Genomic DNA, 115,343 nt, shown 5'->3' on the forward strand with positions numbered 1-115,343 from the left:
CATCACGTGATTCAGCTAAAGCTGAAAACGTGACTGCGTTTCTTTGAAACTTGAACTGCGCTTGCCCGCCAACGCCTTGTGGCGGTGTTTACCCGCCAACGCCTTGTGGCGGGCTACGCCCCGACAACCTATTTTATTTTTAAAATAATAATAATCAAGTAAATTCTATCTTCAGGCTTTCAGTATCTTCTTCAAATCCCCAAGTTCTTTCTTTATCTGGTCAATAAAACCCTTGTCGAAAGATATCTTTTTCAGATCTTCCTTTTCCCTGTTTAATCTTGTTTTAGCCCCTTCGATAGTGAACTTTTCATCATATAAAAGTTTTTTAATCAACTGGACCATTTCGATATCTTTCTTCTGATATATCCTCTGGCCCTTAGCGCTTTTGGAAGGCCTTAATTTACCGAATTCTTTTTCCCAGTACCTCAATACAAACGGCTCAAGCCCTGTAATCTCGCTAACTTCGCTAATTGAATAATACAGCTTATCCTGGATTTTCATGATTATACCCCATAAAATATATAGTTTTAAAAATGCTCGGGTTTCGCGTCTCTGGTCATAAGGTCTCTCACAGCTTCCCTGGGAGATTTATTTTTATACAGGACATTATACACCTCGGAACATATAGGCATCTCAACAGAATAAGCGGCCGAAAGCTCTACCGCTGACAGAGCTGTCTTCACCCCCTCCGCAATCATAGGAGATCCGGCCTGTGTTTTCTCAAGTGTCTTTCCCAATCCTATTTCATTACCCAGTTTAAGATTCCGGCCGTACCTGCTTATGCATGTCGTAATCAGGTCGCCCATTCCCGCAAGGCCGGAAAAAGTTTCTCTCCTGGCTCCCATCTTAACGCCCAGGCGCGTTATTTCGGCCAATCCCCTTGTCATTAACGCCGCCTTACTGTTATCGCCAAAACCCAGAGAATCGCAGATTCCGGCGGCGATAGCAATAACATTTTTCAGAGCCCCGCTTAATTCCACGCCAAGCACATCATCTCCGGAATAGACCCTGAAAAAATCCGTATGGAAGAGCCGCTGAACATCTTCGGCTATCTTCTTGTCCCCGGATACAGCCACAACCGTGGTAGGCATTTTTCTCGACACTTCTTCGGCATGGCTGGGGCCTGATAAAACCGCAATTCTGTCCGACGACAGTTCATCCTCTATAACTTCGCTCATTCTTTTCAGAGATTTATTCTCTATCCCTTTACTCAGGCTTATACAGACAGTATCATCTCTGATAAAATCCTTAAACGAGGAACATATATTCCGCATAAAATGGGAAGGAACCGCAAACACGGCATAGTTTGATTTCCGCATCGCGAGTTCAATATCGTTTGTTACAAAAATTTCAGCGGGGATTTCGATACCCGGTAAAAACTTTTTATTCTCGCGGCGCTTACTAATGTTGTCAACATTGTCTTTAAAAGCTCCCCATAATTTCACTTCCCCGCCTTTTTCATTCAACAAAACAGCAACGGCTGTTCCCCAGCTTCCATCTCCTATTACAGTAATTTTGTTCATTTCCGGATATCCTCTTTTTTTATGCTTTTTCCCTTCATTGCAGGGAAACTGAATACAGGTTCGGTTTTTGTTATCAATCGCCTGATATTCTTTCTATGCATATAGACAACAAGCAGCGAAGCAAAAGAAATAAAGACCACTATCTTCAAAGGAGACGCGAAATACCACATTATAAAAGGCATAAGGATTGCGGCGGTTATAGAGCTTACGGAAATATACCGGAACATGACAAACACAACAATAAAAACACCAAAAGATACACAGGCGGCGGGAAGGTTTAAAGCAATAATGATGCCCACTCCCGATGCGACGCCTTTTCCGCCTTTGAAGCCCAGGAAAACAGGCCACATATGGCCCAGCAGAACCGCTGCCGCCGAAATAAAAACAAGGTTGCTGTGAATACCATACGATCTTATAACTAAAAATACCGGAAGAAACCCCTTAAAGCAGTCCAGCAAAAATGTTATCACGCCGTATTTAAATCCGAATAACCTCGCCACATTTGTTGCTCCTACATTCCCGCTGCCCATGGTCCTTATGTCCCTTCCCGAAAGGAACCTGCAGATAATAAAAGCAGTGGGAAAAGACCCTATTATATATGAAATTATAAAAATTATTAAAAAATTCATATCTCCCCAATAATATCCGTGTAAATGAAAAATGATACAGTATTATTTCATATAATTGCTATAATATCAACTATAATAAGCAGTTAAGATATTAATACTTTCGCTGTATTTTATATCTGGACTCCCTGTTTCTGAATCTGATAAAAATCGGAGCTCCCTTAATAGCAAAGTGGTTTCGTATGCAGTTAACCAGATAGTTCTCATAACTCTTTTTAAGTAATTCCTTATTATTGACAAAAAACAAAAAGGACGGCGGGCATGTGCCGCATTGCGTCGCGTAATAAAATTTCAATCTTGAGTTTTTAACTATGGGAGGCAGGGTCTTCCGCATGGCTTTATTTATCAGCCTGTTCAATTCCGAAGTGGGGATCTTCATTGAACTCATATTATAAACGCCCTGGAATATTTTCACTGTCTCAAGAACATTCCTGCCGGTCAATGATGATATAAAAACCACCGGAGCGTAACTGAGAAAAGGCATTTTTCTTTTTATCGCGTCATCGTACGCTTCCTGTGTGCACCCCTTGACAAGGTCCCACTTATTTACGCCTATCACGCAGGATTTACCCTTATTGGAAACAAATGATGCTATTTTTAAATCAATCGAACCGGGCCCTCTTTGAGCATCTATTAAAAGAAAGACGATATCAGCTCTTTCTATGCTTCTTTCCGCCCTCATAACGCTGTATTTTTCCACCGCATCCTTTATTTTTTTCCTTTTCCTGATACCTGCGGTATCTATAAGGATAAAATCCGTATTGCCGGCTTTAAATTCCACATCGATCGAATCCCTTGTTGTTCCCGAAACTTCGCTGACGATTACTCTTTCCTCGGATAAAAGTTTATTGATAAAAGAAGATTTGCCCGTGTTCGGCCTTCCCACAACGGCTATCTTAACCGATTTTTCCGGAAGAATAATTTTTCCGGAAAAAGGAAGCAATGAAGTTACCCTGTCCAGTATGTCTTCTATTCCTATATTATGCAAAGCGGAAACTCCGACAACCGGATCGATGCCCAATTCGTAAAAAAGAGATATATCATTCAGCAGTTCGGGGTTATCGCATTTATTAACCGCAAGAATAAGAGGCCTGCCGGACCTTCTCGCATGAGCCGCGACTTCTATATCCATAGGTATACAGCCGGCAGTGACATCTACGACCAGTATCAAAACATCCGATATTGAAATTGAACGGTCGGCATGTTTGAGAATCTCGGTTTCCATCGAGCCCTTTTTACCCGTGACGATCCCACCCGTATCATTCAACTCAAAAACACAATCATCATGTTCAAGCTTCCCCTCAACCCTGTCTCTCGTTACTCCGGGTTCCGGATTGACTATTGATATTTTCTTGCCCAGCAAACGGTTAAACAATGCGGATTTACCGACATTAGGCCTTCCTATTATAGTGACTTTTCTGTAATTAGCATTCATAAGATATTTTTTAATATTATTTTTTCTTACCCGCTTCTTCTTCGGCGCTTACAAGCTGCCTGGCTCCCTTAATCATATAATCGGCGCCTGATACGACCGTGAGCAATGCGGAGAGATAAACAATGACCATAGGTTTGGGAAAAATAAAAAGGACCCATAATACTGCGGCCATCTGCAAAAAAGTGGTAATCTTGCCGAATATGCTGGGCCGAATATGGACATCGCCCAATATCATCCAGACAAGAAAAGATCCCATCAGGATAATAACATCCCTCGTTATTACCGCAACTGCATACCAGTAAGGCAGGCTGAACCCCATAGATGTTTTCTCCATGCTGGGAAATGTCAATACAATAACGGCTGAAGTTAACAGCAGTTTATCCGCAATCGGATCCAGGATAGTGCCCAATCTGCTTTTCTGATTAAAATGCCTTGCGATAAAACCGTCTAATGCGTCGGTCAACACGGCGATTGAAAATAAAGCGATTGCAATTAATCTTAAGATTTCGCCCTGATCATTCTCCGAAACCCTGAAATAATGCACAACCGCGACAAAACACGGAACAAGGAGCATCCTGATAACAGAAATTTTATTAGCCCAGTTCAAACAAGTCCACCTCCCATCCGATACTTTCCTGATTTAATGAATTTGCGGCCGAAACCTTATCTTTCCCGTCATTCAGTTTTATCGCCGGAATGCTGTGTTCTGAAAGGGAATTTACCGTTGTCAAGAAAAGACAACGTATTTTTCAGCCTCCTGATACAGTTTTCTTTTCCGATGCCGGTCAATGTCTCAAATATAGGCGGGCTTGCCGCTGATCCCGTAACCGCAACCCTGACGGGATGAATCAATCTGGAGTTCGAAATATTCATTTCCTCTTTAACCTTTACAAAACCTTTTTCCAGGTTTGCGGCATCGAAACTTTCCTCGTGTTCAATCTCATTGAGGATTTTTTCAAGGATGTCGCTTACATTTTCTTTAAGCAGATATTTTTTCACCGCGCTTTCATCATAGTCAATATCCTTTGCGAAGAAGAATCTTGTAAGTTCCGTTGTTTCCGAAAATGTCTTTATCCTTTCCTGTACGAGAGAAACTATAAATTTAAGATGCTCTCCGTCCGCATCCCTGTTTATTATCCCGGATTCCTGGAGATACGGCGTCACGGCCGCAGTCAATTGTTCCAGGCTCATTTCCCTTATATAAACACCGTTCAGCCATTGCAGTTTTTTTACATCGAATATCGCGCCTTTCTTTCCTATTCTTTCCAGGCTAAAAGATTTCACAATTTCATCCGCGCCCATCTTTTCCCTGTTATCGCCCGGCGCCCATCCCAAAAGCGCCAGGAAATTAACGAACGCCTTATTAAAATACCCTTCCTTTTTATACTGCCCGACGGAAGTTGCCCCGTGTCTCTTTGATAATCTCGAACCGTCGGGACCGAGTATCAGCGGCACATGCGCGAATTCAGGCAGAGAGAAACCCAGGGCTTCATACAGCAAAATCTGCTTTGGCGTATTTGAAATATGGTCATCTCCCCTGATTATATGTGTTATTCCCATTAAGTAATCATCTATAACACAGGCAAAATTATATGCTGCCGTCCCGTCCGATTTCATTAAAACGATATCCTTAAAAACCGACGTGTCAAACTCAACATCGTCATGGATTAAATCTTTTATCACTATTTTTCTGCTGTCCGGCAGCTTAAAAATAATCGCCTTATGAGTGCCCTTGATTTCATCAGACTCATAAGCCAGGCCTTTGGAAAGCAGTTCCTGAGCATACTTCCTGTATATTTCTTTTCTTTCCGATTGGAAAAACGGCCCTTCATCCCAATCAATCCCAAGCCATTTCAAGCTGTCAAAAATCGCTTTTGTAGACTCTTCTGTAGACCTGACCGCATCGGTATCTTCTATCCTCAGAACCAGCTTTCCTCCCGTGTTCTTCGCATAGAGCCAGTTAAAAAGAGCTGTTCTCGCTCCTCCTACGTGCAAATAACCCGTAGGCGCCGGGGCAAACCTTACTTTCACCTTTTCTGTTTTCTGCATTATCACTCCTTTTAAGCCTTAGTCCCGTCAAATTTAAACCTTAAACCGCAATCCAGGGCTTTCAGATTTAAAGCTATTATCCCTTTCCCTTTATGTTTTAAGACAATTGAAAAATTCTCCTTAATCATCGAAACAGGCAGAAACTCTTCTATGGAAAGAAGCGCGCCCAAAGCTATAACATTCGCGACTTTAATCTCTCCCAATTTCACAGCCATGTCTGTGGCGGGAATATTATATATATTACCTGCGTTCTTCCCGGTGTCTCCCGTCCGGTCGGCGCCGAGAGAAGAATTTGCTAAAATCAATCCGCCCTGTTTTACCGCCTTTGCAAACTTATTTAATGAAGGCCGGTTCATTGCCAGCAATATATCAGCTTCTTCAATACACGGGGAAGCGATGTATCCATCTGAAACGACAACCTGGCAATTAGCTGTGCCGCCCCTGACTTCCGCGCCATAGGAAGGCAGGTAGGTAACGTTCTTATCGGACATCATAGCGGTCAGCGCAATAAATTTACCCAGCGCAATTATTCCCTGCCCGCCGAAGCCTGATATTATTATTTTTCTCTCCATCCCCTCACCTTGCCGTATTTTTAATTTCCCCGAGTGGAAACACCTTTAGAAGCTTATTATCTATATATTGTAAAGACTCAAGAGGCGTAAGCCCCCAATACGTAGGGCACGGAGAAATTATTTCCACAAGGGAAAATCCTTTTTTAGCTATTTGAATCTGGAAACTGTCTTTTATCGCTTTCTTCACTTTTAAAATATTCGACGGGGTTGATAACGCGCCGCGGTAAAGGTATCTTGCCCCTTCAAGCACGGAAAGAAGCTCGCACACCTTTATCGGAGAACCTGTTGTTCCTTTCTCCCTCCCGGAAGGAGTTGTCAGCGTTTTCTGACCCTCAAGCGTCGTCGGAGCCATTTGCCCGCCTGTCATACCGTAAACGGTATTATTCACAAAAAAGACCGATATGTTTTCCGACCTGTTTGCCGCATGCACTATTTCAGCCGTTCCTATCGCGGCAAGATCTCCGTCCCCCTGGTATGAGAATACAATATTATCAGGAAGCGCTCTTTTTATGCCCGTAGCAACAGCCGGCGTCCTGCCGTGCGCGGATTCAGCTACATCAAAATTAAAATAGTTGTATGCCAGAACGGCGCAACCCACGGGCGCGACACCAATCACCCGCTCGCGGATTTTGAGTTCGTCAATAACCTCGGCAATAAGCCTGTGCGCTATTCCGTGCCCGCACCCGGGGCAATAATGCGTAATATTATCATTTAACGCTTCCGGCTTTTTATATATTTCTCTCATCTCTTGCCTGTAACCGCTTTTACTATTTCCGAAACGGAGGGAATTCCGCCTCCGGTCCTGCCTATAAACCCGACCTTGTTTTTGTCATCGGCATAAAACATGATATCTTCAACCATCTGCCCGGCATTCATTTCAACACAAAAGATTTTCCGGGATCTTTTTGACAGGCCTGTAAAAACATCCCCGGGAAACGGCCATAGAGTAATAGGCCTGAACAAACCCGCCTTAATTCCCATCCCGCGCAACTCCTCAACCGCTTTTTTACACAGCCTGCCGCAAAATCCGAAAGCAGTCAACAGGACATCCGCATCATCCGCAAGAAAGGTGTCATATAAAATTTCTCTTTCCCGTATCTCGCCGTATTTTTTCTGAAGATTTTTATTATGGCGTTCAAGAACGCCTTCTTCCAGAAACAGTGATTTTATGCTCCTGGGTTCCCTTTTTTTACAGCCTGTGAGGGCCCAGTCATTCCTGTAGCTGAAGGATTCTGACATCTCAGGAAAAGAAACAGGTTCCATCATCTGCCCCATCAACCCGTCCATTAATATCATTACCTGCATCCTGTATTGACCTGCTTTTGAAAAAGCCATATATGTATAATCAACGATCTCCTGGAGAGTGGAAGGAGCAAATACCAGTAAACGGTAATCGCCATGGCCGCCGCCTTTCACCGCTTGAAAATAATCAGACTGGGAAGGCGCGATATTGCCTAACCCGGGTCCCCCTCTCATGACATTTACAATAACAGCGGGCAGTTCGCAACCGGCAAGATAAGAAATTCCTTCCTGCATAAGGCTTATACCCGGGCTGGAAGACGTAGTCATGGCTTTTGCGCCGGTCAATGCAGCTCCAAAAACCATATTTACAGAAGCCAATTCGCTTTCCGCCTGCAGAAAAACTCCCCCGACCTCGTTCATCCTTAAGGACATGTAAGAAGTTACTTCATTCTGAGGTGTTATCGGATAACCGAAGTAAAACCTGCAACCCGCTCTTATCGCCGCCTCAGAAAGAGCGACATTTCCGCAAACCAGTTTTTTTTCTTTCATTATTTTTTTCCGTCAAAAATTTCGATGGCGCAGTCAGGGCAAACAGTAACGCATAATTTACAACCCCTGCATCCTTTAGCGGTATATTCAATCACGTTGTATCCCTTTGAATTCAATTGGCCGGAAATGATAAAAGCTTTATCTGGACAAACGCTTACACAATAACCGCAACCCTTACATTTTTCCTTGTTAACCTTTACATACGCCATATTCTACCGCTTGGTTCTGTAAGTTCCGCTCCAGTTCAATTTATCTCTCAATATGCCGTAATATGACCTTTGCACGGGCCGAATCAGTTTTATACAGTCCTTACGGCTTTTCACGATAATAGCATCGCCTTTTTTTAAACTAAGGCCTACCTGCCCGTCAATGGTCAACCTGGCGTTTTTTTCGGCTTTTTTCACCAATAAACCCACTTTGGTTTCAGAGGGAATTATTATAGGCCTGTTTGTCAGGGCATGAGGACATATAGGTGTAATAAGTATGGATTTCATAGTCTGGACAACAATAGGACCTCCCGCGGAAAGAGAATGGGCCGTAGAACCGGTGGGAGTCGCAATTATAAGTCCGTCCGCAAAATACTCATTCAGAAATTCATCCCCGAGATTCACCTGTATTTCCAGCGCTCTCGAAAATGAATCCCGGCTTAAAACAGCATCGTTCAGCGCAATAAAATCCGCAATACGCCTGTTTTTTCTCATCACTTTCACGTCAAACGTAAGAAGCTCTACTATCTTATAATGCCCATCCATGACGGTGCCCATACTCACTAAAAAATCTTCCTTTGTAAATTCAGTCAGGAAACCGAACGACCCCATATTGACGCCCAGCAGGGGGACATCTGCGTTATGGCATTCTCTGGCGGCATATAAAAAAGTCCCGTCCCCTCCGAGAACGATGATAATATCAACTTTACTTAAAAATAATTTTAAATTCACAGACTTGAAATCGGCATCAGGTGCGGACGGGATAAAATCCGGCATATAAACATCAATATTATTTTTCTTAAAAAGACCTGTTAAAGTTTTTATATATTCGAGACATTCTTTTTTTCGGGGATTTGGGAAGATGCCCACCCTTTTAATCTTCATTTTTCTTCTCCGCATAAATCAAATATTCAACATTGCCGGCAGGTCCCTTTAAAGGCGATTCCACGCAGCCTATTACCGAATAACCGATGGAAACACATAATTCCCTTATCCCGGATATAACTTTCAGTCTTACGGATTCGCTCCTGACAACTCCGCCTTTCTCAACAGCTTTTCTGCCGGCTTCAAACTGAGGTTTGATCAGAGCGATACATTTGCCGTCGCGCTCCAGTAAACTATATGCAACGGGTAATATTTTGTCAAGCGAGATAAAGGAAACATCTATCGTCACTAAATCAACCTTTTCCCCGATTTGATTTTTCTGCAGATACCGCGCGTTGGTTTTCTCAAAGAGAGCAACCCTTTTATCTCTGCGTAAGTTATAATCTATCTGTCCGTAACCCACATCAACCGCAAAAACCTTTTTAGCTCCTTTTTTTAAAAGGCAGTCCGTAAAACCTCCGGTCGAGGCGCCGATATCAACGCAAATCTTATCCTTGATATCTATCTTAAAAAAATCTACAGCGTGTTCCAGCTTGAATCCGCCTCTGCTGACATATTTAAGCCCTTCTTTTATTACAATCGGCGCGTCAATATTCACCAGCTTCCCGGATTTATCCGCCAGAGCGCCCCCGATATAAACCTTGCCGCCGAGTATTAATGCTTTTGCCTTTGATCTGGTGTCCGCCAAATGCCTTTCAACCAGAATATTATCTAATCTTTCTTTTTTCATGCCACGCTTATTAAAATGAAGTGCATATAATATATAAATTAAAACACTATGTTACGCAAAACCGCCTGAAGATTAATCGTTAAGGAATTTTCTTACGGTATGCTCTATCCCGGCTGCGTCAAGACATGTCAGTTCAAGCAATTCATTCCTGCTCGCATGCGTCACAAACTTATCTTCAAGCCCGATATGAAGCATCAGCGGAGAGAATCCCATTTGAGACGCTTTTTCGGACAAATAGGAACCAAATCCCCCCCTTATTACATTTTCTTCAACGGTGATTACCTTCAATTTTTTCTCAAGAATACTTTTATACATGGTTTCATCCAAAGGTTTTATAGAATAACAATCCACCAACCCTACTTTATTCCCTTTCCGGTTAAGAGATTTTACGGCGCTTTCACAGATCTTAGTTAAAGGCCCTGTCGACAGGATAACAGCTTCTTCTCCGTCTTTTATCCTGGACCAATTTCCTATAATCAATTCTTTTTCCGTATCGCGGACGATATCCGAAGAAATGATTTCTTTCGGATACCTTACAACGCAGGGTGAATTCAACTTTAAAGCCGACTTTAAAAGCAAACGCATCGAAGTTTCATCGGAGGGCGCGACTACCGCCATATTGGGCAACATAGTCAAATAAGTTATATCAAATACGCCGTGATGGGTCGCCCCGTCTTCTCCGACTAATCCGGACCTGTCGGCCGCGATAACCACCGGAAGGTTCATTAAACATACCTCATGGAATATCTGGTCGACAGCGCGCTGGAGAAAAGTTGAATATATCGCAACAACAGGTTTCATCCCCGAAACAGCAAGTCCGCCGGCAAATGCGATTGCATGCTGTTCCGCTATCCCCACATCATAAAATCTGTCGGGAAACTCTTTTTTGAATCCGGTCAGCCCGGTTCCCAGGCACATGGCAGCGGTAACCGCGATAATATCCTTGTCCTGTCTGGCAAGTTTCAGCAGTTCATCGCCAAAAACATCCGTAAATGTTCTGCCGTTTTTGGGCTTAACACTCTGTCCCGTTTTAATATTGAAAGGCGCAGTTCCATGGAATAGCTCGGGATGCTGTTCGGATATTTCATACCCTTTCCCTTTTTTTGTGACTATATGCACAATGACGGGTTCGTTAATATGCTTTACATTATCGATTGTCTCGATTAACAATTCCATATTGTGTCCGTCGATAGGCCCGAAATACCTGAATCCCAGCTCTTCAAAAAAAGCCCCCGGGACTATAAGGCTTTTGATCGCTTCTTCAACTCTGTGGGCTGCTTTTATAAGATTTTTACCGACGGCGGGGATTTTATCGACAATGGATTCAACGTCATTCTTCAGATTATTATAAAAAGGAGAACTTATAATCTTATTGAGATACTTTGATAAAGCCCCTACGCTCGGAGAGATAGCCATTTCATTCCCGTTCAGGATAACCATTAATTTTGTTCCCATGGCTCCGACGTTATTCATGGCTTCAAAAGCCACTCCGCCCGTAAGGGATCCATCTCCGATAACTGCTATAACATTGTAATCACCCCCGTTTTTATTTCTGGCCGATGCCATGCCGGCCGCGACGGATATGGATGTGCTCGCATGCCCTGCGATAAATGAATCGTATACGCTCTCATCAGGTTTGGGGAAAGCGCTTAAACCGTCCTTTTTGCGAATGGTATTAAACCGGTTTTTTCTTCCGGTAACAATCTTATGTGCATACGCCTGATGCCCCACATCCCAGACTATTTTATCCTCGGGCATATTGAAAACGCGGTGAAGAGCTACGGTTAATTCTACGGTGCCCAGCGAAGACGCCAGGTGTCCGCCGTTCCTGGAAACTGAACCGATTATGACCTCTCTTATCTCGGAACAGAGAAGTTTAAGTTCAGATACGGAAAAACCCTTTAAATCCGAAGGATTATCGACTCTATCCAGTAATTTACCCATTAAGACCCTTCATATCTTCAGCAGGTGTGTTCTTTTCGGGTTTGAGTGGTGTATTCTGCCGGGTATTTCTTGTTTCTTTTATGTCTTTAAAACGGACACGGGATTTTTTCCCTTTCTTTGCGTCAACCAACATCTCTATTTTATTTTCAGCTTTCGACAGTTCATCATTACACAGCGATATAAGCTTCATTCCCTCTTCATATTTCTCTGTAAGCTCGTCCAAAGTCATTTCTTCGTTTTCAAACTCCCGGACAATCTCCTCTATTTTTTTTAAGGCAGCCTCAAATTTTATTTTTCCGCTCATTTTCCCTTAACTCCTTATGAATAACTTTTGAAACAATCCGGCCTTTAAATAATCGTGTTAAAATCTCTTCGTTTAAACCTATTTCTCCGGCATCACGGATAATCTTTGATGTCCCTGCATTTACCGTAAGGCTAAAACCCCTCTTCAGCACATTCAGGGGGTTCAGGGCTTCAAGCCTGCTTTTGTATCCTCCGGCTTTTTGCTTCGATATTTCTATTTTATGCCAGACCGTTCTGGACATTATATCATAATAATCATCTATTCTCTGCCGGTATTGATATGTAAAATCGGCAGGAGCTGCGAAGACCCTGTTCTTCGACATATTTTTCAGTGTTTCTTTTTTCATCTCTATATACGATTTAAAACATCTGTTAAGCCTGATTTCATATGATCGGACTTTTTCGATTATTTCCATCCTGTCGGGAACAAGCATTTCCGCCGCGGCGGAAGGAGTGGGAGCTCTCAGGTCAGCGACAAAATCGCAGATCGTAAAATCTATTTCATGCCCTACCGCGGAAACGACGGGTTTGTCCGAAAAGAACACGGCTTCCGCGACTTTTCTTTCGTTAAAAGGCCAAAGATCCTCGACACTGCCTCCGCCCCGGCAGACAACTATTATCTCAATCTCTTTTATTTTATTGAGCGCTGTAATTGCGTGTCTTATTTCTTCGGCGGCTGTTTCTCCCTGCACCCGGACCGGGGATATAAGAACTTTTAAACCGTTCGACCTTCTTTTCAAAACACTGATAAAATCCCTTATGGCAGCTCCGGTGGGAGAAGTTACAACGCCTATGCATCCGGGAAAAGGAGGCATACTCCGCTTTCTGTCGAACCACCCTTTCCCGGACAGTTCCTTTTTAAGTTTTTCAAAAGCGGCATGTAATGTTCCCACTCCTTTTTCTTCGATCTGCACGGCAATCAACTGATAATTCCCTGATTTTTCATATACCGAAATTGAACCGAACACCACCGCTTTTAACCCGAGTTCAAACTCAAAAGGGATTGATCCCGCATAAAGCCTGTACAGCACGCACTGGATCTGGGAGTTTTCATCCTTAAGCGTAAAATAGACATGTCCTGAGGAAGCTTTCTTAAAGCTTGATATTTCCCCCGTAATCCACAGACATTGAAAATTTTCTTCAAGCTTGTTTTTCACCTGTCCGGTCAGTTGCGAGACTGAAAATGGGTTGTCGAATGAATTGCCTATCATATGGTTTAATCGGTTAATTCCAATGAGCCCAGCATAATCGAATCGAACTTGTTAAATGACCAGTTCAGCTTGGTTTCAGGCGAACCGTCATTGTCAATATCATGCACCGCAACAGACATGCCAAGCACTTTTCCGCTCTCCGGCACAACATGCAGATAGTCCCAGCGAATAGCCCCTTCAATCGTATATTCACCTTTTCTGTACTGTTCATTGAACCTTGCGGCGACCCGCACATTGTCTCCGGGGTTTCCCTCGTGAAACCATGACCAGACCTGCGAAGTGCCTTTTATAGAGCGCGGGGCGACGCCTATTTGATAATCCTTTTTACTCCCCCATACAAACAAATCGTAATCGGGATCTATATAAAGCTCAACGCAGTCTTCTTTATATATGTTCTCATTAACGCTGTTAGCGACGATGATATCATCTTTTACCCTGACTGCAAAATAAAGATAGTCATCGTCCCACATAAAATAAGCCATAGCGCTCAAATCATTTTTTGATGTCGCTTTGCCGAATTCGAGAGAATCTTCCTGCACTATCTCTATCGGATGCGAATCATTCCATTCATTGAGGATCCCGTCTATCGTAATTGTCCCTTCCGGTTTAGAGGCATAAGCGTCTTTCAGCCGCCGCACATCTTTTTTCCCTCTGGCCGACACTACCAGGGATTCATAATCCGTCGGTTCGGCAGAATCTTTAAATCCGGCAAGCATCATGCTTTTTTTAATATTTTTATTCTCCATGAATTCTTTCCAGACATTTCCCGTCCTGTAATTTTCAATCATTAAAAAAAGTATGCCCTGGTCTATTCCTATAGAATCGCTGGAAAACCAGTTTTTCCCGGGATTAAAGGCCGACACAAACCCGTATTTCGTCCAAATGCGCTCGCCGTATTCAGATAACATATATCTTGTTGATAATAATGACTCCTCAGGCATGAAAACAACGGAAGACAGAATACCGTAAGGAGCTATTGTCCCATCATGATTCCCGAAATCCGCCCCATATGCTCTATAGCCTCCGGGGCCGTCTGAAGCCGTTAATCCCCATAATTTTCCATACCACGGGTATTTTTCCGAGCTATCCAGGCAAAATTGCCAGTTTGACTTTACAGCATTCCCGCTGTTTTCCCAATAATTCGCGTACTCATCCTTCCTGTCCCTGAAATCAATCCAGGCATGTGAAAAAAGGTAAACAAACACAGGTTCTCCCGGACAATATATATATGTTTCGGAACCTCTCTTTCTCACGGGCCGTTTCCAGTTATGCCATGCGTCGGGGCTGACCGGATAAGCCGGAGAACCTATCGCGAGTATATACATAATCATTTCTTCCGCAGCCATACCCCATTCAGCAGTCAAAAAACCGGTTTCGGGAAGCCAGCCCATCCGCAGCAAACCTGTTTTTTTGTTATACATCCACTTCCAATTAGTCTTTCTGTATAACTCCTCTGCCATTTCTTCGATTTCAGTCCCCTTGAAATGTTCGCCGGCGTGCAGCGCGCCCGCGAGAAATAACGCGGTATCAATGGAGGAAGCTTCTGATTTTCCCGCCCTTCTTCCTGTTTTCATATCGACAAAATGATAATAAAAACCTTTCTCATTCTGGACTTTATACTTAAAAGTTTTCAGAATTTTTAAAATACGGCTATAAACATCTTCCCTGCTTACCCATCCTCTTTGCTCCGCAACACAAAAAACCGATAACCCGAACCCGACCGAAGCTACGCTGGAAGGCGAAAATTTAGCGCTCCTATCCTTTATCAGGCCTGTTTCAGGGTCGGACTCATTCCAGAAGAAATCAAATGTCGACCTTTGAATCCGGTCAAGTAATTTATCATCATCAAGAGTCGCTATATTCAACGCCTCTTTTTTCCTGATCTCTTTAAACTTGTTAGCTTCCTCAATCCTCTGAGTATAATAATCCGCGGGAGAGGAAAAGGCGAAATCATCAAAGTACAACACTCCTTCTTTCGCCGTCACCCTTCTATCTTCAAAAACAATCACAAGCTCCCTCATGTCATTCCAATCGGTTATACCTTTCATGTCTTCCAGAGGAATCTTTATTTCCTGCCACTTGTCCGAGATGCCGGAAACCATATAGCTGCCGACTTCTTCGGAATTTTTAAGCTCAATCTTAAATAATCTGCTGAAAGCGCGGGCGCTGTCGCCCTTAACCCTGAATACTAAATACTTATAGGGATATAAATTCGCAGAATTTAAATTTGTCCAGTATCCATTATACGCGGAACGGGGGGAATCGACATCATACTCGAGCTTCAGGACCCTGTTGCCGTCTTCCTCAACTATTTTATACCTGCACTTCTGGGTTATATCGGTATTATCCTTCTCCCATGTCCCGAGGGTCCCGCCAAGGCAATTAAGCGTATAATTATCACTGAAATCATCCAGGACCAGGATTTCTTCATCCGGATTACCGGAGGGTTTTTCCGCGTCCGTATTACCGCTTCTTGATTTTTTCTTTTCCTTCTTTTTTTCTTCTATGATTTTCCGGAATTCTTCCCTCGAATATTCTTCCCCTTCAAATTCAACGCGGTCGTAATTCCCGTTTTCATAAGCCGCGCGCAGCGGAACCCCGGGAAATGCGCAGAACAAAATAAAGAAAATAATGACATAATTAAATATTTTCATGGTATTAACATAAACGCATAGCAGTGTGGATATTGTTTTATCGCCCAATAAGCCAGTCAAAGAATATTTTAATTCCGTTTTCGATGTTTACTTCCGGTTTATAATTCAATAACTCCGAAGCAAGATTAATATCGGCAAAAGTCCGTTCAACATCTCCTTTTTGCGGAGGACGTAATTCAACCCTGGCTTTTTTGCCTGTAACCTTCTCGATTATCCGTATAAGTTCCGTTATTTTAACCGGTTTTGAATTGCCCAGGTTGATTATCTTATAATCAAAATCTATCTTAAAAACAGCCAGTATCCCGCTTACAATATCTCCGATGAAAGTATAATCTCTCGAAGAACTGCCATCCCCGTATATTTCTATAGGTTTATCTTCAATGACATTTTTTAAGAACTTATGAATGGCCATTTCGGGCCTTTGTCTGGGACCGTATACCGTAAAAAACCTCAGGCAAACCGATTTTACGCCGAAATTCTTATGATACGACCTTAAAATCTCTTCGCAGCAGAGCTTGGTTGAACCATAAGGCGATTCAGGTTTTAAACCGGATAAATTTTCCGAAAAAGGCACTTCGGCGCTGTTCCCGTAAACCGAAGAAGAGGATGCGAATATTATATTTTTGCAACCCGAAAGCCGGCAGGCTTCACAGATATTAGTAGTCCCGCCTATATTGACTTCTTCATACAACTTCGGGTCTTCGATGGACGGCCTGACACCGGCTCTTGCCGCAAAATGGACAATATAATCAAATTGTCCGGATTGAATAACCCTCTTTATATTCCCGAAATCACAAATGTCGGCTTCCAGAAGCCTGAACTTTTTCAATTTCGTGAAATCACGGATATTGCGGCGTTTAATAAGAGGGTCATAATAATCATTGAAATCATCCAAACATGTTACTTCACTGCCTTCTTCCAGAAGTTTTTCAATTAAAGAAGACCCTATAAAACCTGCGCCGCCTGTTACCAGAATTTTCATATTTTTATAAAAATAACCTCATTTTGATTATAACATTATGGACAAAACAAAAAACCGATTATGTAAAACTTCGGCTATGCCTTGCCTTTTTCAAAAACCTGCCACGCGCAACCCATGATCCCGCCGTCATTACCCAGCAAAGCGGGAACAATCTTTATCCTGTGGCGATATACCTGCATCACTCGCTGTGTTACGGTCTTTTTTACGGGGTTAAAGATCAATTTCCCCGCCTTTGCGACCCCGCCTCCTATTACGATTATTTCAGGGTCAAGCAGGTTAACCACACCCGCAAGGCACACCCCGAGATATTCTCCCGTATCATCCCATATTCTCATGGCAAGCTTGTCTTTCTTATTTGCGGCTATCGCAATATCCTTGGGTGTTATTTCTCCAAATCTGCCCTTAAACTTTTTCTCAAGCACTGAGCCGGGATATTGATGAAAAAGCCGGATTAATCTCCTGACAATATACTTGTTTCCGACATACGCTTCTACACATGCTTTTCCTCCGCAGGCGCAAGCCGGGCCGTGTACGTTTATAGGCATATGGCCCAATTCTCCCCCCGCCATAAAACTGCCCCTGTACAATTTTCCCTCCAATATTAAGCCGCTTCCCACACCCGTGCCCAATGTAATACACACGGCGTTTCTTGTTCCCCTGGCGGCGCCGTAAGCATATTCGCCCAACGCCATCATATTCGCATCATTATCCACAAAAACAGGGACCTTGATTCTTATCTTGAATTCATCCAGCAGGTTTACATTATTCCAGCCTTTTATATTTACAAGCGCATGAATTACGCCCTGAACCGAATCAATATGCCCCGGCGCGCCTATTCCTATACCCGCAAATTCGCCTCTCTTTATATTCCCGGCTTCAAGCAAAGCATTTATGACAGACAGCGACTTATCCACCCACAAATCAAACCTGCCGAACTTTTTAGTTTCAAACAAAGCCCGCGATGCGATTTTGCCTCTTTTAGATATAATCGCCACTTTAGTATAAGTACCACCAATATCTATTCCGGCGGCAAACATAAAAAACCTCCATTTTTTATCTAAGATTCAGCGCATTCTCGGTGTTTTTGTAAATCTTATGCGAAAAACTTTCTCTCTCTTCTTTTCTTATATCTGCAATGTAATCGCAAATATACGCCACATTCCCGGGATAATTTTTCTCTCCTCTTTTATTTTGCGGCGCCAGATAAGGGGAATCGGTTTCTGCCAATATAGTTGATACATCAAGCGACGATACCGCTTCTCTTATTTTTCCCGACCCGGGATATGTAATATTCCCGCAAAAAGAAATCCTGCAGCCTAAATCTTCAAGCTGCATTGCCTCGCTTCTGCTGCCCGAGAAGCAATGTATAATGATATTAGACCCGTTAGGGCATCTTTGACCGATGATCCTGATAACATCACTGTAAGCGTCCCTGCAATGAACACAAACCGCGATATTCCTGGATAAAGCGTACTCCAGGAAAAAAGAAAATACCTCAACCTGTTTTTCCGCGGGGGTAATGCTTCTGTAATAATCCAGTCCGACCTCACCTACACAAATAAAGCTTTTATCCCTGAATATCCTGTCCATGCTTTTAACGGAAAACTCATTAATCTGCATAGCGCTGTATGGGTGAAGGCCGAAAGAATTATATATTTTTACTCTCGAATCAATATTATGTATTTCAAGCTTCAGCGTTTTTTCAAGTTCTTCTTTATCGGAACAGATGTTCAATATTTTAAACACACCCTGTTCAAAAGAAGAATTAAGCACCCGCAGGATATTTTCCCGCGGGCCGAATGAAGCCAGATGCGCATGAGAATCAAAATATTTATTGGACAAACTCTATTTACCCTTTAGAGACTGAAACCATTTTTTCGACAGATCATCCAGTGACTCAAATTTATCCTTATATATTTCTTCGAAAGCATCCTTAAATGATTTCCCTTGCGCAATCATACGGGCAAACCGGCAAAAAGCAAGGTTTCCGTTTTCATCATAAGCATTCACCAGAATACGCGCCAGCACTTCCGCTTCATAAACAAACCTTTCGAAATCCTTTTCGCTTTTCGGATATTTTTTCGTTTTTATCAAACGGTTGAATGGCAGGTATTTTTTTGACTTTATATCTTTTTCCATTTTTTCGGAATTATACATACCTGTCCCCGAATAATACGAAGCTGTCCCGGCTATCAACCACAGGGGCACATCCTCGTCCTGCAGGAATTCTTTCCACAAAAGCTCCGCCAAAAAATAGTTAAACAGGATATCTGCGCCGAATATTAAAGGTATGTCGGAAGTCTGCTGCAGGCCCGACAGGCCCGTATCTCCCCACGGATCTATGTAAATTTCTCTTTCTTTGGGAATACTGAAACCGAACGAGGTGCTGTCGGAAGGTCCGACAATAGTCTTGATCTGGCTCCAGCTTGATTCATTGTCCAGGAGGAAAACATCACACTTAACCTGCCAGTTGACATAACAGTCAATCCCCATATCTTTTAAGAGTTTAGTGTAGATATTATCAGGATTGCCGGATATCTGCGCCGCCATCCTGTTGTCTTTCATCCTGTATTTCTTATAGTATATATTAAAGTTTTCAGTGATTCTCTCCTGATCCCATTGTTTTTTTCTGACATATTTTAAAGCCTTGGATTCTTTTTCGGCATCTTTTTGCATTTTCTTCTGTTCTTTTTCTGTCGCGCATATTTTTTCAAACTTTTTTCCCTGTTCCTTTTCGGTTTCCTTTTTCTCCGCTTCCTTCTTCTTGTCGCTTAATAACCGCTCTAATTCCGCTTTCGTATACCATCCATCCTTATATTTGATTAAACCTCTGGCTTTCTGCGTTTCCTCAAATAACTGCAGTTCATCGGGGCTAAGCTGTTCTTGCGCGGTTATTCCGCCTTCTTTTTCCGCCGGATCCTTTGTTTTTAACTCCCATATCCTTCTTAAAAGATCGTTTTGCTTCTGAGAATACCTGTTTATCTCTTCAATCCTTTCATTATCCAGGGTAACTTCACCGAGGATTGTATCCAGGGTGATATCCCTGGAAGATTCGAACAGGATTATGCCCTCTATCTTCTCCCCGGTCTTAAGTATCACCTCATCTCCGCCGGAACAAGTGACGCTGCATATGAAAACAAACATTAAAGAGACCTTGATTATATTCATTCTCATTTTAAAAACCTCCGATTTAATAATATTAAAATAAAAATCATAATCAGTCTTTTTCTTTTCTGGGAAATAATATGCCTGATTTATGGATTTTGCTTCCCTCGGGAAGAGATCCCCACATCTTAGTCTCGGGGAAAGAGCCATCTTCCATATCTTTTTCGACGCCGAGACTTCTCAGTATTTTTTTAGAAGCGACCGGAATAAAAGGATATAACAGGACCGATATGAGTTTCAACCCTTCAAGGAGATTTCTCAACACGCTGTCCAGCCTCTCCTGCTGTCCTGTTTTATATAATTTCCAGGGCTGGTTAACCTCAACATATTTATTTGCAAAGGCAACCAATTCCCATGCGCTCGCAAGCGCGGAAGACAATTGGCAGTCATCCATAAACCTTTGATAATCATCTGTCATCTCAAAAGCTGTCTTCTGAAATCCATTGTCCTTATCCTGCTCTTTTCCAAACGCAGGAATAAGATTTTTGCAGTATTTTTCCGCCATTGATAATATCCTGCTGGATAGATTACCGAGATCGTTTGCCAAATGGGTATTATACCTTAGCCAGAATTTATCCCAGCTGAAATCCATATCATCGGCATAAGGCATCTCCCTTATAATAAAATACCTGACGGCGTCGGAACCTGCGGTCTCCACAATATTTTTCGGATCGACAAAATTATTATCTGTTTTACTCATCTTTTTGCCCTCAAGCGTCATAAAGCCGTGGGCATAAACCCGCAGGGGCAGCTTTATGCCCGCGGACAAAAGCATCGCGGGCCAGATAATGCAATGAAACCTTGTTATGTCTTTTCCTATAATATGCAGGTCTGCCGGCCATAAATTCCCGAATTTCAAATCATCATCTGAAAAACCGGCCGCGGATATATAATTTGTCAAGGCGTCTATCCAGACATATATGGTCTGACCCGGATCAAAAGGCAGTTCAATTCCCCATCCTTCCGAAGCCCTTGATATGCTTATATCCTGCAATCCCGATTTAATTATATTCACGATCTCGTTTTTTCTTATTTCGGGAGTCACGAAATCCGCATGCTCATTGATGTGTTCAAGGATTTTTCCGGAATATCTTGATAAGCGGAAAAAGTAGTTATCTTCTTCAAGCCACTCGGCTTTTCTGTTGTGAACGGGGCATTTCCCCTCTGCCAAATCCGATTCCTGAAGATAGGCTTCGCATGACACGCAGTACCATCCCTGATATTTATCCTTATAGATATCACCGTTATCATATATCTTCTGCAGAAGTTTTTTAACCGACAGTATATGGTCATCATCCGTTGTGCGTATAAAACGGTCATATTTAATATTAAGGCTTTCCCATGCCTGTTTAAAAGCGGGGACCATACCGTCGCAATACTGTTTGGGGGATATGTTTTTTGCTTTAGCCTGCCGGTAAACATTAAGGCTGTGTTCGTCTACCCCGGTGCAGAAAAAAGTATCACTGCCCTTCATTTTCTGATACCTGTTTATAACATCCGCGCAAACTTTTTCATACGCATGGCCAAGATGAGGAGGAGCGTTTACATAATCAATCGCCGTTGTAAGATAGAATTTGCCCAAGCTTTATCTCCCTTATTCCTCTTTTGCGATTTTAACATCTTTAATGGAAAACCACACCTGTCTCTTATCCTCAAATTCAACAAATACCATCTGTTTCAGTATGTTAATATCTATTACCTTGCCGGTTCCGACTTTTGTCGACACAAGAGAACCCTCTTTCGGAATCCCGTTCGACAGGTCTTTATAGACTTCATTTTCGTACTTTAAGCAGCAAAGCAGCCTGCCGCATAAACCCGATATTTTACTCGGATTCAGCGGCAGTCTCTGTTCTTTCGCCATTTTAATGTTAATTGTATCGAAATCTTTCAGAAAAGTCGCGCAGCAAAGGGTCCGTCCGCAACACCCGATCCCACCGAGCATCTTCGCTTCATCCCTCACCCCTATCTGCCTGAGCTCAATCCTTGTTTTGAAAAGAGAGGCAAGATCTTTGACAAGCTCCCTGAAATCAACCCTGCCTTCAGCTGTAAAATAAAATATAAGCTTACTTTTGTCGAAAGAATATTCTACATCGACAAGCTTCATATCAAGCTTATGTTCAAGTATCTTTTCCTGGCACTTTTCAAATGCCTTTTTTGCTTCTTTGCTATTTGATTTTAACTGCTGTTCATCACGAGGAGTAATCTTCCTCAGTATTTTTTTTAACGGTTCAGCTACGTCATCCTCAAGGATAATCTCAGGTTCAGATATCACAAGCCCGAACTCTTTTCCTCTTTCAAAATCAAAAATCACATAATCGCCTGCTCTCAGATCAAGTTCGCCCGTCTGGAAATAATAAGGTTTGCCGCACTCCCGTAATCTCACCTGAACAACTTTATACATTTATGTCAATGCTCCTTTTCTGCCTATATTTTTAACAACGTTAAGAAAAAGCTCTTCCATTACCAGCTGAAAATTAATATTAAATCTTATCATATCTCTGGCATGTTCAACAGCCTTAATACAGTTTAGTATCTCGTCGAATTCGTGTTCGCCGGAAAAACGCAGCAAGACATCTTTTGCGTCTTTGTTCATGATATTAACGGCGGTCCCGCATTCCTTAATCAACAACATATCCCTGAACCATATCTGCCATATCAGAAGCATTTCCTCTTTCTCATACTGGACGGATGAAAAAGCCTCCGCTTCAATAAGTTCTTTTATCTCTTTTATGTCTTCATAACCATCCGTTTCTTTTGCTTTTTTTATATCTTCCGTGTTTCTGTCGAGCAATTCACGGAACTCCCTGTCAATGCCGTCAACTATATTGAATAATCCGGCTAAATCCCCTTTTATTGCGGATTGGAGATAATTCAGATACGCATTTCTCCTCCGGACTGTTTCACCCGACAGCAATTTGAGCGATTCGGAAACTCTTCCTCCGGCAAAAGAAGCCATAACCCTCGCTTCCTCAAACGGCACTTTTTTTACCCTGACCAAAAAATCCTCAATCTCTTTGTCCGGCAATAAATAAAAATTTATTGCCTGGCATCTGGATACTATCGTGGGCAATAGTTTATCGGGCCTCGACGTCACAAGAACCATGATTGTCCCGGGAGGAGGCTCTTCCAGCGTCTTTAATAATTTACTGGACGCGCTTTCTCTCATTCTGTGCGCATCATCGAATATTATAATTTTATACCGCCCCTCATAAGATTTTCTGCTTACTCTCTGCAGCATGTCGCCTATCATGGCGACATTTATGATCCTTTCCTTCCCTTTAGGAGAAATAACAAGCAGATCGGGATGGATGCCCGAATTGATTTTCCGGCACGACTCACATTTTTCGCACGGACCGCCGCTGCGCGCGGATAGGCAGTTCAGGGCCTTGGCCAGCTGGATGGCTATAAATTTTTTCCCCAATCCGTCCGCTCCGGAAAAAAGATAAGCGCTTGCCATCCTTCCTTTATCGACAGCGTCGGATAATATCGCGCATTGGCGTCTATGGCCGATAACATTGTCAGCGAACATATTTTTTAACGGGTCCCAGTAGTTGTTCAATAAGATTCAATATCTTTTTTCTTACGGCGTTTACAGGTTCGGAAGCGTCAACCAACCTTATTCTTTCCGGATTCTGCTTTAATAATTTCAAATACCCTTTCCTGACATTCTCATGGAATTCAATATCTTCCGATTCGATCCTGTCAAGTTCTCCCGCCGGGGTTTCTTTATTTACTCCTCTTGCCCTTTTAATGCCTTCAGCGGGATCTATGTCCAGAAGAATCGTTAAATCGGGAGTTATCCCATCCATGACCATATTATTCAATTCCTCTATATGTTTTATATTCTTCGACTCCCTGGACCTGACAAATCCCTGATATACCATAGTGGCATCGGCAAATCTTGAACTTATAACAATGTTATCCGGGCCCGCTTCGAGGAACGGCTTGATCTTTTTCGAAACCAGCTGGGCGCGGCTTGCCTCAAATAACAGAAGCTCCGTCAGATCCGACATCCCCTTCAATCCGGGATTTAACAGAATTTTTCTTATTTCTTCGCCGACTTGTGTGCCGCCGGGATCCCTGACAGAAAGGATATTGAATCCTTTTTCAGATAAATAATCATACAGAAAATCCAGATGAGTCGATTTCCCGCTTCCTTCAGGACCTTCAAGGGTAATAAATTTTCCTGTTTTTTTCATAATTCAAATACCTTCTGCCCGCCCGGAGTATCTTCCACTTTAAATCCTTTTTTAAAGACTTCTTCCCTTAAGCGGTCGGACTCTTTCCAGTCTTTATTTGCCCTTGCTTTCATTCTTTTATCCAGCAATAAATGCACATCTTCAGGCACATTAGGCCTTTTTGCCAGGTTATCCCTGATACCAAGCCCCAAAACCTCGTCGAACTCGCACACCAGTTTCAATCTGTCTTCGGGCGATACGGTTTCATCCCTTATCAAGTCCCAGAGAAGCGCAAGCGCCTGAGGAATATTTAAATCGTCATTAATAAGAGACAGGAATTTTTGCCTATAGTTTTCTTTCTTGCGGTTGTCGGACCCGGCAACAGGCATACCGTCCAGTTCAGCAAGTTTTCTCCTTAAATTTTTCAACCCGTTTCTGGCGCTTTCAAGAGCTTCATAACTGAAAGCCAGCTGTGTCCTGTAATGGGCGCCGAGGCATAAATACCTGAAGTCAAGCGGGTCAAAGCCCTTATCCGTCAGAGTCTTCAGCGTTGTAAACTCCCCGGCGGATTTAGACATTTTTCCCTTGTCCATAATAAGAAACTCGCCGTGCAGCCAGAAATTAACCCACTTTTTCCCGGTCGCCGCCTCACTTTGCGCGATTTCGTTCGTATGATGGACATTTATATGGTCTATCCCGCCGCAATGGATATCAATACATTCTCCCAAATATTTTACGCTCATTGCGGAACACTCTATATGCCACCCCGGGAAACCTCTGCCCCACGGGCTTTCCCACTGCATATCCTGGTCGCCGTGTTTCGATTTTGTAAACCACAGGACAAAATCATGCGGATTTTTTTTATTCTCATCCACTTCAACCCGCGCCCCGGCTTTAAGGTCGGACAAAGACAATCCGGACAATTTTCCGTAATCCTCAAACTTTTCAATGTTAAAATAAAGGTTGCCTCCGGCAATATATGTAAATCCGTTTTCCTCTATCCTTTTGATAAGATTTATCATGTCCTGGATATGCTCCGTCGCTCTGCATTTGATATCCGGACTGATAATATTCAGCTTTCCCGTATCTTCAAAAAACGCTTTTTCGTAAAATCTCGCTATGTCCCAGACGCTCTTGCCCTCTCTCTTTGCCCCTATAAGCATCTTATCTTCTCCGTCATCGGCATCTGAAGTCAGATGGCCCACATCGGTAATATTCATCACATGCTTCACTTTATACTTATTATATATGAACATCCTTTTAAGCAGGTCCTCAAAAATATAAGTCCTGAGATTTCCTATATGCGCAAAATTATACACAGTGGGGCCGCAGGCATAAATACCTGCTCCGGCATTTTTGACAGGCTTAAAAACCTCTTTGGACCTACTTAAAGTATTATATAATAAAATATTCATTATTTATTGCTATTACGTATCTTAAAATTATTATAATCTTTTATCTCTTTTTCAATATGATCTATCTCTTTCTGAAGCGCCGACAATCTTTCAGCTATAGGATCCGGTAAATGTATATGGTCAAGATTAATGCCCGCCACCTTTTTTCCTTTTTCCTTAACAACTGTGCCGGGGATGCCGACAACAGTGGATTCAGGAGGCACATCTTTCAAAACAACGGCATTTGCTCCGACATAAGAATTATCGCCGATGGTTATATTCCCCAGGACCTTCGCTCCGGCGCCTATTACAACGTTTTTGCCTAATGTCGGATGCCTCTTACCCTGTTCTTTTCCGGTGCCGCCCAATGTTACACCCTGAAACAGGGTGCAATTTTCGCCTATTACCGCAGTCTCTCCTATGACAACTCCCATCCCGTGGTCGATAAAGAATCCCCGGCTGATTTCCGCTCCGGGATGAATCTCAATACCTGTAATAAATTTTGCAAACTGGGATATAAATCTCGGAATAAAGGGGACCTTCAATTTATATAAAAAATGCGCAAACCTGTAAAAAACAACAGCATGAAAACCGGAGTAAGTAAGGACTATCTCAAATACATTTCTTGCGGCGGGGTCTCTCTCTTTAATCGTCTTAATAATATTCAACATAAAACCTACCTCCCTGAAAAATCTTTTTCCATTATCAGCGCTACGGCAAATGCGGATATGCCTTCTTTTCTGCCGGCAAACCCCAACCCTTCCGTGGTCGTCGCTTTGATATTGATAAAATTTTCGCCTATTCCAAGACAACCGGCCAGAGTTTTTTTCATCTCAGGGACAAAAGGCTGGATTTTCGGAGCCTGGGCAACTACTATGGAATCAACATTGTAAATTCTATAGTTCATCCTCTCCACTTCCCCGCATACATTCTTCAGTAATTCCAGACTGCGGATGTTTTTGTATTTCGGGTCGTTATCGGGAAACTTCAAACCGATATCGCCTTCCCCCAAAGCTCCCAGCAAAGCATCACAAATCGCATGTGTAAGGACATCGGCATCGGAGTGTCCCGATAAACCCATCTCAAACGGGATATCAACGCCGCCAATCACCAGTTTTCTGTCGCGCGAAAAAGCATGAACATCATGGCCGATACCGACTTTTATCATAATCGTTACAATCTCCTGTCTATCGCAATTTCCATCCAAATCAAGTCTTCTTTATAAGTTATTTTTCTGTTCGCGTAATCCCCTTCTGTTATTTTAATTTTACCTTTTGCCAGTTCAACCGCGGCTGAATCATCGGTAATCCTGATCCTGTTTTTAATAATATGTTCATAAGCTTTTTTCAAAACCCGATATTTAAACACCTGGGGGGTCTGTATTTCAACAATAAAATCCCTGTCCAGTGTTGTTACGACATAAGACGCCTTGTCTATCTGTTTTACAGTCTGCAGAATTTTAACGCCGGGGATTACCCCGTCATGGCCGTCCATAGATTTAACAAGTTTTTCAATCAGTTCACCCGTAACAAAAGGCCTCGCCGCATCATGGACCGCCACGAGCTCGGTCTTGCCGGAAACGCTGTTTAAGGCGTTAAATACAGAATCCTGCCTCTCTTTTCCCCCCGGGATCACTTTAACAACTTTATCAAAACGGAATTTATCCAACACATCTTTTTTAAAAGCAGTCGTATGCCCGGGAGGCAGAACAACTATAATTTCATCGAAGAAAGGACTCTCCTGAAACGGACAGATGGAATAATATATCAGGGGCTTTCCTTTTATCTTAACAAACTGTTTGCATTCACTTCCGCCGAATCGTCTGCCTGTTCCTCCTCCCGCGATAATTGCAGTGTTCATAATCTTGGGTTTTCCCACTGTTGATGGTTCTGCTGATGGTTCTGCTGATGGTTTTGCTGGTGGTTCTGCTGATGGTTCTGCCTGGATTTCCTCGCCTCTGAAAATATCATCTTGCCCGCCGTCGTCTGGAGAATGCTTGTAACCTCAACTTCAATCCGTTTGCCTATCAGTTTTCTGCCGTCAGTTACAACGACCATGGTCCCGTCTTCGAGATAACCTATGCCCTGGTTTTTTTCTTTACCTTCCCTGACTACATGGACTTTAAGCGTTTCTCCGGGAAAAACCACAGTCTTCAGCGAATTAGCCAGGTCATTTATATTCAATACACTCACTTTTTCTATCTCTGCGATTTTATTCAGATTATAATCGTTTGTCAGTATTTTCGCATCCATGATCTTTGCGAGGCGTATTAACTTGTGGTCAACTTCCTGTATATCGGAAAAATCAGAGTCATCTATCTTGACTTCGACCTTGGGATTATCCTGGATTTTTTTGAGCATCTCAAGTCCTCTTCTGCCCCTCTGCCGTTTCAAATCATCCGAAGAATCCGCTATCAACTGCAGTTCCCGAAGGACAAAACGGGGGATAACAAGAACATCATCGATAAATCCCGATTCAATAATATCTATCACCCTCCCGTCTATAATTACACTTGTATCCACAATAACAAACCGCCTTGTCTTATACTGTCTTGTAAAACGCACATAGGGAACTATCATATGTAATTCATCTCTTCCGCCGTAAACAAACATCATCCCTATATAACAGAATATCGCTGTTATGATAATTTTCTGATAAGCTTCCAGGGGGGTAAAAGGGATAAACAGGATCTTAATTATAAGATCTGCGACTACCGCTCCCAGAACAAATCCTATCAGGGCGGAAGTAACGCCCCTGAAAGAAAAACGTTTCAGTCCCAATTCAATGCCGATGACAATAATACCTACGCCAAAACCGGCCGCCGCGCCGGCAACGGAAGGGACATCGTATATAGTCGGAACGAAATCCCATCCGATCACCGCGCAAAAAACACAAAAACAGATCCTTATAATCCATAATGTCATATAATCAATCCTCTGCAATATTTGTAATTTTTTCAAGAACCCTGATTTCCTCTATGGAATCTTTCGCTTCATTATTGTCGGGATTAAGATCAAGGACTTTCTTGTATTCTTTAATGGCCGCGGAATATTTTTTCTGCGCCCTGTAAAGGGTCCCGAGCAGATGATGGACTTCCTCGGAATCTGGATTTTTCTGAAGAACCATTTCATAAGATTCCGCCGCTTTATCGTACGCCTTCTTATTGAAATATATCGTGCCCAGCAAAATGCTCGCCGGAGTAAAATCAGGGTCATTATCAACGATTTCATGGCACTGCAGAATCGCATTATTATAGTCCTTGATATTAAAATAAAACATGGCAAGATTATATCTTGATTCAATAAGGCTGGGATTAATTTCAACGGCTTTTTTCAGAACCTCTATACCCTGGCCCACATAATTCATTTTCCTGTATATTTCACCCATTGCCACATAAGCATCAAGAATACTCGGCTCTATCTCCACAACTTTCTCATATTCTTTAATAGCGTTCCTGTAGTCCTGTTTAACGTCATATATTTTTGCCAGGTTATAATGGGGCCCTATCGCATCCGGCATTTCTTCAACCGCTTTCCTGTATTTTTCGATAGCCTGATCATATTTCTTCTGGGATACAAGGGCATTGGCTTCGTCAAAATAACCTACCGCCGATTTTCTCCTTTCCTTTTTCTGCTCTCTTTCCTGTTCCTCTCCGACAATTAAATCCCTAAGGTCTTTGCTTATATACTTTCCCTCGTATAAAACAAGATTTTCGCTTTTGACCCTTTCTTTTATCTGCGCGATTATTGACCTTCCTTTCAAAGTTAATTTCTCAGCCCATTTGGTAATATCGGAAGTATAAACAGGATAGGTCCTTTTAAAATCATCCAGTTTTTTACTCGCTTCTCCGCACATTTCCAGCGTGACTTCAGGCCTGGTTTCAACCTCGGCGTCCGTCAGAAGATTTTCGATTTCTTCAAGCGCCGCGGGCTTAATCGAAATGATTTTATCTTTTTTTATGGCAACAACCCCCGACGGCATTTTAATTTCGATCATTTCATTGTCGGCATATGATATATCCCCTTTTAAAACCGCTCCGCCCTCAACCCTTATTACATCTGCCGAAACCGGCTGGCATATAATAAAAATTATTATTGGAAAGAATATAAGAATAAAATGCCTGAACGTCATATATTTACCCCCTTCATTTCTAAAACAACTTGTCGATTACATCCTGAATAGACTTAACTTTTACCGTTTCAATGCCTTTTATCGAAACATCGCTGCTGTTGCCGGCCGGAACAAATGCGGTTCTAAACCCAAGCCTGACAGATTCGCTCAATCTTCTTTTTGGATTTGTTACACTTCGGACTTCGCCTCCAAGCCCCACTTCACCGATAAAAATACTCTCCTGTTTGACCGGAATATCTTTTAAAGCCGAAACCAGCGCAAGGCAAACCGCCAGATCGGCGGCTGTTTCATTAATTTTTACACCGCCGGCGATGTTTATAAAAACATCCTGCGAGTTGAACAAAAAGCCGCATCTCTTCTCAAGCACGGCTATCAGAAGCATTAACCTGTTTACATCAAAGCCCGTGGCTCTTCTTTTAGGAACGCCGTAAGAAGGGCTGACCAGAGCCTGGATTTCTATCAAAATAGGCCGGGAACCTTCCATACACGACACAACGACAGATCCTGAGATATCCGGTCTTCTTTCCGATATAAATAACTCCGATGGATTTTCGATTTCAAGCAGACCTTTTTCGGTCATGTTAAAAATCGCGATCTCATCCGTTGAACCGAACCTGTTTTTAACAGCTCTCACGATCCTGTAGGCGTGCTGCCTTCCCCCTTCAAAATACAATACCGTATCAACCAAATGCTCTACAACTTTAGGGCCTGCTATCATGCCGCTTTTTGTTATATGTCCGACAATAAAGAACACTATATTATTTACTTTCGCAAGCCTTACCAGCTGGCTGGAACAATATCTTACCTGACCAACGGTGCCCGGAGCGGATGTCAGGGCATTGCTGTAAAGGACCTGTATGGAATCCACAACAACCAATTGGGGCCTGTGCTTTGCTATGCATTTTATAATCGGCTCAAGCGACGTCTCGGAAATAAGTTCTACCCCGTCGGATAAAGCGTTTATTCTTTCCGCTCTCAAACGGGTTTGGGCAATTGATTCTTCTCCGCAGATATAGAGACATTTCACATTTTTTTGCGAAGCCAATCCGGCTGTTTGCAGAAGCAGCGTAGATTTTCCTATGCCGGGATCCCCTCCCAAAAGCACAACCGATCCTTTTACCGCTCCGCCTCCCAGTGTCCTGTCGAGCTCACGGATTCCCGTGGTAATACGCTTATATTCTTCTGTTTCCCCTCCTTTAAGGCTTTGCGGAATAATATCCCTGGTTTTTTCCATAGCAGTTTCGGAAAACGAAATTTCTTCTTCTGCGAGCGTACCCCATTCCTGACATTGAGGACACCTTCCAAACCAGTTAAAACTCGAAAAACCGCAAACCTGGCATATGTATCCGGAAGCACTTTTCACCATTATCTGATAAATCCCCTATTTATACCTTCACCGAGTTCATTTGTATCGGGATAATCATCTTTTTCAGAAGAGGATTTTGTCCGTCTTGATTTATCGGATTTTCCCGCCTTATAGAACAACCCGTGTTCTCTCAAATCTTTTATCAGTCCTGTAAGCTCATTATATAATTCGGCATCCACTACAAGTTTGCCCGCCGTGCCGTTTCCTTCTTTTATAGAGACAAGGATGTCATTCAGGTTATCAATGCTGTTTTCCAGTTTTTCGGCGTCAGCCTTGAATCCCTCTATCATTTTCGTGATGTTTTGTTCGTTATTCTCCAAAAGAGAATCCAATCTGCAGATGAATTGCCTCATTTCCATGGTGAGATTTTTTGTGTTCGAGAACGTATCTGAAAGGTTTTTAACATTCTGATCGGTAAGAAGTTTCTCGATCCCGTTTGCGGCATTGTTAATCGACTTGAATATTTTCTGTCCCTCTTTAGCCAGATCATCAAACATAACAGGGTTTATGCCTATGATTTTATCATTCGGTTTTAATATCCTTGCCGTCTGGCTTACAGGGGTGAATTCAATGTGTTTTTCGCCAAGTATGCCGTAAGACTGTATGGACACCCTGGCATCCTCCCTTAGAATAACGCCCTGCGCAACCTCCATAACCACCTCAACATGGGAAGTTTCCCCCTCTGTCAGGTTCTCGGTTTTCAGGACCAGGTCTACGACTTTTCCCATCTCAACGCCCGAGCATCTCACCGGAGCCCCTTTAATAACCCCTCCGGTAAAATCAAAAACACCTATGACCCTGTAAGTCTCTTTAAATTCTTTATTGCCCAATTTCAATATCATAAAAGCCAATACCAATAAACCAATAAGAACAAATAATCCCACTTTGAATTCTAATCTGTTATCTTGCATTATCTCATCTCCGTTTATTAATAATTGATTATCTATCCATAATTTACAGGTCTTTCTCGGTAATAGGTCCCTGTGAGCTCCCGGATATAAACTGCCTGACAACGGGATTTGAAGTATTCTGTATTTCCCCGGGTGTCCCGCTCTCTATAATGTGCCCGTCATAAAGCATGGCAATCCTGTCGGCTATTTTATAAGCGCTCTTCATGTCATGAGTTACCGCAAATGATGTGACATTAAATTCGTGTTTTAATTTTACTATTAAATCATTGATGACATCCGAAGTTATAGGGTCAAGGCCGGTGGTGGGTTCGTCATATAAAATAATTTCAGGATCCATCGCAAAAGCCCGGGCAAGCCCGACTCTTTTTCTCATGCCGCCGCTGAGTTCCGCCGGCTTTTTTTCCTCTATGCCGTAAAGCCCCACCAACGCTAACTTTTCCTTAACAAGCCTGTTTATCTGTTCTTCGGACATCTCCATATGTTCACGCAGCCCGAAAGCGACATTTTCCTTAACTGTCATAGAATCAAAAAGGGCGGCGGCCTGGAACAACATCCCGAATCTTTTTCTGTGTTCGACAAGATCCTGTTCCCTTAAACGCGATATATTGACCTCGTTAAAGAAAAGATCTCCGCTGTCAGGTTTTAAAATGCCGATGAGATGTTTAAGCAAAACGCTTTTACCGCACCCGCTGCGCCCTATTATCACGATCGTTTCGCCTTTTTTAACATCCAGGTTTATCCCTTTCAGGACTTCCTGCCCGGCAAAATTTTTATGGACGTCAACTATTTTAATCACACCGCCATCTCCTTTATCATCAGAACAGAATAATCGATAAAAAGAAATCGGAAATCAATATGGAGATGCATGCGACAACTACAGCCTGTGTCGTCGCTTTTCCCACTCCCTCGGCCCCTTCAGTGGCCGAAAAGCCCTTATAACACCCTGTCAGGGCCACTATTATCGCAAAGAAAAAAGATTTTATTATTCCGTTTGCCAAATCGAAATTATCCGTATAATCAAGCATGTTTTTCATAAAAAATGTCCCGTTTATCCCCATAAACTTAACGCCTATCAGGTATCCTCCCACTATGCCGACAAAAATGGAATAAACAGTCAGCATAGGAACCAGCAATACACATGCAAGAAACCGCGGGACAACAAGATATTTAATAGGGTTGCTTGCCAGGCTTTTCAACGCATCTATCTGTTCCGTAACCTTCATTGTGCCGAGTTCGGCGGCCATAGAAGCCCCGACTCTGCCGGCGACCATAAGCCCCGTCAGGACCGGACCCAGTTCATTGGTCATTGACAATCCGACCAGGATACCGATCGACGTATCCATGGATATCTTGTGCAATTGATAATATGACTGAACCGCCAGAACCATCCCGGTAAAAATACCTGTCAGCAATACAACAGGGAGGGATTTTATCCCTATTTCTTTCATCTGGGCAAGAATGATTTCCCTTCTCGGAGGCGTAGTAAACATGCACCATATTGTCTCGACAAACATCAGCGCCGCTTCGCCCAATTGTTTAATAATGCCTAAAATTCTCCTGCCGAACATACCAACCAGTGACAGAAACAACGTTTTCATAAAAACCTTCTTAATTTATATGGACATCCCTGTTATACCAATTCATGATTTTATCAGGAAGTTCAAAATCGACATTATTAAAAATATTTTCCTCGTTAAGATCGATAAACCCGACTACTTTCGTATCTCTGCTGTCTATGACCGCTTTGGAATTCGGCAAATCAATAATAGGTCCCGCCCCGTCAAGGGTGATATACACATCATCGATTTTCATGTTTCCCGAATAGCCGTCTTTAATTTTTAACTTGCCGGTCGTATATATATATGACGGATTTCCCTTCACCTGAAGATACCCGCTTATTAAGCCTCCATATCTTGCGCCGGACGGCTCCATCTCCAGCTTTTTCAGATACGCCAGTTGAAAATCGTCGCATTCAAACACAAAATCCAACTTCGCCGGGATATTAAAATCAAAATATCCTTTTGCGTTTATATATTTATCTATAAGTAAAGAATCTATGCTTACCCTTCTTTCATTAATTCTACCCTTTCCGACAATATCGTCAAATATTAAAGTGCCTATACTTAAAAAAGTTGATTTAAGCTCAAGGTTCTCCACATAAAAATCTCTCGTGCTCTTATCAAAATTCAGGTCCCCTGTCAATTCGATCTGCGTTTTTACCGGAAGAGAATGTATTTTAGTATTTTCAAACTCAAATACCGCGCCCAGTTTTCCCTCATCTATATTCAGATCCACATTGATACGGCCGGAGCCTAATCTTAAGATATACCTGCTCTCCAACGACCAATTGCCGTATTCCCCGCGGAGAGTGCCGGTTCCTTCAATTGTATATTCATCAAACAATGTCCTGTTCTTCGAATCAAGAAGCAGCTTATATTCGGCGCATGTGGCGGGCTCGGACAAAAAATCTATTTTAAACCTGTCATCAGGCTTCAATCCGAAATACCCCGCGATCTCCAGCTTGTCGCCTATTGTCATTTTTTCTATAATAACTTTTCTGCCGTCGCCTTTAAACGCGCCTTCCATCTTAACCTTATCAAATTTTGATTCCATAAAGGTTTTGGCCTTCAAAGTCCAGTCTTGAATGTCGCCTTCCATCAAAAATGTCCCTGAAATCGGCATGTCATCAATCCAATTTTTTCCGATATCGGTTTTCATGAATTTTCTTATGTCTTTAATCTTTGCATCCTTTATCTCCGCGCTGATATTGAACTTCGGACCCTCATAGTAATAGACATTCCCGAATACCAGAATCTTATCGGTTATGTGCAACCTGTCAAAAACCAGATGCCCCGCTTCCGCGGTAATATTCCCGCTTATTTTGCTTTTATCCTTATCTTTCAGTTTAAATTCCCCGTCTTTTGCCGATATATTGAAACCGGTTTCGGATATTCTTGTGCTTGAAGCAATAAGGGAAAAAGAAATGTTTTCGGTAAATATATCTCCGGAACGGGTCCCGTATCCGCCTTTAATCGACAATTCATTCAAAGGCCCCCGGAAATCAATGGAAGCATACGCCCTGTCTTCGCCGATTTTCATAATACCGTCGATGACAGGAACATCATCCCTGCTCAAAGTGCCCCCGAAAGTAAAATTGCCGTCCCTTATGGACCCTTCCACGCCGGTAAATATTAATTTTTCCCTATCGACGTCAACCTTTCCCGACAAATCATGAATTTTTCCGGTGCCTTTCAGGAACTTGCCGGATACCTGATTAAACAGCCATGTTGCCCGGGATACATTATCATTTAAAAATACTATTTCCGCATCAAGTGTTCCCGCCGAAAGTTCAAAATAATCGAATATCCTGGGTGATGAAGACAGCTGATATTTATTGATTTTAACATTTGTAATTATATCTTTTTCTTTGATATCTATTTTACTTTTTACCGACACAGTCCCATCAGAACCGCCTGTTCCGAATTCTCCTGAAAGGGAAATATCCGATAAATCCTGCGGTCCCGAATTAAGTTCTCCCGTTATGTTGACTGTTCTCACTTTCAGGCTTCCGTCGCCGTTAAATACGGCGACATCCCCTTTGCTGATGCTCAACCTGATATTTTTTTTATTTAAAATTTCCGTTTCAAAAAGTTCGGGTGATATGCCTAATCTTTGTTTTGCCTCCGCAGACTCATCCAGCGCTTCTTTAACATAAACAACAGGGTTATCAACCTCAACCAGATGTCCTGTGTCTTTATCCGCCAGAAAAAGCGCTGACAGCGTAATGTCGCTCTTAACATCTTTCGCTTTGACCAGGATATTATAATTTTTATATCTCCCCTCAATCTTCATGTTTTCGAAACAAACGCCCTGTGTCAACCCTCCTGTAATATTGTCCACGCTTACATCAAGGTTAAGAGCGGCCGAAATCCTCCATTCAAGAACAGGCTTTATGAACATGTTCAGGAAATAACTTCTAAACAGAAAAAGGATTATTAATCCGGCAAGTATGAACAAAGCGGTTTTGCGTAAAAATATTTTTTTCATTTACGCTTCTTTTTTTTGCTTTTATTCTCAATACTGATGCTGATCTTCGCATTCTTGGCAAAAACACGTAAAACCGTTCCGCCTTTCGGTTTTTTTCTCAATATTTCTTCCGCTATGGTATCTTCGACGTGTTTCTGTATGGCGCGCTTCAAAGGCCTCGCGCCCAAAGCAGGCTTGTATCCGACTTTCAGAAGATTCTTTTTAGCTGAATCATCGACTTTGATCTCCAGATCCTTTCTGCCGAGATTTTCTTTTAATCTCCTGATTTCAAGATCAATAATATTGAAAAGGTCATCTTTCGTCAGGGGCTGGAAAACTATTATCTCATCTATCCTGTTAAGGAACTCGGGCTTAAATGTCGCTTTAACTTCACTCAGGATTTTATCCTTCATTTTTTCATATGAGAAACTTTCGTCTCCCGCGTGGAAACCGACGGTTGTCGCCTTTTCGATATAAGCAGCCCCTACATTGGAAGTCATTATGACCACAGTATTCCTAAAATCCACTTTTCTCCCGTAGCTATCCGTGAGCTTGCCTTCTTCCAGTATCTGCAGAAGGATGTGCATAACATCCGGGTGAGCCTTCTCAATCTCATCAAAAAGAACAACCGAATACGGTCTTCTTCTGACCTTTTCCGTTAACTGTCCGCCCTCTTCATAACCCACATAACCGGGAGGAGATCCGGTAAGGCGTGATACATTGAATTTCTCCATATATTCCGACATGTCAATCTGGATAAGGGCATCCTCGTCGTCAAACAAAAATTCGGCAAGGGCTTTTGCAAGCAGCGTTTTTCCTACCCCGGTCGGGCCCAGAAAAATGAAGGACCCTATAGGTCTTCTCGGATCCTTCAAGTCAGCGCGCGAACGCCTCAGCGCTTTTGAAACCGCGGACACGGGTTCATCCTGCCCTACTATTCTCTTATGTAATTCCTGTTCCATCCTGAGCAATTTTTCAGTTTCGGCTTCTTCCAATTTGAAAACGGGTATGCCGGTCCAGCGCGAAACCATTTGCGCAACCTCTTCTCCCCCGATATAAACTACTTTTTCCCTGTTTTCGTCATTCCATTTTCTCCTCTTTTTAGAAATTTCTTCGCGTAATGTCCTCTCTTTATCGCGGAGGGAAGCGGCATCTTCGAACGCCTGTCTTTTTATCGCAGATTCTTTATTTTTGACAATATCATTAAGAGATTCCTGCATATCTTTGAATTCCGGCGGTGTTGTCATCGCGGAAATTCTTGCTTTTGCCGAAGCTTCATCTATTAAATCTATTGCTTTGTCAGGAAGAAACCTGTCCGCTATATATCTGTCCGACAGCTTCGCGGCCAGTATCAGAGCTTCATCCGATATAAGGGCATTGTGATGCTTTTCATACTTATCCTTTAATCCTTCCAATATCTGGACCGTTTCGTCAACTGACGGTTCCTCCACCTTAATTATCTGAAAACGCCTTTCCAAAGCAGCGTCTTTCTCAATAAATTTCCTGTATTCATTCATTGTTGTAGCGCCGATACATTGAACGTCTCCCCGGGCTAAAGCCGGCTTAAGTATATTCGACGCGTCAATGGCGCCTTCAGCCGCGCCCGCTCCGACTATAGTATGCAATTCATCAATAAACAAAATCACATCTTTTGAAGTTTTTATTTCCTCCATGACCGCTTTTATTCTTTCCTCGAACTGCCCGCGGTACTTTGTTCCGGCAATCATCAGGGCAAGGTCCAGCGTAACGAGTTTTTTGTCAATCAATATCTCAGGCACCTCATTTTTTACTATAGAATGGGCAAGTCCTTCCACAATAGCGGTTTTCCCGACGCCCGCTTCGCCTATAAGGACAGGATTATTCTTTGTACGCCTGCACAATACCTGTATAACTCTTTCAATTTCATTTTTTCTGCCTATCACAGGGTCGAGTTTGTCATTTCTTGCCATTTCGGTAAGATCGCGGCCGAAAGCATCCAGAGCCGGGGTTTTTGCTGACTTCTTTGCCGCAAATGATTTATTCTCATGCAATTTCTCATGCAATGACCCGGGGATACCTTCTGATTCCTGGGTGTAATCCATCTCCATGAGTTCCTGCAGTATTTCCTCTTTAACCTTGTGAAGATCCAGCCCCAATTTAGTCAAAATACCCGCTGCTATGCCCTCCCCCTCTTTAATCAAACCCAGCAGAAGGTGCTCGGTGCCGACATAGGTATGATTCAATTTATTTGATTCTTCAACCGCAAGTTCTATGACCTTTTTGGCGCGGCTTGTTAAAGGAACATCTCCCGCGACTTTTGTCTCGGGGCCGGCTCCCACCGATTTTTCTATTTCCAGCCTTACCGTTTCAAAATCAATTCCCATCCTTCTCAGGACACTAAAAGCGACCCCGTCCCCCAACTTGATTATCCCCAGCAGCAAGTGTTCCGTCCCTATATAACTATGGTTAAATCTATCCGCTTCCTTTCTCGCAAGAATAATCACCTGTCTTGCTCTCGGAGTAAATTTATCAAACATCTATTTACCTCTCTTTCGCGAAAATATATCTTTTAAAATTTTAGCCCTGTAAACATCTCTCTCGGAATGTGTCAATTCCCTGCCCGCAAACTTCTGTAAATGAGCCGGCTGGGTTTGAATCCTTGACGCGTTTATTCTGTCGTTAGTTATATTTTTTGAATGCAGCAGGCCCAGGTCCACACCCAGTTTCAATATCGAAAGAAGATCTATGGTTTCCTTTGAAGATATGACCTTCGCATTTGAGAAAACACCGTATGCGCGGCCGATTTTATCTTCGATTTCAATTCTTCTGTTTTTAAGGATTTTCTCCCTTGCCTTCTGCTCATATCCGATAATTTCCTTAACCATTTTTTCAACATCAATAATGATTTCCTCTTCGGACTTTCCGAGCGTAACCTGATTCGATATCTGGAAAATACTGCCTATGCTATGGGTCCCTTCCCCAAATGTCCCTCTTACGGCCAAACCCAGTTTATTTACAGCTTGAAGAATCTGTCCTATCTGCTCATCGATAACCAGAGCCGGCAGATGAACCATAACGGATGCCCTAAGCCCTGTCCCGACATTGGTTGGACAGGAAGTCAAAAAACCGAATTCCTTATTTACCGCAAATTTAACTTTTTTTGACATTACCCTTTCAAATTCCCTGGAAAGGCTGAATGCCTCATGAAGCTGAAGGCATGGATATAAAACCTGTATTCTCAGATGGTCTTCCTCATTTACCATGGAACTGATGATTTCGCCTTCCGAAACGGCAAGTCCGCTGGAAATCTTACCCTGGGCATGTTCGAAACTGATAAGATATCTCTCAACAAGGAGCATCCTGTTGATTTTTGATAACTCATCGACCCTTAAAAACATGCCTTTGCCGAAAAAATTCGATGATTTCAGGGCTTCAATCAGTATATTATATGTTTCTTCTCTCTGAGATGGAGAAGCCCAATGGCAGAAAGGTTGTTTATCCAGGTTTCTTGCCAGTCTTATACGGCTTGAAAGGACGGTACCGGACTCATTGCCCGAACCCGACAGCCAACTACCGATTTTTTTATGAAGGGTCTCAATTTCCATCTTTCGTTTCAATTTTCTTTCTTAATTCCTTGATCCGATCCCTAATTAACGCCGCCTCTTCAAATTCCTCGGACTTAACGGCCTCTGACAATTTTTTTTTCAAAGCTTCCAAACGGACTTTATCATTTTTCTCATCAATATATAAATCAGACTGGTCTATAAACCCGATATGATGCGGGCTTTTATGAATCGTTTTCAATAAAGGCAGCAGCTGCATCCTGAAAACAGAGTAACACTCTGAACATCCTAACTTGCCTTTCTTTTTGAAATCCAGAAAAGTCATACCGCAATTCCCGCACTTCGCCGTGTTTTCAGAAACATCTTTCCCTATCTGGGTTAAGCCGGCAAGGAGTTCGGAGATGTTAAAAGGCGTATTAACAAGTTCTTTCTTCTTAAAACACTCTTCACATAAATTCAGCTTGATTACCTTGCCTCCGACGATCTCGGTATAATGTATGGTAGCTTCAAACTTATGACATGCATCGCAAAGCATAACTTCTGCTTTTCCCCAAAATTTATATATGGACTCCGGTTGTGTTAGTCAGATTTTTATAAAGCCTTATAAACTTTCTTGTAACGGAACCGGGCTTTCCATTTCCGATAATCCTTTTATCGCATTCAACAACAGGGACGATCTCGGCGGCGGTCCCGGTAAGGAAACATTCATCCGCATTGAAAATATCATGCCTGGACATGACAATTTGCTTAACTTCGATATTATCCTCTCTCGCAAGCTCAATAACCGTGTTCCTGGTAACTCCTTCCAGAGCTCCCATGTAAAGCGAAGGGGTTAAAAGAACGCCGTTTCTGACTACAAAAATGTTGTCTCCTGTGCACTCCGAAACGAAACCGTATGAATTAAGCATAATGGCTTCATGAAAGCCGGAGTTGACAGCTTCGATTTTAGCCATAATATTGTTAAGATAATTGAGCGACTTTACTCTGGGATTCAACGCTTCGGGACGGTTTCTCTGAGTAGGAACGGTAATAACTTTTAACCCCTTTTTGTAGAAAGACGCCGGATACAGCTGGATTTTATCGGCAATGATAATTATACTGGGTCTTGGGCAAAGGAACGGGTTTAACCCGAGTGTCCCGATGCCTCTGGTTATAACAAGGCGGATATAAGTGCATAAGTTATTCTTTCCGACGGTCTTGATGACATCGCCGATCATCTGGTTTTTGCTTATGGGTATCTTAAGCATTAACGTGTTAGCGGACTCATAAAGCCTGTCGATATGCTCTTTAAGCTTAAAAATCCTGCCGTTATAAACACGTATTCCTTCAAAAACTCCGTCCCCATAGAGCAATCCATGGTCAAAAACGGATATTCCTGCATTACTCCTGCTGTAAAACTTGCCGTTTATATATATTGCGGACTTATCTTTTGACATCTTGGTTTTCACTTTAAATCTCCTTTCAGGACAATACGGATATTATTCTACTTTACCACCCTGCCATCAATTAATTTTACAATATTATCCCCTTCTGAAACAAGATTATAGTCATGTGTGGCAATAACGAATGTCTTCCTGCTCTCGAAGGTCAACTTTCTGATTATAGATATTATTTCCCCTCCTGTTTCTTTATCAAGGTTACCGGTCGGTTCATCGGCAAATACTATGCCGGGCTCATTCACCAGCGCCCTGGCGATTGCAACTCTCTGCTGTTCGCCGCCCGATAATTGAAAAGGCTTATGAAAAGCTCTTTTTTCAAGACCCAGATTTTTCAGCAGGGTTAACGCTTTTTCGCGCGATTTTTTCCTGTTTTCACCGCGTATCAAGGCCGGCAGCATAACATTTTCCACAGCCGTGAACTCGGATAAGAGATAAAAAAACTGAAATATAAACCCGATTTCCGAATTTATTAACTTTGACCTCTTTCTGCCTCCCAGTTTTCGATAATCCAGGCCGTTAATTACTACATCCCCTTTGTCGGGGGTATCTATACCGGCGATTATATGAAGCAATGTGCTTTTTCCCGCCCCTGAAGGACCTACTATAAAAAGTATTTCCCCTTTTGGAACTTCCAAACTTACATTATCCAGGACCCTTAATAATTTACCGCCGGGCTTATAAGATTTTTCGATGTTCCTTGCAATCAGGATATTATTCATATCGCAAAGCCTCAACAGCATCCAATTCAGCGGCTCTGTATGAGGGATAGAACGCCGCAAAAACCGATATGATTATTGCCGACACGGCAATAGCAAATACATCGTGAACGTCAATATAGCGCGGTATCTTCTCAAAGTAATATATTTCCTGGGGAAAAACTTCGAACCCCGTAATTTTTTCAACAAATATCTGTATGAAATCCAGGTATTTCAAAAATAACCAGCCGAAAAATACTCCTATGGAAGTGCCTGTAAGGCCTATAATAAAGCCTTCGTAAAGGAATATACTCAATATATCTGTTTTATAAAGTCCCAGGGATTTTAATATGCCTATATCTTTGGTTTTTTCCATAACCATCATAATCAAAGTGCTTATTATATTCGTCGCCGCGACGGCAATCGCCATGGCAAGGAGAATAAACATAACGTTTTTCTCGGTTTTCAACGCGGAAAACAACCTTTTGTTTCTGTCCATCCAGCTCCTCGCCGTTAATCCCCGCTCTTTTAAAATCCCGTTCAATTCCCATTTGATTTTATTCGCTTTCGAAATATCTTCTACTTTAACGTTTATGCCGTGCACCCCTTCCCCAAGGCCGTAAATTTCCTGAGAAGCTTCAAGCGGAATATAAACCATATTCGCGTCATACTCATACATTCCGGTTTCAAAAACACCCGCCACTTTAAATTCCATCCTGTTTGACATCCCGTTAAGCGCGGACTGGAAATTCTCAATCGGAAGAACTATTTCGATACTGTCTCCTTTGAAAATCTGGAATTTATTTGAAAACTCACTGCCTATAAGAATACTGTCCTGTTCCCAATTGACATCCCGGTCTTTTATGAAATCCGGCAGACTTGAGATTTTTTTTTCCTTTTCGAAATCAATGCCTCTTACCAGTACCCCTGTTATCGAATTATCGATTGCAATAAGAATCTGGCCCTGCACAAAAGGAGCCGCGCCCGTAACCGACGGGTTTTTTTCGGTCTCGGCAATGATTCCGGCGCATAAATCAAGGATACCGTCATTTTCTATGGTGATATGGGCATTTACCCCTATGATCTTCTGTTTTAAATCTTTTTCAAAACCGGACATTATGGAAATAACAACCATCAAAACCATAACGGAAAGAGCGACCCCGCTTACCGAAAAAAAGGTGATAACGGAAATAAATTTTTCTTTCCTCCTGGTCGTTAAATACTTACAGGCAAGCCACAAGGGAATCAATTTCATATAAGACTCTTTTAATGTTTATACTTTTATGCTTCGGGTTTCAGTTGAGGAAATAAAATTACGTCTCTGATAGATTCTTTTGAAGTAAGAACCATGATAAGCCGGTCAATACCGATACCGAGACCGCCGGCCGGGGGCATTCCGTATTCAAGCGACTTTACATAATCGATATCAACCTTAAGCCTATCCCCTTTCGCCTGGTCAAGGAATCTTGCTTCCTGCTCCACAGGGTCATTTAACTCAGAGTATGCATTTGCCAATTCCTGCCCGGCAATAAAAAGCTCAAACCTCTCGGCTATCTCGGGGTTATCCTTCTTCACTTTTGAAAGAGGACACATTTCCGAAGGATAATCAACGATAAAAGTCGGTTGTATAAGCTTTGGCTCCACTGCGTGTTCAAAAACTTTGTTTATAACTTCCCATTTCGACATCCCCGCCTCAATCTTAACCCCCAAACCATCCGCTTTCCCGGCAAAATCCTTCTCGCTTAAAAAATCAATGCCTGTTTCATTTTTAACAGACTCTATCAATGATATTCTTTTCCACGGCTTATCCAGGATAATTTCAGTATCATTATATTTAACTGTATTATTCCCGTTAACTTTTTTATGGACATCGACAATAAGTTCTTCCGCAAGTTCCATCATACCGGAAAAATCCGAATAAGCCTCATAAACTTCAAGCATGGTAAATTCGGGATTGTGCCTGCGTGAAATACCCTCGTTTCTGAAATTTCTGTTGATCTCATAAACTTTCTCGAACCCTCCGACAAGAAGCCTTTTCAGAAACAGTTCCGGCGCTATTCTGAGATAAAGGTCGATACCCAACGCGTTATGATGCGTTTTAAACGGTTTGGCTGTGGCTCCGCCCGCCATATTTTGCATCATAGGTGTTTCAACTTCAATAAATCCGCGCGAATCGAGATAATCCCTTAGTGATTTTATAATGGCGGACCTTTTGATAAATATATCCTTTACCTCGCTGTTCACCATTAAATCCAGGTATCTCTGCCTGTACCTTGTTTCAATATCCTTCAAGCCATGCCATTTTTCAGGCAGCGGATGAAGCGCCTTTGCCAGCATTTCCACGCTTTCAGCCAATATTGTCACTTCTCCCGTTTTAGTTTTAAAAAGTTTTCCCTCAACCCCTATAATGTCTCCTATATCCGTCTTTTCGGCTATGTTAAACACTTTATCCGGAACTGAATCCTTTCTTATATAAATCTGGGCTTTTCCCGACCGGTCATAAAGATCTGCAAACAGTGTTTTACCGTGCCCTCTTTTTGCCCTGATTCTCCCTGCTACCCTGGCTTTTTTATTTTCAACAAAATTTTCGCCCAGATATTCCCTGATCGGAGAACGCTCAAAGGCTCTTCCATAAGGGAAAACACCGGAATCAAGAAGTTCTTTCCTTGTCTTTTTCCTTAATTCGCTCTGTTCGCTTTGTTTGATATCTTTTTCCATCACTTGCTCCGGAAATATCGGGTTCTTTCCATCTATTATATATAACCAAACGGGTACCCGTATATTAAGAGCACCCTGTTTGTTTATAACTTGACAAACAATTCAATATATTAAAGACTTCCACGTCGAAGAAGTCAATGAAAATCTGATAAAAACAGCGCGCCGCTATCCCCGCTGCCATAAAAATATATACAAAACAATTTCAGATTGTAAAATATATGTTATATTGGGGAGTTTAAAATACATAAGGGAACTGGAAAATGGAGTCCAATTTCAAAAAACTGATACAATTAACGGCCCGGCTCAGGGCTCCGGACGGCTGCCCGTGGGACATAGAGCAGGATTATTCAACTCTTCAAAGCTGTTTAATAGAAGAAATCTACGAATTGATAGAAGCCATCAACGAGAATGACCGGCATAAGATGAAGGAAGAACTTGCGGATGTCCTGTTTCTCGTCATTTTCCTGTCCCGTATAGGTGAAGAGAAAGGCCATTTTGATATAAATGACGTGCTCAAACAGGGTATCGACAAAATGGTATCGAGACATCCCCATGTTTTCGGAAAAATCAAAGTAAAAAACAGCGAAGAAGCCCTGCGCCAATGGGAAAATATTAAAAGCAAAGAAAAATCAAACCATAAAAGATTATCCGCTTTAGACGGAATACCTAAGGGTCTGCCGGCGCTTCAGAAAGCGGAAAAGATCCAGAAAAAAGCTTCCAAAGCCGGATTTGACTGGACTCAATCCGGGGAAGTTTTAAAAAAACTGGAAGAAGAATTAGATGAACTGAAAATCGAAATCTTCGCAAAAAAGAAAAATTTTGAAAGGATTTCAGATGAATTGGGCGATTTGATTTTCACGATGGTAAACCTTGCCAGGTTCCTGAAAGTGGACTCTGAATATTCCCTCCACAAATCAATAAAAAAATTCGACGGGAGATTCAGAAAAATGGAAAAGATGATTAAAAATAAAGGAAAAGACATCTCAAAACTGACTGTAAAAGAACTCGACAGCTGCTGGGAAAAATCCAAAAAATAAAAATTCGCCTAATTTTTCCTCCCCATAATCTTTGTGTACCAATCGCGCTTTGATTTTCTGAGGAAAGTCGGCACGTCAAGATCTATACCGTCTATTATTGACGGCTCCGTTTTATCAAACTTGCCTCTCGGCGCCACATGTATCAATGCCGGCTGTTCTTCTTTCGTGTCTTCCAAATCCGGGAGCAATTCAAACGCAGGATCTCTTTTCTCTTCAGAAATACTTCCGCTGGCAAGGACAGTAACATGCACACGGTCATTAAAATCTTCGTCTACAGTAACTCCCAGAACAGCATTTGATTCCATGCTGGTAATCGGCTGGATCGACTTGAGTGAATCGCTAACCTCAAACAAGCCTATGTCCCTGCCCCCTATCATACTGATAAGGATATTCTTCGAATTCATAAGCCTGGTCCTGTCCATCAGGGGGCTTACGAGAGCCATTTCAACGGCTCTGATCGCTTTATCCTTGCCCGTAGCATCCCCAAATCCAAGCATACATTCCCCTCCGTCTTCAAGAACAGCTTTAACATCCGCAAAATCAATTTTAATCAGGCTTGGTTTGGTAACCATGGCATACAAAGCGTTAACAACTTCGCATATAACTTCATTGGTAGCCTTGAACGCGTCAACAAAAGAGGTGTCTTCAGTCATAATATCAAGTAATCTGTCGTTTGGAATAATTATCAGGGAATCGGCAATATCTTTTAACTCCCTGACACTTTCGGCAGCCTGCTGCAACCTCCCCTTACCTTCAAAATTAAAAGGTTTTGTAACAAGGCACACCACAAGGCTGCCGGCTTCCTTGGCTGCCCTGGCCACAACATTTATGGCGCCCGAACCTGTGCCGCCCCCCAAACCCGCGGTCACAAAAACAACATCAGCATTATGGCTCGCTTCGAAAAATTCTTTATACGCATTTTCAGCGGCTTTTTTACCGACACTGATATTCCCGCCGGTTCCATGACCTTTCACGGCGGATCCGCCTATTTCGATTTTTCTGTGCGCCGCGGACTTTTCGAGAGAGACCGGCTCAGTGTTTACCGCTATTAATTCCATTCCCTCTATCCCTTTGTTGATGAAGGTATCCAGCGCATTGATACCTCCGTCGCCCAGGCCGAAAAGCTTAAAGACCAGTTTTTTCTCATTTTGCTGAAAATCGAATCTTAGCAATATTACACCCCGTTTTAACCTTTCTTTCTGAAAATGCTTCCAAAATATGAAGAGAATTTTTTAAAAATGCTTTTCGGAGAAAAAGAATAATAAGACCCCTCTCCTCCATAAAGCAGGCCGAATTTAACCAAACCTATGCTCGCCGCAAATTCAGGCGCGTCCAAAACTTCAACCTGGCCGTAAATATCAAGAGGTTTGCCTATTCTCACAGGAATGTCCATTTTTGATTTAACGAGCTGTTCAAACCCTGGTATATTACAGCACCCGCCCGTAAGCACTATACCGGCGCTTAATAATCCTTCGTAATTATCTATATGCTTTGCTATTATGGAAATGATTTCTTCAATTCTCATTTGCATAATTTCCACAAGTTTTCTCCTCGGTATCCGTATTTTATCGGTGCTTAAAGCCCCCTCAATAATAAACTCCTCATCTTTTGCGACCATAGAAGTCAGCCCGCAGCCGTATTTCTTTTTTATTTTTTCCGCTATGGGAATCGACACTTTCAACCCTATGGAAATATCATTTGTGATATGGTCTCCTCCCACCGCAAATACTTCCGACTGCCTTACCAAACCATCGACAAAAACAATAAAATCCGTTGTCCCGCCGCCCATATCAATCAATAGAACCCCCGAATCCCTTTCTTCTCTCTTTAAAACGGCAATACTGGATGCCAAAGACTGGACAACTACACCCTCAACATCAAAACCGGAACTTGTTACGGTCTTGATGATATTCCTTTCTGAAGCAACGGAACCGGAAATAAGATGGACATCAACGTCTAATTGGGTGCCTATCATACCTTTCGGATTCTTTATCCCGTCCTGGCCGTCTACAACATATTCCTGCGGAAGAGAATGAATAACTTCCATATCATCCGGCAGCGATATATTACACGCTTTATCTATAACCGACCTTATATCGTCATCATTAATTATATTATCTTTATTGGAGATTATTATCGAGCCCCTTGCGCCGCTGCTTTTAATGTGCGCTCCGGTTATTGTTATATAAACAGAATTAATATCCGTCTTCGACATTTTTTCCGCATCATTCACCGCATCAATTATTGATTCAATCGTGCTCTCTACATTTACAACGATTCCTTTCCTGATGCCATGCGAAGGCTTAACGCCCGAACCTATTATTTTTACCTCGCCATCATCTCTTTTTTCGGCGACAACGGCGCATATTTTACTTGTCCCTATATCCAGTCCCGCGATTATATCTTCATTATTTTTCCTTAGAAACATCTAAACACCCTTTTCTTTAAATTTAACAGGAACACGGTCGAATCTCATGTCTATAGATTCAACCGTTTTATTTTTTTGAATTGAATCCTGCACGATTTTAACCAGCCGATTGACCAGCCTCTCCATATTCTGGTCGAAGTCCTTTTTTTGAAATCTCGCGACTGCGCCCTGGTTTATGATCATTCTTACTTCCGTATCATCTGAAATATCCACATCCCGGGGATTTACATAAGCCCTCACCATAATATCCAGAGTGTAAGCAATAAGTTTAAGGGCAAGCTTTATCTGGGGGTCGGTGATTTTACTGCCAGGGGCCAGTCCCGTGACTTCATAACCTTTTATAACGGGAAGATCCTCTTTTTTTATATTATACACAGGTTCAAGGACAATCCCCTCTTCATCAACAAGATAAAATCTTCCGGATTCCACCTGCGCAACCGCTTCGCGTTCATAGACCTTTACGAATATAGTATCGGGTATGCGCCTGGTAACGCGGGCGGCGGCGATATTAGGAAGCAATTCTATATTGCCGGATATATCATGCAGTCCGACCGAAAAAATATTCTGCCCGTTACCTATATCCGCGGCGCCGATAATATCTTTCTTGCTGTAGAAATGATTGTTTGAAATAACAACTTTTCTTATATTGAAATAGGTTTCCGAACGAATGTATGTTTTAAAAAACAACGCGATACCTGTGATGACAAACATGACCAGAGGTATGACTATAAGAAAAGGCGCCGGCCCTTTTACATTAGACGCGAGCGTCCGCCCGAGTTTTTTCCTGCCGCCTGACTGGATATCCAGGATTTTATAATTTCTGTTTTTTCTGCCGAACATCAGTGATACCCTCCGCCTGATTAAAATCCAACAGCATTTTCTCTGGCAGTCCGCAATTTTAAAAATCTTTCAAATCCCGACAGCAATATTCTTTCGCACAAATCGTTAAAATCAATTCCCCTGCTTTTTGCGGCTTTAGGCAGCAGGCTCGTTTCTGTAAAACCGGGGATGGTATTAACCTCAAGGACATAACATAGCTTATCCTCGCCCAGAATCATGTCTATCCTCGCAAAACCGTAGCATCTGAGCGCATTAAACGTCTTCAGGCCCAGCTGCTGGGCTTCCCTCATACATTTGGACGGTATTTTCGCCGGAACAATATATTCGGTCATGCCTTTTGAATATTTAGACTTGTAATCGTACGTTCCGCTTTTGGGAACGATATTTATTACCGGAAGAGGTTCTTCATCCAGGATACCTACCGTAAGTTCTTTCCCCTCAATAAATTCTTCTACAAGAACATACCCCTCATTTTCAAATCTGAAAGCATTTTTAATACCGCTCACATAATCTTTTTTTGTATTAGCGATTGTCACGCCGATACTCGAACCTTCGAGCGGCGGCTTGATTACAACAGGGAATTTCAGCTTTATAGCCCTGGATGGGCTATCGCGATCTATAATTTCAAATTCAGGGGTTCTTATACCTTCCTGTATAAAATATTTTTTCGATTTTATTTTATCAAGGGAGACATTACTTGAAAAAACACCTGAGCCCGTATAGGGCATTCCTGCCTCCTCGAGCAGTCTCTGGACTTTGCCGTCCTCCCCGAATTTGCCGTGCAGAGCTATAAAAACTATATCAGGCCCGGTCCTGTCCATACATTCCATGACTTCATTTTCATTTTCAGTCTTCAGCAACACCTCTTCAGCTTCGTATCCTGAAATTTTAAGTCCTTCGACAATCGCCCTGCCCGATTTAATGGAAACTTCTCTCTCCGACGAAGAGCCTCCCATAATAACCGCGACTTTTTTTATCTTATTGCGCATCCAGCACCTCTGGTATAATTTTTATCTCTGTTTCCAATCCTATGCCGAACTGTTCAAAAACCTTAATCTGCATTATTTCTATCAGATTTTTTATATCTCTTGAAGTCGCATTTCCCTCGTTAATAATAACATTGGCATGTTTATCGGAAACCCTTGCGCCGCCGATCCTGACGTTTCTGAGGCCTGCCCCGTCTATCAGTTTCCACGCGGATACATTAGCGGGGTTTTTAAAAACACTGCCGGCGTTAGCCGTATTTATATAAGATTTATCCCTGTTGCTTAAAAACTCTTTTATTCTTTTTTCCACGGATTCACGTTCTTCCTTTAACAGCCGGAGAAAAACCCTGGTGACAACTGTATTAAATTGCGAAAGGCTGCATTTTCTATAACTAAAGGTGATATCGCCTGCCCCAAAAATTGTTTTCTTTCCCGTTACATCTATTGATTCAACTTTTTCAACAATATTCCCGATATCCTGCCCGAAAGCGCCTGCATTTGTAATAATGGCGCCGCCGACGGACCCGGGCAGGCCGGCCATATATTCACATCCGGAAAGGCCCATTTCGGCCGTTTTATACGCCAATTCGGTCATACCCACTCCCGAACCGCAGATTACGGAGTCGGCTTCAATCTCCAGTGTCCTGAAAGCGGGTTTTGAAAGCTGAATCACGGCGCCTCTGAAACCATTATCGGCAAAAAGAAGATTCGTCCCGTTGCCTATCACAAAATACTTGATTTTTTCATCATTAATGATATCCATGAAAGTTAACAGTTGTCCGGCAGAACCGGGTTTGAAGAAAATATCGGCGGGCCCTCCGACTTTGAATGATGTATGGTTGCATAAAGATTCATCAAAATATACATCATCCAAAAACTGTCTCTGTAAGATTGTTCTGAGATTTGTGTTCATAATATTTATAAATAATCAGGCTGCAATTCTCCTTTTATAATTGATTATACATGTAGTTTCAATTTTGTAAATCTCTTATTAAATCTTTTTTTATTTTATTTATATTCCCTGCTCCGAGTATTATTAAATAATCGTTTTTTCTAAGCTCAGGCTTTAAAAAAGCCGGTATATCCCCGATATCTTTCACATAATCGCATTTAAGCCCTGTTTTTCTGGCCTCTTTAAATATTAATGATCCGTCCACTCCCTTAATCGGCTCTTCAAAAGCCGAATAGACATCTGTAAAAACAGTATAATCGCTTTTCCCAAACGACAGGGCAAACTCTTTCCATAAATCCAGTGTCCTCGTGTATCTATGAGGCTGAAAAACCGCCAGAAGTCTTGAATCCGGATTTTTTAAAGATGCCTTTAACGCTTCCAGAGTGACGGATATCTCAGTGGGATGATGGCTGTAATCCTCAATAAGTGTTATCCCGTTATATTTACCGATAAGCTCGAATCTTCGTTTCAGGCCTTTGAATGAGCGCAAAGCATCGCTGCAACTTTCCAGGCTGATATCCAGATACTCCGCTGCCAGACAAGCCGCGGCAGTGTTCTCAGCCATAAACTTTCCGGGAGACCATATTTCGAAACCTACTTTTTTCCCGCCGCGCCCGCAAAGTTTGAATCTGCTCTTCAAATCCCCGAATTCCAGATCCGAAATGGCCATATCACACTCTTTATATCCAAATGTTTTTCCGCAGATACCCCCCAGAACCTCCGATGATATTCTGTCGTTCCCGTTAAAAACAGAAAACTGCAGCGTCTTTTCCGCAAACATACGATAATAATTATGAAGGTTTTTTTTATCTCTGTAAAATGACATATGGTCATATTCAATATTCGTAATAATGCTTATGTGCGGGTTATACTTTATAAAGGTTCCGTCGCTTTCATCGGCTTCCGCTATAAAAACATCGCCCTGACCATACCTTCCGCTCCGGAAAGAATAATCTATTAATTCTCCTCCTATCGCGCAGGTCGGATACCTGGCGTTCTCTTCCATAATAATAGATAAAAGCGATGTGGTTGTCGTTTTTCCATGGCATCCCGAAATAAAAACACTCTTTTTATTCTCCGATAATAAATTCAGCAGATCGGACCGGTGTATAATAAGAATATTTTTCTTTAACGCCGACTGCATCTCTGCATTTGTCCTGGATATTGCGCTGGAATATACCACCAGATCGTTATCGGTTATGTTATCCGCGGAATGTCCTATGAAAATTTTTGCCCCCTTCTCTCTGAGCTGTCCGATAAGGCTGCTGTCATTTTTATCCGAACCGGTAACTTCAATCCCCGCAGATAATAGGATTTCCGCAAGCGGGCTCATGCCCGCGCCGCCTATTCCGACCATATGAACTTTTTTAAACTGTTTTTTATCCGGCATCCGCGTCCTCTTCTATCATCTCAATAATCCTGCCTGCGCTGTCAGGCCTGTAAAATCTTTCCCATGAACTCCTCATTTTAGACCGCAATTCCGCGTCATCCAGTATCTTATCCATCATACCCGCCACCCTGGGAGGAATTGCTTCACGTTCGTTAAGCCAGAAAGCTGCGCCGGTACCGGACACAAGTTCGGCATTGACCTTCTGGTGGTCCTGAGCGGCAAAAGGAAACGGTATCAGCAGCGCCGGCAACCTATAATAGGATATTTCTGCCAGCGCAAGAGCCCCGGACCTTGATATAATAACATCGATTGCGGAGTAAAAGTTTTCAATGTCATCTATAAATTCAAATACTCTGGCATCAATTTCAAAACTGCAATATTTTTTCATCACGGCATCCGCATATTTCCTGCCCGCAATATGTATTACCTGGATTTTATCTTTATTTTTCATAAGGCTTATCGCTTCGGGTATAATATCATTTATTCCTGATGCCCCCTGAGACCCTCCCATGATACCTATGCAAAAGGGTTTCTCGTGCATGCCGAAACGTTTCAGAGCGGAATCTTTCGAAACTAACTGAAGATTTATCCTTAAGGGATTTCCCGTATAGACCCATTTATCATGTAATGTCATTTTTCCGGGCACGGGTAATCCCGTAAAAATTTTTCTGGCAAAAAAAGCGAATATTTTATTGGCTTTTCCCGGGATAACATTCTGTTCAAGAAGATAAATTTTTTTTCCCGTTAAGAGGCCGGCCGTGATACCTGGAATTGATACATACCCCCCGGAGCCGATTATAAAATCCGGTTTCTCTTTTAAAATAATCTTCAGCGAGGATATTGTCCCGGTCAGCGTTTTAAGAATGAATTTAAAGAAATCAGCGATACTTTTTTCCGGAAACTGGCAGCATGCGATATCGCGGAAAGCAAAATTGTTTTTAGCGGCCAGATACTCTTCCAGCTTGCCTTTTTTTCCCAGGAATAATATCTTCGAATCTGCGTATTTTTCTCTTAACTTCTGGGCCACGGCAAGCGACGGGAAAACATGCCCGCCGGTGCCTCCCCCGCAAAATATTACTGTTAATGCTTTTTCCTTCATCGGGAAAAACGGCCCTTCTTTCAAATAACGGAATCCCCATGGCAGCAGTTTCTTCAGTTAGAAACAGTACCTGTCCGTATTATTAATACGCCGGGTTCCTTTATGGAATACTCTGAAAACACTTTTCAACAAGCTGAATGTTACTAATTTGATTTTCATAAATACACCCCTTTTTTATTTATGTTTCCCAAATTTCACAACCCGCCTGCTCTTAATTTTGCCTCTTATGTCTTGTTCCTGCTCTGTGGCGATGTTAAACAGGATACCCGCAAAAGCCATGCATACGACAAGATTCGAACCTCCGTAACTTATCATAGGCAAAGGCAACCCCGTAACGGGCATACATCCTGTAGCAACACCGATGTTTATTATCGCCTGATAACCTATGGTAAATACTATGCCCATAGCAAGTATATGCCCGAAAAAATTTTTACATCTATAAGCTATATGCGAACCGCTCAATATCAATGCTATAAAACAGATTATTACAAGCGCTCCGCCCAAAAAACCCGTTTCTTCGCCGATTATGGAAAAAATAAAATCTGTGTGAGACTCAGGCAAAAACCCCATTTTCTGAATACTGTTACCCAGTCCCTGTCCGGCCAGACCCCCGGAGCCGAGAGCAATAAACGACTGAATTAATTGCCATCCCGCGCCCCGGGAATCCGACCATGGGTCGAGGAAAATTAAAATTCTTTTAAATCTGTATGCTTTCATTTTAATAAGTCCGGCTATCATCGGAAGGAAAAAAACCGCGCTCAGCAAAAGATATTTGAGCGAAATCCCGCTCACGACAAGCATTGAAAAGATAACCAGAGCTATAAGCACAGCCGTACCGAAGTCAGGTCCTCCGACAAGAGCGCATATCAATATTAAAACCAAAAAAGGAGGGATAAAGCCTTTCCGGAATTCTTTAATTTTATTTTGCTGTTTATCCAGCAGGTCCGCCATAAATATCAGGATTGTCAATTTTGCGATTTCCGAAGGCTGGATATTAATCGGGCCGAATGAAAGCCATTGCCTGGCTCCGCCGGCCACTCTGCCTATTCCCGGAATTAAGACGAGAGACAACATTACGATTGTCCCGAAAAATAAAAACCATGATATTTTTCTCCAAAAATTATAATTAATAAAACTCATCGCAAAAAAGATAAAAATACCGACTGCAATCCACATAACTTGTTTTTTTAAATAGTAATATTCGTCATTCCACTTCTTCTCCGCGGTAAGAGCGCTGGTGCTGTATACCATAACCACGCACATCCCGAGAAGCGCGGCGATAACAATAAATATTAATGTCTTGTCTATACTCATTGCGCGGGTATAATAATTTTGGTTCCGACCATTAATTTGGAAGCGTCGGTTATATTGTTTGCCTGCATTAACTTCTCTACGCTTATTTTATTTTCACCCGATATTTTCCAGAGAGTTTCGCCCTTTTGAACTATATGGACGTTGGTATTACCGCTCGCGCTGTTCAGTGCCACCAGCTTACTTTCGGGGTTTTGCCCGGTTTTTATGAGAACCGGATCGCTCAGGTACCCCTGCGAAGAGGGAATAACAAGTTTCTGGCCTATTAATATCACGGATTTTTTCTGCAGTCCGTTCGCATTGCTTATATCAAGTATGCTCACGCCGTACTTCTTCGATATCTGCGATAATGAATCCCCTCTTTCCACAATATGTATCACTTCCTTGCCTGTCCCGGGGATATCGCATTTTTTTACCATATCGTAATCTTCCTGCCCGATAACCTCGATGGAATCATCTTTCAGAGACACAATATCGTCATCTGCTATTCTTATCGCGCCGTCATCCTTAAAAAATTCCGCTTCCGCGACTTCAATACTTATAGGCCTTGAATCTTTGTCAATCAGAGAAACACCCGAATCGCTTTTGCAGCCTCCTATTAAACCCCATACACAAATTACTGAAACCGTCCCGACCAACGAATATCCCAGAAGATTTTTAAAGTTCATAAAATCCCTCCTTTTTTCAACTTCATCACTTCTTCAGAAAACTTTTCTCCCCTTTCGGCATAGCCGGAAAACATATCGAAACTCGCGCAACCCGGAGAAAGCAATACAGTATCGCCCCCGGATGCGGATTCGGAAGCTTTTTTAACGGCGCGCCGCAGTGTTGTCACCTCTTCTACAAGACAGGCGTCTTTCAATTGTTCTTTTATGACGTGAGCATCTTTCCCTATCAAAAAACATTTTTTCACTTTCGCCTTAACTATTTCCCTTATTTCCGCAAAATTATCTTTTTTCCAAAGTCCGCCGGCAATTAAAACCACCCGGCCGGAACTCGACTCCAGAGATGATCTTAAAGCGGCGACATTTGTGGCTTTTGAATCATCGATATAAGAAACTCCTCCCGTTTCGGCCACAAATTCGTTCCTGTGTCTCAGTCCTTTGAAGTTTGCAAGAACCGGCTCAATTAAACGGCTGTCCACCCCGCATAACAGGCTTATTCCGGAGGCAAACATCACATTTTCGAGATTATGTCTTCCCTTCAGTTTTAACGTTGAGAGTTTTATAACTGTCTCTTTCTTTCCGTCTAACAGCAGATGAATCAGACCATTTTCTTCGAAAATCGAACCCTTTGTTGAATCGTCTCCAACTTTTAAACATTTTGCACCTCCTTTAACAGCGCTTTCCCCGATTTTATTTTCATCCTTCGACCTGAAAATCCTATAACCCGTTTTCTGCAGCCGGAAAAGTTTAATCTTTGCGGAGTAATATTCTTTTTCATCCTCATATCTGTCCAGATGATCGGGCTCCAGATTTAATATTCCGGTTATAAAAGGGTTAAAGTTAAATGTTCTCTCTAACTGGAATGATGATATTTCAACTACCATATATTCCCTGTCCGGTTTTTCAATGACCATCTGGGAGAAGGGTTTCCCCAGATTCCCCCCCGCGTCGACATCTTTACCGGCGGAATCTAAAATCATCTTCAGCAGTTCGCATGTTGTGGATTTGCCGTTAGTGCCGGTTATCGCTATGACTTTTGACCCGCAAAAATAATTTGCGAATTCAATTTCTGAAATCACTCTGATACCATTTCTCTCTATTTCCCTGATTATTCCCCTGCTTACCGGAATACCGGGACTTGCAACAGCAAAATCACAGTTAAAACAATATTCGGGCGAATGCTTTGACAACTCGACTTTAATGCCTTTCGCGGCCAGAGATCCTTTTCTGTTTAACAAGGCTTCGGTTGTGCCCGAGTCGGAAACAATGACTTCCGCCCCATGTTCCCTGGCTAAGACAGCCGCGTAATACCCGCTAACGCCCAAACCGAGAACCAATATTCTATTTCCTCTGATCTCCATCAAATCACCTGAGTTTTAATGTGCTCAAACCCAACAGAAGGCATATAATCGCGATAATCCAGAACCTGATCGTCACTTTTGTTTCCTTCCACCCTTTCATCTCAAAATGATGATGTATAGGGGTCATCAAAAGTATCCTCTTTTTCCTGGTTTTATAGGAACCTACCTGCAGAATTACCGACAACGCTTCTATAACGAAAACACCTCCGATTATTATCAAAAGAAATTCTTTCTTGATAAGAACCGCGACAATCCCTATAGCTCCGCCCAAACCCAGAGAACCCGTATCCCCCATAAAAACTTCTGCCGGCGGACAGTTATACCAGAGAAAACCCATGCCCGCGCCCGCGATTGCGGCGCAAAACACAGTCAGTTCACCGGTTCCGTTTATGAAAGGGGTTTGAAGATATTCGGCGAATTCAAAGTGGCCGGTTATATAACTCATGATCGCATAACCCACAGAAGCAATAACAATACAGCCGACCGCCAGGCCGTCCAATCCGTCGGTCAGATTAACCGCATTGGAGGAACCGGCTACTACGAGGACCATAAAAATGATATAGAATACCCCGACATTCAAAATCAACTTAATAAAAGGAAATGTAATAACCGTAAAATTATCTCTTGTCTGAGGCCAATACATCAGAAAAACACCCAGAAGCAGGCAAAGGATAACCTGAAACAGAAACTTAAACCCGCTCTTTAATCCCTTTGAGCTGTTATAAGCAAGCTTCAGATAATCATCGATAAAACCGACTGCGGCCAGCCATAATGTCGCGAATAAAGCGGTAATAACATAGACATTTAAAACATCGGCCCACAAAACAGTAGATATAAGGATAGATAATATTATAAGCACTCCCCCCATCGTAGGCGTGCCTTCTTTATCCTTGTGCAGACCCCATAAATCTACGCCGCCTTCCACCTTTCTTATCGGCTGGCCCACCTTCAGTTCTTTCAACCGCCTGATTATAAAAGGCCCCATGCACACCGCTATCAAAAACGATGTAACAGCCGCAAAAGAAGCCCGGAAGGTAATATATTTAAAAACATTAAAACCGAAGAAATACTCCCGCAGCGGATAAAAAATGTGGTAAAACATATCAGTAACTCTCCTTGCTCATCGCTTCAGATAGATTCAGATATCCGAATACTTCCTCTACTCTGCTCTTTCTCGAACCTTTTAAAAGCACCGCGTCATCCTCCCTGACAATACAGGCAAGGAATTCCCCTGCCGATTTGTTCGTGTCAAAAATATGGACATTTTCTTTTTTCAGCCCGTTTTTAATGGCGGATAATCCCGCTTCCGCGGCGATATCGCCGACTGTCAGCATTAAAGATATTCCCGACTTGACCGCATAAGCTCCGGCTTCACGATGAAAGATCCTTGCTTTTTCCCCAAGTTCCAGCATTTCCCCCATAACAAAGATTTTCCGGCCTTTTACATCTATTTCCCTGAATGTATCCAAAGCCGCCGTAACAGAGTCGGGATTGGCGTTGTACGTGTCATCTACCACAACAACCCCTTCGATACTTCTGAAAACATTCAACCTGCTTTTAGGCGGCATGACATTCTCAAGACCTTTTTTTACAGCATCTATCCCCGCCCCGGCGCTATACGCGGCGGCGGCGGCGGCCAACGCATTGATTACATTATGTCTTCCGGAAAGATTTAATTTAATTTCCCGTTCCTCATTCCGGACTTTTAAAACAAATGTCGGACGCGCGCAATCATCAATCCTTATATTAACTGCCGTCATATCGGAGCCGGCCGAAACACCGAAAGAAAATAACGCGGCCCGGGTATCTTTGGATATTTCATTTAACAGACTGTCATCAGCGTTAAAAACCAGGGTGCCTTCTTTTTTTAATCCTTCCGTGATTTCCAGCTTAGCTTCCGCTATACCGTTTAAATCGGCAAAATTGCCCGCGTGGGCCCGCAAAACATTCAATATAACAGCTATATCCGGCCCGGCTAACCTGGATAACAACCCTATCTCGCCTTTATGGTTCATCCCCATCTCGACCACAGCAAAATCCGTTTTATCATCAATCTTCAATAATGTCATGGGAACGCCTATATGGTTATTCATATTGCTTTCGGTTCTTGTAACATTTCCCTTCCCCGAAAGTATCGACGCGACCATTTCCTTTACAGTAGTTTTCCCGTTTGAACCGGTTATGCCGATAAGTTTCCCCCTGAATTTTTTCCGGTTTGCTTTAGCGATATCCTGAAGTAACGCGGATGTATTTTTGACCCTGATGATCCCGCCGCCGTTTTCCGTATCTTTCAGGCTGTCATGCGATATAACCGACAGCACAGCCCCTTTATTTAACGCATCTTTCGCAAAAACCCCTCCGTCATATCTGTCTCCCTTCAATCCCACAAACAAATCTCCCTCAGAAATGTTTCTGGAATCTGTGGATACCCTTTTAACAATAATGCCCCGGTCAATCCCCTTGAGCTTTTTGCCGATAAGGCTCTCTATTTCATCTAAAGAAAAATCAAACAATTTTCATCTCCTTTGCTTTATTCCTGATGACATCTGCGTCATTAAAAGGAAAATACTGGCCTTTAATCTCCATTAGAGACTCATGGCCCCTGCCGGCGACCAGAATAAAATCCTTTTTTCCCGCATGTTTCAACGCTTTTTCAATAGCTTTTTCCCTGTCTTCTTCCACATCGATCTTTTTTCTTTTTCCGATACCTGATAAGATATCCTTAATAATCAGGTTTGTGTCTTCCCATCTTGAATTATCAGCTGTGAGGATTATCCTATCGGCGTATTTTTCGGCGATAGAACCCATTTTCGGCCTTTTTCCCATGTCCCTGTTCCCGCCGCAGCCGAACACACATATTACCCTGCCCGAACACAGCTCCTTCATTGAAATGAGGACTTTCTCCAGGGCATCGGGGGTATGGGCATAATCAACAAATGTAACAACCGAAATATTTTGAACCCTTTCCAGCCTGCCGGGTATACAGCTTAAGTGCCCTGCGCTTTTTGCCGCTTTGTCGGGATCAACGCCAAATTCAACGCACGCCGCGAAAGAAGATATAAGGTTATAGGCATTATGAAGGCCCAGAAGATCCGATTTTATCAGGCCTTCCCATCCCCCGCGCGCGGAAACCGCAAGTTCCAATCCGCTGAGCCCGCTGCTTTCCACCCTGAAACTGAAATCTGATTTCAAACCGTAGGATTTCGCCCCGGGAAATTCATTTATAATAATTTTTCCGTATCTGTCATCACTGTTGGCAAGCATAAACCCGTCTGTCCTGGAGAATATCTTTTTTTTCTCCAAAAAATAATTTTCCATATCCCGGTGATAATCCAGATGCTCATGCCCCAAATTCGTGAATACCGACCCGTAAAACCTCAGGTTGCCCGTCCTGTTCTGCTCCAGCGCATGCGAAGAAACTTCCATTACAACAACATCCGCGTTATCTTTTACAAAATCATCGAACAGGGAAAGGATCTCAACGCATCCGGGTGTGGTATTGTTCGACAGGAATATCTTATCCCCGACCCTGTGCTCTATGGTCCCTATAACGCCGCATTTAAACCCGTTTTCCCTTAATATTTTTTCTATCAGAAAAACCGTTGTTGTCTTCCCGTTGGTTCCCGTTACGCCTATTACCTTCATCTTCTTATCGGGGCGGTTGTAGACAAACGAAGCTATATCCCATAACCTGCCTCTTAATCCGTCCACTTTGACATGAGGGTGCGGCGGAACCGCGCTGCTTTCCCTGTCGAGCACTATAAGAACAGCGCCTCTTTCAATTGCTTCATTTATATAATCCTCGCCGTTTTTACTTGTGCCTTTCAATGCCAGGAAAACATGCCCCGCTCTGACTTTGCGGGAATCATCCGAAACGCCGGTAATCTCCGCGTTTTCATTCCCCGTTTTAACATCAAGTCTTATTTCTTTTAAGAAATCCGCTATTTTCATCCTTTTAACTAACCTCTTCAGGCCTGTCTACCGGAACCTCATAATAACTCAACACTACTTCCATTATTTTCCTGAATACGGGAGCCGCGACCGTTCCCCCGTAATACCTTGGCTTCGGTTCATCTATCACCACCAGCACCGCATAACTCGGTTTTGTAGCGGTGGCAAACCCGATAAACGAAGAAAAGAATTTTTCATGAGAATACCTGCCGTTTTCCACTTTTTGGGCTGTTCCGGTTTTCCCCCCTACCGAATAACCTTTTATCCTGGCTTTAGGAGCGGTTCCTTCTGATGAAATGACCGCGCACATGGCTTCGACAATATCACCGGATGCCGATTCGGATATCACCCTTATGAATTTTTCTTTTCCAAATTCCTTTACCACTTCACCTTCGGGTGATTCAATACGGTCTATAATGTAGGGTTTGAATAATTTCCCGCCGTTTACAACCGAAGAAAACGCTGTTATAAGCTGTATGGGTGTAACAGAGATTCCCTGTCCCATCGGTATTCTCGCTATGGATACTTTTGACCATTGTTTTAACGGCCTCAAAATACCATTTACTTCGCCGGGAAGCCCTATTCCGGTGGTCTTTCCAAAACCGTATCTTTCCAGATAGCCGTAAAAAGATTTTTCCCCCATTTTTATCGCGACTTTGGCAATCCCGATATTTGAAGATTTCTGTATCAACTCCTTAAAAGTAAGCATGCCGTAAGGATGGACATCGTGAAGAATAAAACCTCCGTAAGGGAAATTCCCGTTTTCACAATCAAAAATGTCATTTAACGAGGTTATCCCTTCATCCAGAGCTGCCGCGCCGGTCAAAGCTTTGAAAGTGGATCCGGGTTCAAAAATATCTGTAATGCACCGGTTTCTTCTGTTTCCGGGCGGGAACTTTGAGGGGTTACCCGATAGGTAAGTCGGATAATTGGCCATTGCTATCACGCTTCCAGTATTTACATCAACAACAATGGCGCAGCCTCCGACCGCATTGTTTTCCTCTACCCCTTCTTTCAGCGCCGATTCGCAAACGTGCTGTATATAACTGTCGATTGTAAGGACCAGATTATTCCCGTTAACGGGAGCGACATTCTCTTTTCTCTCGGATATGATTTCATTGCCGTTGCCGTCTTTTCTGGAAGCTCTCCATCCGGGCTTTCCTTTTAACGTATCATCCCAGACAAGTTCAAGTCCTTCCAACCCGTTATTATCTATATCCACAAAACCTATTACATTGGATAAAACGGAATCAAGGGGATACCGCCGTTTCATTTCTTCTATAAAATACAGTCCCTCGATCCGCTGCTCTTTTATCAGCCTTGCTTCCTCATTATTTAATTTCCTTTTAATCCACACAAAACGTCTGCCGCCGCTCAGTTTTTCTTTTATATCTTCGGCATCCAACCCTAAAATTTCGGATAATTTCTGCGATGCCGCAACAGTGTCCTTAAGAAAAACCGGATCGGCAAATAAAGATTGTGATTCAACGGACATTGCGAGGATTTTTCTGCTGCGGTCAAAGATAAACCCGCGGCACGGCTCTATCTTTGAATTGTTTTTCTGCTGGACTTCGGCTTTCTGAAAATATTTTTCATGTTCCTGGATCTGGAGATAGAAAAGCCTTCCCAAAAGGAAAATCAAAGCCCCCACCATAAGAACAGAAAAAGTGAGCGACTTGTAAATATGTGATTTCTTTAACACTCCCCCGACCCTCAATTGTAATTATTAAAATGAGAAAGAAACCTTATCTTAACTTGACTATCTGATTTTCTCTTACGGCAACCATCTGCAAATCATATTCTTTAATTGATTTATGGATATTATACGGAGCCTTTAACTGTGTGATTTCAAACTCCAGTCGTTTATTTTCCTTAACAATTTTTTTCAGCCGGACTTCCAGTTCCCGGATATTTTCTCCGGTCTGCACACACTGTATATTTTGCCAAACGAAGAAAAAACCGTATGCGGCAAGAATAGAAACGAATGAAATCATCTTCAGCATCATAGAATTCTGTGTAGTGTTAAGACGCAATTTTCTATTCCTGTTACGCGGCATTTTTACCTCCTGTTTTATTTATTTTTTCGACGATTCTCAATTTTGCGCTTCTTGACCTTGGATTATTTTTTATCTCTTTCTCCCCGGGTCTTATCAATTTAAAGGCGCGGGCTTCCTCTTCTTTATTACACGTGCATATCGGCTGTCCGGGAGGACATATGCATTTTTTAGATAAATAAGAAAAATATCGTTTTACTATCCTGTCTTCAAGGGAATGAAAACTTATTACAGCGATTCTTCCTCCTGTCTCCAGGTAATGGAAAGCCTGCGCAAGACCTGTTTTCAGATTTTCCAGCTCATTATTTACATATATTCTCAAAGCCTGGAAGATTTTTGTAGCGGGATGGATCTTCTTTCTTTTGGGTCCCTTGATGCGCTCAATCAATAAAACAAGGTCATTTGTGGTTCTTAAGGGGGATTTTTTCCTGCAGGTTATCACGGCTCTGGCTATCGCGAGAGACCTCGGTTCTTCCCCGTATGCGGAAAAAACCCTGAGCAATTCTTTTTCATCGGCGCCGTTCAGAAAATCCGCCGCCGTTTCCCCCCGGCTCTTATCGAAGCGCATATCCAATTCCGAATCGAACCTGAAACTGAAACCCCGGGAGGCGCTGTCAAGCTGAAGAGAAGACATTCCCAAATCAAATACAAATCCGTTTACCCGGCTTATTTTTAGTGAACTCAAAATGTCCCCCAGTGTTTCAAAACCGGCTTTAACTATGCTGAATCTTTCACGATAAGCATTCATAACTGCTCTTGCTGATTCAACAGCATCGGCGTCTTTATCAAGCGCAATCACCCTGTTTTCCCTGTTTGATTCAAGTATTGCTCTTGAATGACCGCCCGATCCGAAGGTACAATCAACAAAAATACCTTTCTGCCCGCAACTCAAAGAACTTATAACTTCCCTGCATAGAACAGGAATATGGCCTGAACCTCCGCAACAATTAGCATCCTCTCCGTAAATTGTCATAAGCCGCGATCATAACCTTTATTCTTCTTGTCCGAAATTATCTGCTATTTTTTCCAAAAGTTCTTCTATCTTTATATCTTTCTGCCTGTTTAACCACATATCCTTATCCCATATTTCAAAGTGATTCCCCGTGCCTATTACCGCTACGTCTTTTTTTACGGAAGCGCTATCAAGAAGTTTCTGTGAAATATTTATCCTCCCCTGACTGTCGCAATCGGCGAAGGACACCGTAGCTCCGAGCGCCCTGTTAATATCCCTGGAGGAAGCTTTTGCCCATGAGGATTTCTGGAGAGGTTTTTTTACGTCTTTTTCAAATCCCTGTTCGGTAAAAACGGCAATACAGCCGTCCGGCCATTTTAATATTACAAATCTCTCAATATATTTATTTTCAAGAATATTCCTGAATTTAGAAGGAATGATAATTCTTCCCTTTTCATCAACCGTATGAAAATATTCGCCCCAAAACATATTAGCCCCACTTTACTCCACTTTGCTCCACCATGGTATAAATTTACTACTGCATAGGCCATATGTCAAGGGTTTTTTTAAAAAAAGGAAATATTTTTTACCGTCTTAGAATATAAACTGCGGGTTAAAAGTGGAGGGCTTTAAAAAAAAATAATGGAAAAAGATAAAAAAATCCGACCGGTTCATAAGCTGAATTCTGTTACCCCCTCATAACATCTGAAAAATGTGGAGTAATACGCATAAAAATGCGGGGGCGATAGTCATTCCTCTTGGCGTATAGTTACCTATACGCTCATGCGGCCAACCCGGCACAGGGCGAGCAACCCTAATATGCCCTATTCGGCCTTGCTCCGGATGGGGTTTACACTGCCTTTGATGTCGCCATCAAAGCGGTAAGCTCTTACCTCACCTTTTCACCCTTACCCCTTACATTTTCCACGCATAAGAAATCCAGGGATTTCCGGCGTTGAAAATAACTGTAGGGAGCGGTATATTTTCTGTTGCACTTTCCGTGGGTTTTAACACCCCCTGGGCTTTACCCAGCATCCCGCTCTTCGGAGTTCAGACTTTCCTCTCTCAGGATAAAAGAAAACATAAAATTTAACATGCGCTGGACCTTTTATCACAGAGAGCGACTATCCGACCGGTCGGAAAATTAGAACACTACGATTAACAAAGAACTTTGTATGCAAATTATACCATAAAATCAGGATTCCCAGTAAAGAATCCTCTGACAGCTTTCACATGTAACTATTTTCATTTCAGATCTGAGCTTCATTATAACCTGGGGCGTTAATGCCATAAAACATCCTCCGCAGGACCCCTTCCTGGAAGGGACGACAACCGCATCTTTCTTATTATTAAGCAGCCGGTAATATCTTGAAAGAATTTCCGGACTCAGATTTTTCTCAATTTCAGATTTAAGATCCTTCAAATCACGTATTTCTTTTTCTATATCCCCGCTTTCTTTTCTTGCTTTTTCCTCGGCTTTTTCCAATTCATCCGTCCTCAGCGCCGCTTGCTCTTTTAAATCCTTTATCTGAGAACTGATTTCATCGCATTTTTCCATATTTTCAAGCATTGTATCTTCAATAAGGCTTATCCTTGCCTTAAGGTTAAGTATCTCGTCCTGTATAGCTTTGTAGGTTTTGTTATCTTTGACACTGCCGGCCTGTGAATCCAATTTCGCGATTTGTTCGTTATTTGACTCCACCTGGATTTCACTGTCTTTTCTTTCTACCTGAAGCTTCTTTAAAATATCATTTTTCGCTTTCAGTTCATTTTCCGCTTCCCTCAGTATATTTCTGGCTTTATTAACTATTTCAGGGTTCTCCTTCAACCTGGATTCCAAAGACATTATTTTTAAATCCTTTTCCTGGACTTTCAAAAGAATTTCAATTTCATTTAACATTTGCGGTTCTCCTTTTCAAAAATAACAAAGTCTAATGCTAAGAGAAATCATATGGGGTGTCAAGTAAAGATATGCGCGGGAAATTTCAGGGACCCGTCCGCCGCCATAGCTTTTTAAATGGAGCACCCGATTCCAGGCGACGGCGGATGGTGGGCCTTGTAGGACTCGAACCTACGACACGCGGATTATGAGTCCGCTGCTCTAACCAACTGAGCTAAAGGCCCCCGCAAACAGAGATGAAATTCTATCAAATAAGAGACATGTGTCAATAATAAATAAATCCTGCTTATTCGTTTTCCTCCGCCTCGAGGAAACCATGGAGTTTTTTGGCTCTTATGGGGTGCCTCATCTTTCTTATGGCTTTAGCTTCGATCTGGCGCACCCTTTCCCTTGTAACTCCGAATATTTTCCCGACTTCCTCCAGTGTCTTTGGAGAAGAATCCCCTATCCCGAACCTTAACATCAACACTCTTTCCTCTCTCTTTGTAAGTGTTTTAAGGACATCTTCTATCTGTTCCCTCAAGAGCGTATAGCCGGTCGCGTCGGAAGGTGATTCCGCGCCTTTATCCTCGATAAAGTCCCCGAAGTGAGAATCTTCGCTATCCCCGATCGGCGTCTGGAGAGAAATAGGATGCTGGGATATTTTCAGGATGCCGCGGACTTTTTCAACACCTACTTTCATTTCGCGGGCTAATTCTTCCACGGTAGGTTCACGCCCATGCTCCTGCACCAGTTTTTTTGAAGATCTGACAAGCTTATTGATGGTTTCAATCATATGCACGGGTATTCTTATAGTTCTTGCCTGATCGGCTATTGACCTCGTGATCGCCTGCCGGATCCACCATGTAGCATATGTCGAAAACTTATAACCCCTCTTATATTCAAACTTATCAACGGCTTTCATCAGCCCCATATTACCTTCCTGTATTAAATCAAGAAAGGAAAGTCCGCGATTTGTATATTTTTTCGCTATGCTGATAACAAGCCGCAGGTTGGCCTCGACCATCTCACTTTTGGCATCATGAACCTTTCTCAGCCATTTGCTTATTTCATCAGATAAATTTATAAAGTGGTCTATGGATATGCCTACCGCTCCCTGAAGTCTTCTTAACTTCTTCCTTTCATTGGAAGCGCGTTTTTTATTTTCCTTGTTTTTCCGTTCATGTTCGAGCTGTTTTATTATTCTTCTGACAGACCTTATTTTATCGCATGTAGCTTCTATTCTTTCCCCTATTTCTTCAATTGTGCTCTGCTTAAAATAAAATTTTTGCAGGATATCCAGCAATTTTGCCTTTTCTTTTGATATCTTTTTATTTGTTTTTTCCTTTTCCTTCCTGGAGATTTTCTTTTTCATTCTGGATTCCATATCCAGGATATTCTTCTCGCACTTTTCGGCATTCTTGCAGGTTCTGTCGATTTTGCTTAAATACGCTTCCCTTTTAGCTACCTTTTTTTCTACCACTACCCTGTCAAATCTGTCCTTGCCCGCCTGTAGCCTTTTGGCATACAGGACAAATTCCCTGCATACATTGGGAAACAGGAATATCATAGACCTGATATTTTCTTCCGCATGTTCAATCCTTTTGGATATTTCTATTTCCTGCTCTCTTGTTAAGAGAGGCACCTGGCCCATTTGCTTCAGATACATTCTTACGGGGTCATCAAGTATTTCAAGCCGTGAAAGCTTTCTTTCTTTTTCCTGTTCTTCTTCCCATGAAGGTTCTTTGCTGTAAGCTTCGGGTGAATCCACTATTTCAATATCCATACCCCTCAATAGGATCAATATTGAATCTATCTCATCCGAAGATATTGTGTCATCCGGCAAAGAATTATTAATATCATCATAAGTAAGAAAACCCTTCTCGTTGCTGATTTTAATCAATTCCCTGATTTTCTGGTTTCTTTCCTCTCTGTTCATCCTTTACTCCGATTTCTGAATTAATAAATTCATACTCTTTTTAAGGTCCTGAATTAACTTTAGAAGATTCTGAATTTTATCTGTTTCTCCTTTGTTTTCGGCTGTTTTTATCTGCTGCTGTATGTCAGAAATACGCTTTTTAATGTTCTCCGACCTGATCCTGCGCAAACAATCTCCTGCCGCCTTTAATTTATCCATTGAGTGGAATGACCCCTTCATAAGTATACCCGCCGCGGTTTTAACCAATTTCTCTCTATTGTCTCCTTTTATCTGAGAACTCGCTAACTTTCTGCCGTTTCGGTAATCTGAGATTATCTGTTCCGCCAATTCAATATGGTTCCGGCTGCTGAATAATTCGTTTAGATTATTTTCCGCCAGTATTTTCGCGCATTCCATATCTTCAAGCGCGGTATAAAGCAGCATCTCTTCGGCGGAAACCATATCGGTTTCTTCAAAAGCACCGCCTTCTTCGTAATATTCATCCGGAAATTTTTGCATCTCCTCCCTGAATAAATGTTCATCTACCATAAGTTTTTCGGAGAACTTTTTGATATAGATATCTTTACGTATGGCAGAAGGGACTTTCTTTATAGCCTCTATAATGGATTTCGCGACTTTTACCCTGGGCGCATCCTTGGATATATCATTCTCCCCGGTTAAAAGTTCATAATTAAAATCCAATATGTCGACTGCGCCGTTTAGCCTTTTGCGAAATTCCTCTTCCCCGTTTTTTCTGATAAAGCTGTCAGGGTCTTCTCCCGCGGGCAAAATCATAACTTTTACATACATATCATTCGCCAGGAAAATCTCCAAAGCCCTCAGAGAGGCTTTCTGTCCCGCGGTATCAGAATCATACGCCATTACAATATTATCCGTATAACGTTTTATTATTTTTATCTGGCTCTCGGTAAAAGCAGTGCCCAGGGATGCCACTACATTTTTTATCCCCCTTGAAAAAAGGGAAAAGAAATCAAAATAACCCTCTACTATAACAGCGGTATCCTCTTTCGCAATATAATCCCTTGAATGAAAGAGTCCGAACAGGATATGGCTCTTGCTGAATATCGGCGACTCAGGCGAATTCATATATTTAACGGAAGTATTATCCGTGATTCTCCCTCCGAAACCGGAAATTCTGCCGGTAATATTAATAATCGGAATCATAATCCTTTTGCGGAACCTGTCATAATACCCCTTCTGAGAATCTCTCTTCACTATCAGACCGAGCGTACCCATATCTTCCCCGGACAGAGACCTTGTTCTTGCCCACCTCTGCAGGGCATCCCATGAATCGGGGGCATAACCGATTTTAAAAAGTTTGATTTGATCATCATCCACACCCCTTTTATATAAATAATCCCTGAGGGAACCGGATGTCGGCTCTGTTAATATCTGATGATAAAATCTGCTTACCTCTTCATTTAATTTATATAATCTTTCTTTTTCCCCTTCGACTCCCTTATCGGAGTCAAGAACAACAGGGATATGGGCTCTCTCGGCGAGCCTTTTAAGCGCCGAAAAAAAATCAACGCTTTCATATTTCATAACAAAAGAAAAAACGTCTCCTGATGTTTTACAGCCGAAGCAATGGAATAATTGTTTTTCCCTGTTCACAAAGAAAGACGGTGTTTTTTCGCTGTGAAAAGGACAACAGGCCTTATAATTTTTCCCTGCCTTTTTCAGCGGAATATATTCATTGATTACCTCGACTATATCATTCGCTTCGGCAACCTGTTCCTTTAAGCTATCATTTAATATACGCGAAGACATAGTCCACCTATTATACCTGTCAAGCCTTTACCAACCACCACAAACAGCTTTTAACGGCTGATATTATTTTCTTTTCACTCTTACAAATCCGGAGCATTCGATAACATCGAATCTGGCCTTTGCGGTCAATTTGTCCAGAAGCAGGTTTAAACCGATATTATCGCTTGAAATATGCCCGGCTACAACCATATTGACATGATGCTTTTCAGCTTCTTTTACATGCTCTTCGCTGAAATGCATGCCTATCAAAGTGCCTATTCCCGCATCAGCAAGTTTCTGTATTATCTCTTTTGAACCTTCCGTTCCCCCGGTCATATCAACAAATACCCTGCCGGCGCGTTTTTTGGGGTTTCCGACGAATATTTTCGGCCCCGCGCCGTTTTTCTGCGCCTCTTTATATTCGGGGATCTTATTCAGGGTATCCATCACACATTTAAGCGTTTGGGGTTTTTCCCTGTCGAATATTTTCTGAAGATAAGAAACCACATGGTTATCCGCCGCGGTATGAATACACATAAAAGGGATATTAAGCAGCCGCGCCGCGTCTACCGCTCTCATATGGTTAACAGGCTGAAGCCTTCTTTCAACTTCTTTAATCCTTTTTTCCATCAGGTTTTCAGAAACATTGATCGGGATCCCGGCAATACTGGTAATATCCGCCTGCATCCCCATAACATCATAAAGAAACGCAAGCGCTTTCCCTTCGGGATGATGCGATATGACCAAATCGATTTTTCTGCCTTTTTCCGAAAGCCGGTCTGCCAGAACAAGCTCGGAAACTTCAATGTCGATGCCGATCATTACCCTCTTAACTTCTGCCGAAGGGTTTCCGTACAATATTCTTGTATCGGAGTAAGGATTCGAAAATTTTTCTGTATCAAAGTGTTTTTTCTCTTCCGCGGATAATTCTTCATACTCTGTTTTTTTCCTGTTCAACGCTCCGATAATTCCTTTTTGCCCCCTGGGATCTTCTTTTTTCCCTTCGGCAACGGCCATCTCAAAAATATCTTTAATTTTCATGTGTTTCATTCTCCTCTTCTGTCACAGAAACATCCACTGAATATTTATCTTTCAAATCATTTAAAAAAATATCGCCGGAAAAATTTTTAAATCTGGGATAGACCATAGTACAGACATCATATACCTGAGGCAAAAGCTTATATATCGACCTGGCAAGTATGGAGTCTTTGCCTGTCCGGACTAAATCTTTCGGCAGGCCCGAAAATATATATACCATTCCGCATATAAAAAGAATCAGGCCGATTACAATAACCCTTCTGAGACCACCCAATAATGCCCCGCCTAAACGCTCAAAGAACGACATAAAACTCAATTCGACCGCATTATGCACTGTTTTCTGGATAATGATGCTCAGCGAAATCACGGCTGCGGCAATCGCCGAAAATGACAACAATCCCGAAACGGGATAAGATACGGGTAAAACTTCTTCAACCTTCAGGGCGACTATTCTGTAAAAGTGAAATGATAACGCTGCTGCCGCAACAAAACCTATGATTGCGACTATCTCGCCCGAAAGACCTTTCCTCAGGCCTCTCGCGACCCCGTGAAAGATAACCGCCATAATTATAAAATCAACCCAATTAAAATTCATATATGTTTAGACAAACGTAAGTTACAGAAAAGTAGAAAGTTTATCACATAAAAACAGTGTTGTCAAGTTTAAGACATGGAAGCAAAAAATGCCTTAATCTGATTTTCTGCGAATCATATTGATTAACCCCTTGTATACAAAAGTGTTAATAATATAATGTCCTCACTTCTTCAAATACGAAGCCGCCTGTAATACTCCCGCATAAATCGCAGCCGTTTCTGACTTGAGGATATTAACGCCGAGTTTAACCGGACAAAAATATTTTCTTATCAGCGCATCCTTTTCTCCGGCTGAAAAACCGCCCTCGGGCCCTATAAGGCAAATCGAACTGCCGGTGATATTCAATAACCGGCCGCTTAAACAATCCTCAGCCTTTATGTCGGCAAAATATTTATTCTGAAAACCCTCTGAAACCTCGATAAATTGTTCCAGCGTAGTGAGTTCACAAACACTCATGCAGGTATTCCTTTGACACTGTTTTGCGGATTCAACCGTAATTTTTTTCCATTTTCCGGCCTTTTTTTTCCTGTCCGCTTCATCTTTAAAAGACGGGACCGACCTGGCGCATATTACAGGATAAAATTCATAAACACCTATTTCAGACAGTTTCTCCAAAGCAAATCTCATCTTTTTATCTTTTATCAAACCCATAGCTATTGCAAATACAGTCTCCGGCTTATATCCTCCGGAAACGGTTTTTTCAAGTATTTCGCAGGTCACTTTGGCTTTTCCCAATACCGCTATCTTTGCTTTAGCAACACAGCCTTTGCCGTCAAAAAGCTCAACATCATCTCCTGTTTTCAGGCGCAGAACATTTATTATATGATGGGATTGGGCCTTATCAAGTTCACACAGGCCCGCTTTTGAGGAAAGGCCATCCGAAAAGAATCTTCTTACTTCCATTTGTTAATCTCTGAGGATTTAATAAAAGCGCTTTTGTCCGGAAAATTCGAAAGAGAAAAATTTTCTTTGATTTCTTCAACTAATTTCCTCTGTTTTGAATTCATTCTGACGGGAGTTTCTACAAAGACCTTGACAAACATATCGCCGACACCATACCCGTGAAGATTTCTGATTCCCTTGCCTTTTAGCCTGAATATTTTACCGCTTTGAGTGCCCGATGGTATTTTTAATGAAACTTTTCCCTCAAGTGTCGGGATATCAATCTCTCCGCCTAATGCAGCCGTTGAAATATCAATCGGCGCTTTTAATATAATATCATCGCCGGTCCTTTCAAAAAGATGATGGGGCTGAACTCTGATCCGCACATACAGGTCGCCTCTGAAACCCCCATCCAGTCCCATAGACCCTTCTCCCTCGCTTTTCAAACGGACGCCTGTTTCAACTCCTGAGGGTATTCTTACTTTAACTTTATGAGGTTTTTCAACCAGGCCGTTTCCGTTACATGCCTTACACGGTTTTTCAACCACCTGACCGGCTCCCTTGCACCTGGGGCAAGTTGTTGTAACACTGAAAAATCCCTGCGAACTGCTTACCTGTCCTCTTCCGGCGCATTGAGGGCATTTTCTTTTTGAATATCCTTTGGCGGCGCCCGTGCCGCCGCATTCCGAACAGGTGTCAAGCCTCCTGAATTCTATCTCTTTCCGGGTTCCTGAAACCGCTTCCTCAAAAGTTATTCCCAGTTCAAACTGGAGACTTTCTCCCCTCCGGGCTGACCTGTGCTGCGACCCGCCGCCGGGAGCATGTCCACCGAAAAATGCGTCGAAAATACTGCCTGACCCGCCTGTAAAAATATCAAAGACATCTCTGAATTCAGAACCATGCGCCTGATAAAAATCGGACATATCAAAACCGTGCCCGCCGAAAGCTCCTTTCATGCCGCTATGTCCGAACTGGTCATATTTTTTCCTTTTCTCGGGATCGCTCAATACTTCATAAGCTTCGGCCGCTTCTTTAAAGTTCTGTTCCGCGTCCTTATTATCGGGATTCCTGTCCGGGTGAAATTTAAGCGCCAGCTTTCTATAAGCCTTTTTTATTTCATCGAGGCTCGCGCTTTTGCTTACGCCCAGGACTTCGTAATAATCTCTTTTTTCCATTTTTCGCTATTGCTTTTTCTGTTCAGGTTTATTTTTTTTATCGCCGTCCGCCGCCGGTTCCGGACTATGTGTTTTCTTTGATACTTTTACCATTGCGGGACGGGCAACCTTATCAAACAAAATGTACCCCGGCAAATTCTCTTCCATTACCATATCTTCTTCTGTATCCTGGTTTTCTATCACGCCTATCGCATGATGATAATGGGGATCGAATTTTTCCCCGACGGACCTTATTCTCTTTAAACCGGCATTCTCCAGTATGTTTTCCAGTTGCTTCAATATAAGTTCAATTCCGTTATGCAAAGAGTTTAAGTCATCAGCGGGCGCCGCAAGCGCGCGTTCAAAATTATCGACAACAGGCAGGATCTCAAGCAGAAGGTCTTCGTTGGCAAGTTTTATTATCTGATCTTTGTGCCTATCGTTTCTCTTTCTGAAATTATCAAACTCTGCCGCTTTTTTAAAATACATTTCTTCAAATTTTTCACAGGCTTTCAGCTTTTCCGCCAGTTCGTCGACCTGTTTCTGTAATTTCAGCGCTTCATCTTTAACCTGTTGTCCTGCCGGATGTTTCCCTTCGGCATGTCCTGCGCTGTCTTTGCTTTTGCCCTCTTGGTTCATATCAAAGCTCTCCTGATTGATTAATTATGTGCAAATGAAAAAACAGGCTTAATATATTAATTCAGCCTGTCGAAAAAGACAAGAAACTTTTTTATCATTTTACTCTTTAAAGGCGCACAGGATGTAACATCTACTTCTTAATATACTTTACCAGCTTAAGCGTGTTAACCCCATCCGGGGATCTTTCATAATTGACTTCATCCATAAAATTCTTAATTATATACAGTCCCAGACCGTGTATCTGCATCTCTTTGAAATGGGCCGTTATGTCAGGAATCTTATAGCTGCCGAAATCGAACTCTTTACCTTTATCGGAAATATTAATCATTATTTTCTTGGGATTAATATTGACCCTTATTTCTATAGCTTCATCTTTGCCTCCCTTAAACGAGATTTTCTCTTCCGATGTATAAGCATACTGGATTACATTGGTGCATGCTTCGTCAACAGCCAGCTCTATTTTTGCTATATCCTCCTGAGAATAATCCATCCTCTCGGCCAGCTCGGTAATAACTTTCCTTACAAGGCCAAGGAAAAATTTGTTGGAAGGTATTTTTAAATAGATTAAACCATCTGAAGTTTTCATTATTTTCACCCTGCTTTCGAAACAAATGAGTTCAATGCTGTTTTTTCATCCCAGAACACTTTGATAAACTTGGATAAGCCCAGAACATCTATAATGCTTCCTATTTTCGGAGTCGGCTTAAGTATAATGAGATCCCCTTTATTCTGTCTGGCGATTTTGGCAAATCCCATAAGGGCGCCCAGCCCCGCGCTGCTGATATAATCAAGTTTTCCGAAATCCAGAATAATATTTCTGCCGTCTTTATCAAATATTTCCCTGACTTTAACCTCGAAATCAGGGAACGAATAGGCGTCAAGCGCGCCGGTAATCCTTACAATATGAATCGGTTCCTCAAAATCGATTTTCTCGATTGTTATTTCACAAGCCGGCATAAAAAAAATCCTCCTATACCTTTTTCAAGACCAGGAGTGTAATATCATCGTGCTGTTCCACTCCACCTGTAAAGCGCGCAATTCTGTCTTCTATGTTTTTAGCGATATTTTCCGCATTTTCGGCAGAAGACACCATAACAGAATCTATAAGGTTTTCCCTGCCGAACTCCCGCCTCTGCATATCCATCGCCTCTGTAATCCCATCCGTATATAAAACGATTATATCATCTTTCAGGAGATTAATCGATGTTTCTTCGAGATTTTTATCAAATATATCACCCTCATCTATTCCGATAACTATGCCGTTTCCTTTAATCAGCTTATGCTTTCTGCCTTGGTCATGAATGAGCAATATCGGCTCATGCCCGGCCCTCGAAGCCACAATGCTATGATCCTTGGTGTTTAATATCAGGTATAACACAGAGATAAACATATCTTTTTTCATGTCGCTGTACATAATCCTGTTAATCTCGGACAGCACCGACTTCGGGGACTTATCGCCCCGGGCGATAATATTCAGCATACCCCTGAAAGTTGCCATGACAATGGCCGCCGAAATACCTTTCCCGGAAACATCGGCAATAACTATGCCGAGATGGTCCTCATCCACATTTATAAAATCATAATAGTCTCCTCCCAGCTCCAGCGCCGCCTTACTGTAAGAGGCTATCTGATAACCGGAAATATCCGGGCATCTTTCGGGTATTAAAAGCTGCTGGATATCTTTTGCGATTTCAAGATCCCTGTCTATCCTGTTTTTCTCGGCCAGCGAATGGTAGAACCGGGCATTGTTTATCGAAACCGAAGCCTGGTCGGCAAGAGCGCTGAAAAGCGATAGGTCGGTAGATGTAAACCTTCCGGACCATTTGTTGACTATGGCCATAACACCTATAACTTCATTTTTAATCTTAAGGGGAACAGCCATCATGGTTCTTATTCTCAGGATATCCGATTTAAGCTTAGGCACCCTGTCATCTTTGTCCCCGTCTTCCACAAGTATAGGCACTTCTTTTTTTGCGGCTTCTCCGATAACACTGTGTCCGTATTCTATTTTTTCTTTCTTCAGGATATCTTCAAGGTATTTGGTTTTGGTAGACACCTTATCAGCCACAAGACCTATATTATTAGTCATGGGAGGGAAAATCCCTTCCACAATTTTAGCGACCAGGTATTTTCTCTGGGGGTCGGAAAGGAAAATAGCGCCTGCGCTGGCGCCTACAAGATTGATTGAACAATTTATTATCTTCTTCAGGAGGTCATCCAGTTCCATGGCTTCGGTAAAAGCTTCCCCTATATCCTGAAGGAAGCAGACCACAACTTCTTTTTCCTGGATCAGCGCGTTTTTCTCTTTTTCAAGCAAAAAATGCTTTCTCTTCAGCCTGATATAAATGAAAAGTAAAATTAAAGCCGCCAGTATCCAGAATAATTGAGAGATATTCAAAATTAATCTTTCTCTTTGTCTTTGTTAACGGATTCCTTAAGCGAATCCACGACTTTTTTGAATTTTTCCTTATTCTTTTTGTCCAGGCTTGAGAGCATTTCATGGCTTTCAAGCATATGCTTCGCCATTCCCGGCGTCCTGCCCTGCGCAAGCAGAATCTCTTTAAAATCAGCCTGTTCCGCCGCTTTATCCGGCATTTTTTGTGAAATAAGCTCCAGCAACCCGAGGGTTGACAACAGCTCTCTGGTTGGATTGGTTATATTGGAAAAATATATATTTTTGTCTTTTCTGTTTTTAAGCGCAAAATTCAAACCGGCGAGCATTCCCATAAAAGTGCTGTCCATGCTAATGCATTCTTTTAAATCCACAAAGCACTCATCAGCGTCTTTTTCAAGTTTTTCAAGAACGTAATCCCTGAGATCTTTGCTATTCTTAAAAGAACCCCTGCCTAAAATCTTTACTATCAGCTGCTTTCCGATAATAGCTGTCTTAAATTTATCCAAGCATCACCTGTAATAACGCCGTTGCAAAATGGGTTGCAGCATTTAAATTGAATACGCAAATTTAATAGTAATTTTATAAATCATTACCACTCATAGTCAATATAAAAATCATTCGGTTATATTCTCAGCATATAAAAAAATTATTGATAAACAAACAAAAATGAATCCCAGCAGTATTATCTTCAGATAGATATCTTCTATATCGAAAGCAAAACCGGAAAACAAATCCGCAACCCAGAGAAGAGGTTTAATAAAAATTCCGCATATACCAAGAAGCTTAACGCCCAATGACGAAAACACGGCCACCGGCAAAAAAACAAAAGCCGTATTTATTATCAGCGTCGATAAAAAAACAACCGGAATATTCACAAGGGGCGTCAGCATATTGAATGTGTCAAAGCGGAACAGGACTATCGGACTTGTAAACAGCCATATCACAAGAGAGAGTTTAAAATATTCTATGGAGATTTCGGCAAACCTGCCGCCGACCGCTTTCATTTTATACGCAAAACCGGGTATCAACTCCATTTTAACCCTCTTTCTGCGAAGCATCAGATATCTGGAATAGAAAATTATCGCCGACATTGCGGCAAATGATAATTGAAAGGAAGCCTCAAATAAGGAGACCGGTCTTATCATGAGCATCAACAGAAGCGAAAAACATAAAATATTTATTAAATCGGGGTTCCTGCCCAGGACCAAAGACCCTGTAAGGATGGAAATCATTATACCTGCCCGGACCGATGAAACCGAAAAACCGGTCATCGCTATATAAAACCATATGACACCAAGAAACAGACAAAAACCGGCCATTTTCCTTTCCAGATTCAACAGCCTGAAAATCAAAAAGACAAAACCGCTCAGCAAACCGACATGCAGGCCTGAAACGGCAAGTATATGAGATGTCCCGCTTCTGATAAAATCATATTTCACGTCTTCCTGTATTTTGTGCCTGTCTCCCGTCAACATCCCTATCATAACCGAACTCCCGGGCTGGGGCATGCCTTCTTCAATAATCCCGACAAGGGTTTTCTTCATCTTATTGACAACTCTGAAAAAAAGTGACCCTGTTTTTCTGTGCTCCAATAACCCTGAAGAAACGGCCCTGTATTTATAGGCCGAAAAAGGAAAATCCGGATTTTCCGAAACAGACGCTTTTATTACAAAAATATCCTTGAAATCCCAGTCCGGCATCTTTTCCGAATCCAGGATAACCAGCGCCCGTTCCCTTTCTTTTATCTGCTTCTCTCCGGATTCCAGCAAAATTGCGCTCACTGCCGCTTTAGGTTTCGAGGCCGGGTCCGGTTTTGAAACACCCGTGAATTTTTCAAATTCACATACCAGGGTTTGATCCCTGTCAAATTCCGGATACCGCAGGCTGAAGGTTATAATCAACATCCCGTAAAAAACAAAAAAAAGGCAATAGAAAACAGCGGCCCGGCCTTCAAATGAGCAGGATAAAAAGACAACACACAATAGCAAACAGCACAGCGCCGCGAATAAAAAATACAAGCCGAGGCTAAAATGAGATAAATATAAACCGGAACACAGGCCGGCGCACAGAGATAAAGAAATCGGCAAAAATGGTCTTTTTAAAAAAAACGATGTGAACATTGAAAAATCAAATTATGATTTATTTAGCAACTTATCCACTTTCTCTTCAATCTGATCCGTCGTAAAAGGTTTAATAAGAAACTGATCGGCTTTCTCCGACATGCCTTTCATCGCAGCTTCAATACCGCCCGCGGTTATTATCACTATCGGTATATCTGCGGTATCGGGAGAGGATTTCAGTCTTTTGCACACATCGGTTCCGCTGACTATAGGCATCATCATATCCAGAAGGATTAAATCCGGTTTTTCATCCTTTACTATATCCAGGCCGCTCAAACCGTCGTACGCCTCTATCACCTCGTACTTGGCGCCCAGTGTTATCTTAACCAGTTCGCGTATATCTTCTTCGTCGTCAATAATAAGAATTTTTTTCATTTTCAACCTCTCTCCGCTTTTCAGTAAAGTATACCAGATATATTCAAATAAAGAAACCGGGCTCTCTGGAAATTATTATGAAGAAATAAACAGACAAAGAAACCAGGGAAAAAACAACCAATATTGCCCATTTTTTCAAACTCACCGCTGATTCCCTTCAGAAAAAACAATTGCCCTGAAGATATAAAACTCCATTCCCTGTTTTTGCCATTCATCGGCGGACAAGCCCGCTTTCATGCACAGATGCTTCAGGGTCGTTTCCCTGTCCCATCCCTGTTCCGGGGCTACCTGCGGCAGAAAAACAGCCTGATTCCAGCCTTTTTTAATTATTACACCATGTTCTCCCGGTATAAACCCTTCGGGGCCGGAAATTTTTTCGGGGCGGGTCAACACAGATATTTCAATTTCAATATCGTTTAATTCATCCTCCCTTACAGGGTTAAACCTGAAGTCTCTCGTACAGGCATTAACCGCCATATCCATAACGGCCTTATATAGCGGCTCCACAGGCTCAATATAACCTATGCATCCTCTTAACCCGCCGTTTTTCGTAAGTGTCACAAAAACACCGGATTTTTCTTTCAACCGTCCGGTAACTTTATCATAGTCTTCGATTCCGCTTATTTTTTGCTCTCTTACACATTCCTCGACGGTATTTCTGGCAAGGTTCAATAAAACTTTTTTATCCTCGTCGCTTAAAAAATCTTTGTTCCCTTTATCCCTTCCCGTATCCGGACTGCCGCCCCCGCCGTAAAATCCACTCTCTGAAACAAAAGCTATTGACGCGTAGCTCACCGTTTCAGTTTCATCTCCTGTAATATCGCCGGATGTATAATATTTCAACAGGGAACCTTTGGCGTCTTCGGGAAGCATGTATAATAATATGCCGATAGGATCTCTTCCGCAAATTGTGGCGCCCGTTGAGCCGACATAAGAAATGAATCCCGGGCCGTCTTTTTTTAATATCAGATCTATGGCTTCCATATCTATTTTTTTAACGGTCTCCTGGATATTCTCTTTTGCCGGCATATACCCGAAACGGTATCCCTGATGTATAAAATCAGAACTTATAACCACGAGATCTCCCTCTGTCAAACACGCCGTTAACGCATCGGCTATCCGGGAATAATCCTCTTCCTGAAGCTGTCCGATCACTAACGGGATAATAAGGAAATCCTTTCCCAGGACATACTGAAGAAAAGGGAGCTGGACCTCAAGGGAATGTTCTCTTGAATGGGCCTGCGCTATAGAAGTAAAAGATTTCTTTTTTAGTAAAGAAGCGCATGTTTTTTTATCAAGGCCTATAATCCCCAGAGGAGTCTCATACGCGTCAACATCGGGTATAGATGCGCCCCTGAACCCTATACAATGGGTGGGGGCAAGGACAAAAACTCTTTTAATGTTCTTTCCCTCAAGCGTCTTATACGCGAAAGCCGCCGCGCGGCCCGAATATACATAACCGGCATGAGGGCTTATTAACGCAATTACATTTCCCGAAACAGGCTTTACATCGGCTTCAGCCAAATATCGGCTGATCTCTTTCTTTAACTTTCCGGGATCGCTTTCATAAAACATCCCGGACACAACCGATTTCCTGACTTTCATGTTTTCTCCGTTGATTTTGTCCGCAAACAGTTCGCCGCATTTTATAATAAAACAATTACAAAATATCAGTAAAAGAAACCCGCTAAAAATACGAATGAAAATTTTGTTCATCGGGAAAGTAATCTTTAAATATCAAAGTTGCCGAGCAGTTTCTTGATTTCTTCTATCGTTTCCTCTTTATATTCACTCTTCAGGGACAACAAAAGCTTCAGGATAATCTGAATTTTTTCATCTCTTTGCAGTCTTCTGTTATTCAGGGAAGATGCGAGTTTTTCTATTTCATATGCGAGGTCATGCAGCAGGTCGTTCTTCCTCAGGTTTATCGTTTTGGGATAATTGCCGTTTATGATTCCCTGTATTTCCTTTTTCAGCCTGTAGGAAGGGCCCGTAAGTTTGTGGGCGCCGTACAGGCCCATAATGAAAAAGGCGGCTGTTGACGCCAGCACCATTGCCGTAGTGGTAAAAGATACATATCTCTGCGCTGTTAAAAATTCTTCCAGTTTTGAATCTTCGCCCGGCCTTATAATATATTCATTTTCAAGGGATTTGATCCTGGCGTTGTAGAGGCTGAAACCCCACGCGCTGCTGAGGCAAAGGCAGATAAGAGCAAAGAATATGCCGTATTTCAGCTGAAGCGGAAAATCTACGATAAACTGCCTTCTCCTGTAAACCTTATCTTTCTGTATCCTTTCAGACATAAGACATTTTGCCTCTCAAGTATAGTGATTAAAGCGCTGAACCGGCTATATTGATAAGTATACCTGATTTTGATGCGGTTTAAAATAAAACTATTTGTTTTTTTTCAATAAAAACTTACCCACGGAATCCCGGATTACAAGCTCCGTAGGAATAACAGATTTGAGAGGGGTAAACGAAGGATTCTCTATCTGGTTAATCAGCAGGCTGACTGCGGTTATGCCCATTTCTTCCTTAAAGATTCTTATTGTAGTCAAAGGAGGGTTCGTATGCGCGGCTATATCAATATCATCAAAACCTATTATGGAAATATCTTTTCCCACCTTTAATCCTTTTTCGGAGACGGCCTTAATCGCGCCCACAGCGGCTCTGTCATTTATGGCAAATATAGCGGTCGGCATCGGTTTTACATCCAGCAATATCCCCGCGCAGGTATATCCCTGTTCCACGGTAAAATGGCCTTCAACAACATACCTTTCGTCCATGGGGATCCCCGCTTCTTTTAAAGCGTTCACATACCCTTCATATCTTTCCTGGACAGTTTTATCGTTTAAAGAACCCCTGATAAACCCTATTCTTTTATGTCCCATCTCAATCAGATACTTTATGGCATTGTAAGAACCGCCCGGATTATCGGGGCGGACAGATGTTATATTCTTCCCTTTAATATCCCTGTCTATAACAACACAGGGAATGCCCTTCTCAAACTGGCTTATAATAAAATCATTGGATACTTCGCCGGCAAATATAATTCCGTCAATCTTTCTCGAATCAAGCAGATCATGGATTTTATTGTCTCCGAAGAAATATTCTTCCCCCAGGGATGTGAGCAGCACGCCATACCCTTTCTTGCCCGCCTCGCTCTCAATGCCTCCCAGTATCCTGGAATAATAAGGATTGCCCGAATCCTGAAAAACATTTCTGAAGAAAACACAGGCTATGGTTTTTGCGTGCTCTTTTTCTTTTTCGGCGGAACTGATTATTTTATTTCCCGAACCCGGTATGGAAACAACCAGATTTCTGGTAATTAAATTCTTGATGGCTTTTCTGACGGTAATCCTGTTTACTTTAAATTCCGAGCTGAGAGTTCTCTCGGGAGAGAGATACTCCCCCACCCTGAACACGCCTGATTTTATTTTATGGGCGAGCTCATCTTCTATCTGCTGATAAATCGGTTTGGAGCTTTTTGTCTTTTTTGCCATCTTTTAACCAAATATTATACCGGTTGTTTACCTGTACTAAATATACTAACAGAAAAGAGATTTGTCAAAAAAGATTTTTTCAGGGCCTCAGGTGCATGCCGCCTGCCCACCATCTCCAGTTTGAATCTTTGGGGGGAATATTTCTGCTCCAGTGAACATGCCCGTCGCAATACAGGTAGTTTACGCCTCCCCTGTGGGCTTTTCTGACGGCATTTTCCATACCCCCCGCCCAATCCGCATACTCCGGGTCAATTGAATTATACCACCCGTCGCATACAAAAATTTTATCGCTGACAAAAGGAACGTTGTCTATCCTGTATAATTCAACACATTCGTTCATCATATAATTCCAGTTGGCCCATGCGGGGTGGAGCGGATTCTTTTCCGGATTCCCGGACGGGCAGCTATATATACCTCCGGGGTTCTGTCCGCTGCTGAAGGGGACACCCCTGGTATAAGGCTGCAGCGCATCCTGCCATCCGATATCCCCTGAGAGGAAAGCTTCCGGAATATAGCCGTTCCATTCGTTAGTATACATCAGCAACGCATATCCGAACTGCTTGAGATATCCCTGGCAGACAGTTGATTTCGCGGCTTCCCTCGCGGATTTAATCGCAGGCAGTATAAGAGAAGAAAGAATGCTTATAATAGTTATAACAACAAGCAGCTCGACTAACGTAAAACCTATGCTATTTTTTGTCTTTTTCATAATATATACCGGTAATATACCTGTTTATATTTTAGCATTTTTGCGGGGTTTGTCAAGGCCGGCAGCTACGGCGTGTTAATTAACCAAATGTCCTTTGACCGGCATATCAATTAAATGTTATGTTTTATTAGAGGAGTAAATATATTATAATGCCGATAAAGGCAAACTGCCTGAAAAGGCAGGGCGCAAAACTGCGGGCCTTTTTAAAAGAATGGCAGCCGGGTTACCGAAGCATTAAAACTCTTGGCCCATTCTTTTAAAAAGAGGATGGGTTTTTTGTATTATGAGAACATACTTACATAAAGACGGCTTCACATTAATGGAACTGTTGTCGGTGGTGACCATAGTTTCCATACTTATATCCCTTATCTTTCCCGCTATCTGGCAGTCATGGGAAAGAGGAAGAAGAATAAGCTGTATGAGTAATATGAAACAGCTTGTGCATGCCGCAATGATATATTCTACGGATTATAATGACCATTTCCCTTATTGCGGATGGGGATGGGGTATGGGGATGGATGACGAAGAAGGGGTTTGCTGGATGGACGCGCTCTTGCCCTACATTCAATATCAGAAAGAACTTTTCATCTGCCCCGCCGATGAAAACCCGAACGACCAGGGCCTCTACTGCTGGGCGGGACAGACCACTGTCACACAATGCTCATACGCCATGAATGAATCCGTTGTAGGATGCGATAACTCGGCTAACTGGGAAGGAGGGAGCGGAACAGATGTCGGAAGGTTAAAAGGATTTATTCCGCCCATACAGGCTCCTGAACAGGTATTGCTGTTTATAGATGCGGACTACCTATGGATAAATGCGCAGAACAGGAACACATTCATCGACAGGGCCATTTCCCATCACGGTATCGGCGCAACCTGCTCTTTCTGCGACGGGCACAGCGAATGGGTTCAGACGGAAAAACTCGAGACTGTAAGGACAGATCCTCTCCCCAATTATCCTTAGAATGCTTACTTTTTTTTAAATCTTGACGATTTGAATTTTCAAATATATACTTTCTTTTCGCTTGTCAGACGGTCTTTCTTATTTTTTGCGGAATTCCCAAAAACTCGCGGAGGGGGTATAGCTCAGTTGGCCCCGCCTCGGGCGGGATTACGTTCGGCTTTGTAATTTATGAGCGCTTCGCTCCATAAATTACAGTCTCACGCAACTAGAGTATTAACCTAATATCAGATTTTGCATGTTGTTCAAAAGGCTTGTGGAGGGGGTATAGCTCAGTTGGCTAGAGTGCTTGACTGGCAGTCAAGAGGTCGGGGGTTCGACTCCCCCTACCTCCACCAGTCCCGCCGAAGGCGGGACAGAGCAATTGAAAATCGAGCATTAGAACAATAGATAAAAATAAGATTTTCGATTGTGGTCCCCGCCAAAGGCGGACAAGTATTTTCTGTTTTCAACACTAATATTCCACTTGGGCACAATCTCGGGCACATAAGATTAATTAGGAAAGCGGATTTGTGGAGAAAAAACACTATCAGTAAGTCAGCAGTTCCGAAACTTTTTCCATCTGGGTTTTGAGAGTATTTATATTTCTTTCCAGGATTCTTATTTGGTAAGCCAGGACTTTATTCTTTTCTCTTTCTTTCTGATACAGGATATTGGACCAGACAAGCGCCATGCCGACTATGAATATCGAGATGCCGAGCAGAGCGTAAGAATATTTCACCTTATCATTTCTTGTTTTATCTTCTTCCATAATCCCCCCTGAAAGAAATAAACTGATGCTAATAATTTACTACTATATATGAAATAAGTCAAACATTTGCTTAAAAAGCAATCAACGGGAAAGTCAGCAATTCAGCAGTTTTGAAATGGCGGCCCCCGTAAAATGGGTAAGAAACACAACTATCGCCGCTATCAATAAATGTTCCCCTGCGACTTTGAATGGATTTGCGCCCTGTTTTCCGCCCATAACAAAGCTGAAGATCCCAAGCATCGAAAACCCGTATATTACGCTGATAACCACCGCCGTATCCAGCCTGAATAAAAGCAAAGGGACGAGGAAAGTCAACGCAAAAAAGAATTTCGAAAGAAATGTTGCAACAGTTGATATCCAGACTTCTCCGGCAGTATGCTGATTTTCCGACTCCTCGGAAACATGAATTCCAAGCGCGTCGGAAAAAGCGTCGGCTATCGCAATCGTCAGCACGCCGCCGATAACGGCGCGTTTTGAATGGGTGCCGGAATGAAGCCCGACCATAAGTCCTATGGTAGTTATTATCCCGGATGTAAACCCGAAACTGAAACCGACTTTGAGTGAATGATTTTTATCCATAATTTTGAAATCCTAAATTCTAATATCTAAATACGAAACATCATGAATACCCTGAACTGCAGGGGTTCAGGGCAGTGAACCCTGCGTGGTTCACTGGTGCCAGAGAAGGGACTTGAACCCTTATGAGCCGGAGCTCAACGGATTTTGAGTCCGTCGCGTCTGCCGTTCCGCCACTCTGGCGCAAATCAGAATTATATTTTACATTAACTGTCAAGGAACCGGCGTTCTTGCCTGTTCAGCTTTTTCCGAACATCCCTTTTTCGCAGGCGGTAACAAACGACTCGGTAACACATTTCAGATCTTCCCATTCTTTCCTTATTCTCCTGGTCTCCTTCTCATCAATATTGCTGTCATTCCTCATTGAGTCCGAAACAATCTTAAGCAAGTCCGAAAATTCTTTTATCATAATCTGAATCGTAGCGACAACACCGGCAGGATTAATATCCTTGGTATAATTCTCGATAAAGGAACCCCCCGCGGCATTACACAGCCAGTTGATAATATTCCTGTCTTCCGTAACTTCATATATTGCCTTAATTCTGTCAAGCGGGTTCCTGGTTCCCGCCGGATTGCCGCTTTCACTCTCTGAAGACGGCTCGCACCATTTATATACAAGCGACAACGATAGATTAAGTTTTGAGGCAACTTCCTTCGGACCGGATTTTTCGAACGCTTCCCTTAAAATCTCATGTGATTCCATATTACCTCCCGCGCTTAAAATATCTTACCCGGATTCATTATATTGTTAGGATCGAATAATTTTTTAATGTCCGTCATTATTTTTATCTCTCTGTTTCCGACAGCTTTTCTTAAATATTTTTTCTGGACAAGCCCGATACCGTGCTCTCCCGAAATCGCGCCTCCCATGCCCACCACGATCGCATACAATTCATCAAGGACAACAGGCAGCTTTTCATTCCAGATACTGTCTTCCATATTTTCTTTTAAAATATTCACATGGACATTTCCGTCGCCGGCATGCCCGTAATTTATAAATCTTATTTTATGCTTATCTTGCAGCAGGTAAATGCGTTCAAGCAAATCCGGGATTTTAAACCTCGGGACAACTACATCCGAAGACCGTTTAACGGGGCTTATCGGTTTTATGGCTTCCCTTATTTTCCTTCTCGCCTCCCAGAGTTTTTCTTTCATCCGGCTGTTATCCGCAACAAGCACATCTTCGGCATTGTTTTCCATGCATATCCCGCCGACTTTTTCATAGATTTTCTCAGCTTCATCCCCGTCCGAGCTGTCAAGCTGTATCAGAAGATGCGCTCCCGCTTCCCCATAAGGCATTTTCCTTTCCAGGAGCTTTCCGACCGCATCGATACTGCTTTTATCCATAAATTCGATAGCGGACGGGACAATCTTACTGCGCAGTATCCGGGACACGGTAAGCGCCGCGTCTCTTATGGAAGGAAAAGGCACCAGAAGGTCCGAAACAAAATGAGGTTTTGGAATAAGCCTGAAGGTTATCTCTTTGAATATCGCAAGAGTCCCTTCCGATCCGACCAGTATGCCGGGAATATCATAGCCCATCACATTTTTCACGATCTTACCGCCGAACACAAAATCCGTGCCGTCCGGAAGGACAGCCTTAATGCCGCATACATAATCGCCTGTTACCCCGTATTTAACGGCCCTGGGCCCTCCCGAATTTTCAGCTACATTGCCGCCGACGGTGCATGAATCAAGACTGGCCGGGTCAACAGGGTAAAATAATCCCCTTTTTTCCACTTCGGCATGCAGGTTACCTGTTATTACGCCGGGTTCAACCACGGCCATAAGATTATTTTCATCAATATCAATGATCTTATTAAGCTTTTCAAATGAAAGCACCACTCCTCCGTAAACAGGAAGGCATCCGCCTGTTGTTCCCGTTCCGGCGCCTCTCGGAATAATCGGCACTTTCTGGTCATTACAAAAGCCGACAAGTTCTTTTACGCAGGACATACAGGGAAGGATAATCACGGTGTCAGGCTGATACTTCATGCCGGGGGTTTCATCCTGCGCATATTTTTCTATGCTCCCGGAATCGAAAAATACGTTTTCAGTTCCGGCAATATCGCGCAACGATCTGATCTGTTTTTCTGTCAGCAAACCGGATACCCCTCCGAGTTATAGGCGTATTTTCAAGGCTGGACCCATGGCCCTTCAACATCATAAAAAATCATCATCTCTTCCGCCTGAAATTCAGAATATAATTTTACATGCCCGTCAGCGAAAAGAACATTGTTTTTTCGTAAATGGAAGTTATCCTCGTAATGCGCGGTTTCCCGGCAAAAAAGGCACTGCTGGGTATAATTGTCCTTATCGCAGTCCCACTGGCTGAATTTAAAGGTGCAGTCCCCGGCAAGAATAAATCTTTGCGGGTCTTTTATAATATTATATCTTAAATAATCATATCCGTTATTGTAGGCGGGCCGGGAATTGAGAAAATAACCGAACTCGCCCATGGATTCTTCCGGCTGAGAGGGGCACTTAAACACATCTTTCGACTGGATATACGGATAAATCTGTTCTGTCCATCCGTCTTTACTGCCTCCCCACTGGCACCCTCCGCAGGCTTTGGGAAGGAACGGAGGCCAGTCTTTCTCATACATCATCAGGGCATATCCTATCTGCTTCAAATTCGAAGCGCATAAGACTGTTTTTCCTTTCTCCCTTGCAATCCTTAAAGACGGGAACAACAAGGCGGACAGGAATGATATTATCATAATGACAATCATAAATTCCAAAAGCGTAAACCCTTTTGCGGCTTTCATTTCAGTAACAGTTTTCTCATTTTTGTAAAAAGTTTTTTTGCGGCGTCGATATTAACATCTATATCCGGAAGGGAATCGAGAAAGACTTTTCCGTACCTTTTGGAAATTATTCTCCTGTCCAGCACCAGCACGGCGCCCCTGTCATCCCTGTGCCTTATCAGGCGGCCGAATCCCTGCCTGAATTTTATCACAGCCAGAGGAAGGCTGTATTCAGAAAAAGAATCCCCTCCGGACATCGATATGTACTCGGACCTCGACAGAAGGACAGGTTCGGTCGGAACTTTAAAAGGAAGCCTTGTAATAACCAGCAGACTCAGTGTTTCCCCCTTAACATCTATCCCTTCCCAGAAACTCTCGGTTGCAAGCAAAACAGACCCTGTATCTTTTTTGAATGCCTCTAACAGCCTGTACCTGTTTTTTTCACCCTGTTTAAGAACCTTATATCCCGAATTTTCTATATCATCTTTGACAAGGGCCCATATGGTCTCCAGCATATTATATGAAGTGAAAAGTATTAAAGCTCTTCCTTCCGAAACCCTGACGGCATCACAGACCGTGTTCCTGAGCATTTCCGTATAATCCGGGGATTTCGGCTCGGGGATCCCCGAAGGCAAACCGAAAAAAACCTGTTTCTTATAATCAAAAGGTGACTCCAGAAGGAGGCACTCCGACTGCCTTTCGTTCACGAGATTAATACCAAGCCTGCCTTTTATAAAATCAAAACCCCTGTTAACCGAAAGCGTCGCCGATGTCAATATGATGGTATTATATTTATCATAAACATACTCTTTTAATATATCCGCCACTATAATGGGAGAAGAACAGAATTTCAGGTAAAAATCAGATTTTCTGGAAGTCTTGAATTCCACCCATCTGCAGTTTTCATCGCTATCGCCCATAAACGACCGGAAATCATCGACTATGGCCCGGATCCTTGCCGCTATTGATTTCAGTTCTATCAGAGGCGATGTCATGCTGCCTGATTTAGCAAGCCCTTCCGATTCAATCATATCAAATAAATTTTTCAGCATATCGCCGGCGGCTAAAAGTTTTGCGCACAGCTCTCTCATCAGGGGGACAGCGGAATCTATCCAGAAATCCGTGTTTAGAACATCATGATTGATCCTGAGCTTCTCTGTCTCAGAACTTGACTTGAAAAAATTCCTGAAAATCTTATTCAACTCCTCAAACAGGAATTTTATTTCTTTTTCAGTCCTGCCGATGTCTTTTATAAGTGTTTTCTGTATATGTTCGACAATACCCGTTTTTTTGCGTTTCCCCCCGTCCGGCATTGATGAGAGCGTTTTTTTGATAAACACCACAAGCCCCGATTTCCTGCCGCCGTGCCTTAACAGCCTGCCGAATATCTTGGACACCCGGAACCTGGATATCTCAATACCCATGTTTGAAGTCGCCACATCCTCGATATGATGGGCTTCGTCGATAATAATATTTTTGAAGTTCGGCAGTACCAGCGAGGTTTTATAATTTTCCGTTGTCTTCCGCAAAACAATATCCGTCATAAGAATATGATGGTTTACAACAATCAGGTTGGAGTAAGCCGCGCGGTTCCTCGACCTGTAAAAAAAACATTTTCCGTAATGAGGGCATTTTATCCTTAAACATTGGTCGGCTTCGCATTGAAACATTTCCCAGAGGGAATCTTTCGGCACGAAATCAAGATCCGATTTACTGCCGTCTGCGGTGGTCTCAGCCCATTTGAATATATCGGCTAACTCTTTTTCTCCATGTTCGCTGATTAATTTCATTTCTTTTTTCGCGCTGTCGCATTTTCTCAGGCACAGGTAATTTGTTCTTCCTTTAACAAGGCACCATTTGAATTTCATCCCCGTCATCCTGGACAGGTGGGGTATATCCTTGTAAAATAACTGTTCCTGAAGATTTATCGTATTTGTCGATATAACAACCCGTTCATTATTCAACAGGCTCCATACTATGGCGGGCAGCAGATAAGCAAAAGATTTTCCCGTTCCCGTTCCGGCCTCAACTAACCCTATTTTAGCTTCATTAAAGCAGCCGGAAACAAACTTAACCATTTCAACCTGTTCTTTCCTGTACTCATAATTATCAAGTTTTGAAGCTATGCTGCCGCCCGCGTTGAAAAAAGATATTAGTTCCCCGGCGCTGATAAGTTTTATTTTATCGGGAACAAACGCCTTCACAACCACATAAATTTTACCGACGCTGTTATCGGTAATATAAAAACCGTTTGCCCCGTCGGCTATCCGGGACGCCACATTTATATCTTCGGCCGAAGGCGTAAGGTTGCCCGAAGGATGATTATGCAGGACAACATCCCCGGGCCGAAGCATGCTTAGGACAGCGGGGACGGAAATCTTATTTCCCCTGGCCACTTCTACGGCCTCCTCTATCTTCCCTTCCGTTCCCGGCCTGCATATAAAAAAAACTTCATTGCCGTCGGTATCCGTTATAACATTCCGGATATATTCAGTCACTTGAGGTAAAATAAGCGTTTCAGGCGCGGCGTATTTCATATTAAAAACCCTTTTCTGTTTTTATCCGGATTGATACAATTAAGCGTTCAATACATTTATATACTATCAGAATCAGCTTAAAAAGAGGAATATATGCTTGAAACGGCAATCAAAGCGGCAAAAAAAGCCGGAAAACTGCAGCTGCAGAGCTTCGGTAAAAAAATAATAGTAGACGAAGAATTAAGATTCGACACAAAACTCGCGCTGGACAAAGAAAGCGAGCGGATAATCGTAGATACCATCTTCTCCGAATTTCCGAAGCACTCTATCTTAGCGGAAGAAAGCGGAACAACGGATAATGCGTCCGATTACACATGGATTATCGATCCGCTGGACGGGACAGCAAACTTTTCCAGAAACATACCGCAGTTCTGCGTTTCCATAGCTTTACTCCATAAAAGCGAAAAAATTCTCGGCGTTGTGTTCGACCCGGTGAGGGACGAACTGTTCCACGCCGAAAAAGGGAAAGGCGCTTTTTTAAACGGCGAAAAGATAAAAACGCGGCAGACAGGTAAAACCAATGAGCTTTTTGTGGTTTGCGGTTTTATGAAATCCGAAGAAACAATAAAAAAAGGACTTGTTATTTTCAATTCACTGATAACCAGGGTAAAAAAAATAAGGATAATGGGAGCGGCGGCCCTTGACCTCTGCTGGCTGGCCGCAGGGCGTTTTGACATTTATTTTGAATACGGAATAATGGACTGGGATATTGCCGCGGGCGAATTGATACTAAAAGAGGCCGGAGGCGATATCAAGGCAGACGCACTAGGCAATAACTCCTATAATGTTACAGCAACAAACGGCAAAATAAAACCCGGCGAATTCCCAAGTATCATCTAAATCAATATAGCCAGTATTTCATGGGTCTTTTTATCTTTAAACGGCTTAATAATATTACCCGCTACTTCTTTGCCGTCGACTATAAGGCTTTTGACTCCCTGATAACTGCCCTTGGGATTTCTTATCCTTATATGGTATGTCGCCCCCCGGAATTTTCTTTTTATCTCAAAGTTCTTCCATGTCGAAGGAATACACGGGTCTATAACAAGGCCTTCATATGCGGGTCTTACACCCAGTATCCATTCGCATGCTATCCTGTAATACCATGCAGCCGATCCCGTATACCAGGTCCAGCCGCCTTTTCCGAAATTTTCCGAATCAGGGCCGTCAACGTTACCGGGAGTAACATACGGCTCGCACTTATACAAATCGGGGTTTTCCCCCCTTCTTATAGGATTAAAACTGTTATACAGCCTGTAAGCCATATCAGGCCTTCTTGCCGCGCATTCAGCCTGAATTGCCCAGACACCGGCGTGCGTATACAGCCCGCCGTTCTCCCTGACACCGGGGGCATACCTCGTAAGATAACCGATTTTCGGGTTAGGGACATCATAGGCCGGATGGAAAAGAATCGGGCCGAATTCACGGTAAAGGTATTTTTCCATGGATGACAACATGGATTTACGCCTTTTTTTATCATCTTCTATCCCGTTTATTATCGCCCATGTCTGGGCATTGAGAAATATCTTTCCGCATTTTTCATTGCTGCTGCCCAATATATGCCGGCTGTCCGTAGTTGCGCGCCAGTACCACTTCCCGTCCCACCCGTATTTGTTCACCGCTTTTTTCAGCTTTGCGGCATTTCTCAACAGCATATCCGCTGTTTTTTTATCTTTCGCCATTTTTGCGACCGCGGCGAATTCATTCAGAACTCCGAAGAGAAAATGCCCCATCCATACGGATTCGCCTTTCCACTTGTCACCGCATGAACTTAAACCGTCATTCCAATCGCCTTCTCCTATCAGAGGCAAACCTCTCTTGCTCATCCTGGACAGGCTTTTTTTGATAGCTCTTAAACAATGTTCATAAAGGCTCGCTCTTCCGGAGTCTACAAAAGGCTCGCTTTTCTTAAGTATGCTGAAATCGGCTGTTTCTTTTAAATAATTGACCGTAACGAAAGGAAGCCATAAAAGATCGTCTGAAAATTCGGATTTCGGCCCCTTATTTTCAAGTGTATTCCACCAGTGATAAACTGTTCCTTCGCTGAACTGGTGTCTTGCGTGGTCAAGTATCCTTTCCTTTGTTTCTTCGGGCTCCAGAGGCAAAAATATCTGGCTGTCCTGGAGTTGGTCCCTGAAACCATAGGCGCCGCTTGATTGATAATAAGCCGCCCGCCCCCATATCCTGGCCGAAATAGCCTGATACTTCAACCAGATATTTGTCATAATATTCATATTATCATCGGGAGTCTTGATTTCAACCGGGCTCATAAGTTTTTTCCAGAAATCGCAAACAGCCCCCAGCGCCTTGTGAGCTTTTTTAGGGTTAATATATTTTTTGACGGTTTTAGATATTTCACCTTCCGATTTTTCCAAACCGAGAACAAATACGATTTCCTTTGTCTCATTCGGCTTCATTTCTATTTTTGACATGATAGACGCTATAGAATCATTCCACTTTCCGGTGGTTTTGGAAAGCCGCCCTTCTTTCACGGCTTTCGGCGCCATTACATTCCCGTACATCCCGATAAACTCTTCTTTATCGCCTTCATAACCTGAAACTACCGATGCCGTATGATAGCCTACATAATTCCATGTTGTATTCCACGGGGCTTCATCCTCTGAAATACCTCCCAGCCTTTTTTTAACGGTAAGGACCTTTGATGAGTTATCGAATTTTGTTTCCTGGAACAGCTTATGGAATTCCCTGTGGCAATCCGGCCACGCGCCGGTCAGCCATTCTACATAAGAAATCAGGCTGATTTTACGGGCGGAATTAGCTTTATTGTGAAGTTTTACAATCCATATCTCACAATTGTCGCCCTTGGGAACGAACACCCTCATTTCAGAATAGATGGAACACTTTTCCATCTTGAAAATGGAATAACCTACGCCATGAACACACTGGTAATAATCAAAAGTCGTACAGGTGGGTTTCCATGTCGCCGACCAAAAATCCCCCGTATCATCATCCCTGATGTACAGGTATTTCCCGCTTTCATCCTTTATTAAATCCTGTTCCCATCTTGTTAACCTGTTCAAATTCGAATTATAAGCCCAGCTGTATCCCCCTCCCGTCTGGGAGATTGTAAGGCCGTATGTCTTATTGCAGATAACATTCGCCCATGGTTTCGGGGTATCGGGCCTTTCTATAATATATTCCGACCCGTCATCGCTAAAATAACCGTACTTGTTTTTGCTCTTCATTCATAATCTCCTGTTTTGCAATAAGTTATACATTATATATAAATCATAAATTGAGCATAATCCGTCGAAAAAAATACTGAAATTTTCGCAAATCATAACTTAAAGAAGATAAGAAGTCAAGAAAACTAAAACCATAGCGGTAAGTTTTTAAGGGGGGGCACATCCCGTTAAAGAAACGGTTTTAGAACCGTCTCTCTAACGGGGTAAAACTCATTGACATAAAAGAAATGTTATTATATTATTCAACGTCATATCGGTGGCGGGTATCGCTCAGTTTCCGCTGAAGGCGGATTCGCCTCTGGCAGGGTTAGTGCGCATAACTGTGGACTATACCGCTCATTTGCCATATTAGGCCTTTTAGTGTAGTATATAAGCATGCTAGAAAAAAAATGCATAGTATGCGGTAAAAAAATATTTATCAAAAATTACCATGCGAAAAAGGGCTGGGGCAAGTATTGTTCTAAAAAGTGCCAGGGTAAATCGCAGATAAACGGAAAATTGCTTAATTGCGATTATTGCGGCAAAAAGATTTATCGTACACCAAAAGATTTTGCCCGGTCAAAAAGCAAGAAGTTCTTTTGTTCTGTGAAATGTCATTGCTCGTGGGAAAACAAAAATAGCCGCTGTGGTGAAAATGCGCCTAACTGGGTATCGGGACAATCGGTCTATAGGCGGCTCTTAAAAAGATATGGTAAAGCGGAAAAGTGCCGCAGATGCGGCATAACAGATAGAAGAATTTTAGTTGTTCATCATAAAGATTCCAACAGAAAAAACAATAAGCCGGAAAATTTAGAGTGGCTTTGCAGAAATTGTCATTGTATCGTTCATTTAATCTAAAATATCGATGGTGGCTATAGTGTAGTGGTTAGCACAACAGACTGTGGCTCTGTTTGTACGGGTTCGAATCCCGTTAGCCACCCCAATTTCTGTTTTGGGGAAAATTGGCCTTAGTGCTTTGATTTGCGATTGAATTGAAATGAGCAAATCAACGGAGGACGGAAACCTCTTCGCCATCCGCAACTTATTTATTGGATTTAATCCGCAGAAAAAGATAAGATATTATGGTTATGAACAGACAGAAACGCAAAGAAACACAGGTTTCCAAAATGGCCGGACTGACACCCGGCGCTCTCATACATATAGGCGAACAGAAAACAGAACATATAAAAATAACCGTCATCGACTACAATGAATCCCAATTCCAGGAATTCGAGACTAAAGATGTTGATGAGTGTTTCAAACTCAGAAACAAACCCACGGTGACATGGATAAACGTAGACGGACTTCATAAAATCGAAGTCATTGAAAAACTGGGAAACTGTTTTGAATTCCACCCTCTCCTGATGGAAGATATTTTAAATACTTCCCAGCGCCCGAAATTCGAGGATTTCGGCAATTATGTCTACCTCACACTGAAAATGCTTGATATAAACAAGAAAGACGCTTCCATTGAATCCGAGCAGATAAGCATAATCATCGGCAAAAATTTCGTCCTCACTTTTCAGGAGAAAGAAGGGGATGTCTTTAACCTTATAAGAGACCGCCTGCGCCACGCAAAAGGCCGCATAAGAAAACAGGGCCCGGATTACCTGGCTTATTCACTGCTTGACGCCATAGTGGATAATTATTTTGTGATATTGGAAAATGTAGGAGACAGAATTTCCGTTATCGAAGACAAAGTAATCGACGACCCTCCCCAGCACACGCTGAAAACCGTAAATACATTAAAGCAGGACCTTATAGCCATCAGGAAATCCATCTGGCCCCTGAGGGATACCATAAGCGGAATCCAGCGCTCCGAAAATACTTTAATACACAAGAACTCTTCAATCTTTTTCAGGGACGTTTACGACCATACCGTTCAGATAATAGACAACATAGAGACTTACAGGGATGTCGTATCAAGCATGATCAGCCTTTATCTTACATCCCTGAGCAACAAGATGAACGAAGTAATGAAAGTTTTGACCATAATAGCGACTATATTTATACCGTTGACATTCGTTGCGGGCGTCTACGGCATGAACTTCAAATATATGCCTGAGCTGGAATCCCCTCTGGGTTATCCCGTAATCGTCATATCTATGGGGATTATCGCTGTTGTAATGCTTATTTTCTTCAAGAAAAAGAAGTGGCTGTAAAGCTTTTCACTGTTCCATCTGGTCCATAAGTTCACGGTTGTGTTCATCGTAAATCTTCTGTACGCGCTCTTTCTGTTTTTTTACGTAAGGAAGCTTCTGTATTGCCGGTTCTTCGGGATTTCCCCTGTCCGCAGTCTCCTCTATCTGCTCCTCAAAGAATGTATTAACTTCGCCGCCTGCCAGCTTTTCCTTGTCCTGGGCTGGCACAGAGCAGCCGCCGGCCGCGACCGCTGCCATTGCCAACGCAAAAACGGAAAAACTAGCGCATTTTTTTAATGGCTTCATTTGCCGCGCTCCTTTCCGCTTCCTTCTTTGAAAAACCGTTCCCTTTCCCCATGCTTTCTCCCTCAACCAAAACTTCGACGGTATATTTTCTCTTATGCTCGGGACCGAGTTCCTCAACTACATTATAAACCGGCAGGCTGTTATATCTTGACTGGGTTATTTCCTGGAGTTTATTCTTTGCGCTGTATTTATCGGATACACCTGTTTTTTTTATGCGGCCCTTAAACGTCCCTTCTATCCATTTTTCGGCGGATTCATACCCTCCGTCCATATAAATGGCGGCAATCAGCGCTTCAAATACATTTGCCAGATTTGATTCTTTTTCCCTGCCGCCGCTTTTCTCCTCTCCCTTGCCGATTATCAAAAAACTTCCCATATCCATACCTGACGCGATTTCCGCAAGGACTTTTCTGGAAACGATAAATGATTTTAAAAAAGACAGTTTTCCTTCATCTATATCGGGAAACTTTTTATAAAGCAGGAACGATATTACACATCCCAGGACCGAGTCGCCCAAAAATTCAAGCCGTTCGTTGCATTCAGGGGCCTCATCGAGATTTTCATTCCGGAAGGATTTATGGACTAAGGATGTAAACAGCAAGGACTTGTCCTTAAAACGGTAACCTATTTTCTTTTGAATATTAATGTAGTCCGGTTTTCTCACTGTATTTATCTAATTTTTGATTCCATATCGGTAACGGCATCATTTTCAGAACCGAAAATATCAAAAATCGTGTCGAAACGCGCAATAGAAAAGATACTTGAAATATTCCGGTTCAGGCAGCATATATTCACACTGCCGCCTTCAAATTTGACCTTTTTATCAAGAGCCACCAGTATACTTAAATAAGAACTTGAAAGGTACTGGACATTGGAAAAATCAATTATCAGATGTATTTTGCCTTCTTCAGCCGTTTTAAGCAGGTATTCCTTAATATTATCCGCCAATACCGGGTCTGTAAGACGCTGCGCCAGGAAATGCACGATATCGACATTTCCCCTTTTTTCAATAACAAATATTTTTTCCATTCCCGAAGTCATATAGGTATTTTTATTATTATATATATTTATTAAAGACTGTTCAAGCCATTATAAAATTCTAATATGTCACATTCTGAGGGTCATTCCCCGACATCACATCGCCAAGATTGGTAATATCGCGCCCCATGCCTTTTGTTGTCTCGCATCCGCTGAACATCACCAGCGCGGACACTGCCAGCAACACCGCAGCAACTATTCTCATTGTCTCCTCCCTGAATATTAATATTCCGTTTCCGGAAGATTAAATGTTTTTGTTATCCGGTTCAACTTTTTTCTTTCTGCGCCAAAAAGCCTTTATTTTATCCTGCACAAAGCGATACCCTTCCCTGCCCGACATAAAAATACCCGCCAGCAAAAGAAGCCACGATACCCCGTATATCACAAAACAGATTGCGCCTGTAAAATACCTTTTAGCGGACATGAAAGCAATGCCTGCGACCAGAACAGGAACCCCTAAAAAATAGGATGCCGTTATTATAATAACACCGATAACAAACTTTTTACCCTTTAAATTATTTTTCAAAACTCATAGCCCCCGTATAATATTCCATGAAATCCTTATCTTCCGCCAGTTTTATTCTTTTCACCTTCGCCGCAAAAGATTCGAGTTTCGACATGCTGACTCCCCCGGCGACAACATCCAGCATGCTTTTAAGCACTAAATTATCCATAGCTTTCACTTTGCGGAATTCAGGTGATATTATACCTGTAGCATAAAAATCATCAACGGATACATTGCTTCCGAAAGCGCCGGAAACAAGGATTTCGGCAAAATCACCGTAACCGGCTTTTATTTTTTTAAGAATCAGGCTTATGCCGGCCGCGATAGCGGCTTTGGCATCCTGGAACATTCTTATATCTTTCTGGTTTATCGAAATATCATCCGTGATTTCTATCCTGTCTTTTTCGCCGGCAATTCTGCCTGTTCTGTCGATAAGTCCTTTTTTCAGGAATTCCGCTACGGCGCTCAGATACCCCGTTCCGCAAATCCCGACAGGCTTTAAATGCCCCATAGATGACACTGTAAAATTAAACCGGGATTCCCGGGAAAGGGCTTTGTTGTCCGCAGGTTTAAAGCGGATATCCCGGACCGCTCCTTCCAGCATGGGAAAACCGCAGCTCATACCCAAACCCTCAAAAGCCGGTCCGGCTGAAGCTGATGCGGCAAAGTATTTGCCGCCGTAATAAACAATTATCTCGGCATTAGTCCCTATATCTATCAAAATCACATTTTTATTTTTATAGTATTTCCTTAAATAGAGGCATCCGGCAAGCGCGTCCGCCCCGACAAACCCCCCGATTACAGGCAACACCGAAACAGACCCAAGCCGGAAAAAATCACCACTCTTTATTTTTTTTGACTTCCGGTTCGCGCAGTTAAAAGGAACAGCCGAAAGCCCTTTCAGCGACTCTTCCTTTAAAAGCGCTGTGATAAAACTGTTTCCCGCTATAAGCCCGCGCCTGATGCCCGAAGAGACCTTTCCCGAAGAAATCAAAGCTTCTTTCAAGACATTATTTATCCCTTCTATAAGCAGGTTTCTCAGAAAAGTATAATTATTTGCGCTTTCCATGGCAAAACCGATTCTGCCTATGATATCCGTGGATATTTTTATCTGGGGATTGGCAACTGAAAATACCGGGCCCGCATTGCCGGCGCCGTCCGCCAGCATAGCTTTAACGGTCGATGAACCGGCATCGATTACCGCAAACTCAACAGTTTTGCCATCAGGGCGGCTTTCGGTAAAGCGGACTTTTCTGCTTCCAATCGTATTTTCATGGGGTATGTAGACTTCAACACCGCTTTGCGGAACCATTTTACAGGCAAGTCTCCATCCCTGTTTAAGTTCGGCTTTATCTATTTTTTCTTTATCCTGTATCGTGATTTTCTGTTTCCCTGATATTATTTTTACCCTGCACTTTCCGCATATTCCGCCGCCGCCGCAGGGAAAAATCATACCCAGATCATTGCGCAAAAGGATATCCCTGAATGTTTCTCCAGAGTAAAAACTATACCTGCCGCCGTTAATCTTAATCTGTCTTTTCTTTTTCATCATTGGCATTCCGGCAGAGCCGAAAAACTGAATTATATTTTTCCGCTCCTGGAAAGAGAAATGAACTTCATACAAAACTCATCTTTTCCCAGTAATGCTTCCTGCGCCGCTATAAGGCCCATAAGCTCCTTATCAAGAGGATCGCAAATCGCCGAATCCATACCCAGCGTCATCATCGCGGCGAGGAAAGCGCGGTTTATCAGTTTTCTGTTAGGCAAACCAAAAGAAACATTGCTTAAACCGCAAATCAAATGGACATCGGGAAAATCAGACCTGAATTTCCTTACAAAACTGAATATCTCGGTCAAACCGTTCATACTGGTGCTCAAAGGCTGGACCATAGGATCAATAAATACCGAGCCATGCTCTATACCCTTATCTGTCAGGCGGGTGATAATCTTATCGGCAACTTTCATCCTGCTTTCCGCGTCAACGGGAAGGTTCCCGTCTTCTATAAGCAGACCTATCACAGGGCATTTGAACTCCTGCGCTACAGGAATAAGCCCGCTGAACCTTTCTTTTTCCAGTGATATCGAATTTATCAAAACGGGGCCTTTTATAATATCAAGGGCGGCTTCAACTACCTTAGGGTCGGGGCTGTCTATGCTCAGGGGAATTTTTACATTGCCCGAAACCGAATCAACAACCCATGCCATATCTTCAGCTTCCGTTTTAATGAACGTTCCCACATTTATGTCTATATAATGAGCTCCGGCGCTTTCCTGGATTTTTGCCAGGTCCAGAATAAACTGCCGGTCCCTGTTCCTGACAGCGTCCGCGACGACTTTCCTGCTGGTATTTATTTTTTCGCCAACGATAATCATAACAATAATCCTTTCAATAATTCCTGTATCCCATTTTCATGCAGGCCATATATTCTTGTCAAGGGATCTGTATTGGACAGCTTCCGCAATATGCCTGCCTGTAATGCCGGGCGATTCATCCATATCGGCTATGGTCCTTGCTATCTTCTTTATCTTATCGTAAGCCCTGGCAGAAAGACAAAGATTATCCATCGCTCTGTTTAACAGTTCCTCAGCTTCTTTTTCGATGAGGCAATGTTTTTTTATCTGCCTCGAATTCATCTGCGCGTTACAGTGTATTTTGCCGGATCCGAATCTTGATTTCTGGATTTTCCGGGTTTTCTCAATCCTGGATTTGATATAAGATGAAGGCTCTGCGGATTTTTTCGATGCGATATCCTTGAATTTCACCGCCGGCACTTCTATATGAATATCGATCCTGTCCATCAGCGGCCCGGATATTTTAGATATATATCTCTGTATCTGCAGGGGGGTGCATCTGCATTCTCTCTCCGGGTCCGTAAAATACCCGCAGGGACATGGATTCATCGCGGCAATCAACATATAATTTGCGGGGAAAGTAACGGTTGTTTTAACACGCGAAACAGTAACCTCCCTGTCTTCAAGCGGCTGCCTCAGCACTTCCAGCACATTTCTTTTGAATTCAGGCAGTTCGTCCAGAAATAAAACTCCGTTATGCGCAAGTGAAACTTCTCCGGGTTTCGGAAACTGTCCGCCGCCTATTATGGATACATCGCTTGCTGTATGATGCGGCGAGCGGAAAGGTCTTTTAAACATCCCGTCCCTGAAATATTTTTTATTAACGCCGGCGGTGCTGTGGATTTTCGCGGTTTCCAGCGCCTCCTCAATATTCATATCCGGCATTATCGAAGGGACCCTTTTCGCAAGCATTGTTTTCCCTGTTCCGGGCGGCCCTATCATCAAAATATTATGCCCCCCGGCAACAGCTATTTCCAGCGCCCTCTTTACATATTCCTGGCCCTTTACCTCGGAGAAATCTATGTAATCGGGATTAACATAACTCATCTCCGTATCACGCTTGTTTTCACAGGGAACAATATCGCTGTTTCCCGATATAAAATCAACCGCTTCGGCCAGGCTTGATACGCCTATCACTTTAATCCCTTCCACATAAGACGCTTCACCCGCATTTTCCGAAGGCAGTATAATACCCCGGAAATTATTCTTCGCGCACATCATAGCCATGGATAAAATACCGTTTACCGGGCGGACTTTCCCGTCCAGCGACAATTCTCCTATAACAATGTAGCCTGTTCGTTCTTTTTTTATCTGTTCTGAAGCGGACAGAAGACCGATAGCGATAGGTAAATCAAAAATCGAGCCTTCTTTTTTTAAATCTGCGGGAGCAAGGTTCACGGTAATCCTTTTTGAGGGATATTTAAAACCTGAGTTTTGCATGGCTGCTTTAACTCTGTCTTTGCTTTCCTTTACAGCCGCATCCGGCAACCCGACTATAACACTTGCGGGAAGCCCCCTTGATATGTCCACTTCAATATCTATCAGATGACCGTCTATCCCATATACGCAGGAAGATTTTACTTGCGCTAGCATATTTAACCCTCAATAATATTTTCCAGATGTTCTACACTTAAAAGCCTGCCGGCTTTAAAGACCAAACCTATCAAGTCTATCCTGAAATCGCAGTATTTTCCGCCGCGCTGGGAAATATAACAGCCGGATAACCTGGCAAGCTGCCGTTTTTTCCTGGAATCAATGGCTTCGGAAGGAATAAAACCCGTCCCTTCCGTCCTGGATTTTACTTCAACAAATATAACATTGCCGCTTTTTTCGGCTATAATATCTATTTCGCCTAATCTTGTCCTGAAATTTCTTTCGAGAATGGAATATCCTTTATCAATCAGGTGCTTTACGGCGGCATCTTCTCCTATTCGCGCCAGTTCAGCGTTTTTCATCTGTCTTTTTATACCTTTAATTTTCCGCGTTACGGCAATTTTTTACCGGCGCAAACGTTTTTCGGTGTATCCGGCACGGGCCGAATTTTCTCAAACACTCCAAATGCTCTTTTGTGCCGTAACCCTTATGTCTTGAAAACCCGTAATCAGGAAATTCAAAATCATATTTATCCATCATGTCATCACGCAATACCTTGGCTATAATTGACGCAGCGGCTATTGACAGGCATCTGGAATCACCTTTGATTATATTTTGCTGGGGAATGGAAAGCCCGGGTATCGCGAATCCGTCTACAATAATAAAATCCGGTTTAACCGGAAGGGAAAAAATTGCTTTTCTCATTGCTTCAAAAGATGCCTCCCTGATATTTTTCCTGTCTATCGCATCTTCTGATTCGGTTCCTATTCCTATGGCGACATTCGAAGAAGAAACAAGAAAATCAAACATCTTTTTTCTTTGATTTTTCGATATTTTTTTCGAATCATCTATTCCTAAAACCGGAGGGATTTCACGGAAGATCACCGCGCTTGCCACAACCGGGCCCGCTAAAGGCCCCCTGCCCGCTTCATCAACTCCCGCAATGAACTTTAATCCCTGTCTGTGTAAACTGTTTTCTATTTCCAAAAGAGAATAAAATTTTTCATCCGGGGATTTCGTCATTCTTTGCCGGCTTTTTACTTTTTAGGCGCTTCCGTTTCAGGTTTAACAGGTTCGGAATCCTTAACCGCAGGAGCAGCCTCGGAAACAAGGCTGTTTTCTTCAGCCATTCCCGCCACATGCTGTTCATTCTTCAGGCGCGCTTTTTTCCCGACTTTATCCCTGAGATAATATAATTTTGCCCTGCCGGTGGAACCCGTTTTTATAAGCTCGATCTTGCCTACTTTGGGAGAATGCAGCAGGAAAACCCTTTCCACGCCTTCCCCGTATGATATCCTTCTCAATGTTACGGCTTCATTAATGCCCGCGCTTTTTCTTGAAATAACGACACCCTGGAACGCCTGCATTCTTTCTTTATCGCCTTCAAGTATCTTAAACAGGACTTTTATTGTATCCCCTACGGTAAACAGAGGGATTTTCTTCTTCATTTGTGATTTTTCTATTTCGGATATGATTTTGTTCATTTTTTAATCTCCCTTTAAAAACTTGCTTTTGCCGATTAAATCTTTTCTGTTTTTCTTTGTTTTTGCCAAAGCTTTATCTCTTCGCCACCTGCCGATTTCTTTATGATTCCCAGAAAGCAGGATTTCAGGAACCTTAAAATTCTTATAAACGGCAGGCCTGGTATAATGCGGATATTCCAGAATGCCGGCTGAAAAAGATTCATCTTTACTGGAATCAGCATGTCCGAGAACGCCCGGCAGCAACCTTATAATTGAATCAACGATTATCATCGCAGGCATCTCGCCGTTTGTCAAAACATAATCGCCGATGGAAAACTCATAGTCTGCCAGTTTTTCAGCGACTCTTTCATCAACTCCTTCATAATGCCCGCAAATGATGATAATATGGCCGCAGGACGCAAGTCTTTCACAATCTTTCTGTGTGTATTTCTTCCCTGACGCGCTGGCCAGCAAAACAACTGAATTTCTCTTCTTAAACTTTTTAACAGCCTCAAAAATCGGTTCGGGCTTTAAAACCATTCCGGGTCCGCCGCCGTACGGCCTGTCATCCGCGGTCTTATGCTTATCTTTTGTAAAATCCCTGAGATTAACTATTTTAATTTCCGCTTTACCTGCATTTACAGCTCTCTTGATTATCGACTCGCTGAACACCCTGGCAAACATGCCTGGAAAAAGCGTTAAAATGATTACAGTTAATTTTTTGCGCCGGGACATTTTATTAACTGATCGATAAGCCCTGTTTTTTAAGCAGCACCCTGACCGTGTCTGAAGGTCTCGCCCCTTTTCCCATCCAGTAGCCGGCCCTCTCCTTGTCCACGGTTACCTTACCGTCAACCTTGGGGTCATAAGTGCCTATCTGCTCGATAAACCTTCCATCTCTGGGGCTTTTTGTATCGGCGACCACAATCCTGAAAAAAGGATTGTTTTTCGAACCCATTCTTTTAAGCCTGATTTTTACAGCCATTAATTCCTCCTAAAATACCAGCCAAAATTAATATAAAACATTATAAAATTACAAGTGAGAAAATATACAGCATGGATACATTAAAGTCAATCATTTTCTCTGTAACCCGAATCCGGGGATGCCGGGCATTTTACCTTTAAACTGCGTTATTTTTTTTAACATTTTCCCGCTGATTTCAAATCTTTTTATCAGAGAATTGACATCCTGCAATGTTGTCCCGCTGCCTGCCGCTATTCTTTTCCTCCGGCTCCCGTTAATTATCAATGGGGTTTTTCTCTCTTTAACGGTCATGGATGATACTATCGCTTCTATCCTGGTTAACTCCCTGTCATCGACATTAAGGCCTTTGTTTTTTCCGGCTCCCGGCAGATAACTCAGGATATCCGTCAAAGAACCCATCTTTTTCAACTGTTTTACCTGGTTTAAAAAATCGTTAAAATCAAACTCGTGCTTCTTGATCTTATTAAACAGTTTTTCAGCCTCCTCCCGGTCAAACGACCCCTGAGCTTTTTCAACCAGCGTAACCACATCCCCCATACCCAATATCCGGGAAGCCATCCTTTCCGGATAAAAGACTTCCAGATCGCCGTTTTTTTCCCCTGTGCCCGCATAAACAACCGGTTTACCCGTAACATGCCTTATTGATATGGCAGCGCCGCCTCTTGTGTCCCCGTCAAGCTTGGTAAGTATAACGCCCGAAAAATCCAGGGCTTTGTGAAACGATTCCGCGCTCAATACCGCATCCTGCCCCGTACAGGAATCGGCGACAAAATAAATTTTTGAAGGAAGGATCGCTTTTTTTATTTCGATTATTTCATTCATCATCGCTTCATCAACATGCATCCTGCCGGCCGAATCAACTATAAGATGGTCGTATTTACCCTGATTGCATTCAGCCAGGGCGTCCCGGGCAATTTCAACCGCATTCCTGTGTTTCTTCCGGAAAAACACATCCAGACCGTTGGAGCGTCCTATCTGTATAAGCTGTTCTATCGCCGCCGGACGGTGTATATCACAGGCAACAAGCAGAGACTTCCGGCTTTTCTCTTTAAGCATATGCCCCAGTTTCCCGCACGTTGTCGTCTTGCCTGAACCCTGCAAACCCGCCATAAGAATAATTTTATCTTCCGGCATGATTTCCGCGTTATCCCCGCCCGAAAGGAACTCTGCCAGCTCATCAAACAGGACCTTGATAAACTGCTGGCCCGGAGAAACGCTGGAAAGAACTTTTTTACCCAGGGCTTTTTGCTTAACAGACTCTATAAATTCCCTGACCACCCGGTAATTGACATCCGCCTCCAGCAAAGCAAGCCTTACATCCCTCAGCGCATCCTCAATATTTTTTTCGCTGAGCCTGCCGCAGCCCCGCAAATTTTTAAATAATCTTTCGAATTTCAGCGTTAATTCGTCAAACATAACATCCCTGTTTAGAAATTAGTTATTAAGTTACTGAGTTATTGAGCGCACATTAATATTCAAAGCCTGATAATTTACTAACTAAATAACTCAATAACTGTTTTTTCTGCTTTCCTATTCCCTTATTCTCCTGATATCCGCCCCGAGCTTAACTAACTTGGTCTCTATATCTTCATAACCCCTGTCAATGTGGTAAACCCTGGAAATAACCGTTTCCCCTTCGGCGATAAGGCCGGCCAACACAAGCGAAGCGCTGGCTCTCAGGTCAGAAGCCATAACGGGCGCGCCGCTGAGACTTTTAACACCGGCTACGATTGTACTCGACGCCTCCCTGTGTATTTTTGCCCCCATTCTGTTTAACTCGGGCACATGCATAAACCTTTCCGGATATATTTTCTCCGTAATAATGCTTATACCCGGGGTTATACACATAAGCGTCGTCATCTGCGCCTGCAGATCGGTCGGGAACCCCGGATAGCTCATCGTAATAACATCCACAGGATCTCTTTTTCCTGTTGCTGTGACGGTAATGTCATTATTGCCGATATCAAATTTCACGCCCGATTTCTGTAAAATATCCAGCAACGCCTTCATGTGTCCCGACAACGCATTTTTAACAACAAGTTTTTTGCCGCATAAAGCGCCCGCGATGATAAAAGTGCCCGCCTCAATCCTGTCGGGGATAATTCTGTGAGAAACGCCTTTAAGGCTTTTAACGCCTTTAATAATAATCCTTGGGGAACCCAGGCCGATTATGTTTGCTCCCATTTTAACCAGAAAATTTCCAAGATCCACTACCTCGGGTTCACAGGCCGCGCTTTCAATAACAGTATTACCCTCAGCCTTAACGGCGGCCATCATAATATTCGCGGTAGCAAGTACGCTGGAACCGAACCTTCCTCCCAGAAAAATATCAGCTCCGACTAATCCGGATGTCTCCGCATGGATATATCCGTGTTCAATCTTTATTTTACTTCCAAGTTCACTCAGCCCTTTCAGGTGAAGATCTACAGGCCTGGGCCCTATAACACAGCCTCCGGGATGCGATACTCTCGCTTTCCCGAATTTGCCCAGCATCGGGCCTAAAACCGCGATGGAAGCCCTCATCTGCTTTACCAAATCATATGGAGCCGTATAATTATTTATGCCTGAAGGATCTATTTTCAGTGTTCCGGCTTCCGCGGATACTTTTGCTCCGATACAAGTTAAAATTTCCGCCATGGTGGAAATATCCTTGATTTCCGGCACACCCTGAATTTCACACGGCGAATCCGCTAAAATAGAAGCCGCCATTACGGGCAGAGCGGAATTCTTTGCGCCGGACACTGAAACTTCGCCGCTCAGGGTATTTCCTCCTTTAATAATAAAAACATCCATCTTTTATTCCTTTCCGGTCTTAATATCTAAAGCAGGCTATTCTGTCTTTGGCGTTATAATCTTTTATAATATGAACACCGTAAAAACCGTTTCTTACCGCGATATCGCTTATCTTTTCAGCCTGATTATAACCTATTTCACAGATAAGGCGCCCGCCCTTTTTTAAAAAAAAGCGCGCCTCCTGTATTATGCGCCTGTAAAACTCCATACCGCCATTTCCCGCCCACAAGGCTTTACCCGGTTCATATTTCAGGACATATTTATCAACATCTTCCCTCTCCTTTTTTGAAACATAGGGAGGATTAGCGACGATTACATCCGCGGGACAGATCTTGTTCGCCCGCAAAGGGTTGAATAAATCCCCTTTAAAAAATTTAACTTTCCCCCGGGGCAAAATCGAATTCGCGTTTGAAATGGCGCACTTTATAGCTTTCGATGATATATCCGTACCGAAAACAGCCGCATCCGAGTTTTTCGCAACAGCGACAGCGGCCGCTCCGCAACCGCAGCAAATATCATAAACAACGGGTTTTTTATATGAAAAAGCGATAATTTCCAGGGTTTTTTCCACAAGCAATTCCGTTTCAGGCCTCGGTATAAAAACACCCTTTTCCATTTTAAATTCCAGGCCGTAAAAAAAAGCCTGTTTTGTAATATATTGTACGGGAACTCCTCTTGCCGCTTTTCTGAGATATTTTTTTAACTGTGATACCTGCTTTTGGGAAAGTGTCCTGTTTTTTTCGAGGTATATAAACGCCCGGTCCATGCCTGTAATGTTTTCAATTAACCATTCCGCTTTTTTCAAGTGGTTTGGAATATTTCGCCGGGCCAATTCATCACTTGTCAGCTTGAGAGCCGAGCCGATACTGCGGGAAACCTCATCCTTTGGAGTTTTCATGAAGATTTTTCATTTTCTCTTCGTAATCTTTTTCAATCAATTTATCTATAAGCTCGTTTAAATCCCCGTTCATAATGCTCTCAAGGTCATACAGGGTAAGGTTAATCCTGTGGTCAGTGACCCTGTTCTGGGGAAAATTATATGTCCGGATTTTCGCGCTCCTGTCGCCCGATCCAACCATTGTTTTCCTCTGGGAAGCGCGCTTGCTGTTCTCTTCTTCCTGCAATTTATCATAAACCCTGGCCATTAAAACTTTCATCGCCTTGGCTTTGTTTTTGTGCTGTGACTTTTCATCCTGGCATGAAACGACTATTCCGGTGGGAATATGAGTGATTCTTACGGCTGACTCGGTTTTATTGACGTGCTGCCCCCCTGCGCCGGCGGCCCTGAAGGTATCAATACGTAAATCTTCCGGGTTGATTTTGACATCTATCTCCTCGGCTTCCGGCAGGATAGCGACTGTTATCGCTGAGGTATGTATTCGACCGCTCGCTTCGGTCTCCGGAACCCTTTGAACCCTGTGAACTCCCCCTTCATACTTCATCTGTTTATATACGTTGCCGCCTTCAAGCAAAAAAACTATTTCTTTAAAACCCTGCTTTTCAGTTTCGCTGGAACTTAAAATCTCCACTTTCCATCCCTTGGCCTCGGCATAACGCATATACATTCTCGTAATATCGGATGCGAAAAGGGCGGCTTCCTCACCGCCCGTCCCCGCTCTTATCTCGACAATTGTATTCTTGCTGTCATTGGGTTCGGGGGGTATGAGCAGAAAGTTATATTCTTTCTCAAGCTGTGATTTTCTGATTTCCAGTTCGGATAATTCCTGATTTGCGAGCTGCCTTAAATCTTCATCGGCATTATCCGAATCCATGACTTCTTCCGCAGACTTCAAATCGGCTAATACCTTTTCCAGGCGAAGACCTGTTGATACTATCTGTGAAATACGGGAATGTTCCCTGGCTGTTTCAGCATACTTCTTTGTATCGGAAATCAGAGAGTTATCGCTCAGCTTATCTTCGAGTTCAGAAAGCTTCTTCCTGAATAATTCGAGACTTTCATGCACGGATTATGCTTCTCCGCCTTTTTTCTTGCCGTACTTCTTCATGAATTTCTCTACTCTTCCGGCAGCGTCCATAAGTTTTTCCTTACCGGTAAAGAAAGGATGGCATTTCGAACATATACCAATATGAATCTCCGGCCTGGTAGAGCGGGTGTGTATCACTTCTCCGCACGCGCATGTTATAGTTGAATCTGAATATTTCGGATGTATATTCTTTTTCACTTTTAAATCCTCCCAATATCTAATTTAAACGTTCATTATACTTTATCTGTCAAGAGATATCCGGCCCTGAAAAAAATTAATCGGCGCGGGACTAATCAGCCGATTAATTTCATGAGTAAATAATTTTCTATAACCTATTTGCCTGAAGAGACTTCCAGCGAACCCACAATCCTGTCGTAAACTTTTTTGTATTCGTAAAAATCTCTCTTATCCGCGGAATATTTTATCTGGACAATATCTTTACCCACTTCAAATCCGGCGCAAACCGTGAGAATATCGGTTGTTCTGTCATTCACGGAATACAGCGGCAAAGAAACGCTGTTTTCAGAAAATACCTCTTTTGCGGATATCCCGCTTACCGTAATATCTCTTGAATCAGTCTTGCCGGAGATATTATCCATCATATCTTCAATCCCGTCAAACTTTCCCGCGGGATAAACCTTAACCCTCAAATTGACAGTGTAAGTGTTATCAACATTCCTCGGGCCGGCTATGGAAAAAGACTTCACTGACCTTTCTGTAAATTTTCCGGGGGATGAAACCCAGTTCGAAGGAACGTCCATTTTCATAGTTAAACCGCTGAGCAAAATTTCTTTCCTTATAAATTTTTCCACAGTTTCAAACCTTTCCTGGCTGATTTTCCTGGTCCCGTCAGCGTTTTCCGGTATTATCGCATTAATATTATTTTTAGCAAACACATCAATGCTCATAACTAATACAGGTAAACCAACCGCTAAAATTATCGTAAAAATATATTTTTTTTTCACGATATATCTCCTTTATATATACACTAATTATAAGTTATCACGCTTGTATCAACATCCCAAGCCATATTTTTTAACTCGGGATAACAAAAATACTGAGGATCTTCACTGCTTGGCAATAAATCAGGATATGAAGTCCAACCCAATATATCAATTATATCCTCGTAATCAGCGGGCAGGCTTTCTGTTTCACCTTTATCTATATAGTCTCCGTAATTTATATCATCCACGCTGGCAATGTCTTCATTGCCGTAAGGAAGCCCGGCGCCCCAGATAAGCTGCGCCGCCGAGTCACACACATCATAACCTGTAGTCTCGGAACTGGAATTATATCTTGCGCCATCCATCCAGAAATGAGCTTCATTCCACCATGCGAGAAATTCAATCTGCGCGGTAGCCGCGCAGTTCGCTATCTGGACAGCGCTATATCCAACCTCTGTGTCATTTGCTTCTATATACGCCCAAATATCGATTAAAGAATCGATTCTTTGCTGGAGAGTGGGGCCGTTATAATTTGTTGGGTTTGCCGGATGAAGGGCATTCTGTCCCGCATGCGTCGCCTCATGAATAATAATCGTTGCTATTATATACTTATCCGAGTTTTCATATGCGTTATCAATTACAATTTCGTCAGCCGCAGAATCATAATAAGCGACAGCACCGTCAGCATCTCCGAAGACAGGGACTATATTGTTATTTTTTAAAAGTTCATAATATATGCTTGCCCACTCATGGTCCTTTATGACATCAAGGAGCGCGTTTCTAATTAAACTGCTGGCTCCTTCCAGCCAGTGTTTTTCCTCCTCTGACGCTTCGGAACCCTGTGATCCTTTTTGATCATCCTCGCTTCCCTCAGAACCGCCTCTTCCGGAAGAACCGCCCGCGCCATGCCCCGCTGACGGAGCGGTTATATCCACTCCACCCGTAATACCGGCTGTGGTCGGAGCCGTAATATTTACGCCGGGCAAGTCGGTTGATGCCGAGTAAAGGTCATATCTGCCTTCCTGATTATCACCGGGATATTTGTAGATATAAGGAACTCCGTTCGCGTCAATGATAAGCCCGTCCTGAATAGCCTCGGATGAAAACGCGAAGTAGCCGCCGCCCAGGCACAATACCATATCGGCATTTGCGCCGTAAGGATAAGTGCCCCAGTCCGAATAATACATTTCCAGAGCCGCTCTAAGCTGGTTTAAGTCAACAGGAATACCGGTTTCATTCGCCCTGTGCCTTGACCTCAGAAGAACCGGCAGTAAAAGGCCCGCGATAATAATTATAATTCCAACAACCACAAGCAATTCCGTAATACTAAAACCCTTTTTTCCGGAAAACGGCCTCATAATAATCTCCCATGATTAAGAACTTTCTACAGAAATCACCTTATATGACAACATATCTACAGATATAATAAATTACCATAAATAACCACCGTGGTCAACGATGATTAACCGTTAATAGAAAGAAGAAATTCGGCGTTGCTCTGGGTCTTCCTCAACTTATTGATTATCAGTTCCATACATTCTACCGGATTCATCCCCTGAAGGGCTTTCCTTAAAAGCCATATCCGCTTAAGTTCATCTTCATGGAAGAGCAGTTCTTCTTTTCTTGTGCCGGACCTTTCGATATCGATCGCGGGGAACACCCTCTTGTCTACAAGCCTCCTGTCAAGATGAAGTTCCATATTGCCGGTTCCTTTAAACTCTTCGAATATCACTTCGTCCATTTTGCTTCCGGTATCAATAAGCGCGGTGGCTATGATAGTCAGGCTTCCGCCTTCCTCAATATTGCGGGCGGCTCCGAAAAACCTCTTTGGCTTATGAAGAGCATTGGAATCAAGCCCCCCCGTAAGGATCCTTCCGCTGTGAGGCTGGACAGTGTTATAAGCCCGGGCTAACCGCGTAACGCTGTCCAGGAGGATAACAACATCGTGCTTGTGTTCTACCAGTCTTTTCGCTTTTTCTATAACTATCTCCGCGACCTGAATATGTCTTTCGGGCGGTTCATCAAACGTCGAACTTATGACTTCCCCTCTTACCGTGCGCTCCATGTCCGTAACTTCTTCCGGCCTTTCATCTATCAGAAGGACAATTAATTTCGCTTCCGGGGTATTTGTCGTTACGCTGTTGGCAATTGCCTGAAGCAGCATGGTTTTACCTGTCCTGGGAGGGGCGACAATCAATCCCCTCTGTCCCCGCCCGAGGGGAGTTAATATATCCATAACTCTCATGGATACATTTTCGGATTTTGTTTCAAGGATAAAACGCTTTAAAGGATAAAGCGGAGTCAGGTTATCAAACAGTATTTTATCCTTGGCTTTATCGGGATCTTCATGGTTTACGGCCTCCACTTTAAGCAGCGCAAAATATTTTTCTTTATCTTTAGGCGGCCTTATCTGGCCCGAAACCATATCCCCCGTCTGAAGGTCGAACCTTCTTATCTGTGACGGCGAAACATAAATATCTTCGGGACACGGCAGATAATTATAATTCGGCGATCTCAGGAAACCGAAACCGTCAGGAAGGATTTCAAGGACTCCTTCTCCGAACATCAACCCGTTAGCCCGCGCCCTGGCTTTCAGTATTTCGAATATAAGCTGATGTTTCTTTAAAGTGCCGAGGCCTTCGATATTAAGCTGCTTCGCGATTTTATTCAATTGAGGCAATGTCATTTTCTGAAGGGATACGATATTCAGCTCGTCACCTGACCTTCCGGGGTCTTTTCCGTTTCTTGAATCGGGTTGAGCATTTGTCGCCGATGGAGTTTCTTCCTTCGAATTTTCCTTTTTCATGCCCTGAACATCTTCTTCCTTTGGTCTAGTTACCCTGCCCATTTACATCCTCCTTAAATAGTTTATTGAAAATCTGTTTTACCTGTTTTTCTGTTTCGCCTTTATTTTTTGAAGTATCTATAATATAGTCAGCTTTTGCCCTTTTCTCAGCGCCGGACAGCTGAACTTTAATTATTTTTAACGCATCATCACGGCTGATTTTATCCCTTTTAACAACCCTGTCGATTTGCAGTTTTTCCGGGCAGGACAGCAAAATAATTTTATCGAACATATTCTCCAGTCCGGCTTCATATACCAGCGGGGCGACAACAACAAACTTTTTTCCTTCCTTCCGGTATTTATCCATCCTGCTTTTCATTACGGAAATTATTTCAGGGTGGAGTATTTTTTCAAGCGCTTTCCTGTCTTTTTCGGAATTAAATATTATCCGCGCAAGTTTTTTCCTGTCGATACTGCCGTTCCCGGAAAGACACCTGCCTTTAAAACACCCGGTTATCTGCTTGCTCCGGCGCTCCGCCGCTTTTCCGGATATGATATCCGCATCGATTATATTAAAACCCATATCTTTAAGTATGCCGCCGATGAATGTTTTCCCCGTACATATACCGCCTGTAATGGCTATTTTCATTCAAACAGCATCTCTTTGGAATTTTTGATGAGTTCAAGCCCTTCGTCGATTTTCCCGGTCCGCATATATAATCTGCCAAGCTGGAAAGCCGCGGGTTTATACAAAGGATATATACTTAACGCTTTTTTAAAAGAGTTTTCGGCAGAATTTTCATCGCCGCTTTTCAAAAAAAGCATGCCTTTACTTGTATGCTCCTCGGCATTTTTCATTTCTTCGCTGTTGATATAACGGTATGCCTTGTATATACCATTGTCATAAACAGGAACAAATCCGAAAGGCACAACATCATATCTCTCAAATTTGGACGCAATACACTCCGGGCGGTTTTCCCTGACATTCCATATATACCTCATCGAATAAGGGCCTTCAGTAGAGTAAGTGCCTCTTGTAAACACATAATAATCAACGGAATACCTGTCGCATAACATAAGAAAATCCGATTCGTTGTTGCTGAAAAGAGCTTCGCCGTAATCAAATATTTTATTTCTCAATACCGGATTTTCAAATTTCGGATGAAAAACTATCTTTCTTTTCCCGTAATAGTTCAATCCCGGGCATATTGTGAAATTGGCAAGGATCACCGAATCTTCAGGCGTAGCTTTTTCTGACCACATAAGGATATCTTCATAAGCCGCGTAGTCAATATCCCTTACCCACCGGTGCCTGCACGCATACACCCTGGAAGCCTCAGTTACGCTGACAATGAGGAAGAACGCCAGGATCAACCTTCTCATATATTTTTTATCCGAACCCGCAATAAGACAACCGCATATGACCGACACCGGAATAATAAGGAATACATACAGTCTCCTGAAAAGAACAAACATTACAAAACACATCAGGACAAAAGGAATTAAAAATAACAGGTTCATAAAGCGATTTTTAAACACATTATAGATTAGCCTGCAGAAACCCAAAAGAAAAATAAAACCGGTAACACCAAAATACCTTAAAGCACCCCTGAAACCGACAGAATCAAGAGCCGGAGTCCACAATATTCTTACATCCCAGGTTAACTGTGAAGGGTCAGACGGAATTTGATTCGTATTCTTTATTTTTTCAAAAAACAAGGAAATGAAATTTGAATAAATACTCCCATAATCCGAGCCATACAAGGATACAACACTGGATATGACATATAAACTTATCCATATTATAACAAGTAATTGTTTTTTTGCAAGAAACTTTATTTTGCCGCTTAACATCGCAAAAAATCCGAGTAAATATAAGGCAACCATTGGAAAAGAGCATAAAAAACCGTGAGACCTGAGGTAAGGGGAGGAGATACCGGCGTAAAAAACAGCAATCACACTAAACAGGATTATCGGTTTATATCTGTCAATGTCCTTTCCCCGGAACAAATATCCCGTGGCTATAATCACCCATATGGACAGGTATAACTGAGTCATATCCCAGAAAACGTGCGCGGCGGCCAGTGCGGCAGCCGATATAAGGGCATAGAGCGCGGAAGGCTTATTTATATAAGCGGAAACAAACCCCAGATGAACACATATAAAAGGTAACGCGAAATTTTCCCTTGAAAACTCAACACCCGAAGAACGTATAACGGACATCAGCGAAAACGCGTAGACTGCCGATGCCAGCAGTCCGGATTCACTGTTGCCAAGCAGGTTTTTCGCCGCGAAAAAAATACCGAATATTCCCAGGCAGTAAAATACGGGGAAAAATATCCTTATAAACCGCTGAAATGAAACATCCGGTTTAAAGTACCTGTATACCGCGGCCGGAATAAAATCACCGCCTGTCGAAAGGTCTTTTTTTACATTTAACCCCTCGGGGTATTGGACGCTGAAATCCGTATCGGGAATATCACAGCCAGACGCAAGCATATCCGCATATTTGAAAAGCAGGGGGCTCTCAAGGGTAAACGGCAATTCTCTTCCGTATTTATTCTCGCTGAACAGGCGGTATTCCAGCCTGAGAAACACTCCGGCAAAATAAATGACGGTCAGCAAAACTACGATGATAACCGTCCTTATCCCTGATTTATTCTTGTCCATATATCAGATATCCGCCCAGTTATTGCCGCAGGACATACTTACTTTAAGCGGAACATTTAACGGAAATATATTTTCCATGATATTTCTCACTTCCTCTTTAACCGTCTCGGCTTTGATGGGAGGCGCTTCGAATATCAGTTCGTCATGGACCTGCAATATCATTCTTGAGCTTAATTCCTTGCCTTTTATTAAAGCGGAGACCTTCACCATCGCCGCTTTTATAATATCGGCGGCTGAACCCTGTATTTTTGTATTTACGGCTATTCTCCCGGCAAAGTTCCTCTCTCTCGGATTTGAGGATTTAAACTCGGCAATATATCTTTTTCTTCCTGAAATAGTATTTACAAAACCCTGTTGCTCAGCCGTTTTAATAACCTCATCAATAAAGTCTTTGACTCTTTTATATCTCGCATAATAATTTTCAATGAATTCCGAAGCTGTTTTCCTGGCTATGCCGGAATTTTTCGAAAGTCCGAAGGAGCTTATACCGTATATTATACCGAAGTTCACAGCCTTTGCGGACTGCCTGAGCTCATCCGTAACA

113 protein-coding genes, 4 tRNA genes, 1 other RNA gene and 1 riboswitch (1 of these 119 running past the window's edge) are annotated in these 115,343 nt (G+C 42.6%); of the genes, 7 read left to right on the forward strand and 111 right to left on the reverse strand.

What is annotated here, in order from left to right; all coding sequences use genetic code 11:
• Positions 1-171: 171 nt before the first annotated feature.
• The 42 genes from M0R36_00005 to lysS form a co-directional block, all read right to left on the reverse strand.
• Positions 172-501, reverse strand: coding sequence for a MerR family transcriptional regulator (locus M0R36_00005; protein MCK9554194.1), 330 nt, complete (start codon positions 499-501; stop codon positions 172-174).
• A gap of 26 nt (positions 502-527) precedes the next feature.
• The gene (locus tag M0R36_00010) at positions 528-1,523 is read right to left on the reverse strand and encodes an NAD(P)H-dependent glycerol-3-phosphate dehydrogenase (protein ID MCK9554195.1); all 996 of its coding nucleotides are present in this window, start codon (positions 1,521-1,523) and stop codon (positions 528-530) included.
• Entirely contained in the window at positions 1,520-2,152 is a 633-nt protein-coding gene (gene plsY, locus M0R36_00015; protein ID MCK9554196.1) for a glycerol-3-phosphate 1-O-acyltransferase PlsY, read from the reverse strand. The genes M0R36_00010 and plsY overlap by 4 nt, the downstream gene beginning before the upstream one ends.
• A gap of 91 nt (positions 2,153-2,243) precedes the next feature.
• Positions 2,244-3,584, reverse strand: a complete 1,341-nt coding sequence (gene der / locus M0R36_00020) for a ribosome biogenesis GTPase Der (protein ID MCK9554197.1) — start codon at positions 3,582-3,584, stop codon at positions 2,244-2,246.
• Positions 3,585-3,600: 16 nt separating this feature from the next.
• Entirely contained in the window at positions 3,601-4,191 is a 591-nt protein-coding gene (locus M0R36_00025) for a CDP-alcohol phosphatidyltransferase family protein (GenBank protein ID MCK9554198.1), read from the reverse strand.
• Between the two features lie 68 nt (positions 4,192-4,259).
• Positions 4,260-5,633 (reverse strand): glutamate--tRNA ligase, encoded by a 1,374-nt coding sequence (gene gltX, locus M0R36_00030; GenBank protein MCK9554199.1) that lies wholly within the window; start codon positions 5,631-5,633, stop codon positions 4,260-4,262.
• Between the two features lie 11 nt (positions 5,634-5,644).
• Positions 5,645-6,205: a 2-oxoacid:acceptor oxidoreductase family protein gene (locus M0R36_00035; protein MCK9554200.1), complete on the reverse strand. Its 561-nt coding sequence runs from the start codon at positions 6,203-6,205 to the stop codon at positions 5,645-5,647.
• Between the two features lie 4 nt (positions 6,206-6,209).
• A complete protein-coding gene (locus tag M0R36_00040) occupies positions 6,210-6,950 on the reverse strand; it encodes a thiamine pyrophosphate-dependent enzyme (GenBank protein MCK9554201.1) in 741 nt (246 codons plus the stop codon).
• Positions 6,947-7,996, reverse strand: coding sequence for a 3-methyl-2-oxobutanoate dehydrogenase subunit VorB (gene vorB, locus M0R36_00045; protein MCK9554202.1), 1,050 nt, complete (start codon positions 7,994-7,996; stop codon positions 6,947-6,949). The genes M0R36_00040 and vorB overlap by 4 nt, the downstream gene beginning before the upstream one ends.
• Positions 7,996-8,205, reverse strand: a complete 210-nt coding sequence (locus M0R36_00050; protein MCK9554203.1) for a ferredoxin family protein — start codon at positions 8,203-8,205, stop codon at positions 7,996-7,998. Before M0R36_00050 ends, vorB begins: the two co-directional genes overlap by 1 nt.
• 3 nt (positions 8,206-8,208) lie before the next feature.
• Entirely contained in the window at positions 8,209-9,087 is an 879-nt protein-coding gene (locus tag M0R36_00055) for an NAD(+)/NADH kinase (GenBank protein ID MCK9554204.1), read from the reverse strand.
• Entirely contained in the window at positions 9,077-9,817 is a 741-nt protein-coding gene (locus tag M0R36_00060; protein ID MCK9554205.1) for a TlyA family RNA methyltransferase, read from the reverse strand. The genes M0R36_00055 and M0R36_00060 overlap by 11 nt, the downstream gene beginning before the upstream one ends.
• A 72-nt stretch (positions 9,818-9,889) precedes the next feature.
• Positions 9,890-11,761: a 1-deoxy-D-xylulose-5-phosphate synthase gene (gene dxs / locus M0R36_00065; protein ID MCK9554206.1), complete on the reverse strand. Its 1,872-nt coding sequence runs from the start codon at positions 11,759-11,761 to the stop codon at positions 9,890-9,892.
• The gene (xseB, locus tag M0R36_00070; GenBank protein ID MCK9554207.1) at positions 11,754-12,065 is read right to left on the reverse strand and encodes an exodeoxyribonuclease VII small subunit; all 312 of its coding nucleotides are present in this window, start codon (positions 12,063-12,065) and stop codon (positions 11,754-11,756) included. The genes dxs and xseB overlap by 8 nt, the downstream gene beginning before the upstream one ends.
• Positions 12,043-13,275, reverse strand: a complete 1,233-nt coding sequence (xseA, locus tag M0R36_00075; protein ID MCK9554208.1) for an exodeoxyribonuclease VII large subunit — start codon at positions 13,273-13,275, stop codon at positions 12,043-12,045. Before xseA ends, xseB begins: the two co-directional genes overlap by 23 nt.
• Before the next feature lie 5 nt (positions 13,276-13,280).
• Positions 13,281-15,929 (reverse strand): hypothetical protein, encoded by a 2,649-nt coding sequence (locus M0R36_00080; protein ID MCK9554209.1) that lies wholly within the window; start codon positions 15,927-15,929, stop codon positions 13,281-13,283.
• 37 nt (positions 15,930-15,966) lie between these two features.
• The gene (locus M0R36_00085) at positions 15,967-16,911 is read right to left on the reverse strand and encodes a GDP-mannose 4,6-dehydratase (GenBank protein MCK9554210.1); all 945 of its coding nucleotides are present in this window, start codon (positions 16,909-16,911) and stop codon (positions 15,967-15,969) included.
• A gap of 74 nt (positions 16,912-16,985) precedes the next feature.
• Positions 16,986-17,948 (reverse strand): ROK family protein, encoded by a 963-nt coding sequence (locus M0R36_00090; GenBank protein MCK9554211.1) that lies wholly within the window; start codon positions 17,946-17,948, stop codon positions 16,986-16,988.
• A gap of 16 nt (positions 17,949-17,964) precedes the next feature.
• Entirely contained in the window at positions 17,965-18,753 is a 789-nt protein-coding gene (locus M0R36_00095; GenBank protein MCK9554212.1) for a TatD family hydrolase, read from the reverse strand.
• 3 nt (positions 18,754-18,756) lie between these two features.
• Positions 18,757-20,085, reverse strand: a complete 1,329-nt coding sequence (locus tag M0R36_00100; protein ID MCK9554213.1) for a hypothetical protein — start codon at positions 20,083-20,085, stop codon at positions 18,757-18,759.
• 43 nt (positions 20,086-20,128) lie between these two features.
• Positions 20,129-21,658 (reverse strand): methionine--tRNA ligase, encoded by a 1,530-nt coding sequence (metG, locus tag M0R36_00105; GenBank protein MCK9554214.1) that lies wholly within the window; start codon positions 21,656-21,658, stop codon positions 20,129-20,131.
• 12 nt (positions 21,659-21,670) lie between these two features.
• On the reverse strand, positions 21,671-22,477 hold the full coding sequence (locus M0R36_00110) for a stage 0 sporulation family protein (GenBank protein MCK9554215.1): 807 nt from the start codon (positions 22,475-22,477) through the stop codon (positions 21,671-21,673).
• Entirely contained in the window at positions 22,478-23,605 is a 1,128-nt protein-coding gene (holB, locus tag M0R36_00115) for a DNA polymerase III subunit delta' (protein MCK9554216.1), read from the reverse strand. It abuts the gene before it with no gap.
• Positions 23,595-24,275: a dTMP kinase gene (tmk, locus tag M0R36_00120; protein ID MCK9554217.1), complete on the reverse strand. Its 681-nt coding sequence runs from the start codon at positions 24,273-24,275 to the stop codon at positions 23,595-23,597. The genes holB and tmk overlap by 11 nt, the downstream gene beginning before the upstream one ends.
• A complete protein-coding gene (gene cysS, locus M0R36_00125; GenBank protein MCK9554218.1) occupies positions 24,272-25,669 on the reverse strand; it encodes a cysteine--tRNA ligase in 1,398 nt (465 codons plus the stop codon). The genes tmk and cysS overlap by 4 nt, the downstream gene beginning before the upstream one ends.
• Positions 25,669-26,319 (reverse strand): serine O-acetyltransferase, encoded by a 651-nt coding sequence (gene cysE / locus M0R36_00130; GenBank protein MCK9554219.1) that lies wholly within the window; start codon positions 26,317-26,319, stop codon positions 25,669-25,671. Before cysE ends, cysS begins: the two co-directional genes overlap by 1 nt.
• Before the next feature lie 5 nt (positions 26,320-26,324).
• Entirely contained in the window at positions 26,325-26,816 is a 492-nt protein-coding gene (gene ispF / locus M0R36_00135) for a 2-C-methyl-D-erythritol 2,4-cyclodiphosphate synthase (GenBank protein ID MCK9554220.1), read from the reverse strand.
• Between the two features lie 5 nt (positions 26,817-26,821).
• A complete protein-coding gene (ispD, locus tag M0R36_00140) occupies positions 26,822-27,508 on the reverse strand; it encodes a 2-C-methyl-D-erythritol 4-phosphate cytidylyltransferase (protein MCK9554221.1) in 687 nt (228 codons plus the stop codon).
• Positions 27,505-28,608 (reverse strand): TRAM domain-containing protein, encoded by a 1,104-nt coding sequence (locus M0R36_00145; protein ID MCK9554222.1) that lies wholly within the window; start codon positions 28,606-28,608, stop codon positions 27,505-27,507. The genes ispD and M0R36_00145 overlap by 4 nt, the downstream gene beginning before the upstream one ends.
• The gene (locus M0R36_00150) at positions 28,577-29,779 is read right to left on the reverse strand and encodes a tetratricopeptide repeat protein (GenBank protein ID MCK9554223.1); all 1,203 of its coding nucleotides are present in this window, start codon (positions 29,777-29,779) and stop codon (positions 28,577-28,579) included. Before M0R36_00150 ends, M0R36_00145 begins: the two co-directional genes overlap by 32 nt.
• Before the next feature lie 19 nt (positions 29,780-29,798).
• Positions 29,799-31,145 carry a DNA repair protein RadA gene (gene radA, locus M0R36_00155; protein ID MCK9554224.1) on the reverse strand — a complete coding sequence of 449 codons (1,347 nt, stop codon included), beginning with the start codon at positions 31,143-31,145 and terminating at the stop codon, positions 29,799-29,801.
• The gene (locus tag M0R36_00160; GenBank protein ID MCK9554225.1) at positions 31,145-32,056 is read right to left on the reverse strand and encodes an MlaD family protein; all 912 of its coding nucleotides are present in this window, start codon (positions 32,054-32,056) and stop codon (positions 31,145-31,147) included. Before M0R36_00160 ends, radA begins: the two co-directional genes overlap by 1 nt.
• Positions 32,057-32,099: 43 nt before the next feature.
• Complete coding sequence (locus M0R36_00165; GenBank protein ID MCK9554226.1) at positions 32,100-32,852, reverse strand: ABC transporter ATP-binding protein; 753 nt, start codon at positions 32,850-32,852, stop codon at positions 32,100-32,102.
• 19 nt (positions 32,853-32,871) lie between these two features.
• On the reverse strand, positions 32,872-33,654 hold the full coding sequence (locus M0R36_00170) for an ABC transporter permease (GenBank protein MCK9554227.1): 783 nt from the start codon (positions 33,652-33,654) through the stop codon (positions 32,872-32,874).
• A gap of 10 nt (positions 33,655-33,664) precedes the next feature.
• On the reverse strand, positions 33,665-36,103 hold the full coding sequence (locus M0R36_00175; GenBank protein ID MCK9554228.1) for a hypothetical protein: 2,439 nt from the start codon (positions 36,101-36,103) through the stop codon (positions 33,665-33,667).
• The gene (locus tag M0R36_00180; GenBank protein ID MCK9554229.1) at positions 36,100-38,598 is read right to left on the reverse strand and encodes an ATP-dependent Clp protease ATP-binding subunit; all 2,499 of its coding nucleotides are present in this window, start codon (positions 38,596-38,598) and stop codon (positions 36,100-36,102) included. The genes M0R36_00175 and M0R36_00180 overlap by 4 nt, the downstream gene beginning before the upstream one ends.
• Positions 38,599-39,666, reverse strand: coding sequence for a protein arginine kinase (locus tag M0R36_00185; GenBank protein MCK9554230.1), 1,068 nt, complete (start codon positions 39,664-39,666; stop codon positions 38,599-38,601).
• On the reverse strand, positions 39,656-40,159 hold the full coding sequence (locus tag M0R36_00190) for a UvrB/UvrC motif-containing protein (protein ID MCK9554231.1): 504 nt from the start codon (positions 40,157-40,159) through the stop codon (positions 39,656-39,658). The genes M0R36_00185 and M0R36_00190 overlap by 11 nt, the downstream gene beginning before the upstream one ends.
• A 22-nt stretch (positions 40,160-40,181) precedes the next feature.
• Positions 40,182-41,060 carry a branched-chain-amino-acid transaminase gene (gene ilvE / locus M0R36_00195; protein ID MCK9554232.1) on the reverse strand — a complete coding sequence of 293 codons (879 nt, stop codon included), beginning with the start codon at positions 41,058-41,060 and terminating at the stop codon, positions 40,182-40,184.
• Between the two features lie 47 nt (positions 41,061-41,107).
• Positions 41,108-41,782 (reverse strand): ABC transporter ATP-binding protein, encoded by a 675-nt coding sequence (locus M0R36_00200; protein MCK9554233.1) that lies wholly within the window; start codon positions 41,780-41,782, stop codon positions 41,108-41,110.
• Positions 41,775-43,013 carry a lipoprotein-releasing ABC transporter permease subunit gene (locus M0R36_00205; GenBank protein ID MCK9554234.1) on the reverse strand — a complete coding sequence of 413 codons (1,239 nt, stop codon included), beginning with the start codon at positions 43,011-43,013 and terminating at the stop codon, positions 41,775-41,777. The genes M0R36_00200 and M0R36_00205 overlap by 8 nt, the downstream gene beginning before the upstream one ends.
• A gap of 26 nt (positions 43,014-43,039) precedes the next feature.
• A complete protein-coding gene (lysS, locus tag M0R36_00210) occupies positions 43,040-44,476 on the reverse strand; it encodes a lysine--tRNA ligase (GenBank protein MCK9554235.1) in 1,437 nt (478 codons plus the stop codon).
• 260 nt (positions 44,477-44,736) lie between these two features.
• Between lysS and mazG the strand changes: the two genes are divergently transcribed.
• Entirely contained in the window at positions 44,737-45,513 is a 777-nt protein-coding gene (gene mazG / locus M0R36_00215) for a nucleoside triphosphate pyrophosphohydrolase (GenBank protein ID MCK9554236.1), read from the forward strand.
• An 8-nt stretch (positions 45,514-45,521) separates the two neighbouring features.
• On the opposite strand, the gene M0R36_00220 is transcribed toward mazG, so the two are convergent.
• The 37 genes from M0R36_00220 to M0R36_00400 all read right to left on the reverse strand — a co-directional run bounded on the left by M0R36_00220 (position 45,522) and on the right by M0R36_00400 (position 82,479).
• Positions 45,522-46,685 (reverse strand): cell division FtsZ family protein, encoded by a 1,164-nt coding sequence (locus tag M0R36_00220; protein ID MCK9554237.1) that lies wholly within the window; start codon positions 46,683-46,685, stop codon positions 45,522-45,524.
• 14 nt (positions 46,686-46,699) lie between these two features.
• The gene (gene ftsA / locus M0R36_00225; GenBank protein ID MCK9554238.1) at positions 46,700-47,941 is read right to left on the reverse strand and encodes a cell division protein FtsA; all 1,242 of its coding nucleotides are present in this window, start codon (positions 47,939-47,941) and stop codon (positions 46,700-46,702) included.
• Positions 47,942-48,781: an FtsQ-type POTRA domain-containing protein gene (locus M0R36_00230; protein ID MCK9554239.1), complete on the reverse strand. Its 840-nt coding sequence runs from the start codon at positions 48,779-48,781 to the stop codon at positions 47,942-47,944.
• A 20-nt stretch (positions 48,782-48,801) separates the two neighbouring features.
• Positions 48,802-49,770, reverse strand: coding sequence for a D-alanine--D-alanine ligase (locus M0R36_00235; GenBank protein ID MCK9554240.1), 969 nt, complete (start codon positions 49,768-49,770; stop codon positions 48,802-48,804).
• On the reverse strand, positions 49,760-50,680 hold the full coding sequence (gene murB / locus M0R36_00240; protein ID MCK9554241.1) for a UDP-N-acetylmuramate dehydrogenase: 921 nt from the start codon (positions 50,678-50,680) through the stop codon (positions 49,760-49,762). Before murB ends, M0R36_00235 begins: the two co-directional genes overlap by 11 nt.
• A gap of 58 nt (positions 50,681-50,738) precedes the next feature.
• Entirely contained in the window at positions 50,739-52,109 is a 1,371-nt protein-coding gene (gene murC, locus M0R36_00245) for a UDP-N-acetylmuramate--L-alanine ligase (protein MCK9554242.1), read from the reverse strand.
• Positions 52,099-53,232 carry an undecaprenyldiphospho-muramoylpentapeptide beta-N-acetylglucosaminyltransferase gene (gene murG, locus M0R36_00250; protein ID MCK9554243.1) on the reverse strand — a complete coding sequence of 378 codons (1,134 nt, stop codon included), beginning with the start codon at positions 53,230-53,232 and terminating at the stop codon, positions 52,099-52,101. The genes murC and murG overlap by 11 nt, the downstream gene beginning before the upstream one ends.
• A 150-nt stretch (positions 53,233-53,382) precedes the next feature.
• Positions 53,383-54,522 carry a putative lipid II flippase FtsW gene (ftsW, locus tag M0R36_00255; GenBank protein ID MCK9554244.1) on the reverse strand — a complete coding sequence of 380 codons (1,140 nt, stop codon included), beginning with the start codon at positions 54,520-54,522 and terminating at the stop codon, positions 53,383-53,385.
• A complete protein-coding gene (locus M0R36_00260) occupies positions 54,519-55,187 on the reverse strand; it encodes a LysM peptidoglycan-binding domain-containing protein (GenBank protein ID MCK9554245.1) in 669 nt (222 codons plus the stop codon). The genes ftsW and M0R36_00260 overlap by 4 nt, the downstream gene beginning before the upstream one ends.
• Positions 55,184-56,545 (reverse strand): UDP-N-acetylmuramoyl-L-alanine--D-glutamate ligase, encoded by a 1,362-nt coding sequence (gene murD, locus M0R36_00265; GenBank protein ID MCK9554246.1) that lies wholly within the window; start codon positions 56,543-56,545, stop codon positions 55,184-55,186. The genes M0R36_00260 and murD overlap by 4 nt, the downstream gene beginning before the upstream one ends.
• Before the next feature lie 4 nt (positions 56,546-56,549).
• Positions 56,550-57,647 (reverse strand): phospho-N-acetylmuramoyl-pentapeptide-transferase, encoded by a 1,098-nt coding sequence (gene mraY / locus M0R36_00270; protein ID MCK9554247.1) that lies wholly within the window; start codon positions 57,645-57,647, stop codon positions 56,550-56,552.
• 1 nt (position 57,648) lies between these two features.
• Positions 57,649-59,058, reverse strand: coding sequence for a UDP-N-acetylmuramoyl-tripeptide--D-alanyl-D-alanine ligase (gene murF / locus M0R36_00275; GenBank protein ID MCK9554248.1), 1,410 nt, complete (start codon positions 59,056-59,058; stop codon positions 57,649-57,651).
• Positions 59,051-60,496, reverse strand: a complete 1,446-nt coding sequence (locus M0R36_00280; protein ID MCK9554249.1) for a UDP-N-acetylmuramoyl-L-alanyl-D-glutamate--2,6-diaminopimelate ligase — start codon at positions 60,494-60,496, stop codon at positions 59,051-59,053. The genes murF and M0R36_00280 overlap by 8 nt, the downstream gene beginning before the upstream one ends.
• Positions 60,497-60,500: 4 nt before the next feature.
• Positions 60,501-62,198, reverse strand: a complete 1,698-nt coding sequence (locus M0R36_00285) for a penicillin-binding protein 2 (protein MCK9554250.1) — start codon at positions 62,196-62,198, stop codon at positions 60,501-60,503.
• Positions 62,199-62,241: 43 nt separating this feature from the next.
• Complete coding sequence (locus tag M0R36_00290) at positions 62,242-62,553, reverse strand: hypothetical protein (GenBank protein ID MCK9554251.1); 312 nt, start codon at positions 62,551-62,553, stop codon at positions 62,242-62,244.
• Entirely contained in the window at positions 62,543-63,523 is a 981-nt protein-coding gene (gene rsmH, locus M0R36_00295) for a 16S rRNA (cytosine(1402)-N(4))-methyltransferase RsmH (GenBank protein ID MCK9554252.1), read from the reverse strand. The genes M0R36_00290 and rsmH overlap by 11 nt, the downstream gene beginning before the upstream one ends.
• A gap of 18 nt (positions 63,524-63,541) precedes the next feature.
• Positions 63,542-63,991: a division/cell wall cluster transcriptional repressor MraZ gene (gene mraZ / locus M0R36_00300; protein ID MCK9554253.1), complete on the reverse strand. Its 450-nt coding sequence runs from the start codon at positions 63,989-63,991 to the stop codon at positions 63,542-63,544.
• Positions 63,992-64,160: 169 nt separating this feature from the next.
• An RNA gene (rnpB, locus tag M0R36_00305) (RNase P RNA component class A) lies at positions 64,161-64,642 on the reverse strand.
• Between the two features lie 55 nt (positions 64,643-64,697).
• Positions 64,698-65,402: a C4-type zinc ribbon domain-containing protein gene (locus M0R36_00310; protein MCK9554254.1), complete on the reverse strand. Its 705-nt coding sequence runs from the start codon at positions 65,400-65,402 to the stop codon at positions 64,698-64,700.
• Between the two features lie 147 nt (positions 65,403-65,549).
• Positions 65,550-65,626, reverse strand: a tRNA-Ile gene (locus tag M0R36_00315).
• Positions 65,627-65,688: 62 nt separating this feature from the next.
• Positions 65,689-67,320 carry an RNA polymerase sigma factor RpoD gene (rpoD, locus tag M0R36_00320; protein ID MCK9554255.1) on the reverse strand — a complete coding sequence of 544 codons (1,632 nt, stop codon included), beginning with the start codon at positions 67,318-67,320 and terminating at the stop codon, positions 65,689-65,691.
• 3 nt (positions 67,321-67,323) lie between these two features.
• Positions 67,324-69,090, reverse strand: coding sequence for a DNA primase (gene dnaG, locus M0R36_00325; protein MCK9554256.1), 1,767 nt, complete (start codon positions 69,088-69,090; stop codon positions 67,324-67,326).
• A gap of 63 nt (positions 69,091-69,153) precedes the next feature.
• Positions 69,154-70,110 (reverse strand): NGG1p interacting factor NIF3, encoded by a 957-nt coding sequence (locus M0R36_00330; GenBank protein MCK9554257.1) that lies wholly within the window; start codon positions 70,108-70,110, stop codon positions 69,154-69,156.
• Positions 70,100-70,702, reverse strand: coding sequence for a CvpA family protein (locus M0R36_00335; protein MCK9554258.1), 603 nt, complete (start codon positions 70,700-70,702; stop codon positions 70,100-70,102). The genes M0R36_00330 and M0R36_00335 overlap by 11 nt, the downstream gene beginning before the upstream one ends.
• Before the next feature lie 162 nt (positions 70,703-70,864).
• Positions 70,865-71,605 (reverse strand): 16S rRNA (uracil(1498)-N(3))-methyltransferase, encoded by a 741-nt coding sequence (locus M0R36_00340; protein MCK9554259.1) that lies wholly within the window; start codon positions 71,603-71,605, stop codon positions 70,865-70,867.
• On the reverse strand, positions 71,596-72,759 hold the full coding sequence (gene dnaJ / locus M0R36_00345) for a molecular chaperone DnaJ (GenBank protein MCK9554260.1): 1,164 nt from the start codon (positions 72,757-72,759) through the stop codon (positions 71,596-71,598). The genes M0R36_00340 and dnaJ overlap by 10 nt, the downstream gene beginning before the upstream one ends.
• A gap of 6 nt (positions 72,760-72,765) precedes the next feature.
• Entirely contained in the window at positions 72,766-73,377 is a 612-nt protein-coding gene (locus M0R36_00350; protein MCK9554261.1) for a nucleotide exchange factor GrpE, read from the reverse strand.
• Between the two features lie 130 nt (positions 73,378-73,507).
• Entirely contained in the window at positions 73,508-73,963 is a 456-nt protein-coding gene (locus M0R36_00355; protein MCK9554262.1) for an ATP-binding protein, read from the reverse strand.
• Positions 73,964-73,968: 5 nt separating this feature from the next.
• Positions 73,969-74,334 carry an STAS domain-containing protein gene (locus M0R36_00360; GenBank protein MCK9554263.1) on the reverse strand — a complete coding sequence of 122 codons (366 nt, stop codon included), beginning with the start codon at positions 74,332-74,334 and terminating at the stop codon, positions 73,969-73,971.
• A 13-nt stretch (positions 74,335-74,347) separates the two neighbouring features.
• Positions 74,348-75,775: a SpoIIE family protein phosphatase gene (locus M0R36_00365; GenBank protein MCK9554264.1), complete on the reverse strand. Its 1,428-nt coding sequence runs from the start codon at positions 75,773-75,775 to the stop codon at positions 74,348-74,350.
• 2 nt (positions 75,776-75,777) lie between these two features.
• Positions 75,778-76,278, reverse strand: coding sequence for an STAS domain-containing protein (locus M0R36_00370; protein MCK9554265.1), 501 nt, complete (start codon positions 76,276-76,278; stop codon positions 75,778-75,780).
• Between the two features lie 108 nt (positions 76,279-76,386).
• Positions 76,387-77,676, reverse strand: a complete 1,290-nt coding sequence (locus tag M0R36_00375) for a ComEC/Rec2 family competence protein (GenBank protein ID MCK9554266.1) — start codon at positions 77,674-77,676, stop codon at positions 76,387-76,389.
• 228 nt (positions 77,677-77,904) lie between these two features.
• Positions 77,905-78,267, reverse strand: coding sequence for a response regulator (locus tag M0R36_00380; GenBank protein ID MCK9554267.1), 363 nt, complete (start codon positions 78,265-78,267; stop codon positions 77,905-77,907).
• Between the two features lie 141 nt (positions 78,268-78,408).
• On the reverse strand, positions 78,409-79,872 hold the full coding sequence (gene amrB / locus M0R36_00385) for an AmmeMemoRadiSam system protein B (protein ID MCK9554268.1): 1,464 nt from the start codon (positions 79,870-79,872) through the stop codon (positions 78,409-78,411).
• A gap of 125 nt (positions 79,873-79,997) precedes the next feature.
• Positions 79,998-80,570, reverse strand: a complete 573-nt coding sequence (locus M0R36_00390; protein ID MCK9554269.1) for a hypothetical protein — start codon at positions 80,568-80,570, stop codon at positions 79,998-80,000.
• A 90-nt stretch (positions 80,571-80,660) separates the two neighbouring features.
• The gene (locus M0R36_00395) at positions 80,661-81,770 is read right to left on the reverse strand and encodes a GntR family transcriptional regulator (GenBank protein MCK9554270.1); all 1,110 of its coding nucleotides are present in this window, start codon (positions 81,768-81,770) and stop codon (positions 80,661-80,663) included.
• Between the two features lie 79 nt (positions 81,771-81,849).
• The gene (locus M0R36_00400) at positions 81,850-82,479 is read right to left on the reverse strand and encodes a prepilin-type N-terminal cleavage/methylation domain-containing protein (GenBank protein ID MCK9554271.1); all 630 of its coding nucleotides are present in this window, start codon (positions 82,477-82,479) and stop codon (positions 81,850-81,852) included.
• Positions 82,480-82,629: 150 nt separating this feature from the next.
• Positions 82,630-82,710: riboswitch (cyclic di-GMP riboswitch) on the forward strand.
• Positions 82,711-82,762: 52 nt separating this feature from the next.
• Here M0R36_00400 and M0R36_00405 point away from each other — a divergent pair.
• On the forward strand, positions 82,763-83,446 hold the full coding sequence (locus M0R36_00405) for a DUF1559 domain-containing protein (GenBank protein ID MCK9554272.1): 684 nt from the start codon (positions 82,763-82,765) through the stop codon (positions 83,444-83,446).
• A gap of 258 nt (positions 83,447-83,704) precedes the next feature.
• A tRNA-Ala gene (locus tag M0R36_00410) sits at positions 83,705-83,781 on the forward strand.
• A 191-nt stretch (positions 83,782-83,972) separates the two neighbouring features.
• Here the strand turns inward: M0R36_00410 and M0R36_00415 are convergent.
• The 7 genes from M0R36_00415 to M0R36_00445 form a co-directional block, all read right to left on the reverse strand.
• Positions 83,973-84,194, reverse strand: coding sequence for a hypothetical protein (locus M0R36_00415; GenBank protein ID MCK9554273.1), 222 nt, complete (start codon positions 84,192-84,194; stop codon positions 83,973-83,975).
• Between the two features lie 93 nt (positions 84,195-84,287).
• Positions 84,288-84,773, reverse strand: a complete 486-nt coding sequence (locus tag M0R36_00420) for a VIT1/CCC1 transporter family protein (protein ID MCK9554274.1) — start codon at positions 84,771-84,773, stop codon at positions 84,288-84,290.
• Positions 84,774-84,867: 94 nt separating this feature from the next.
• Positions 84,868-84,953: transfer RNA gene (locus M0R36_00425), tRNA-Leu, on the reverse strand.
• A gap of 55 nt (positions 84,954-85,008) precedes the next feature.
• Complete coding sequence (locus M0R36_00430; GenBank protein MCK9554275.1) at positions 85,009-85,473, reverse strand: hypothetical protein; 465 nt, start codon at positions 85,471-85,473, stop codon at positions 85,009-85,011.
• Positions 85,474-85,487: 14 nt separating this feature from the next.
• Entirely contained in the window at positions 85,488-86,873 is a 1,386-nt protein-coding gene (locus M0R36_00435; protein MCK9554276.1) for an FAD-binding protein, read from the reverse strand.
• 32 nt (positions 86,874-86,905) lie between these two features.
• Positions 86,906-87,538 (reverse strand): type II secretion system GspH family protein, encoded by a 633-nt coding sequence (locus M0R36_00440; protein ID MCK9554277.1) that lies wholly within the window; start codon positions 87,536-87,538, stop codon positions 86,906-86,908.
• The gene (locus M0R36_00445; GenBank protein ID MCK9554278.1) at positions 87,535-90,054 is read right to left on the reverse strand and encodes a DEAD/DEAH box helicase family protein; all 2,520 of its coding nucleotides are present in this window, start codon (positions 90,052-90,054) and stop codon (positions 87,535-87,537) included. Before M0R36_00445 ends, M0R36_00440 begins: the two co-directional genes overlap by 4 nt.
• 93 nt (positions 90,055-90,147) lie before the next feature.
• Between M0R36_00445 and M0R36_00450 the strand changes: the two genes are divergently transcribed.
• The gene (locus M0R36_00450) at positions 90,148-90,894 is read left to right on the forward strand and encodes an inositol monophosphatase (GenBank protein MCK9554279.1); all 747 of its coding nucleotides are present in this window, start codon (positions 90,148-90,150) and stop codon (positions 90,892-90,894) included.
• Here the strand turns inward: M0R36_00450 and M0R36_00455 are convergent.
• Positions 90,891-93,260, reverse strand: coding sequence for a glycosyl transferase family 36 (locus M0R36_00455; GenBank protein MCK9554280.1), 2,370 nt, complete (start codon positions 93,258-93,260; stop codon positions 90,891-90,893). The two genes, M0R36_00450 and M0R36_00455, sit on opposite strands and share 4 nt — an antisense overlap.
• Before the next feature lie 375 nt (positions 93,261-93,635).
• On the opposite strand from M0R36_00455, the gene M0R36_00460 reads away from it, so the two are divergent.
• From M0R36_00460 to corA, 3 genes are all read left to right on the forward strand, one after another.
• The gene (locus M0R36_00460) at positions 93,636-94,097 is read left to right on the forward strand and encodes an HNH endonuclease (protein MCK9554281.1); all 462 of its coding nucleotides are present in this window, start codon (positions 93,636-93,638) and stop codon (positions 94,095-94,097) included.
• Between the two features lie 10 nt (positions 94,098-94,107).
• Positions 94,108-94,182: transfer RNA gene (locus M0R36_00465), tRNA-His, on the forward strand.
• 145 nt (positions 94,183-94,327) lie between these two features.
• Positions 94,328-95,401 carry a magnesium/cobalt transporter CorA gene (gene corA, locus M0R36_00470; GenBank protein MCK9554282.1) on the forward strand — a complete coding sequence of 358 codons (1,074 nt, stop codon included), beginning with the start codon at positions 94,328-94,330 and terminating at the stop codon, positions 95,399-95,401.
• 6 nt (positions 95,402-95,407) lie between these two features.
• On the opposite strand, the gene M0R36_00475 is transcribed toward corA, so the two are convergent.
• From M0R36_00475 to polA, 24 genes are all read right to left on the reverse strand, one after another.
• Entirely contained in the window at positions 95,408-95,686 is a 279-nt protein-coding gene (locus M0R36_00475) for a hypothetical protein (protein ID MCK9554283.1), read from the reverse strand.
• Complete coding sequence (gene rnc, locus M0R36_00480; GenBank protein MCK9554284.1) at positions 95,661-96,350, reverse strand: ribonuclease III; 690 nt, start codon at positions 96,348-96,350, stop codon at positions 95,661-95,663. The genes M0R36_00475 and rnc overlap by 26 nt, the downstream gene beginning before the upstream one ends.
• 5 nt (positions 96,351-96,355) lie before the next feature.
• Positions 96,356-96,715 (reverse strand): STAS domain-containing protein, encoded by a 360-nt coding sequence (locus M0R36_00485; protein ID MCK9554285.1) that lies wholly within the window; start codon positions 96,713-96,715, stop codon positions 96,356-96,358.
• 70 nt (positions 96,716-96,785) lie between these two features.
• Entirely contained in the window at positions 96,786-96,929 is a 144-nt protein-coding gene (locus M0R36_00490) for an entericidin EcnA/B family protein (GenBank protein ID MCK9554286.1), read from the reverse strand.
• Between the two features lie 39 nt (positions 96,930-96,968).
• Positions 96,969-97,250, reverse strand: coding sequence for a hypothetical protein (locus tag M0R36_00495; protein MCK9554287.1), 282 nt, complete (start codon positions 97,248-97,250; stop codon positions 96,969-96,971).
• Entirely contained in the window at positions 97,240-98,781 is a 1,542-nt protein-coding gene (locus M0R36_00500) for an ASKHA domain-containing protein (GenBank protein MCK9554288.1), read from the reverse strand. The genes M0R36_00495 and M0R36_00500 overlap by 11 nt, the downstream gene beginning before the upstream one ends.
• Positions 98,782-98,810: 29 nt before the next feature.
• Positions 98,811-99,602, reverse strand: coding sequence for a dihydropteroate synthase (locus tag M0R36_00505; protein ID MCK9554289.1), 792 nt, complete (start codon positions 99,600-99,602; stop codon positions 98,811-98,813).
• A gap of 36 nt (positions 99,603-99,638) precedes the next feature.
• A complete protein-coding gene (locus M0R36_00510; protein MCK9554290.1) occupies positions 99,639-101,174 on the reverse strand; it encodes a YifB family Mg chelatase-like AAA ATPase in 1,536 nt (511 codons plus the stop codon).
• 2 nt (positions 101,175-101,176) lie between these two features.
• A complete protein-coding gene (locus M0R36_00515; protein ID MCK9554291.1) occupies positions 101,177-101,536 on the reverse strand; it encodes a YraN family protein in 360 nt (119 codons plus the stop codon).
• 16 nt (positions 101,537-101,552) lie between these two features.
• Positions 101,553-102,197: a ribonuclease HII gene (locus M0R36_00520; protein MCK9554292.1), complete on the reverse strand. Its 645-nt coding sequence runs from the start codon at positions 102,195-102,197 to the stop codon at positions 101,553-101,555.
• Between the two features lie 14 nt (positions 102,198-102,211).
• Positions 102,212-102,658: a 50S ribosomal protein L19 gene (gene rplS / locus M0R36_00525; GenBank protein ID MCK9554293.1), complete on the reverse strand. Its 447-nt coding sequence runs from the start codon at positions 102,656-102,658 to the stop codon at positions 102,212-102,214.
• Between the two features lie 3 nt (positions 102,659-102,661).
• Positions 102,662-103,372 carry a tRNA (guanosine(37)-N1)-methyltransferase TrmD gene (gene trmD / locus M0R36_00530; GenBank protein ID MCK9554294.1) on the reverse strand — a complete coding sequence of 237 codons (711 nt, stop codon included), beginning with the start codon at positions 103,370-103,372 and terminating at the stop codon, positions 102,662-102,664.
• A gap of 4 nt (positions 103,373-103,376) precedes the next feature.
• Positions 103,377-103,622 (reverse strand): 30S ribosomal protein S16, encoded by a 246-nt coding sequence (gene rpsP, locus M0R36_00535; GenBank protein MCK9554295.1) that lies wholly within the window; start codon positions 103,620-103,622, stop codon positions 103,377-103,379.
• A gap of 90 nt (positions 103,623-103,712) precedes the next feature.
• The gene (gene ffh / locus M0R36_00540) at positions 103,713-105,038 is read right to left on the reverse strand and encodes a signal recognition particle protein (protein MCK9554296.1); all 1,326 of its coding nucleotides are present in this window, start codon (positions 105,036-105,038) and stop codon (positions 103,713-103,715) included.
• 114 nt (positions 105,039-105,152) lie between these two features.
• A complete protein-coding gene (murA, locus tag M0R36_00545; protein ID MCK9554297.1) occupies positions 105,153-106,415 on the reverse strand; it encodes a UDP-N-acetylglucosamine 1-carboxyvinyltransferase in 1,263 nt (420 codons plus the stop codon).
• Positions 106,416-106,434: 19 nt separating this feature from the next.
• Complete coding sequence (gene prmC, locus M0R36_00550) at positions 106,435-107,313, reverse strand: peptide chain release factor N(5)-glutamine methyltransferase (GenBank protein MCK9554298.1); 879 nt, start codon at positions 107,311-107,313, stop codon at positions 106,435-106,437.
• Positions 107,294-108,379 (reverse strand): peptide chain release factor 1, encoded by a 1,086-nt coding sequence (gene prfA, locus M0R36_00555; GenBank protein MCK9554299.1) that lies wholly within the window; start codon positions 108,377-108,379, stop codon positions 107,294-107,296. The genes prmC and prfA overlap by 20 nt, the downstream gene beginning before the upstream one ends.
• Positions 108,380-108,382: 3 nt before the next feature.
• Positions 108,383-108,598 carry a 50S ribosomal protein L31 gene (gene rpmE / locus M0R36_00560; GenBank protein MCK9554300.1) on the reverse strand — a complete coding sequence of 72 codons (216 nt, stop codon included), beginning with the start codon at positions 108,596-108,598 and terminating at the stop codon, positions 108,383-108,385.
• A gap of 134 nt (positions 108,599-108,732) precedes the next feature.
• Positions 108,733-109,365, reverse strand: coding sequence for a hypothetical protein (locus M0R36_00565; GenBank protein MCK9554301.1), 633 nt, complete (start codon positions 109,363-109,365; stop codon positions 108,733-108,735).
• 23 nt (positions 109,366-109,388) lie between these two features.
• A complete protein-coding gene (locus M0R36_00570; GenBank protein MCK9554302.1) occupies positions 109,389-110,702 on the reverse strand; it encodes a type II secretion system protein GspG in 1,314 nt (437 codons plus the stop codon).
• Between the two features lie 104 nt (positions 110,703-110,806).
• The gene (gene rho, locus M0R36_00575) at positions 110,807-112,030 is read right to left on the reverse strand and encodes a transcription termination factor Rho (protein ID MCK9554303.1); all 1,224 of its coding nucleotides are present in this window, start codon (positions 112,028-112,030) and stop codon (positions 110,807-110,809) included.
• Between the two features lie 145 nt (positions 112,031-112,175).
• The gene (gene coaE, locus M0R36_00580) at positions 112,176-112,778 is read right to left on the reverse strand and encodes a dephospho-CoA kinase (protein MCK9554304.1); all 603 of its coding nucleotides are present in this window, start codon (positions 112,776-112,778) and stop codon (positions 112,176-112,178) included.
• Positions 112,775-114,799, reverse strand: a complete 2,025-nt coding sequence (locus M0R36_00585; GenBank protein ID MCK9554305.1) for a hypothetical protein — start codon at positions 114,797-114,799, stop codon at positions 112,775-112,777. The genes coaE and M0R36_00585 overlap by 4 nt, the downstream gene beginning before the upstream one ends.
• Positions 114,800-114,802: 3 nt before the next feature.
• On the reverse strand, positions 114,803-115,343 hold the final stretch of the coding sequence (polA, locus tag M0R36_00590; GenBank protein MCK9554306.1) for a DNA polymerase I. 2,045 nt of this gene lie beyond the right edge of the window; 541 of the gene's 2,586 nt are visible here — the last part of the coding sequence; its start codon lies off the right edge, out of view; its stop codon occupies positions 114,803-114,805.

Source organism: bacterium, from assembly GCA_023228325.1.
In the GTDB taxonomy this organism is placed as follows: domain Bacteria; phylum Auribacterota; class UBA6266; order UBA6266; family UBA6266; genus UBA6266.

Bases quoted from the DNA above. Each gene is read 5' to 3' on its own strand.
- xseB (MCK9554207.1), bottom strand. From the start codon at position 12,065: ATGAGCGGAAAAATAAAATTTGAGGCTGCCTTAAAAAAAATAGAGGAG.
- M0R36_00500 (MCK9554288.1), bottom strand. From the start codon at position 98,781: ATGATGAAAAAGAAAAGACAGATTAAGATTAACGGCGGCAGGTATAGT.
- M0R36_00060 (MCK9554205.1), bottom strand. From the start codon at position 9,817: ATGAAAAAAGAAAGATTAGATAATATTCTGGTTGAAAGGCATTTGGCG.
- mraY (MCK9554247.1), bottom strand. From the start codon at position 57,647: ATGTTTTACCACATTTTTTATCCGCTGCGGGAGTATTTCTTCGGTTTT.
- M0R36_00355 (MCK9554262.1), bottom strand. From the start codon at position 73,963: ATGAAAACTTCAGATGGTTTAATCTATTTAAAAATACCTTCCAACAAA.
- M0R36_00360 (MCK9554263.1), bottom strand. From the start codon at position 74,334: ATGCCGGCTTGTGAAATAACAATCGAGAAAATCGATTTTGAGGAACCG.
- M0R36_00400 (MCK9554271.1), bottom strand. From the start codon at position 82,479: ATGAAAAAGACAAAAAATAGCATAGGTTTTACGTTAGTCGAGCTGCTT.
- M0R36_00200 (MCK9554233.1), bottom strand. From the start codon at position 41,782: ATGAATAATATCCTGATTGCAAGGAACATCGAAAAATCTTATAAGCCC.
- M0R36_00340 (MCK9554259.1), bottom strand. From the start codon at position 71,605: ATGGAAGTAAGAAGATTCTTTTCGGATGGCCTTTCCTCAAAAGCGGGC.
- M0R36_00185 (MCK9554230.1), bottom strand. From the start codon at position 39,666: ATGGAAATTGAGACCCTTCATAAAAAAATCGGTAGTTGGCTGTCGGGT.
- xseA (MCK9554208.1), bottom strand. From the start codon at position 13,275: ATGATAGGCAATTCATTCGACAACCCATTTTCAGTCTCGCAACTGACC.
- M0R36_00010 (MCK9554195.1), bottom strand. From the start codon at position 1,523: ATGAACAAAATTACTGTAATAGGAGATGGAAGCTGGGGAACAGCCGTT.
- mazG (MCK9554236.1), top strand. From the start codon at position 44,737: ATGGAGTCCAATTTCAAAAAACTGATACAATTAACGGCCCGGCTCAGG.
- M0R36_00080 (MCK9554209.1), bottom strand. From the start codon at position 15,929: ATGAAAATATTTAATTATGTCATTATTTTCTTTATTTTGTTCTGCGCA.
- M0R36_00090 (MCK9554211.1), bottom strand. From the start codon at position 17,948: ATGTTTGCCGCCGGAATAGATATTGGTGGTACTTATACTAAAGTGGCG.
- M0R36_00570 (MCK9554302.1), bottom strand. From the start codon at position 110,702: ATGAGGCCGTTTTCCGGAAAAAAGGGTTTTAGTATTACGGAATTGCTT.
- ispF (MCK9554220.1), bottom strand. From the start codon at position 26,816: ATGATAAAAGTCGGTATCGGCCATGATGTTCATGCTTTTTCGCGCGAC.
- dnaJ (MCK9554260.1), bottom strand. From the start codon at position 72,759: ATGGAAAAAAGAGATTATTACGAAGTCCTGGGCGTAAGCAAAAGCGCG.
- mraZ (MCK9554253.1), bottom strand. From the start codon at position 63,991: ATGTTTTGGGGCGAATATTTTCATACGGTTGATGAAAAGGGAAGAATT.
- M0R36_00395 (MCK9554270.1), bottom strand. From the start codon at position 81,770: ATGGCAAAAAAGACAAAAAGCTCCAAACCGATTTATCAGCAGATAGAA.
- ispD (MCK9554221.1), bottom strand. From the start codon at position 27,508: ATGAACACTGCAATTATCGCGGGAGGAGGAACAGGCAGACGATTCGGC.
- lysS (MCK9554235.1), bottom strand. From the start codon at position 44,476: ATGGAAAAAGATATCAAACAAAGCGAACAGAGCGAATTAAGGAAAAAG.
- M0R36_00515 (MCK9554291.1), bottom strand. From the start codon at position 101,536: ATGAAAAACGCTGAACTGGCGCGAATAGGAGAAGATGCCGCCGTAAAG.
- M0R36_00310 (MCK9554254.1), bottom strand. From the start codon at position 65,402: ATGTTAAATGAAATTGAAATTCTTTTGAAAGTCCAGGAAAAGGATTTA.
- M0R36_00170 (MCK9554227.1), bottom strand. From the start codon at position 33,654: ATGAAAACGTTGTTTCTGTCACTGGTTGGTATGTTCGGCAGGAGAATT.
- M0R36_00405 (MCK9554272.1), top strand. From the start codon at position 82,763: ATGAGAACATACTTACATAAAGACGGCTTCACATTAATGGAACTGTTG.
- corA (MCK9554282.1), top strand. From the start codon at position 94,328: ATGAACAGACAGAAACGCAAAGAAACACAGGTTTCCAAAATGGCCGGA.
- M0R36_00005 (MCK9554194.1), bottom strand. From the start codon at position 501: ATGAAAATCCAGGATAAGCTGTATTATTCAATTAGCGAAGTTAGCGAG.
- M0R36_00485 (MCK9554285.1), bottom strand. From the start codon at position 96,715: ATGGAAAAAATATTTGTTATTGAAAAAAGGGGAAATGTCGATATCGTG.
- vorB (MCK9554202.1), bottom strand. From the start codon at position 7,996: ATGAAAGAAAAAAAACTGGTTTGCGGAAATGTCGCTCTTTCTGAGGCG.
- M0R36_00085 (MCK9554210.1), bottom strand. From the start codon at position 16,911: ATGAAAATTCTGGTAACAGGCGGCGCAGGTTTTATAGGGTCTTCTTTA.
- M0R36_00390 (MCK9554269.1), bottom strand. From the start codon at position 80,570: ATGTCTGAAAGGATACAGAAAGATAAGGTTTACAGGAGAAGGCAGTTT.
- M0R36_00235 (MCK9554240.1), bottom strand. From the start codon at position 49,770: ATGCGCAATAAGATAAAAAAAGTCGCGGTTATTATGGGAGGCTCTTCG.
- murB (MCK9554241.1), bottom strand. From the start codon at position 50,680: ATGAACACAAATCTCAGAACAATCTTACAGAGACAGTTTTTGGATGAT.
- ftsA (MCK9554238.1), bottom strand. From the start codon at position 47,941: ATGTTTCTAAGGAAAAATAATGAAGATATAATCGCGGGACTGGATATA.
- rsmH (MCK9554252.1), bottom strand. From the start codon at position 63,523: ATGACAATTTACGGAGAGGATGCTAATTGTTGCGGAGGTTCAGGCCAT.
- trmD (MCK9554294.1), bottom strand. From the start codon at position 103,372: ATGTCCCGGCGCAAAAAATTAACTGTAATCATTTTAACGCTTTTTCCA.
- M0R36_00175 (MCK9554228.1), bottom strand. From the start codon at position 36,103: ATGAAAAAAATATTTTTACGCAAAACCGCTTTGTTCATACTTGCCGGA.
- rplS (MCK9554293.1), bottom strand. From the start codon at position 102,658: ATGAACAAAATCATATCCGAAATAGAAAAATCACAAATGAAGAAGAAA.
- dnaG (MCK9554256.1), bottom strand. From the start codon at position 69,090: ATGTCTTCGCGTATATTAAATGATAGCTTAAAGGAACAGGTTGCCGAA.
- holB (MCK9554216.1), bottom strand. From the start codon at position 23,605: ATGTTCGCTGACAATGTTATCGGCCATAGACGCCAATGCGCGATATTA.
- M0R36_00350 (MCK9554261.1), bottom strand. From the start codon at position 73,377: ATGAACCAAGAGGGCAAAAGCAAAGACAGCGCAGGACATGCCGAAGGG.
- M0R36_00110 (MCK9554215.1), bottom strand. From the start codon at position 22,477: ATGTATAAAGTTGTTCAGGTGAGATTACGGGAGTGCGGCAAACCTTAT.
- rho (MCK9554303.1), bottom strand. From the start codon at position 112,030: ATGACATTGCCTCAATTGAATAAAATCGCGAAGCAGCTTAATATCGAA.
- M0R36_00440 (MCK9554277.1), bottom strand. From the start codon at position 87,538: ATGAAAGCCGCAAAAGGGTTTACGCTTTTGGAATTTATGATTGTCATT.
- murA (MCK9554297.1), bottom strand. From the start codon at position 106,415: ATGGATGTTTTTATTATTAAAGGAGGAAATACCCTGAGCGGCGAAGTT.
- coaE (MCK9554304.1), bottom strand. From the start codon at position 112,778: ATGAAAATAGCCATTACAGGCGGTATATGTACGGGGAAAACATTCATC.
- cysS (MCK9554218.1), bottom strand. From the start codon at position 25,669: ATGAATATTTTATTATATAATACTTTAAGTAGGTCCAAAGAGGTTTTT.
- der (MCK9554197.1), bottom strand. From the start codon at position 3,584: ATGAATGCTAATTACAGAAAAGTCACTATAATAGGAAGGCCTAATGTC.
- M0R36_00330 (MCK9554257.1), bottom strand. From the start codon at position 70,110: ATGAAAATTAAAGATATTTTTGAGATGGCCGTTGCCGAAGGGAAAAAA.
- M0R36_00420 (MCK9554274.1), bottom strand. From the start codon at position 84,773: ATGGATAAAAATCATTCACTCAAAGTCGGTTTCAGTTTCGGGTTTACA.
- plsY (MCK9554196.1), bottom strand. From the start codon at position 2,152: ATGAATTTTTTAATAATTTTTATAATTTCATATATAATAGGGTCTTTT.
- dxs (MCK9554206.1), bottom strand. From the start codon at position 11,761: ATGGGTAAATTACTGGATAGAGTCGATAATCCTTCGGATTTAAAGGGT.
- M0R36_00510 (MCK9554290.1), bottom strand. From the start codon at position 101,174: ATGCTAGCGCAAGTAAAATCTTCCTGCGTATATGGGATAGACGGTCAT.
- radA (MCK9554224.1), bottom strand. From the start codon at position 31,145: ATGGTGAAAAGTGCTTCCGGATACATATGCCAGGTTTGCGGTTTTTCG.
- amrB (MCK9554268.1), bottom strand. From the start codon at position 79,872: ATGAAAGTCAGGAAATCGGTTGTGTCCGGGATGTTTTATGAAAGCGAT.
- M0R36_00280 (MCK9554249.1), bottom strand. From the start codon at position 60,496: ATGAAAATAGCGGATTTCTTAAAAGAAATAAGACTTGATGTTAAAACG.
- M0R36_00260 (MCK9554245.1), bottom strand. From the start codon at position 55,187: ATGAACTTTAAAAATCTTCTGGGATATTCGTTGGTCGGGACGGTTTCA.
- ilvE (MCK9554232.1), bottom strand. From the start codon at position 41,060: ATGTCAAAAGATAAGTCCGCAATATATATAAACGGCAAGTTTTACAGC.
- ftsW (MCK9554244.1), bottom strand. From the start codon at position 54,522: ATGAGTATAGACAAGACATTAATATTTATTGTTATCGCCGCGCTTCTC.
- M0R36_00450 (MCK9554279.1), top strand. From the start codon at position 90,148: ATGCTTGAAACGGCAATCAAAGCGGCAAAAAAAGCCGGAAAACTGCAG.
- M0R36_00190 (MCK9554231.1), bottom strand. From the start codon at position 40,159: ATGCTTTGCGATGCATGTCATAAGTTTGAAGCTACCATACATTATACC.
- M0R36_00150 (MCK9554223.1), bottom strand. From the start codon at position 29,779: ATGACGTTCAGGCATTTTATTCTTATATTCTTTCCAATAATAATTTTT.
- M0R36_00490 (MCK9554286.1), bottom strand. From the start codon at position 96,929: ATGAGAATAGTTGCTGCGGTGTTGCTGGCAGTGTCCGCGCTGGTGATG.
- prmC (MCK9554298.1), bottom strand. From the start codon at position 107,313: ATGAAAACTCCAAAGGATGAGGTTTCCCGCAGTATCGGCTCGGCTCTC.
- M0R36_00585 (MCK9554305.1), bottom strand. From the start codon at position 114,799: ATGGACAAGAATAAATCAGGGATAAGGACGGTTATCATCGTAGTTTTG.
- M0R36_00505 (MCK9554289.1), bottom strand. From the start codon at position 99,602: ATGATTATCGTTGGCGAAAAAATAAATACCAGCAGGAAAGTCGTCGCG.
- M0R36_00230 (MCK9554239.1), bottom strand. From the start codon at position 48,781: ATGTTCGGCAGAAAAAACAGAAATTATAAAATCCTGGATATCCAGTCA.
- gltX (MCK9554199.1), bottom strand. From the start codon at position 5,633: ATGCAGAAAACAGAAAAGGTGAAAGTAAGGTTTGCCCCGGCGCCTACG.
- M0R36_00050 (MCK9554203.1), bottom strand. From the start codon at position 8,205: ATGGCGTATGTAAAGGTTAACAAGGAAAAATGTAAGGGTTGCGGTTAT.
- M0R36_00035 (MCK9554200.1), bottom strand. From the start codon at position 6,205: ATGGAGAGAAAAATAATAATATCAGGCTTCGGCGGGCAGGGAATAATT.
- M0R36_00100 (MCK9554213.1), bottom strand. From the start codon at position 20,085: ATGAGAATGAATATAATCAAGGTCTCTTTAATGTTTGTTTTCATATGC.
- M0R36_00460 (MCK9554281.1), top strand. From the start codon at position 93,636: ATGCTAGAAAAAAAATGCATAGTATGCGGTAAAAAAATATTTATCAAA.
- M0R36_00415 (MCK9554273.1), bottom strand. From the start codon at position 84,194: ATGGAAGAAGATAAAACAAGAAATGATAAGGTGAAATATTCTTACGCT.
- M0R36_00055 (MCK9554204.1), bottom strand. From the start codon at position 9,087: ATGAAGATTAAAAGGGTGGGCATCTTCCCAAATCCCCGAAAAAAAGAA.
- M0R36_00475 (MCK9554283.1), bottom strand. From the start codon at position 95,686: ATGAAGCCATTAAAAAAATGCGCTAGTTTTTCCGTTTTTGCGTTGGCA.
- M0R36_00180 (MCK9554229.1), bottom strand. From the start codon at position 38,598: ATGTTTGATAAATTTACTCCGAGAGCAAGACAGGTGATTATTCTTGCG.
- murC (MCK9554242.1), bottom strand. From the start codon at position 52,109: ATGCCGGATAAAAAACAGTTTAAAAAAGTTCATATGGTCGGAATAGGC.
- M0R36_00430 (MCK9554275.1), bottom strand. From the start codon at position 85,473: ATGGAATCACATGAGATTTTAAGGGAAGCGTTCGAAAAATCCGGTCCG.
- M0R36_00375 (MCK9554266.1), bottom strand. From the start codon at position 77,676: ATGTTGATTATAACCTTCAGCCTGCGGTATCCGGAATTTGACAGGGAT.
- rpsP (MCK9554295.1), bottom strand. From the start codon at position 103,622: ATGGCTGTAAAAATCAGGCTTAAAAGAATGGGTTCGAAAAACAATCCT.
- M0R36_00455 (MCK9554280.1), bottom strand. From the start codon at position 93,260: ATGAAGAGCAAAAACAAGTACGGTTATTTTAGCGATGACGGGTCGGAA.
- tmk (MCK9554217.1), bottom strand. From the start codon at position 24,275: ATGAAAAAAACAGGAAAATTTATTACCCTTGAAGGTCCTGAAGGAAGC.
- murD (MCK9554246.1), bottom strand. From the start codon at position 56,545: ATGGAGATCAGAGGAAATAGAATATTGGTTCTCGGTTTGGGCGTTAGC.
- M0R36_00380 (MCK9554267.1), bottom strand. From the start codon at position 78,267: ATGAAAAAAATTCTTATTATTGACGACGAAGAAGATATACGCGAACTG.
- M0R36_00040 (MCK9554201.1), bottom strand. From the start codon at position 6,950: ATGAGAGAAATATATAAAAAGCCGGAAGCGTTAAATGATAATATTACG.
- M0R36_00520 (MCK9554292.1), bottom strand. From the start codon at position 102,197: ATGACGAAATCCCCGGATGAAAAATTTTATTCTCTTTTGGAAATAGAA.
- rpoD (MCK9554255.1), bottom strand. From the start codon at position 67,320: ATGAACAGAGAGGAAAGAAACCAGAAAATCAGGGAATTGATTAAAATC.
- M0R36_00290 (MCK9554251.1), bottom strand. From the start codon at position 62,553: ATGCCGCGTAACAGGAATAGAAAATTGCGTCTTAACACTACACAGAAT.
- M0R36_00160 (MCK9554225.1), bottom strand. From the start codon at position 32,056: ATGCAAGATAACAGATTAGAATTCAAAGTGGGATTATTTGTTCTTATT.
- M0R36_00335 (MCK9554258.1), bottom strand. From the start codon at position 70,702: ATGAATTTTAATTGGGTTGATTTTATAATTATGGCGGTTATCTTTCAC.
- M0R36_00445 (MCK9554278.1), bottom strand. From the start codon at position 90,054: ATGAAATACGCCGCGCCTGAAACGCTTATTTTACCTCAAGTGACTGAA.
- ffh (MCK9554296.1), bottom strand. From the start codon at position 105,038: ATGTTTGACGAATTAACGCTGAAATTCGAAAGATTATTTAAAAATTTG.
- cysE (MCK9554219.1), bottom strand. From the start codon at position 26,319: ATGTTGAATATTATTAAGACGATTAAAGAGAGAGACCCCGCCGCAAGA.
- M0R36_00205 (MCK9554234.1), bottom strand. From the start codon at position 43,013: ATGAAATTGATTCCCTTGTGGCTTGCCTGTAAGTATTTAACGACCAGG.